This is a genomic window from Streptomyces lomondensis (assembly GCF_014651035.1).
Classification (GTDB): Bacteria; Actinomycetota; Actinomycetes; order Streptomycetales; family Streptomycetaceae; genus Streptomyces; species Streptomyces lomondensis.
In genome coordinates this window covers 627,634-741,921 of sequence record NZ_BMWC01000002.1, presented here as the reverse complement: position 1 = coordinate 741,921, position 114,288 = coordinate 627,634, and the positions used below count along the sequence as shown (strand labels likewise).

Sequence of the window (114,288 nt, the reverse complement as noted above, 5' to 3'; positions counted from 1 at the left end):
GACAAGCTCGCCACCGGGAACCCCATCTTCAAGGCCCGTATGCAGGACATCGGCTACCTCGACCTGGCCGGCTGCATGGCCCTCGGCGCGACGGGTCCGATCCTGCGCTCCACCGGCCTGCCGCACGACCTGCGCAAGGCCCAGCCGTACTGCGGCTACGAGACGTACGACTTCGACATCCCGACCGCCGACACCTGCGACGCCTACGGCCGCTTCCTGATCCGGTTGGAGGAGATGCGCCAGTCGCTGCGGATCGTCGAGCAGTGCCTGGACCGGCTGCAGCCCGGCCCGGTCATGGTCGCCGACAAGAAGATCGCCTGGCCCGCCCAGCTCGCCCTGGGACCCGACGGGCTCGGCAACTCCCTCGACCACATCAAGAAGATCATGGGCACCTCCATGGAGGCCCTGATCCACCACTTCAAGCTGGTCACCGAGGGCTTCCGCGTCCCGCCGGGACAGGCGTACACGGCGGTCGAGTCGCCCAAGGGCGAACTCGGGGTGCACGTCGTGTCCGACGGCGGCACCCGCCCCTACCGGGTCCACTTCCGCGACCCGTCCTTCACCAACCTTCAGGCCATGGCGGCGATGTGCGAGGGCGGCCAGGTCGCCGACGTCATCGTCGCCGTCGCGTCCATCGACCCCGTGATGGGAGGCGTCGACCGGTGACCACCTCATCTTCCGAGCGGGGCGTCAGCCTGGGCATGCCCGAACTGCCCGCACCCGCCTACCCGGACGACGTCCGGGCCCGGCTGGAGACCGACGCGCGCGAGATCATCGCCCGCTACCCGGACTCCCGGTCCGCCCTCCTGCCGCTGCTGCACCTCGTGCAGGCGGAGGAGGGGCACGTCACGCGCACCGGCATGCGGTTCTGCGCGGACATGCTCGGCCTCACCACGGCCGAGGTCACCGCCGTCGCCACCTTCTACACCATGTACCGGCGCCGGCCGAGCGGTGACTACCAGGTCGGGGTGTGCACCAACACCCTGTGCGCCGTGATGGGCGGGGACGCGATCTTCGAGGAGCTCCAGGAGCACCTGGGCGTCGGCAACGGCGAGACCACCGACGACGGCAAGGTCACCCTGGAGCACATCGAGTGCAACGCGGCCTGCGACTTCGCGCCGGTCGTGATGGTCAACTGGGAGTTCTTCGACAACCAGACCCCCAGCAGCGCCAAGCGCCTCGTCGACGACCTGCGCGCGGGACGGCCGGTCGCGCCCACGCGCGGGGCTCCCCTGTGCACCTTCAAGGAGACCGCCCGGGTCCTGGCCGGCTTCCCCGACGAGCGGGACGGGGCCGTCGAGGCCGGGGGAAGCGCGGGACCGGCTTCCCTGGTCGGCCTGAAGCTCGCCAAGGGGGAGGGCGCCCCCGCGCGCGTGGTGCATCCGCGCGGCGAGGCGGCCCGGACCGGGGCACCGCACGAGCCGTCACCGACGGAGCACTTGAGCTCGCACGACGCGCCGCAGGACACGTCGGCCTCCGACCCCGCCCACCCGGCCGGGCCTGTCGCCGAGGAGGGGGAGTGATGACCTTGGCAGCCGAGCTGAAAGACATGAGCCCCGAGAAGCTGCTCGCACCGGTGCTGTCGGCCTTCTGGGACGAGGACAGGTCCTGGACGCTGGACGTGTACCGAAGGCACGACGGGTACGAGGGGCTTCGCAAGGCGCTCGCCATGTCGCCGGACGACGTGATCGCGTACGTCAAGGACTCCGGTCTGCGCGGGCGCGGCGGCGCGGGATTCCCCACGGGCATGAAGTGGCAGTTCATTCCCCAGGGGGATGGAAAGCCGCACTATCTAGTTGTCAACGCCGACGAGTCGGAGCCGGGGACGTGCAAGGACATCCCGCTCCTCTTCGCGAACCCGCACAGCCTCATCGAGGGCATGATCATCGCGTGTTACGCCATCAGGTCGTCGCATGCCTTCATCTATCTGCGTGGTGAAGTCGTACCGGTGCTGCGGCGGTTGCACTCTGCCGTGCGCGAGACGTACGAGGCGGGCTTCCTCGGCGAGAACATCCTGGGCAGCGGACTCGACCTCGACATCACCGTGCACGCGGGCGCGGGCGCGTACATCTGCGGTGAGGAGACCGCACTGCTGGACTCGCTCGAAGGCCGCCGGGGTCAACCGCGGCTCCGTCCCCCCTTCCCTGCCGTCGCGGGCCTCTATGCGTGCCCGACTGTGGTGAACAACGTCGAGTCGATCGCTTCGGTTCCCGCGATCATGCATCGGGGCAAGGAATGGTTCCGGTCGATGGGGAGTGAGAAGTCGCCCGGCTTCACGCTCTACTCCCTGTCCGGCCATGTCGCGAGCCCCGGTCAGTACGAGGCGCCGCTCGGGATCACACTCCGCCAGCTCCTCGACATGAGCGGCGGCATGCGCCCCGGGCACCGCCTCAAGTTCTGGACGCCGGGCGGCTCCTCGACCCCGATGTTCACCGACGAGCACCTCGACGTCCCTCTTGATTACGAAGGAGTGGGCGCCGCGGGTTCCATGCTCGGCACCAAAGCCCTCCAGTGCTTCGACGAGACGACCTGCGTGGTCCGTGCCGTCACGCGCTGGACGGAGTTCTACGCCCACGAGTCCTGCGGCAAGTGCACGCCCTGCCGCGAGGGCACGTACTGGCTCGTGCAGCTGCTGCGCGACATCGAGGCCGGCAAGGGACGGATGTCCGACCTCGACAAGCTGAACGACATCGCCGACAACATCAACGGCAAGTCCTTCTGCGCCCTCGGCGACGGCGCCGCCTCGCCGATCTTCTCCTCGCTCAAGTACTTCCGCGAGGAGTACGAGCAGCACATCACGGGCCGGGGCTGCCCCTTCGACCCGGCCAAGTCGACGGCCTGGGCCGACCGCACGGAGGTGAACGCATGACCGTGACCACCAACGCTCCCGCGGGTGGGGGAGAGGCGGCGGTCCCGCCGGAGGACCTCGTGACGCTGACGATCGACGGCATCGAGATCAGCGTGCCCAAGGGCACCCTGGTCATCCGGGCCGCCGAACAGCTCGGCATCGAGATCCCCCGGTTCTGCGACCACCCCCTCCTCGATCCGGCCGGCGCCTGCCGCCAGTGCATCGTCGAGGTCGAGGGCCAGCGCAAGCCCATGGCGTCCTGCACCATCACCTGCACCGACGGGATGGTGGTGAAGACCCACCTCACCTCCCCGGTCGCCGAGAAGGCCCAGAAGGGTGTGATGGAGCTCCTGCTCATCAACCACCCGCTGGACTGCCCGGTCTGCGACAAGGGCGGCGAGTGCCCGCTGCAGAACCAGGCGATGTCGCACGGCGACGCCGAATCCCGTTTCGAGGGGCGGAAGCGGACGTTCGAGAAGCCCGTCCCGATCTCCACGCAGGTGCTGCTGGACCGGGAGCGGTGCGTGCTGTGCGCCCGCTGCACCCGGTTCTCCAACCAGGTCGCGGGCGACCCGATGATCGAGCTGCTCGAGCGCGGCGCGCTCCAGCAGGTGGGCACCGGCGAGGGCGACCCGTTCGAGTCGTACTTCTCCGGCAACACCATCCAGATCTGCCCGGTCGGCGCGCTGACCTCGGCGGCGTACCGATTCCGCTCCCGCCCCTTCGACCTCGTCTCCTCCCCGTCGGTGTGCGAGCACTGCTCCGGCGGCTGCGCCACGCGCACCGACCACCGGCGCGGCAAGGTCATGCGGCGGCTCGCCGCCCACGACCCCGAGGTCAACGAGGAGTGGATCTGCGACAAGGGGCGCTTCGCGTTCCGGTACGCCCAGCAGCGGGACCGGCTGGAGACGCCTTTGGTGCGCAACGCCGAAGGCGACCTCGAACCGGCCTCCTGGCCCGAGGCGCTCCAGATCGCGGCCCAGGGGCTGCTGGCCTCCCGGGGCCGCACCGGCGTCCTGACCGGCGGCCGCCTCACCATCGAGGACGCCTACGCGTACAGCAAGTTCGCGCGCGTGGCGCTCGACACCAACGACATCGACTTCCGCGCGCGCGTGCACAGCGGCGAGGAGGCCGACTTCCTCGCCGCCCAGGTCGCCGGACGCGGCCGGGACCTCGACGGCACGGGCGTCACGTACACCGCCCTGGAGAAGGCGCCGGCCGTCCTGCTGGTCGGGTTCGAGGCGGAGGAGGAGGCGCCCGGCGTCTTCCTGCGGCTCCGCAAGGCCTGGCGGGGGCACGGGCAGCGGACCTTCTCGCTCGCCACCCACGCCACCCGGGGCCTGGAGAAGGCCGGCGGCACGCTGCTGCCGGCGGCTCCCGGCACCGAGACCGAGTGGCTGGACGCGCTCGCGAGCAACGCCGGCCTGGAGGGCGACGGCGCCGCGGCCGCCGAGGCGCTGCGCGCCGAGGGCGCGGTGATCGTCGTCGGCGAGCGGCTGGCCGCGGTGGCCGGTGGTCTGACGGCCGCCGCCCGCACCGCCGCCGCGACCGGCGCCCGGCTGGTGTGGATCCCGCGCCGGGCCGGGGAACGCGGTGCGATCGAGGCGGGCGCGCTGCCCTCGCTGCTGCCGGGCGGGCGTCCGGCGACCGACCCGCGCGCGCGGGACGAGGTCGCCGCCGTCTGGGGCGTCGCCGGCCTGCCGCACCGCTACGGCCGCGACACCGGCCAGATCGTCGAGGCCGCCGCGACCGGCGAACTCCAGGCCCTGCTGGTGGCGGGCGTGGAGATCGCCGACCTGCCCGACCCGGCACGCGCGCGTGCCGCGCTCGACGAGGTCGGCTTCCTGGTCTCGCTCGAACTGCGGCCCGGCGAGATCACCCGCAAGGCCGACGTCGTCCTGCCCGTCGCGGCGGTCGCCGAGAAGGCCGGCACCTTCCTCAACTGGGAAGGCCGCGTCCGCTTCTTCGAGGCGGCGCTCAAGCCCGACCAGATGACCCGGCGTCTCGCGCCGTCCGACGCGCGCGTGCTGCAGATGCTCGCCGACGCCATGGACGTCCACCTCGGACTGCCGGATCTGCGCACCGTGCGCGCGGAGATCGACCGGCTCGGCGCCTGGGACGGCCCGCGGGCCGGCGAACCCGTGGAGACCGCGGGCGCGCTGCCCCGGCCGGCCGCGGGGGAGGCCGTACTCGCCGGGCACCGGCTGCTGCTCGACCAGGGCCTGCTCCAGCAGGGCGACGAGGCACTCGCCGGAACCCGGCACGCCGCACGCGCGCGTGTGTCGGCCGCGACGGCCGCCGAGGCGGGCGTCAAGGAGGGCGACCTCCTCGCGGTGACCGGCCCCCAGGGAGTCGTCGAACTGCCGCTCCAGATCAGTGACATGCCCGACCGGGTGGTGTGGCTCCCGCTCAACTCCACCGGCGGCGGCGTCGCCTCCGACACCGGGGCGCGGCCCGGCTCCCTCGTCCGCATCGGCCCGGCGACGCTCGCCGGCGAGGCCCCCAAGGAGGTGGAGGCATGAGCCCGTACCTCGCCGCTGAAGACCTCTCGATGTTCGGCACCGACCCCTGGTGGCTGGTCGCCATCAAGGCGGTGTTCTGCTTCGCCTTCCTGATGGTGACCGTGCTGGTCTCCATCGTCATGGAGCGCAAGGTCGTCGCCTGGATGCAGCTGCGCGTCGGCCCCAACCGGCACGGCCCCTGGGGCATGCTCCAGTCGCTCGCCGACGGCATCAAGCTGATGCTGAAGGAGGACGTGATCGTCAAGCGCGCGGACAAGGCGGTGTACGTCCTCGCGCCGATCATCGCGGCCATCCCGGCGTTCATGGCGATCGCGGTGATCCCCTTCGGCCCGGCCGGCAACGAGATCTCGATCTTCGGCCAGCGCACCACGATGCAGCTCACCGACCTGCCGATCGCGATGCTCTACATCCTCGCGGTCGCCTCGGTCGGCATCTACGGCATCGTGCTGGCGGGCTGGAGCTCCGGCTCGACGTACCCGCTGCTGGGCGGTCTGCGCTCGTGCGCGCAGATGATCTCCTACGAGATCGCGATGGGCGCCGCCTTCGCCTCCGTGTTCCTCTACTCCGGGTCGATGTCGACGTCCACGATCGTCGAGGGGCAGACCGACCGCTGGTACATCCTGCTGCTGCCAGTCTCCTTCATCCTCTACATCGTGACGATGGTCGGCGAGACCAACCGCGCCCCCTTCGACATGCCGGAGTCCGAGGGCGACCTGGTCGGCGGCTTCAACACCGAGTACTCGTCGATCAAGTTCGCGATGTTCATGCTCGCCGAGTACGTCAACATGGTGACCGTCTCGGCCGTCGCCACCACGCTCTTCCTCGGCGGCTGGCGGGCCCCCTGGCCCATCAGCACCTTCTGGGAGGGCGCCAACCACGGCTGGTGGCCGCTGCTGTGGTTCACGGTCAAGGTCCAGCTGCTGCTGTTCATGTTCATCTGGATCCGCGGCACCCTCCCGCGCGTCCGCTACGACCAGCTGATGAAGCTCGGCTGGAAGGTTCTCATCCCGGTCTCGCTGGTGTGGCTGATGCTCGTCGCGAGCGTCCGGGCCATGCGGAACGAGGGCTACGACTTCGCCGACATCGCCCTCTACGTCGGTGGCGGCGTGCTCGCCGTGCTGCTGCTCTCCTTCGTCGCCGACATGTTCCGCGAGAAGTCGAAGCGGGCCGAACCGCCCGCCGAGCCCCCGGCCGCGTTCGACCCGATGGCGGGCGGATTCCCCGTACCGCCCCTGCCGGGACAGGAACTTCCACCGGTCCCGCGCCGCCGCTCGCGCCGTGAGCGGGAGCTGATTGTCAGTGGTGGGCCCGATACTCAGAGTGACCAATCTCTGGGCGGAACTACGGATGGAAAGGAGGCGTCCGATGGCTGAGGAACTCGAGCGTTCGATGGGTGAGGAACCCAAGGACACCAAGCCCGGTTTCCAGAACCCGGTGGCCGGCTTCGGCGTGACCTTCAAGGCCATGTTCAAGAAGCGGCTGACCGAGCAGTACCCGGAGCAGCAGAAGACCACGGCTCCGCGCTTCCACGGACGGCACCAGCTCAACCGCCATCCGGACGGCCTGGAGAAGTGCGTCGGCTGCGAACTGTGCGCGTGGGCCTGCCCCGCCGACGCCATCTATGTGGAGGGCGCGGACAACACCGACGAGGAGCGCTACTCCCCGGGCGAGCGGTACGGCCGCGTCTACCAGATCAACTACGCCCGCTGCATCCTGTGCGGCCTGTGCATCGAGGCGTGCCCCACGCGCGCGCTCACGATGACGAACGAGTTCGAGCTCGCCGACTCCAGCCGGGCCAACCTCATCTACACCAAGGAGCAACTGCTCGCCGGTCTGGAGGAGGGCATGGTCGACACGCCCCACGCCATCTACCCGGGGACGGACGAACAGGACTACTACCGGGGCCTGGTCACCGAGGCCGCGCCCGGTACGGAGCAGCAGGTCGCCCACTCCAAGGGCGAGGTCGTCCAGGAGGCCGACTCGACCTTCGGCGGGACCGAACCGGCGTCGGGGAAGGTGATCGGCCGATGACCGCCCAGCTCGCCGCCTACTCCACCTCCACTGGAGAGGCCGTCCAGTTCTGGATCCTCGGCACCGTCGCGGTGATCGGCGCCCTGTGCACCATCCTCATGAAGAGGGCCGTGCACAGCGCGCTCTGCCTCGCCGGGACCATGATCATCCTGGCGGTGTTCTACCTCGCCAACGGCGCCTATTTCCTGGGCGTCGTGCAGATCGTCGTCTACACCGGCGCGATCATGATGCTGTTCCTGTTCGTGGTGATGCTCGTCGGCGTCACCGCGGCGGACTCCCTGAAGGAGACCATCAAGGGCCAGCGCTGGCTGGCCCTGCTGTGCGGGCTCGGCTTCGGCGTCCTGCTGATCGCCGGGATCGGCAACGCCTCCCTCAGAGAGTTCAACGGCATCGGCCAGGCGAACGCGGGCGGAAACGTGGAGGGCATCGCCGCCCTCATCTTCACCAAGTACGTCTTCGCGTTCGAGATCACCGGCGCCCTGCTCATCACGGCCGCCGTCGGCGCCATGGTGCTCACCCACCGCGAGCGCACCGAACGGGCCAAGACGCAGCGCGAACTCGCCGAGGAACGCGTCCGTTCGGGCAAGCAGCTGCCGCCCCTGCCGGCGCCCGGTGTCTACGCCCGGCACAACGCGGTCGACATCGCGGGCCTGCTGCCCGACGGCACCCCCTCCGACCTCACCGTCAGCAAGACGCTGCGCGAGCGGGGCCAGATCCGGGACGTGTCGCAGGAGGCGCTCAACGACCTGCGGGCCCTGGAGCAGCGTGCCGAGGAGCGCCTGGGGCGGAAGGCCATCGAGCCGGCCACGTTCAAGCGGCCCGAGGAGGCGTCGAAGTGAACCCCGTCAACTACCTCTACCTCGCGGCCCTGTTGTTCACGATCGGCGCCACCGGCGTGCTGATCAGGCGCAACGCGATCGTCGTGTTCATGTGCATCGAGCTCATGCTCAACGCCTGCAACCTCGCGTTCGTCGCCTTCTCCCGCATGCACGGCAACCTCGACGGCCAGATCATCGCCTTCTTCACGATGGTCGTCGCCGCCGCGGAGGTCGTGGTCGGGCTCGCGATCATCGTGTCCCTGTTCCGCGCCCGCCACTCGGCCTCGGTCGACGACGCCAGCCTGATGAAGCTGTAAGGGGTCGGAAGAATCGTGGAGAACCTGATTGCGCTGCTGGTGGCGGCGCCCCTGCTCGGAGCGGCGGTCCTGCTGTGCGGCGGACGCCGGCTGGACGCCGTCGGCCACTGGATCGGCACGCTGCTCGCGGCCGTCTCCTTCGTGCTCGGCCTGGTCCTGTTCACCGACATGCTCGGCCAGGACGCCGAACACCGCGTCATGGCCCAGCACCTGTTCAGCTGGATCCCGGTCGAGGGCTTCCAGGCGGACGTCGCCTTCCAGCTCGACCAGCTGTCCATGACGTTCGTGCTGCTGATCACGGGCGTCGGATCGCTGATCCACCTGTACTCCGTCGGGTACATGGAGCACGACGAGCGGCGCCGCCGCTTCTTCGGGTACCTGAACCTGTTCCTCGCGGCGATGCTGCTGCTGGTCCTCGCCGACAACTACCTGCTGCTGTACGTCGGCTGGGAGGGCGTCGGCCTCGCCTCCTACCTGCTGATCGGCTTCTGGCAGCACAAGCCCAGCGCCGCCACGGCCGCGAAGAAGGCCTTCCTGGTCAACCGCGTCGGCGACATGGGCCTGTCCATCGCGATCATGCTGATGTTCCTCTGGTTCGGCACCTTCGCCTTCGGGCCGGTGCTCGGCAGCCACGAGGAGGCCGGGCTCGCCGGCGCAGCCGGTGAGGACAAGCTCACCGCGATCGCCCTGATGCTGCTGCTCGCCGCCTGCGGAAAGTCCGCCCAGGTGCCGCTCCAGTCCTGGCTCGGGGACGCGATGGAGGGCCCGACCCCGGTCTCGGCCCTCATCCACGCCGCGACGATGGTGACGGCGGGCGTCTACCTGATCGTCCGCTCCGGGGCCGTGTTCAACGGCGCACCGGACGCGCAGCTGGTCGTCACCATCGTCGGTGCCGTCACGCTCCTCTTCGGTGCGATCGTCGGTTGCGCGAAGGACGACATCAAGAAGGCCCTGGCCGGCTCGACCATGTCCCAGATCGGCTACATGATCCTCGCCGCGGGCCTCGGCCCCATCGGCTACGTCTTCGCGATCATGCACCTGGTGACGCACGGCTTCTTCAAGGCCGGGCTGTTCCTCGGCGCCGGTTCGGTCATGCACGGCATGAACGACGAGGTGGACATGAGGAGGTACGGCGGCCTGCGGAAGTACATGCCGGTCACCTTCGTCACCTTCGGCCTCGGCTACCTCGCGATCATCGGATTCCCGGGCCTGTCGGGCTTCTTCTCCAAGGACAAGATCATCGAGGCGGCGTTCGCCAAGGGCGGTACCGAGGGCTGGATCCTCGGCGCCTGCGCCCTGCTCGGCGCGGCCATCACCGCGTACTACATGACGCGCGTGATGCTGATGACGTTCTTCGGCGAGGAGCGCTGGCGCAACGCCCCGACGCCGTCCCCGGCCCAGCCGGACGTGGAGCCCGCCGCCGAGACGCGCGGCGAGTACACCCCGCCGCACCCGCACGAGTCGCCCAAGGTCATGACGATCCCCATGATCGTGCTGGCCGTCGGGTCGGTGGCGGGCGGTGCATTCTTCAGCATCGGCGACCGCTTCCTGCACTGGCTGGAGCCGATCACCGGCCACGACCACGGCAACCCGCCGGTCAGCGCCCTCACGGTCACGCTGTCCACGGTCGCCGTGATGGTCATCGGCGTCGCCGCCGCCTGGGCGCAGTACGGCCGCCGCCCGGTCCCGGCCGTCGCCCCGCGCGGCTCGCTGCTCACCCGGGCCGCCCGGCGCGACCTGCTCCAGGACGACTTCAACCACGTCGTCCTGGTCCGCGGCGGCGAGCACCTCACGCGGTCCCTGGTCTACGTCGACCACACCCTGGTCGACGGCGTCGTCAACGGCACGGCGGCCTCGGTCGGCGGCCTCTCCGGGCGGATGCGCAGGCTGCAGAACGGCTTCGCCCGCTCCTACGCGGTCTCGATGTTCGGCGGCGCGGCGGTCATCGTCGCCGCGACCCTGCTGATGAGGGCGGTCTGATACCGATGTCCTTTCCTCTGCTGACAGTGACAGCGGCGCTCCCGGCCGTCGGGGCGATCGCCACGGCCGCCGTACCGGCCGCGCGGCGCACCGCCGCCAAGTGGCTGGCGCTGCTCGTCTCGCTCGCCACGCTGGTCCTGGCGATCGTCATCGCCGTGCGCTTCGACCCGGGCGGCGAGCGCTACCAGCTCACCGAGTCCCACGCCTGGATCGCGGACTTCGGCGTCCGCTACGAACTGGGCGTGGACGGCATCGCGGTGGCGCTGATCGCGCTGACCGCCCTGCTGATCCCGTTCATCATCCTCGCGGGCTGGCACGACGCCGACCCGCTGGAGACCGGCAGCAAGCGGTGGCGGCCCACGCAGGGCTTCTTCGCCCTGATCCTGGCCGTCGAGGCGATGGTGATCCTCTCCTTCGAGGCCACCGACGTCTTCCTCTTCTACATCTTCTTCGAAGCCATGCTGATCCCGATGTACTTCCTCATCGGCGGCTTCGGGGACCGTGCCCACGAGCACGGCGAGAAGGCGGCGGCGACGCAACGGTCGTACGCGGCGGTGAAGTTCCTCCTCTACAACCTGGTCGGCGGCCTGATCATGCTGGCCGCGGTGATCGGCCTGTACGTGGTCGCCGGGAACTTCTCGCTCACCGAGATCGCCGAGGCCCGGGCCAACGGCTCGCTGGAGATGGCGGCCAGCACCGAACGCTGGCTGTTCCTCGGCTTCTTCTTCGCCTTCGCGGTGAAGGCGCCGCTGTGGCCGCTGCACACCTGGCTGCCCAACGCGATGCAGGAGTCGACCGCCCCGGTCGCCGTGCTCATCACGGCGGTCGTCGACAAGGTCGGCACCTTCGCGATGCTCCGCTTCTGCCTCCAGCTCTTCCCGGAGGCCAGCAAGTGGGCCACGCCCGCGATCCTCGTCCTCGCCCTGATCAGCATCATCTACGGGGCGCTGCTCGCGGTCGGCCAGCGCGACATCAAGCGCCTGATCGCCTACGCGTCGATCTCCCACTTCGGCTTCATCATCATGGGCATCTTCGCGATGACCAGCCAGGGCCAGTCCGGGGCGACGCTCTACATGGTCAACCACGGCATCTCGACCGCCGCGCTGATGCTGATCGCGGGCTTCCTGATCTCCCGGCGCGGCTCGCGGCTCATCGCCGACTACGGCGGAGTGCAGAAGGTCGCACCGGTGCTCGCCGGCACGTTCCTGATCGGCAGCCTCGCGACCCTGTCCCTGCCCGGACTGGCGCCGTTCGTGAGCGAGTTCCTGGTCCTGGTCGGCACGTTCACGCGCTACCCGGTGATCGGCATCATCGCCACCTTCGGCATCGTCCTCGCCGCCCTCTACACCCTCGTCCTCTACCAGCGGACGATGACGGGCCCGGTGAAACCGGAGGTCAGCGCGATGCCTGATCTCAGGGTGCGGGAACTCGTGGTGGTCGCGCCGCTGGTCGTACTGCTGATCTTCCTGGGCGTCTACCCGAAGCCCGTCACGGACATCGTCGACCCGGCGGTCAAGCAGACCATGTCCGACGTACAGAAGAAGGACCCCCAGCCCGAGGTGGAGGCGGCCAAGTGAGCGCATCAGCCGTCCACAGCCTGTGGACAACCGCGGTCGAACCGATCACCAAGATCGACGCGCCGACGTTCGAGTACGGACAGATGGCGCCCACCCTGATCATCGTCGGAGCGGCGATCATCGGGATCCTGATCGAGGCGTTCGTCCCACGCAAGTCGCGTTACTACGTCCAGATGTTCGTGTCCGTCGTGGCACTCGTGGCCGCCTTCGCCGCGGTCGTCGCCCTCGCGGCCGACGGGTACGGCACGACCAAGGCGCGCATCGCGGCGATGGGCGCGATCGCCGTCGACGGACCGGCCCTCTTCCTCCAGGGCACCATCCTGCTGGCTGCCCTGGTCGGCCTGTTCACCTTCGCCGAGCGGCGGCTGGACCCGGTGGTGCACGGCAACCGGGTCGACTCCTTCGCCGCGCAGGCCGCGTCCGTGCCGGGCAGCGAGAGCGAGAAGGCCGCGGTCAAGGCCGGGTTCACCACCACCGAGGTCTTCCCGTTGCTGCTGTTCGCCGTCGCCGGCATGCTGATCTTCCCGGCGGCCAACGACCTGCTGACGCTGTTCGTGGCGCTGGAGGTCTTCTCCCTCCCGCTGTACCTGCTGTGCGCCCTGGCCCGCCGCAAGCGGCTCATGTCGCAGGAGGCGGCCGTCAAGTACTTCCTGCTCGGCGCCTTCGCCTCCGCGTTCACCCTGTTCGGCATCGCGATGCTCTACGGCTACGCGGGCTCGATGTCGTACGCGACGATCGCGCAGGTCGTCGAGGGCACGGTCCAGGACGTCAACCCGGCGCTCGCCGACACCATGGGCAACGACGCGCTGCTGCTCGTCGGCGCGGCGCTGCTGGTGATGGGCCTGCTGTTCAAGGTGGGCGCGGTGCCGTTCCACATGTGGACGCCGGACGTGTACCAGGGCGCGCCGACCCCGGTGACCGGGTTCATGGCGGCGGCGACGAAGGTGGCGGCGTTCGGCGCGCTGCTGCGGGTGCTGTACGTCGTCCTGCCGGGCCTGCGCTGGGACTGGCGGCCGGTCATGTGGGCCGTGGCCATCGTCACCATGCTGGGCGGTGCGATCGTCGCGATCACGCAGACCGACATCAAGCGGCTGCTGGCGTACTCGTCGATCGCGCACGCCGGGTTCATCCTCGCGGGTGTCATCGCGACCACGCCGGACGGTGTGTCGTCGGTGCTGTTCTACCTGGCCGCGTACTCGTTCGTGACGATCGGCGCCTTCGCGGTGGTCACGCTCGTGCGCGATGCGGGCGGTGAGGCGACGCACCTGTCCAAGTGGGCGGGGCTGGGGCGCCGGTCTCCGCTGGTGGCTGCCGTGTTCGCGGTGTTCCTGCTGGCCTTCGCGGGCATTCCGCTGACCTCCGGCTTCGCCGGGAAGTTCGCCGTGTTCAAGGCGGCGGCGGAGGGCGGTGCGGCCCCGCTCGTCGTGATCGGTGTGATCTCGTCGGCGATCGCGGCGTTCTTCTACATCCGCGTCATCGTGCTGATGTTCTTCAGCGAGCCGCGGCCCGAGGGCCCGACAGTGGCCGTGCCGTCGCCGCTGACGATCACGGCGATCGGGGTGGGCGTGGCGGTCACGCTGGTGCTCGGTGTGGCGCCGCAGTACTTCCTGGACCTGGCGGGGCAGGCGGGCGTGTTCGTCCGCTGACACCCCCTGGGCGGTACGCGCGAGCGGGACCCGGTCTCCTTCGGGAGCCGGGTCCCGCTCGCGCGTGAGCCCTCAGGGACGCGGGCGGGTCACGGGCACGTCACCCTGGGGTTCCAGGGGTAGAAGACGCCCCGGGGGTTGTCCTTGTAGATCCAGGCGTGCAGCGTGTAGACGACGCCCAGCCCGGGGATCTCCTCCGGCCCGTCGAACTTCTGGTCGCCGAACATGACCGGACGGTCCCAGTCCGTCTTCACGTTCTGGTCGGCGTCACGGACGATCCACTCCACGGCTCCGAGGCGCTTCTTGCCCTTCTTGTCCTTGTGGTAGGCGAGTCCGGCGGGCTGGGCCGGGTCGGTGGAGTTGATGAGCTGCTGCTTGACGTAGTGGTAGCCCATGCCGCCTTCCCCGAGGAGAGCGACGCAGGCGTTGTTCCGCAAGTAGTCGTCCTTGATCGCGCGCTTCAGGTTCCGGTACTTGGACGTCGCGGCGTAGGTCCGGTCGAGCTCGTTCTCCGGCCCGGGGTCCTTCCAGGTGGCGTGTGCGGGGACCGCGGCGAGTGAGAGCGCGGTCGTCAGGGCGAGAGCGCAGGCGGCCTTGAGGGGTGACATGTCGTGTCGCTCCTTGCGGGAGGGGCGCCAGGAAGGAGGCGCCCGTCGAGGGGGCGCCGAGGCGCCCGATCAGGGGTTGCGGGCCTCCCCCGTCCCGCGTGAGCAGCATCGCCCGGCCCGTGGGGGCGTGCCAGGCGAGCCGTCCATTGAGCTGAGTCGAACGCCCGTGTGGGCCTGTCGCATCCACCGGGTGGGACCTGTGGATAACTCCGGGGCTGTCGGTGCGGGCGCCTATGGTGGACGCAGTGGTCGAGGCGCGACGCACGGGGGGACGGAACGATGGGCGCTACGGGCGGGACGGGTGTGATGACGGAACTGGACGCGGTGACCGGAACGGGGGCCGGGACGGGTGCGGGCGGTGGCCCCGCCGGGCCGCTGGGCGCCGACGCGAGCGAGGCGCTGGCCGCGCTGCACCGGGTCTTCGGCTACGACGCCTTCCGCGGCGAGCAGGAAGCCGTCATCGACCATGTGGTCGCGGGCGGCGACGCCGTGGTGCTCATGCCGACCGGTGGCGGCAAGTCGCTGTGCTACCAGATCCCGTCCCTGGTCCGGCCCGGTACGGGCGTGGTCGTCTCGCCGCTCATCGCCCTCATGCAGGACCAGGTGGACGCGCTGCGGGCGCTGGGCGTGCGCGCCGGGTTCGTGAACTCCACGCAGGACTTCGACGAGCGGCGGGTGGTGGAGGCCGAGTTCCTCGCCGGCGAGCTGGACCTGCTGTACCTGGCGCCGGAGCGGCTGCGGCTGGAGAGCACGCTCGATCTGCTCTCGCGCGGCAAGATCTCCGTCTTCGCGATCGACGAGGCGCACTGCGTCTCCCAGTGGGGCCACGACTTCCGGCCCGACTACCTCGCGCTGTCCCTGCTCGGCGAGCGCTGGCCGGACGTGCCGCGGATCGCCCTCACGGCGACGGCCACGCGCGCGACACACCAGGAGATCACCGAGCGGCTGAACATGCCGACGGCCCGCCACTTCGTGGCGAGCTTCGACCGGCCCAACATCCAGTACCGGATCGTGCCGAAGGCCGACCCGAAGAAGCAGCTGCTGGCCTTCCTGCGCGAGGAGCACGCGGGCGACGCGGGCATCGTCTACTGCCTGTCGCGCAACTCCGTCGACAAGACCGCCGAGTTCCTCAGCCGCAACGGCATCGAGGCGGTGCCCTACCACGCGGGCCTGGACGCGGGCACCCGCGCGGCCCACCAGTCCCGCTTCCTGCGGGAGGACGGCCTGGTCGTGGTGGCGACCATCGCCTTCGGCATGGGCATCGACAAGCCGGACGTCCGCTTCGTCGCCCACCTCGACCTGCCCAAGTCGGTCGAGGGCTACTACCAGGAGACGGGCCGGGCCGGCCGGGACGGGCTGCCGTCGACGGCCTGGATGGCCTACGGGCTGAACGACGTCATACAGCAGCGCAAGCTGATCCAGTCCGGGGAGGGCGACGAGGCCTTCCGGCGCCGGGCCCAGGCCCACCTGGACGCGATGCTGGCGCTGTGCGAGACGGCGCAGTGCCGCCGGGGCCAGCTCCTCGCCTACTTCGGCCAGGACCCGGACCCGGCCGGCTGCGGCAACTGCGACACCTGCCTGACCCCGCCGGAGACCTGGGACGGCACGGTCGCGGCGCAGAAGGTGCTGTCGACGGTGGTACGGCTCCAGCGGGAGCGGGGGCAGAAGTTCGGCGCGGTGCAGATCGTCGACATCCTGCTGGGCAAGCGGACCGGCAAGGTCATCCAGTTCGACCACGACCAGCTGTCGGTGTTCGGCATCGGCGACGACCTGACCGAGGGCGAATGGCGGGGCGTCATCCGGCAGTTGCTGGCCCAGGGGCTGCTCGCCGTGGAGGGCGAGTACGGCACGCTCGTGCTGACGGAGGCCAGCGGGTCGGTGCTGCGGCGGGAGCGTGAGGTGCCGCTGCGCAAGGAGCCGAAGAAGCCGGTGACCTCCCGGTCGGGCTCCTCGTCGTCCTCCGGCTCCGGGCGGAGCGAGCGCAAGGCCAGGACGGCCGCGGCCGAGCTGCCCGAGGAACTGCTGCCGGCTTTCGAGGCCCTGCGCGCCTGGCGCGCCGAGCAGGCCCGCGAGCAGGGCGTCCCGGCGTACGTCATCTTCCACGACGCCACGCTGAGGGAGATCGCCACGGTGTGGCCGGCGTCGGTGACCGAACTCGGTGGGATCAGCGGGGTCGGCGAGAAGAAGCTCGCGACGTACGGGGAGGGCGTGCTGGAGGTGCTCGCGTCCCTGGGCGGGCCGCCCGGCTCGACTCCGGCGGCCGACTCGGCTCCGACCACCGGCTCAACTCCGGGCCAGGCACCCGGCCAGGACACGGGCGGACCGGACGACTGGCCGGAGCTGGACGCCGAGCCGGAGCCCGAGGACTGGATATAGGGCCGGGCTCGCCCTGGGGGGCGTCGGGCCCGTAGGGGGATCCGCCAACGGCTCCTGAGCTGGTCCGGCTTGACCAGCCGGTGTGGCTAGGGCCCAGCCGGTGTGGCCATGGCCCAGCTGGTCCGGCGATGGTCCAGCTGGTGTGGCTAGATCCAGCCGGTGTGGCCCATCGTCCAGCCGGTCCGGCGATGGTCCAGCCGGTGTGCCTGGATCCAGCCGGTCCGGCCCATGGCCCAGCCGGTCCGGCGATGGTCCAGCCGGTGTGCCTGGATCCAGCCGGTCCGGCCCATGGCCCAGCCGGTCTGGCAATGGCCCAGCCGGTGTGGCTAGACCCAGCCGACCCGGCCCGTGGTCCAGCCGGTCCGGCCCACGGCCCAGCCGGTCCGGCATGGCCCGAACGGTCCGGCTAAGACAGCGCCGTCAGTCCCGGTGCGAACGCGATCAGCAGGGGCAGCAGCGGCACCAGCGCGGCCGTCGTGGTCGTCAGAGCCCGGTGCCGGCGGCCCAGCCGGGGCGGCGGCTCCAGGAGGCGGTCGACCCGCTCGCCCAGCAGGCGGTGGCTGGAGGCGCAGGACAGGACGCCCCGGTGCTGGTTGAGCTCGATCAGGGCCAGGGCGGTGGTCAGGTGGCCGCAGCGGCGGGAGGCCGTGTCGTCGGCGGCGAGTTCGACCAGGCGGTGGGTCTGGTCGCAGAAGTGGGCGAACAGCGGGATGCGGGGGAATCCGGTGGCCAGGGCGGTGGACAGGTGCAGCAGCCAGTCGTGGCGGGCGCGGGCGTGGCCGCGCTCGTGGGTGAGGACGGCGTCCAGCTGGTGGCCGGTGAGGCGGTGCAGGGCACCGGTGGTGACGATCAGCTGCGGCGGGTTGCCGGGCATCCACCAGGCGTCGGGGTACTCGTCCTCCAGGACCAGGAGCGGTCCCCGGGCGGCGGGCAGGCCGGCCGGCAGGTCGGGGGCGCGTTCGCGCAGGTGGGCGCGGGCCTGGGCGCGGCGCCTGCGGGCCTCGACGAGTTCCCGCGCGAGCATCGCGGTCGTCCAGGCGGCGCCGCAGGCCAGCAGCAGGGTGAGGGCGGCGGCCCACGGCGGGGCGGTGGACAGGTCGTACGCCGCGGTCACGGCGGGCGGAGCGGGGGCGAAGAGCTGGGCGCGGACGGTGCCGAAGACGGCGGCGGCACCCAGGGAGAGCGCCGTCACGCAGCACAGCAGGACCGTGGCGACCAGGCACTGCCACACCCACAGCGCCACCACCGGTTCCCGCTCGGGCCAGGTGGCCCGGGTCAGCGCACGGGGCACGGGTACGGCGGCCGTCACGGCCACGACGCTCAGCAGGAGCAGGCAGACGGTCATTGCCACGGGCTCCGGTTCCTGGTCGGAAGAGGGGCGGCTACGAGTCGTGCGGGGGAGGGCGGTCGCAGCGCGCACCGGCGGCACGACTGCCGTGCTGACCGGTGACGCGGCTGCGGTGCGCACCGATGACGCGGCTGCTGTGCGCACCGGTGACCGCGGCGAGCGCGGCGAAGGTGCCGGGTACCGCGCGCGTGCGGGCACACCGCCCGACGCCCAGTATGACGGTCCGGGCGGTGTGAGTCAGGGGGCGAACGCCATCGGAAGGGCCGGGAGGGGCGACTGCCGGCCAGACCCCGGCCGGGGAGGAGCGTCGGGTCGTCCCCTCCACCCGGGTATCCCGTACGGAACCGGGGCGGGCATCCCGTCCGGAACCGGCCCGGGCATCCCGTCCGGAACCGGGGTGGGCTCACGCCGCTCCCGGCACCACCCGGCCCGTCACCTCGCCCAGCCCCACCGGCACGCCGTCCGGCCCGGGGGCCCAGGCCGAGAGGGTCACCACGTCGCCGTCCTCCAGGAACGTCCGCTTGCCGTCGGGGAGTTCGAGCGGGTCGCGGCCGTTCCAGGTCAGTTCCAGCAGGGAGCCGCGCTCCCGGTCGGCCGGGCCGCTCACCGTGCCGGAGCCGTACAGGTCGCCGGTGCGCAGGGAGGCGCCGTTCACGGTCATGTGGGCCAACTGCTGAGCGGCCGTCCAGTACATGGTGGAGAAGGGCGGCTCGGAGACGACGTGGCCGTTGACGGCGACGCTGATCCGCAGGTCGTAGCCGCCGGGTTCCTCGTCGCCGTCGTCGAGGTAGGGCAGCAGCTCGTGCGTCCGGGCCGGCGGGGCCACCCGGGACTCCTCCAGGGCGTCCAGCGGGGTGATCCACGCCGACACCGACGTGGCGAAGGACTTCCCGAGGAACGGGCCGAGGGGGACGTACTCCCAGGCCTGGATGTCACGGGCGGACCAGTCGTTCAGCAGGCACAGCCCGAAGACGTGCTCGGGGAAGTCGGCGAGGGCCACCGGCTCGCCCATCCGGGACGGCACGCCGACGACGAAGCCGACCTCCGCCTCGATGTCCAGGCGTACGGACGGGCCGAAGACGGGAGCGGCGTCGGTGGGCGCCTTGCGCTGGCCCGAGGGGCGCACGACGTCCGTGCCCGAGACGACGACCGTGCCGGAGCGGCCGTGATAACCGATCGGCAGGTGCTTCCAGTTGGGCGTGAGGGAGTCGTCGGCGTCGGGGCGGAAGATCCGGCCGACGTTCCGGGCGTGGTTCTCGGAGGCGTAGAAGTCGACGTAGTCCGCGACCTCGAACGGCAGGTGCAGGGTCACGGCGGACAGGGGGTGGAACAGCGGCTCGACGGTCTCGCGGTGGGACGGCACGGTCACCCAGGCGGTCAGCGCCCGGCGCACGTCCGACCAGGCCGTGCGGCCCGCGGCCAGCAGCGGGTTGAGGGTCGGCCGGGCGAGCAGGGAGGCGTACGGGGAGCCGAGGGCGTGGGCCGCCGCACCGGCGTCCAGGACGTGGTCGCCGAGCCGGACGCCCACCGTCCGGTGGGACGAGCCGGGGAGGGAGAACACGCCGTACGGCAGGTTGTGCGGACCGAAGGGATCGCCCTCGGGGACATCGAAGGGGGGCATCGGGTGCTGCCTCGCTTTCGGGTGTGCCATGTCGTCGCCACGTGTTCGTGGTCGTGCCACACGTTACGGGTGACGTGGCGGTTCCGGGCAGAGTCCGAGGAGGCGGAGACGGGCGGACGGGGCTGGTGGGCCCGGGTACGAGGGGGCGGGCCGGCTCGTCGCCGTCCGGCGCGGCGGACGGGGCGTCACATGCGTACGTGCCGGAAGTTATCCACAGGACGCGACGCAATCTTGACGGAGCGGTGCGAACGGGGCGACTCTGGGCGGGTGCCGGAAGGCCTCGGGGAGGGGGCGTTCCTACGGCACACCAGGGGGGCGGATGGCCATTGGGGAGGCCGGTCCGGGTTCGGCGCGGCGTGGTTCCCAGCCGAAGCGGCTGGAAGAGGCCATGCGCGTCCGGCTCGGCCGGGAATGTGTGTACGTACCGTCGTGCCGTCTCGGGCTGTACGTGGCGTTGCGCCACTGGTGCCCGCCGGGCGGCCGGGTGCTGATGTCGCCGGTCAACGACGACGTGATCTTCTTCGTCGTGCTCGCGGCCGGACTGCGGCCGGTGCAGGCGCCGTTGAATCCGCTCGATGCGTCCATCGACATCGATGCCGTGCCCGAGGAGGTGTGGGGCTCGGTGTCGGCCGTGCTCACGACGAACCTGTACGGGAACCCGGACCCGGCGCCGCGCCTGAGGCAGAAGTGCGACGCGCTGGGCATCCCGCTGTTCGAGGACGCGGCGCACGCCATCGGCAGCCGGGCGGGGGACCGGCCGGTCGGGGCGTGGGGCGATGCCTCCGTGTTCAGCCTGTCCAAGCACGTGGGCGCCAAGGCCGGCGGCATGCTGTCCCTCGCCGATCCGGGGCTGCGCGACGCGGTGGAGAAGACCTGCGCGGGGCTGCTCACTCCCCGCCGACTGAGCTCCGAACTCGCCTACGCGGTCCGGCCGTTCGCGGAGGCGGCGGTGCGCGGGCTGCGGCTGCGGCGTGCCGCCTGGGCGGCTGTCCGGCTGCTGGGGCTGGCGGACCGCGAGGAGATCAGGATGCCGCTGCGCCCCGACGACCTCGCGCGGGCCGCCCACCGGGCACCCGGGCTCGACGCCCACCACCCGTGGGTGCGTGTCGACATGCACGACTACCGCCTGGAGTCCGGCCCGCTGCGGCTGCGGCGCATCGGACACAAGCTCGACGGGCTGGACGACGTGCTGGATGCCTGCCGGGCGGGCACGGAGCTGCTGCTGTCCACGCCCTGGGCCAAGCCGCGCGACGCCTACGGGACGCAGCCGCTGTTCCGCGTCCCGCTGTTCGTGGCGGACCGGGACGTGGCGATGGCGGCCCTGGCGCGGCGGGGCGTGGTCGTCGGCTACCTCTACGACCCGCCGCTGGACGACTACGCGGGTGCGGAGTTCACCGACCCCTCACCGGCCCCGGAGGCGGCCCGCTGGTTCGCGCGGCACGCGCTGCCCGTGGACCCGCTGCGGGCGCGGACGGTCGTCGAGGTGCTGGAGCGGTCCGGGGCCCGACCGGTCGAAGCCCCGGGAGAGCCGTCCGGGAGCAGGCCGACACGGGGAGGGCCGGGTCAGTCCCGTGACTGAGATCCAGGTGCACGAGCCCGCCGCCGCGCGCGCCGAGGGCGGCGGACCGAAACCTGCCGGCGGCGGGCACGGCCACGACTCGCTGTTCAAGAACGCCTACTTCCTCATGCTCAGCACCGGCGTGTCCGCCGTGTTGGGCCTGGGTTTCTGGCTGGTGGCCGCCCGCTACTACTCGGAGGAGGCCGTCGGCCAGGGCTCCGCTGCCATCGCCGCGATGCGGCTGCTCGCCAGCATCACCGCGACGACGATGATCGGGGCCGTCGTCCGTTTCGTGCCGCGCGCGGGACGGGAGACCGGGCGTCTGGTGTGGGGCACGTACGTGGCGAGTTCGCTGGTCGTGGCGCTCGCCGCGGCCGTCTTCCTGCTCACGCTCGACGCGTGGGGGGCGTCGTACGCGCCGCTGGGCACGCCCATGGCGGGGGCGGTGTTCGTCGCGGCGTGCGTGGCCTGGGCGCTGCTCACCCTCCAGGACGGGGTGCTCACCGGGCTGCGCAAGGCGGAGTGGGTCCCGGCGGGGAACGCGGTGTTCTCGGTCGGGAAGCTGGCCCTGCTGGCCGTCTTCGCCGGCACGCTGCCCGTCCTCGGCATCTTCGTGTCCTGGGCGGTGGCGATCGCCTTCTCCACCCTGCCGCTGGGCTGGCTGATCTTCCGCCGGCTCATCCCGCGCCAGGCGGCGGGCGACCGCGACAAGGACCCCCCGAAAGTCCGGGAGATGGGCCGCTTCCTGGCCGGGGACTCCCTGGGCGCCCTGTTCAGCCTGGCGATGATCAACCTGCTGCCGGTGATGGTCGCGGTCCGCTTCAGCGCCGCGGAGAACGGCTACTTCTACGTGGCGTACACGGTCGGCGGCACGATGGAGTTCATGGCCATCAACATGGCCTCCTCGCTCACCGCGCACGCCTCGCACGACCCGCGCCAGCTCGCCGACGGCGTCCGGGGCGCGCTGCGCCGCATGACGCTGCTGCTGGTCCCGGTCGTGCTGGTGCTGGTCCTCTTCGCCCCGTACATCCTCACGCCGTTCAGCCCGGACTACGCCGAGCACGGCTCGACGGTGCTGCGGCTGCTCGCCCTCGGCGCGCTGCCGCGGGTGGTGGTGGAGCTGTACATCGGCGTACTGCGCGTCCAGGGGCGCACGGGTGTGCTGGCCGCGCTCCAAGGAGCCATGTGCGCCCTGGTGCTGGGCTGTGCGGCCGTGCTGTTCACCCCGGCCGGGATCGCGGGCGCCGGCTGGGCGGTGCTGCTGAGCATGACGCTGATCGCCGTCGTCTCCACGGCCGGGCTGCGCGCGGCACTGCGCCCCCACGACAGCGCGCCCGCCGTCCGCACCACCGCCACCCCCTCCTACGGCACCCGCTGGGCGCGGCTGAACGCCACGGCCGGCTACGGCACGGCCTGGGCCCGCCGGGCCGCGTACCAGCCCAAGGACGGCGACGAGGACACGGTCACGCTGTTCATAGGGCGCCCCGGATACGAGCGTGAGGCGCTCCAGGCGGACACGCTGGCGCTGATCGTCCGCCCGCACCAGCCGGAGGCGGGGGAGAAGGGGACGGATGCCGAGGACGCAGTCGCCGCCGAGGCCATGGCGGACGCGGCCGGGGACCGGGACGGTTCGCGGGTGCGAGAGGGCACGCTCCTGCGCGAGGAACCGGCCGGGACCGACGACCGGACGCGGGAGCGGCGCCTGAGAGGTGCCCTGTGGAGCTTGCTCGGTGTCGCCACCGTCTTCTTCTGGGCGCCGCTGCGCGACCTGCCCTGGCTGGACGGCGCCACCGACACGGCACTGACAGGGCGTCAGCTGCTGGAGGGCCTGCCGGTGCCGTCGCTCACGGCGGGCGGCCTGCTGCTCGTGGTGTTCGTCGCCGCCGTCACGCTGTGCACCCGGCGCGACCCGTGGCTGCCCGGCACGGCGCTGTCCGCGGCCCTGCTCGCCCTGTACGCGGCACCGGTCGCCCTCGGGCGGGAACCGCGGCCGGTGGACGGGGCGTTGTACGAGAAGACGGCCGGCTTCCTCGCGGACGCACTGGGGCTCGACGGGCCCGAGCCGCTGCTGCGCTGGGCACCGCCGGTCTGCCTGCTGCTGTGCCTCGTACCGCTGTGGCCGCTGCTCGCGAGCGCGGGCGGACGGCTGTCGTGGCCGGGGCGCTGGGGGGTTCTGTATCTCGTCGCGGTCGGCGGCTGGGTGGGGCGTGAGGCGCTCGCACCGGTCGCGCCGCCCCTGCTCGCCGTACTCGCCGTACTCGTCCTGCTCCTGCCGCTCTTGCGCCGTGCCGCGTCGGCCCGGGGGCTGCCGCACCGCAGAGAACCGACCGGCCGGTCCAGCGACTGACCGCCCGGAGCCGAAAGAGCGCAAAGAGCCGAAAAGAGCCGAACCGCCAGGGGGGAACCGCCGTGCGTCCGCCAGTCACTCCACGGGAGAGATCCACGCCAGAACCCACACCCGCACAGGACGGCGCGGCCATGCCCGGCAACGACCCCGAGACCTCCAGCCAGTCCTCCAGCCCCTCCTCCTCGGAGTCGTCGAGCCCCGCCCATGAGCCCGTGACGGATCTGTCCGACCTGCCCCCCGTCTGGTCCGGGCGCCGCGCTCTGGCCTGGCCCGGCGTGCCGCTGCTCGTCGCACTGGCGCTCTGGGCGTACGCCATGCGGCACACCGACGTCTCGCGGCTCGACGACTACGGGCTGGTCACCGCGCTGCACCCGGCCTTCTGGGCCGGCCTGGTGGTGCTCACCGCCGGCTTCTGGTGCACGGTCCGCGATCCGCGCCGGCCGGGTGCCTGGGCGACGGCGTACGTCCTCGGGCTGCTGGTGATGGAGCGGGCCACGCAGGCCGTGCTCTACCCGACCCCGCTGTACGCCTGGGCGTGGAAGCACGAGGCGGTCATCGACCACCTGCTGACGGCCGGCGGTCTCCAGACGGCCGACCAGGTCGGCGACATGGCGGTCTACGACCAGTGGCCGGGCTTCTTCGCGGCCCAGGCCGCCCTGGTGCGGCTGCTGGGCGTGGAGTCGGCGGCGATGTTCATGGCCTGGTGGCCGCTGGTCTCCAGCCTGATGCTGCTGCTCCCGCTGCTGCTGATCTACCGCACCTTCACCGAGGACCGGCGGCTGATCTGGACCGCGGTCTGGCTCTTCTACGTCGCCAACTGGGTCGGGCAGGACTACTTCTCGCCCCAGTCCGTGGCGTACGCGCTGCACGTGGGCGTCCTGGCGGTGGTCCTGCGCCGCTTCGGCCGGTCCGCCGGGCGGCGCGGGCGGCCGCGGCAGGCCGTGTGGACGGTGGTGATCACCGTCATGATCACGGCGATCGTCATCTCCCACCAGCTCACCCCGGGCATGCTGGTCGTCTGCCTGATCGCCCTGTGCCTGAGCCGCCGCTACCGCGACTGGGTCCCGGTGGCCACCACGGTCGTGATCTTCCTGGCCTGGTGCGTCACGGCCGCGCTGCCCTTCCTGTCCGCGGCGATGCCGGACATGATCCGCTCCGTGGGCGACGTCGGCGCCAACGTCGAGACCGGCTACGGCGCCACCCCGACCGGCACCGGAGCGATCGCCACCTCCTGGGCCGCTCGGCTGCTGTCCGGCTCCGTCCTGCTGCTCGCGGCCGTCGGCGTCCTGCGCCAACGGGTGCTGCGCCACCGGGCCCGGCCCCTGCTGCTGGTCGCGGCGGCCCCGCTGCCGATGTTCGCGGCGAGCAGCTACGGCAGCGAGATGATCTTCCGGGTGCTGCTGTTCATGCTGCCCGGCGCCGCCTTCTTCGCCGCCGCCGCGATCCTGCCCAAGGTCCGCACGCTGGCCGCCGACGCCGCCGCGCAGGAGGCCGGCGGCCGGCAGGCCGCGCCCGCGAAGGGCCGCTGGCGGCGGCTGGGCGCGTGGGTGCCGCCGGCCGCCCTGCTCCTCGGCACGCTGGCGTTCGTGCCGAGCTACTCGGGCAAGGACCGGATCAACTACTTCCCGCCGCAGGAGGTGGCCCTCGTACGGCAGCTCTTCGACCAGGCGCCCGAGGGCTCGCTCGTCGTGGCGGCCAACCGCAACTACCCGCACGCGTACGCCTCCTACTGGAGCATCGACCACTACTGGTTCCTGGACGACGCCCGCAGCCACGTCGACCGGATCGTGCGTGACCCGGCCGCCACCCTCGCCCGTGACATGGCCGGGGTGGAGCGGCCCGCCCGGGCCTACTTCCTGCTCACGCAGGGGCAGTTGGCCAACTCCGAGATGAACGGACAGCTCACCGGGGCGCAGCTGGACCGCATCCGGACGTCCGTCGACGCCTCGCCCCGGTTCCGGCTCGTGGCGGAGAACAGCGCCGGATGGCTCTACGAACTGAAGCAGCCGCGGGGGGCGGAGCGATGACACCACAGGAACTCGTGGTCCGGATGCTGCCGCCGTTCGGCGGCTGGCTGGCGCTCGCCGCGCTCGCCCTGCCCGGCGGATCGCCGCTGCGGGGCGCCGCGGTCGCGCTCTTCCTGGCGGCGGGCCCGGGCGCGGCCATGGTCAGAGTCTGCGCCCCCGCGCTGGGAGCACGGCCCGCCGAAGGGCCCGTCGAGCGCCGGGACCCGGACTTCGCCCGCCACTCCGACCTGCTGGAGCGGCTGATGCTGACGCTGTTCCTGAGCATCGGCGCCGTGATGCTCGTCGCCACCGTGCTGATCGCCACGCACACCTTCAGCGCACAGCGAGTACTGCTGACGCTGACGCTGCTGACCACGCTCGCCGCGTTCTGTCCGCCGCTGCGCGCCTCCCCGCCGCCCAGGACGACGCCGAGGACACCGAAGGGTTCTGCTCAGTGAGGTTCAACCGTCCCCACCGTCCCTTTCGCCGCGACCCCGTCACGACCGGACAGCACCGCAGGAAGCCACCCGGAGAACAGCAGCGGGCCGCCGGCCCCTTCGCATCGAGCCGGCGCCGCCTGCTGATCACGTCCGCCACGGTCGTCAGCGCGGTCCTGGTCGCCGTACTCGCCCTCCGGGACGCCTCAGGACCGGAACAGGGAGCCGCCGGGGCCGACGCGGACTGCCGCCCCACGGCGCTCCTGGAACCGCCCTGCGGCGCCTGGTTCGGCGCGTTCGTGCCGCACGAGCGGGACGACCTGCCCGAGAAGGTGCGCGCCTACGAGAAACGCGTGGGCCGCGCACTCGACATCGTGTACACGTACCACGACATGTCCCTGCCCGAGGGCACCCGCAGGGAGGGCCAGCTGCTCACCCCGGAGGAGCAGCGCGTCGGCCGGGACCACCTGCTGCTGCTGTCCTGGGAGAGCAAGTGGTGGGGCGGCACGAAGAAGCAGCAGCCGACCTGGAAGCAGATCGCGGCCGGCGAGCTGGACGAGAAGGTCATCGACGTCCAGGCCCGGCGCATCAAGGACTACGGCAAGAAGGTGTTCCTCTCCTTCGACCTGGAGATGGACACCCGCACCCCGGCCAACGGCACGCCCGCCGACTTCGTGAAGGCGTACCGGCACATCCACGACCGGTTCCGCGAGCTGGGCGTCGACAACGTGGTGTGGACGTGGATCACCACCGGGTACCTCGACCACGCCGACGTGATCAAGCGGATGTATCCCGGCGACGAGTACGTCGACTGGGTCGGCTACAACCAGTACAACTACTACCGCTGTCACGACGCGGGCTGGCTCACCTTCGCGCAGACCCAGAACGCCACGCACGACTGGATCCGCCAGAACATCTCCGACGACAAGCCGCTGATGCTCTCCGAGTTCGGCACGGCCGCGGACTCGGCCCGCCCGCAGCGGCAGGCCGAGTGGTACGCGCAGGTGCCCGGGGTGCTGAAGGGTCTGGAGGGCGTCAAGGCCGCCCTGCAGTGGAACTACCGCGACCCCGGACCGCACTGCAACCTCGCGCTGGCGAACGACGCGGCCTGGGACAGCCTGCGCAAGGCGGTCTCCGACCCGTACCTCAACCAGCCGCTGAAGTAAGCCCGGTCAGCCCGCGAACTCGGGCCCGCGCACCATCGCGCGGGCCCGCCGGTACCACCGCCAGGCGATCGTCTTCGGCCCGTCCCGGTACGGCGCGACCCGGGCGCCCGCGCCCGCCAGCCAGCCCTCGACATCGGCGACGGTGTGGGTGCGCCGGACGATGAGCCGGGCGATGCGGTAGCGCTCGTCGCGGTCGGAGCTGAGCGCGTGCCGTACGGCGGCCGCCGTCTCGTAGCCGGCCCGGGCCGACATGGCCCGCACCCGGGGGCTGTTGTAGCCGTGCGGATAGGCGAGATGGCGGACCTCGTGCCCGAGGGCGTCCTCCAGCACGGCCTTCGAGGCCCGCAGCTCGTACGCCAGGTCCTTCGCGGACAGCGTGTCGAGCTGCGCGTGGGTGACCGTGTGGCTGCCGATCTCCATGCCGTAACGTTCCAGCTCCGCCGCCCGGGCCAGGGGCATCATCGGGGCGGGCGGCAGCAGACTCCGGCCGCCCGGGGCGATGGCGCCGGTGGTGAGATACGCCGTGGCGGGCAGCGCGCGCTCGGCCAGCGCCTCGGCGGTGGGGCCGGGCAGATCGGCGAAGCCGTCGTCGAAGGTGAGCAGCACGGGCCGGGGCGGCAGGGGCGCCCGCCCGGCCAGATGGTCGGCGATCGCACTGATCGTGACGGGCGTACGGCCGCTGCGGACCACGGCGTCGAGATGCGCGGCGAACTGCTGCGGCGTGACCGTGAACTCGGCGATCCAGCCGGGCGGGTCGTCCATCACCGAGTGGTACAGGAAGACCGGGATGGCCGGGGCGCGGACGCCACCCGGGCTCGGCGCAGCCGCTGAACGCCCCGGGCGTATCGGGCCCTCACCGTCCTGCGCCCCCCGTTCCGCCCGGCCTCTGCCGTCCCCCTGCCCCGCACCGCGCCTGCTCGTCGTCGTCCTCATCTCGCCCCCTGAACCCTCGCGCGCAGCGCCCTCCGCGCCCGCACATATCCGACAGGCCCGTACACCATCCCCCTGCGCTGCAACCGTGACAGCCGCCGCGGCCAGGGATGCGTCCGCACATCGTGATCACCCGGCAGGCCACCGCCGTCCACCCGCTCCGTCTCGCGTACGGCGGTCAGCGCGCGGGCGTGGGCGAGGCCGCGCGGCAGCCTCGCGAGGAACGCCGGCAGCAGCGCGGGCCGGTTCACCAGCACGGCGGTGAGGTAGGCGGTGAGCCCGGCGCCGTAGCCGTACGCCTGCGTCTCCAGGTCCCGCCAGGTCTCCCGGTGGTGGTGCCACACCAGGGCGTACGGCGTGTAGCGCAGCCGGTGGCCGTCGGCCAGGACGCGGACGAAGCCGTAGAGGTCGTCGCCGCCCCGGGCGGCCGTGCCGGCACCGGTGGCCGGGTCGAAACCGCCGACGGACCGCAGCACCGCCGTCCGGAACGCCATGTTGGCGCCCGAGCCGAACCGCCCCGCCGTGAACGGGAACAGCGGCTCGTCGCCCGGCGGGCGCTCCGGGTCGTACGTCCTTGGAGTGAAGCCTTTCGCGAAGCCGCCGTGGCTCTCCAGGAGCACCTGGGCCGGTGTGGCGAGCCGCGCGGGCAGGATCAGCCCCGTGCTGCACCCGAGTCCGGCGTCGGCGCCGAAACGCGCGGTCAGCTCCGTCAGCCAGCGCGGATCGGCGACCACGTCGTCGTCGGTGAAGGCGACCACCTCGCCGCGCACGGCCGCGAGGCCGGTGTTGTGGGCGACCGCGAGACCGGGCACCGGCTCGCACACGTACCGCACCCGCTCGGCGTACTTCCGCTCGACCAGCTCCCGCGTCTCGCCCGTCACGGGCGCGTTGTCGACCACGACGATCTCGAACCGCGGATGGTCCTGAGCCAGCAGCGAGTCCAGCGCGCGGGCGAGCTGCCCGGCGCGCTCCCGGGTGGCGACGACGACACTCGTGTACGGCGGCTCCCCGGGGTCGTCCGCCACGGCCGGGGCACACTCCGCCCGCGCCCGCGCCGCCAGCACGGCCGTGGCGTCCGCCCCCTCCGGCACCCGCCCGAGCAGCGTGCCCACCGGCCGCCCGCCCATCCTGACCAGCACGAACACCTCGCCGTGCGTCACCGGCGGACTCCCCGGGCCTGGTCTGAGCACCGCCTGGTCGCCGTCGACGTCCAGCTCGGCGACCTGCACCGCCCCGATGTCCAGGAACCGCCGGATCTCCTCCCGCGCACGCGCCGAACGGGCCATGCGCCCTCCCCCCTCGTCGTCAGGTACGACCCGTGTCCGGTACGACCTGTGTCAGATATGACCTGTGTCAGTACGACTTGTGTCAGGCACGGCGCAGCCGGGCCGCGCCCTTCAGGGTCCGCGCGGCCAGCGACGCGAGCCGCGGCCGGCTGCGGACGTAACGGTGCGCGCGGCGCGCCGGCTCGCGGCTCAGCCAGTGCAGCGCCGCGCCCGCCCCCGGCCGCGTCGCCGCGCCCTCGTACACGGGCAGTTCGCCCGTCTTCAGCGCGTCCTTGTACTCGGCCGCGCCCCGCCCCAGGTCGAGCAGGCCGATGCCCGCGGCGGCGGCCGCCTCGGCCATGCGCAGATGCAGCACCAGACCCGGCGAGTACTTCGCGAACTCCGGGTCGTAGGCCGGGAACCAGCAGGCCAGCACGGATGCCGAGCGCAGCCCGAAATGCGCGGCGACGGGCCGCTCACCGGCGTACAGCACGGACAGCGTGCCGCTGCACTCCGGCGCCCGGGTCCGGGCCAGCTGCCCGACCAGCCGCGTGATCCACTCCTGGGCGAACCGGTCGCGGCGGCCCGTCCTGCGGTACTGCGCCGACTTCCACCCCATGAGCGTGCGCAGCGCGGCCGGCTCGCGCTCGTCGAACACGAACCGCACCTCGCCGACCTGCCGGCCCAGCCTGCGCTCCTTGGCCACGGTGGTCTTCAGGAACTTCGGTGACTGGGCGCGCAGCGCCGACTCGTACGTCTCGTAGCCCTTCTCCACGTCGATGACGTAACTGGTGTGCTCCTCCGCCGCGTACGGGACGAACAGCCGCTGCTCTGCCTCCAGGTTGTCGAAGGCGAAGCTCGACAGCGCGCAGGCACGCAGCAGTTCGCCGGTCTCCAGGCCCAGTCCGGGCCGCAGGATCGCGCCCTGGACGTCCGAGACGCCGAGCCCGATCGCCCGGCCCTGCCCCAACGGCCCGCGCTCGTACGGCAGGAAGCCGGCCGGCTCCCGCCCCTCGTACACCACCGCGACCCGGGCCCGCGGCCTCACCCGGCCGACGGCGTCGGTGAACTCCGGTTCCATGAAAGGGCTGCGCGGCGCCTCCGAGGCGGCGCGCAGCGCGCGCCAGCGCTCCCTTTCCCCCTCGCCGAGCTCCCCGGGCCCCACCACGCGAATGCGCCCACTGCTCAACTCGACCCCCCGATCAAGTCCCCCCTGGACACTTGGAAGGTACCGCCCGAGACGGCCTCGACGGTAGGTAGCGGACCATGTTGTTGCCAACTGGTGCAGAGGCCTTCAACCGGGCAATCGGCGTGCGCCGTGCGATGAAACGAAGGGGCGCGCTGTCCGTATTCTCTGATCATGGCCGCACCCATCGCATATTCACTCATCGCCACCGACCTGGACGGAACGCTGCTGCGCGGCGACGACACCCTCTCCGACCGGTCTCTCGCCGCGCTCGCGCGGGTGGCGGACGCCGGTGCCCAGCACCTCGTGGTGACGGGCCGGCCGGCACCGAGAGTGCGGCCGCTCCTCGACGACCTCCGCTGCACGGGGCTCGCGGTGTGCGGGCAGGGCGCGCAGGTGTACGACGCCGGCGCGGACCGGCTGCTGTGGTCCATCACCCTGGACCGGGAACTGGCCGAGACCGCCCTCGGCAAGATCGAGGCCGAGGTGGGGCAGGTGTACGCCGCGGTCGACCAGGACGGGGTCGACGGGCTGACGCTGATCGAGCCGGGCTATCTCATGCCGCACCCGACCCTGCCCGCCGTCCGGGTCGACCGGCGCGACGAACTGTGGGGCGAGCCCATCAGCAAGGTGCTGCTGCGCCATCCGTACCTGACGGACGACGAGTTGGCGGCGACGGCCCGCTCGGTGGTCGGCTCACTGGCGACGGTGACGATGTCGGGGCCCGGCACGGTCGAGCTCCAGCCGTGCGGGGTCACCAAGGCGACGGGCCTGGCCCTGGCCGCCGAGCACCTGGGGCTGCGGTCGGCGGACACCATCGCCTTCGGCGACATGCCCAACGACATCCCGATGTTCGACTGGGCCGGCCACGGCGTCGCGATGGCCAACGCCCATCCCGAACTCAAGGCCGTGGCCGACGAGGTCACCCTGTCGAACGAGGACGACGGCATCGCCGTCGTCCTCGAGCGACTGCTGGGCGGGACGGCTCAGTACGGGCCGTTGACGTTGTCGATCGAGCCGTAGCGGTCGGCCGCGTAGTTGCAGGCCGCCGTGATGTTGGCGACCGGGTCGTACGGGTCGTAGGGGGTGCCGGGCACGTGGTAGGCGGCGAAGGTCGGGTCGATGACCTGGAGCAGGCCCTTGGAGGGGGTGCCCTTGGCGGCGTTGGAGTCCCAGTTGTTGATCGCCTGGGGGTTGCCGGACGACTCGCGCATGATGTTGCGGTAGATGCCGTCGTACGACCCGGGGATCCCCCGCTGCGCCATGATGTCCAGCGCCTCGCGGATCCAGCCGTCCAGGTTGTTCGCGTAGGTCTTCGCGGAGGCCTGAGTGGCCTTGGCGACGCCACCGGCCGGCTTGGCCGGGGCGGAGGACTGCGTCGCCTTCTTCTCGGCGGCCGCCTTCGCCGTCTCCACCTTCAGCTTCAGGCCCGGGCGGATCAGCCCCGGGTCGTCGCCGACGGCGGCGCGGTTGTCCTTGTAGAGCTGCTTCCAGCCGCCCGAGACGTCGTACTTGTCCGCGATGCGGTAGAGCGTGTCGCCCTTGGTCACGGTGTACGTGAGGGACTTGGCGGGCTGGGCCGCCTGGGGCGCGGCCTGGGCGGCTGCGGGCGCGCTCTGGGCCGGCTGGGCGGCACTGGCGTGTGTCGCGCCGAGGAGCGGGAGGGTCAGTGCCGCTCCGCCGGTGCCGACGGCGACGACACCTCGGGTGAGCGGGCTGGTTCTGGGGCGACGGTGCTTACCTCGTCCGGGCATGGCGATGTTCCTCTCCGGCGCCTGCGAGGTGAGCTGTCGGGTTCGGGCCGGGAGGTGCCCGGCCGCGTACGGCGCTGTGCTGCCGTGCGCGGCTTCACCCCGAGCCGTTCCGCTGTGCGGACCGGCGACTTACCTGGGTCCCCCGCTCCTGCCCTGCGTGAGTGAGTCGGTTCGTGTGGGGAGTCCGGGCGGCGGCAGGATTCGGCGTCCGCCGGACAGGCCCGGAACGTATGCGAGAGCACATGTCGGGAACAAGCACCGGAGTCACATATCGAGCCCGTTGACCTTGGTCGGGGGATATGAGTCGCTTGATCCTTTGCGGATGCCAAGGCTCAACTTGCTTTCCGCGAACGGGGGTACGGGACGGTGCGGGGGTACGGCTGCCGAGAGGGAGAAGTGATTCAACTCACTGATCACGACCTGGGGCGCAATATCCCGCAAGGGGAATTTGCTTCCTCAATACGGCAAATCGCACATAAACAGCTACGTCCTGGAAAGTCGATATATGTCTGTTGGCGCCCGGCCTGTAACCATGGGCGCTGGAGGTGATCGAAACGTGACCGGATACGCTGACTCGAGTGATGGCAGCGACCTATCGACAATCCGTGTGATCACCGGCAGACACCAGCAGACAGGAGACCCCTCGTGACCGACGTCGGGCCGTTCGGGCTGAGCGTGCGGGACCAGGCTCTGGAAGCCGATGTCCAGGCCGGACTGGCGGCTGTCGAGGAAGGCTTGCTCGAGGCCACCAAGAGTGAGGTGCCCTTCATCACGGAGGCCGCCCAGCACCTGGTGCGGGCCGGTGGCAAACGGTTCCGGCCGCTGCTCGTGATGCTCTCCGCCCAGTTCGGCGACCGGTACGCGCCCGGGATCGTGCCGTCGGCCGTGGTCGTGGAGCTGACCCACCTCGCCACGCTGTACCACGACGACGTGATGGACGAGGCCACCGTGCGCCGCGGGGTGGCGAGCGCCAACGCCCGCTGGGGCAACTCCGTCGCGGTCCTCACCGGCGACTTCCTCTTCGCCCGCGCCTCGCACATCCTGGCCGACCTCGGCCCGGAGGCGGTGCGGGTGCAGGCCGAGGCGTTCGAGCGGCTGGTGACCGGGCAGATCCTGGAGACGGCCGGACCGCAGGACGGCCGGGACCCGGTCGAGCACTACCTGGACGTGCTGGGCGGCAAGACGGGCTCGCTGGTGGCGGTCTCGTGCCGGTTCGGCGCGATGATGTCCGGCGCCGACGAGACGGTCGTGGACGTGCTGACCCAGTACGGCGAGCGGCTCGGCGTCGCCTTCCAGCTCGCGGACGACGTCCTGGACATCGCCTCCGACTCCCACGAGTCCGGCAAGACCCCCGGCACCGACCTGCGCGAGGGCATCCCCACGCTGCCGGTGCTGCGGCTGCGGGAGCGGGCGGCCCGGCTCGGGCTCGCGGACGACATCGCCCTGTGCGAGCTGCTGGACTCCGACCTCACCGACGACGCCCGGCACGCCGAGGCCCTGCGCCTGCTGCGGGCCCACCCGGCGCTGGAGCAGGCCCGGCGGGACACCGTCCGTTACGCCGAGGACGCCCGCTCGGCACTGGCCCCGCTGCCGGAGTGCGCCGCGAAGACGGCGCTGGTGGAGCTGTGCGACGCGGTGGTGCACCGGGCCGGATAGCGGGCGTTTCGCACATGACCCCTACGGGTCGGGGGAGAAGCCGCCCTCTCGTGTCATACCGCAGCAGTACGTGGAGTTGAGCCCGGGGTCTGACGTATGTCCCTGGCCGATTTGGTCAGATGGAAGCCACGGAAAACACCACTCCTCACCTGTTCGGGTGAGAATGGCGGCTCAGGGACGAGTGCGTGGACGACACGGACAGCCGCCGCCGACCACGGAGGTAGGGCACACATGGCACCGTACGCATCCGACGACAACACGACCGCCGGGGAGGTCGACGAGCAGCGCTCCGGGCGCCGCAAAGCCGCTCGGTACGTCGTCCCGGTCACGGTGATGGGGGTGGCCGCCGCGACGATCGGCCTGGTCCCCGCACTCGCCGACTCCGGCGACCCCGACCTCCCGAAGATCACCGCACAGCAGCTCATCGAGAAGATCGCCAAGTCGGACGTCGAGCAGCTCTCCGGCACGGTGAAGATCAGCACGGACCTCGGCCTGCCGAACCTCGGCGGTCTGGAGTCCAGTTTGATGTCCGGCGCCGCGGGCCGGGGCGAGGGCGGCTCCTCCGCCGACCCGACGGCCAAGCTCACCGAACTGGCCTCCGGCACGCACACCCTGCGCGTCGCCGCCGACGGCCCGGAGAAGCAGAAGCTGTCGCTGCTGGAGAACGCCGCCGAGTACAGCGTCATCCACAACGGCAAGGACGTCTGGGGCTACGACAGCAAGTCCAACGAGGTCTACCACGGCACCGTCTCCGAGAGCCCCAAGGGCGACAAGGAGCGGCAGCCGCCGGCCCTGCCGAAGGACTTCGCCGAGGAGGCCCTCAAGGCCGTCGACGACACGACCTCCGTGACCGTGGACGGCACCGCCCAGGTCGCCGGCCGGGACGCCTACAAGCTGCTCATCAAGCCGAAGCAGTCCGGTTCGACGGTCGGCGCGGTCACCGTGGCCGTGGACGCCAAGACCGGTATGCCGCTGAAGTTCACGCTGACCCCGGCGAGCGGCGGCGCCGCCGTCGTCGACGCGGGCTTCACCCAGGTCAGCTTCGCCAAGCCGGCCGCGTCGAACTTCGACTTCACCCCGCCCAAGGGGGCGAAGGTCACCGAGGAGAAGGAGGCCGGCAAGGACTTCGACGAGAAGTCCGACAAGGGCGAGGCGCGCAGGCACGCCCCGAAGTCCGGGGACGACCTCGGCAAGGGCCTCGACGGCATGAAGACCATCGGCGAGGGCTGGAACTCCATAGCCGTCTTCGACACCGGCGGCGAGGGCATGCCCTCCGGCGAGGCCGGCGGCGGCGAGCTCGGCGGCTTCATGGACTCGCTCGGCGACAAGGTCACCGGCAAGTTCGGCTCGGGCACGGTCTTCTCGACCCGCCTGGTCAACGCCCTGATGACGGACGACGGCAAGGTCTACGTCGGCATGGTCACCAAGGACGCGCTCGTGAAGGCGGCCGACGCCGGGAAGTAAGTCCCGTACCCCTGCGGGACGTCGAGAGAACGAGGAAGCCGATGGGCGAACCGTCCGCCACGGAGCCGGAGCACAGCGACGGGGAACCGGTCATCGCCACCCGCGCGCTCACCAAGCGCTACCGCGGCGGACAACTCGCCGTCGACGGTCTCGACCTGACCGTCCCGGCGGGCAGCGTCTTCGGCTTCCTCGGCCCCAACGGCTCCGGCAAGACCACCACCATCCGCATGCTGATGGGCCTCATCGAGCCCACCTCCGGCACGGCGCGGGTCCTCGGGCAGCCCATGCCCCGGGCCACCCGCGCCGTGCTGCCGCACGTCGGCGCCCTCATCGAGGGCCCGGCCCTCTACGGCTTCCTCTCCGGCCGCGACAACCTGATCCGCTACGACTCGGCCGACCCGGCCGCCGATCCGCGCACCCGGCGTTCCCGGGTCGCCGCGGCCCTGGACCGGGTCGGCCTGACGGCCGCCGCGGGCAAGAAGGCCAAGGCGTACTCGCTGGGCATGAAGCAGCGCCTGGGCCTCGCGGCCGCGCTGCTCCAGCCGCGCCGGCTGCTCGTCCTGGACGAGCCGACCAACGGCCTCGACCCACAGGGCATGCGCGAGATCCGCACCCTCATAAGGGAGTTGGCCTCGGACGGCACGACCGTCTTCCTCTCCTCCCACCTGCTCGACGAGATCGAGCAGGTCTGCACGCACGCGGCCGTGATGGCGCAGGGCCGCCTGATCACGCAGGGCCCGGTCGCCGAGCTGGCCGCCGGGGCGCGCGGCCGGCTGGTGGTGACCACGCCGGATCCGGCGGAGGCGGCCCGGGTGCTGAAGGAGCAGGGCGTCGGGGACATCGCCGTCACCGACGACCGGGTGACCGGCGAGCCACCGGACCGCGACCTCGCCGAGGTGAACGCCGCGCTGGTGACCGCCGGGGTCCGGGTACGCGGCTTCACGGTCGAACGGGCCTCGCTGGAGGACGCGTTCGTGGCGCTGACCGGGGAGGGCTTCGATGTCGCGGGCTGAAGTCGCGGGCACCGTACGGCCGGTGAGCCCGCTGTGGACCCTCGGGCTGCTGCGCAACGAGCTCGCCACCACCTTCCGGCGCTGGCGCACCCTCGCGCTGCTGGCCGTGCTGGCGGGCGTGCCGGTCCTGGTCGGCATCGCCATCAAGATCGAGACGAGCGACGGTTCGTCGCCCGGCGGGGGCGGCGGGCCGGCCTTCATCTCGCAGATCACCAACAACGGCCTGTTCCTGGTCTTCACCGCCCTGGCCGCCACGCTCCCGTTCTTCCTGCCCATGGCGGTCGGTGTCGTCGCGGGCGACGCGATCGCCGGCGAGGCCAACGCCGGCACGCTGCGCTATCTCCTGGTCGCCCCGGCCGGCCGCACCCGCCTGCTGCTCACCAAGTACGCGACGGTCGTCCTCTTCTGCCTGGCCGCCACCCTCGTCGTCGCCCTCTCGGCGCTGACGGTCGGCGCGCTCCTCTTCCCCCTCGGCGATCTGACGACCATCTCCGGTACGCGGATCAGCTTCGCCGAGGGCCTGGGCAGAGCCCTGCTGATCGCCCTGGCCGTCGCCGCGTCACTGATCGGCGTCGCCGCGCTCGGCCTGTTCGTCTCGACGCTGACCAACAGCGGCATCGCGGCCATGGCGACGACGGTGGGCCTGCTGATCACGGTTCAGATCCTCGACCAGATCCCGCAACTGCACGCCCTCCAGCCGTACTTCTTCTCGCACTACTGGCTGTCCTTCGCCGACCTGATGCGCGAGCCGGTCTACTGGGACGAGCTGGCGAAAAACCTCGGCCTCCAGGCCCTGTACGCGGCGGTGTTCGGCTCGGCGGCGTGGGCGCGCTTCATGGCCAAGGACATCACCGCGTAGGACTCACTCTCGCCAGGAGTCACCCCGCGCCGGGGCTCACTCCTCGTACAGGAACCGGGCGAGCGGGGCCTCCTGGGCGAAGAACGTCTTCGCGCGGGTCAGCGCCTCGGTGTCGTTCAGCACGTCGCCGGGCTTGCTGCCGTTGCCGAGCAGCACTCCGCCGAAGCGCATCCCCATGTACGCGGCCGAGTTGTTGAGCGTTCCGACCAGCGGGTCGGCGACCACCTGCTCCCGGTGCGCGAGGGCGGTGACGCCCCACAGGGTGCGCCCGGCCAGGGTCTCCTTGAAGTCGAGGCCGGGCGTGCGCAGCCAGCCCGACCAGTAGTCCAGGTAGCGCTTGGTGTGCGCGGAGACCGAGTACCAGTACAGGGGCGAGGCGATCACGATGTCCGTCGCCGCGAGCGTGGCGTCGAGCAGCAGGGCCACGTTGCCCTCGGTCGGCCGGACGTGGTCGCTGTCGTGCCGCAGGTCCTCGAAGTCCGGCACCGGATGCTCGGTGAGGTCGAGCCACTGCTGTTCGACGTCCGGCGGCAGCTGCTCGGCGGCCCGGCGGGCCAGCAGCTCGGTGTTGCCGTCGGCGCGGGCGCTGCCCAGGACGAAGAGGAAGCGGCGGGTCATGGGTGTCCCCCTGAAAGATCGGCGTACGTCAATTACACGCGCTTGCATCATATGCGCGTGCAACCAAATCCGCCAGGGCTGCCCGTCAGCTCCCCATCCGCGCCTCCGCCTCCCGCGCCACGGCCAGCAGCAGCGCCTCCCGCCCGTGGCGGGCCACCAGCTGGAGACCGGCCGGGCAGCCGTCGGCGCCGTAGCCCGCCGGGAGGCTCAGTGCCGGATGCCCGCTGAGGTTGAACGCCCAGGTGAGCGAGGTCGAGTAGCGATTTCCGGGTCCGTCGTGGCCGTGCGGCGCGGTAGGGGCCGTCGGGGTCAGCAGCAGCTCGGCACCGCCGAACAGACGGGCCAGCCGCTGGTTGTTCTCGGCCCGGACAAGGTGGGCTCCGGCGAGGTCGAGGCGGGAGCCGGACGGCGAACCGGGCCCGGCCGGGTCGAGGCCGGACGGCGAACCCCGCCCGCGCAGCGCGAGCCACGCGGGCCCGGGGTCCCTGAGCCGCAGCGGCACCCGTGGCCGTACGAGCCGTACGACACCCGCCGCCACGAGCCGCTCCGCCGCCGACCGGGCGAGGGCGACGGGCTCCGGGTCGGGTTCGGCGAAACCGAGGTCGGGCGACCAGACGGCGGTGACGGGGAGGGGCGGGCAGGTGGCCGTCGGCTCGCCCGACACCACCTGCCACCAGGCGGCCGCGTCCGACGCCGTGCGGGCGAGCACGCCGGGGACGGCGAGACCCGTACGGTCGGCGGAGGGCAGCCGTCCGCCCGTGGTCTTCAGCCCGGTCACCCCGCACCACGCCGCCGGGATCCGCACCGACCCTGCTCCGTCGCCGCCCGTCGCCAGCGGCACCAGACCGACCGCCACCGCCACCGCCGCCCCGGCCGACGAGCCGCCCGGCGTCCGGTCGGCCCGCCACGGGTTGACGGTCCGGCCCCGGGCGCCGAGCCCCCAGGTCTGCCAGGGCGTCCCCGGCCCGGGCACGGAGGTCGCCCCCAAGGCGACGCACCCGGCGGCGAGCAGCGGGCCGGCGGCACGCAGCCCGTTCCGCCCCTTCACGGCGATCGGCACACCGGCCAGCGGCAGCGCCGGACCCGCGGTCCGCCGGTCCAGCAGCCCGTCCACCTCACCGGCCCGCGCCAGCGCCTCCTCCCGCCACACCTCAAGGAACGCGCACAGCTCCGGATCGGCCCGCTCGATCCGCTCCAGCGCCGCCGCGACCACGTCGACCGCGCGCAACTCCCGGGCCCGTACGCCCGCCGCGATCTCCCCGGCCGACAGGGCGAGGGCCGTCAGCGCGCCGCTCCCGTCAGCCGGGCCAGGGCCTCCGTCTCGCGCGGCGGACGGCCCAGCTCGCCGAGCCGCCAGGACGGCACCCACGGCACGCGGTACACGTCGATGGCCGACTCCAGCGACTTGACCCGCTGGGCGAGCGGGCGCGGCAGCCGGCCCGGGGCGTCGGCCACGAGGACGACGGCGTCGAGGTCGAGCCCCGGCGGGGCCTGGCCGCGCCGGAAGAGCTCCACCGCACCGGCGACCGTGTCGAGCCCCGCCGCGTGCGTCCGGGCGACCAGCAGCACCGAGGCGGGGTCGCCGGGCCCGGGCCAGGCGCGGCCGCTGTCATGGCCGCCGTAGACCGCGGCGAGGGTGGAGACGCCCGCGCCGCCGTGCGTGCCGACCCAGGAGAAACGCCGTGCTCCGGCAGGGGCGTGGGCGGGCTCCGGCCACCCCGGCTCGGGTGTCGTCACCGGGCCGCGGATCCAGATCTCCGGTCCCTGTCGCATGCCTGTGTGCATGCCCCTCTCCTCCCTCGTGCTGCCGGTCCTCATGCCATCCGGAACGACCGGAGCCGACGCCCGTGACCCTTGGGACGAGCCTGTGACACCGCGGTGACGTGAGAAACGGGGGCGAGCGGACACACTCGACAGTAGGTGTACGACGCCGAGTGAGGGGACGATGTCTCGACTCAGCCGCGAGAAGAAGCGGGAACAGAAGCAGGCCGCACGCGCGGCGACCCCGGCGGCGCCGATCGACGTCCATGTCCCCGGGGTCCGGACGGACGGCGGAGAGGGAACGGGCGGCGCGTCCGACGGCGCGTCGGTCGGCGGGGTCCCGGTCTTCGCGGCACCCGGAGAGGAGATCCAGCGGGCCGTCCTGAACCGCCTCCACCACATCGCCCTCGCCACCGGCCACCCCGTCCTCGCCACGGTCCGCGACGAGCGCATCGGCTACGTCGTGCCGCTCCAGGTCGACCCGGACGGCTCCAGCCGCTTCACCGCCGAGCCGGTCCGTACGGCCCCGGCGGAGCAGGAGCCCCCTGCGAGCGACAGCGCCACGCATGTCCTGCGTCCCATGCCGGAGTCCGGCCAGGGCGCGGCCCCGACGTTCCCGCTGCGGGCGGTGCCCGAGCCGCAGCCGGCGGACGAGCCCGTACCGACGTTCCAGCTGCGGGCGGCCGTACCGGAAGACGCACCACCGGCTCCGGCCACGCCCCCCGGCACGGTCGCACCCCCCACGGGCGAGTTCGGCCCGCCCCCGCCCATGGACGCGAGGCCGCTGCCTCCCATGGACGTGAGGCCGCTGCCTCCCATGGACGTGAGGCCGCTGCCTCCCACGGACGTGAGGCCGCTCCCCGTCCCCGAAGCCGCACCCGCTGCGGAACCCGAGCCGGTCCCCGACGCGGCGCTGCTCGCCGTCGATCCCGACTCCAAGCCCACGCCCGCGCGCGGCTTCGACGCCGTGGCGGAGGCCGTGCTCGGCGACGAACCCCTCACCGCCCCGGGCGACTCCGCCGCTCCGGCCCTCCTCGCGGAGCCGGTCGCGCGGATCAACGAGGCCGTGAAGGAGGGCCGGATCGACGTGGCGGGCGGGCTGGCGGACCAGACCGTCGCCCAGGCGTCCGGGACGCTGGGGCCGGAGCACCCCGAGGTGCTCCGGCTGCGTGAACTCACCGCGTACATCGCCTACTTGGCGGGCGACCCGCTGCGCGCCTTCCACCTGTCGATCGACCTGGCCCGGGCCTATCGCCGTGCCGGAGACGCGGAGGGCGCCTACGGCAACGTGCGGAGCGCGGCCACCGCCTGGCGCGCGGTGCGCGACCCGGCGCCGGGGCTGGAGCTGGGGCGTGACCTGATCGGCCTGTGGACCGAACTCGCCGCCGAGGACGGCCCGGCCGCCGAGGAGATCGAGGAGCTGGAGTCGGCCCGCGCCCGCATGGGCCGTCTCACCGAACGGGCTCGCCGGCAGTAGCCGCGGGCGTTACTCCGACAGCTCCCACACCGCGTGCGCGACGGCGTCGCTGTTGCGGTTCAGGGCGGTGTCGTCGATGTTGGCGGTGGTGTCGCAGGAGGAGTGGTAGCAGCGGTCGAAGGCCTGCCCGGCCGTGCCGCCCCACTTGGCCGCCTGCGCTGCCGTCTTGGCCCGGCTGGCGCCGGTGAAGAGGCCGCCCACCGGCACGCCCGCGCTCTTGAAGGGCGCGTGGTCGGAGCGGCCGTCGCCCTCGGTCTCGATCTCGGTCGGGACGCCGAGGCCGCCGAAGTAGTCCTTGAAGGTCTTCTCGATCGCCGGGTCGTCGTCGTAGACGAAGTAGCCGGGGTTCGGGGAGCCGACCATGTCGAAGTTCAGGTAGGCGCTGATCCTCGAACGGTCGCCGGTGGCCAGGCGGTTGACGTAGTGGCGGGAGCCGACCAGGCCGATCTCCTCCGCGCCCCACCAGGCGAACCGCAGGTGCTTGGCGGGCTTGTACTGCGCCCGGGACACGGCGAGGGCGGTCTCCAGGACGGCGGCCGAGCCGGAGCCGTTGTCGTTGATGCCGGGCCCGGAGGAGACGCTGTCGAGGTGCGAGCCGGCCATCACGACCTGGTTCGGGTCGCCGCCGGGCCAGTCGGCGATCAGGTTGTAGCCGGTGCGGCCGGAGGCGGTGAACTGCTGGACCGTGGTGGTGTATCCGGCCGCGTCGAGCTTCGCCTTCAAGTAGTCGAGCGAGGCCTTGTAGCCGGGGCGGCCGTGCGCGCGGTTGCCGCCGTTGGCGGTGGCTATGGACTGGAGCTGGGAGAGGTGGGCCTTGACGCCCGCCAGGGGTATGTCCGGCGCGGCGGCCGCTCTGGAGGGAGCGGAGGAGGCGGCGTCGGCCACGGCACCGCCGGCCAGCAGCAGGGCGGTTGCCATGCCGCCCGCGGCGACGGCGCGCGCGGAAACGGAGAGCTTCATGTGGGGGCTCCGAGTTCCTTCGGGAAGCCCGCGGGGTGTCCACAGGCAACCCACAGTGAATGGGGTGCCTGGATGGTGAAGCTGTTACTGACTCTCCGTCAAGATACTGAACCAGACAGGGTGTTGAGGGCACCGGCCCGCCTCACTGCACGCAGAACTCGTTCCCCTCCGGGTCCGCCATCACGACCCACTCGCCGCCCTGCTCCTTCACCCGCCGCAGCGCACTCGCCCCGAGCCCCTCCAGCCGGGCGACCTCCTCCTCGCGCCGCCCCTCGCCCGGGTGCAGATCGAGGTGGAGCCGGTTCTTGGCCGTCTTCGCCTCCGGCACCCGCTGGAACAACAGCCGCCGCCCGAGCCCGGTCCCGCTCTCCTCCTCGAACGGGTCCTCGGGGTGCCGTACGGCGACCAGGTCCCGGAAGGCGCGGCGGCCGTGGAACGCGACCGTGGCCTCCTCCGGCAGGGCGCCGAAGCCGAGCAGCTTCTCGATGAGGGCGCTGTTGTCCTCGACCTCGTACCTCAGGGCGGCGGCCCAGAAGTCGGCCTGCGCGTGCGGGTCGTTGGCGTCGATGACGACCTTCCAGTGCACGGGGGCGGGTGATGCGGGTGTCTGCGTCATGTAACCACTTATACTGGTTAGGTGAGTGGACGCGCAGGGGAAACGCCGGACCGGGCGCCCGGACTGACGCTGGTCTCGTCCGAGGGGAAGCCCTACCGCTTCGACCCCGGCGCCCTGTGCCTGGAGCTGACGACGACCGGCGGCCCCGGCGCCTTCGCGCGCTGGGAGGTGCTGCACGAGCCCGCCGACCTGGTCGCCTGGGCCGGACGCAGCCGTCTTCCGGCCGGGCTGGACCTCACCGTCTCCGCCGAGGAGCTGGAGCGCGCCCGCACCCTGCGCGACGCCGTGTTCCTGCTCGCCGCCGACCGCGCCCACGGCCGCCCGCCGCGGGCCGCCCACCTGGACGCCGTCAACACCGCCGCGGCCGAACCCGCGCTCGTCGCCCGCATAGCGCCGGACGGCAGCCGCGCCTGGGCCCCGGGCGCCACCGGCACCCAGCTGCTCTCCACGGTCGCCCGCGACGCGATCGACCTGTTCACCGGCCCCTACGGCCACCGCGTCCGCGAGTGCGGCGCCCACAACTGCTACCTGCTCTTCGTCGACACCTCCCGCCCGGGCCGCCGCCGCTGGTGCGCGATGGAGCACTGCGGCAACCGCGAGAAGGTCCGGGCGCACCGGGCCAGGACGACACCCCCTAGGACGCCGTAGCCTCCGCGGCCCGCGCCTCCCGGGCGTCGTACGCGGTCCGGGCCGCCGCGATCTCGTCCTGGTGCTTCTCCGTCCAGGTCACCAGGGACTGGATCGTGGTGTGCAGCGTCCGGCCGAGCGAGGTCAGCTCGTACTCGACGCGCGGCGGCACCACCGGGTGCACCGTCCGCTTCACCAGCCCGTCCCGCTCCAGCGAGCGCAGGGTCACCGTCAGCATCCGCTGGCTGATCCCGTCGATCTCCCGGCGCAGCTCGGTGAAGCGCAGCCGCCGGTTCTCCAGCAGCGCGATGACCAGCAGCGACCACTTGTCGGCGATCCGGTCGAGGATCTGCCGGACCTGGCAGTCCTCGCGGGTGTCCCACTGGAAGGGATCGGCGTCGCCGTAGTCGACGGTGCCCTGGCAGTAATTCGGTGACTTCGAAGTGCCTTCTTCCATAATCTGTCGATGCTGCCGCAGGGTGGTCGTGGTTACAAGAGGGAACCGACCCTCGCTTGCGTAACCGATCCCCACCAGAGGAGTGTTGATTCATGGGCACCCGTGCCTGGGCGCTGCTGCTCGTCCTGTGCGGAACGATCTTCCTCGAGGGCATCGACGTCGCGATGATGGCGGTGGCGATCCCGGCCGTCCGCTCCGACCTCGGCCTGACCACCGGCACCGCGGCCTGGGTGATGAGCGCCTATGTGCTCGGCTACGCCGGATTCACCCTGCTGGGCGGCAGAGCCGCCGACCTGCTCGGGCGACGGCGGATGTTCCTGCTCTGGCTGACCGTCTTCCTCGCCTTCTCGGGGCTCGGCGGCTTCGCGACCGAGGGCTGGATGCTGATCGTCGCCCGGTTCGTCACCGGCGTCGCCGCCGCGTTCATGACCCCGGCCGCGCTCTCGCTGATCACCACGTCGTACGAGGAAGGACCGCAGCGCAACAAGGCCCTGCTGGTCTTCGCCGGGACGGGTGCGGCCGGATTCTCCCTCGGCCTGGTGATCGGCGGCCTGCTCACCGAGATCGGCTGGCGCTGGGTGTTCTTCGCGCCCGTGCTGATGGCCGCCGCCCTGCTCGTCCCGGCCGTGCGCCTGATCCCCCGCAGCGACGCCCCGCCGGCCCGCCGGCGTACCTTCGACCTGCCCGGCGCGATCACCGCCGCCGGCGCCATGCTGCTGGCCGCCTACACCGTCGTCCGCCTCGAACACGGCCTGCACGCCTGGCCGCTCACCCTGGCCACCGGCCTCGCGGCGCTGCTCCTGGCCGCCGCCTTCGTCGCGGTCGAACGCCGCTGCCCGGACCCGCTCGTCCGCCTCGGCATCCTGCGCAAGAGCCAGGTCGTGCGCGCCGACCTGGGGGCGCTGCTGTTCCTCGGCGCCTTCTTCGGCTTCCAGTTCGTCGTCACGCTCTACCTTCAGGAACTGCGCGGCTGGTCGTCCCTGCAGACCGCCGTCGCCCTGCTCGTCATGGGCATCGACGCCGTCCTCGCGCCGACGCTCACCCCCAGGCTGGTCGCCCGCTTCGGCAACGCCCGGGTGATCGTCGGCGGTTTCGTCCTGGCCGTGGCCGCCTACGCGCTGTTCCTGCCGGTCGGCATGGACTGGTCCTACGCGATGATGTTCCCGACGCTGCTCCTGTCCGGTCTCGCCTTCGCCCTGGCCTACGGGCCGCTGACGATCGCGGCGACGGACGGGGTCACCGAGTCGGAGCAGGGCCTGGCCGGCGGGCTGCTGACCACCGCCACCCAGTTCGGCTCCGCGATCGGCATCTCGGCGGTGACCGCGGTCTACGGCCTGGCGTCCACCGGGTCCGGCCCGGAGGCCACGCTGTCGGCGTTCCGCGCGGCGCTGACCGTGCCGGTCGTCCTGGTGGCGCTGGGCACGCTGATCTCGGTGGTGAGCGCGCGGGAGGCCCGGCGGGCGGTGCGCAGGGCGTCCCAGGTGAGCAGCGTCAACGCCAGCCACACCAGCGCGAAGCCGGCCCAGCGCTCCGGCGGCATCTCCTCGTGGAAGTAGAGGACGCCGAGCAGGAACTGGAAGACCGGGGTCAGGTACTGGAGCAGGCCGATGGTGGACAGGGGCACGCGGATGGCGGCCGCGCCGAAGCAGACCAGGGGGAGCGCGGTGACGATGCCGGCCGAGGCGAGCAGGGCCGCGTGCCCCACGCCCTCGGTGCCGAAGGTGGCGTCGCCCCGCAGGGTCAGCCACACCAGGAAGCCGAGCGCGGGCAGGAACTGGATCGCGGTCTCGGCGGCGAGCGACTCGACGCCGCCGAGGTTGACCTTCTTCTTCACCAGCCCGTACGTGGCGAAGGAGAAGGCGAGGCAGAGCGAGATCCACGGCGGTTGGCCGTAGCCGACGGTCAGCACGACGACCGCGGCACAGCCGGTCCCGACCGCCGCCCACTGCACGGGCCGCAGCCGCTCCTTCAGCAGCAGCACGCCCATCGCGATGGTGACCAGCGGGTTGATGAAGTACCCGAGCGAGGCCTCGACGACGTGCCCGGAGTTCACGGCCCAGATGTACAGGCCCCAGTTGACGGTGATCACCGTCGCGGCGACCGTGATCAGCCCCAGCCTGCGGGGCTGCCGGAGCAGCTCACCGGCCCAGGCCCAGCGGCGCAGCACGAGCAGTGCGGCGCCCACGAAGACCAGCGACCACACCATCCGGTGGGCCAGGATCTCCAGAGCGCCGGCCGGCTTCAGCAGGGGCCAGAACAGGGGGACCAGCCCCCACATCCCGTAGGCCGCGAAGCCGTTCAGCAGTCCTATGTGCCGCTCACCCCTCGGCTTGCCGGTCACGGGCCCCTCCTTCGCGCGTGGCGTGTTCCGCCCGCACGACGGTAACGCCGAGTGCCCCCGGCTGTCATGCCCGTATCGGCATACGGTCATGACAGCCGGGGGTGGGGTGGCTCAAGGGCCCGCCGGGGGAGTTCAGCCCTTGAGCGCGGTGGCGATGGCCTCGGAGAACGGCGTGGTGGGACGGCCGATCAGTCGGGACAGGTCGCCGGTGGAGACGACCAGCTCGCCCTTCTCGATCGAGGCGTCGACACCGGCGAGGATCTGCGCGAACGGCTCGGGCAGGCCCGCGCCGGTCAGGATGGAGACCAGGGCGTCGGGGGAGACGGCGTTGTAGGCGATCTCCTTGCCGGTCTGCCGGCTCAGCTCGGCCGCGTACTCGGCGAAGCTCCACGGGGTGTCGCCGCCCAGCTCGTACGTCTTGTTCTCGTGCCCCTCGCCGGTCAGCACGGCGACGGCGGCAGCGGCGTAGTCGGCCCGGGAGGCGGAGGAGACCTTGCCCTCGCCCGCCGCGGCGACGACCGCGTTGTGCTCCAGCACCGGGGCGAGGTTCTCGGTGTAGTTCTCGTGGTACCAGCCGTTGCGCAGCAGCGTGGTGGGCACGCCGGAGCCCAGCAGGGCCTCCTCGGTGCCGCGGTGGTCGTCGGCGAGCGCGGCCGTCAGGCTGCCCGGGGCGCTGGTGTAGGCGAGCAGGGCGACACCGGCCGCCGCGGCGGCGTCGATGACGACCTTGTGCTGCCGCACCCGGCCCTTGTCGAACTCGTTGCCGGAGATCAGCAGCACCTTGTCACCGGCGGAGAACAGGCCGTCGAAGGAGGCGGGGGCGTTGTAGTCGGCCAGCGCGATCTGTACACCGCGGTCCGCGAAGTCGGCGGCCTTCTCCGCGTTGCGCACGACCGCGGTGATCTGCTCGGCGGGGACCTTCTCCAGCAGCTGCTCCACGACGTGGCGGCCGAGGTGCCCCGTGGCTCCGGTGACGACGATGCTCATGGTGAAAACTCTCCTTGTGGGGTGCGATGGCACTAACCGTAGGAGGCGCGCTAACTCATGGAAAGTACCCACTTTGAAGTAAGGTACTGGCATGGCAGTAAGTGATGGCGAGGCCCTGTGCCCCTACCGGCTCGTCCTGGAGCACGTCACCAGCCGCTGGGGCGTGCTCGTGCTGATCGAGCTTCTGGACCGCCCGCACCGCTTCAGCGAGCTGCGCCGGGCGATCAGCCACTACGGCGGCCGGGGCGTCAGCGAGAAGATGCTCACGCAGACCCTCCAGACCCTGGAACGCGACGGGCTGCTCCACCGAGACGCCAAGCCCGTCATCCCGCCCCGCGTCGACTACTCCCTCACCGGCCTGGGCCGCGAGGCCGCCGAGCAGGTGCGGGCCCTCGCGCAGTGGACCCACCAGCGCATGGACGACGTGGAGCAGGCGCGCCGGGCATACGACGAGGCCCGGGCCGCTTCCTAGCGGTCCCGGGCCCCTCGGGTGCTGCGGCCGGTCAGCCGACGACCGTCCAGGTGTCGCCGCCCGCCAGCAGCGCGCTCAGGTCGCCCTTGCCGTGCTGCTCGATGGCGGTGTCGAGCTGGTCGGCCATCTGCGTGTCGTAGACCGGCCGGTCGACGGCGCGGAAGACGCCGATCGGGGTGTGGTGCAGGGTGTCCGGGTCGGCGAGCCGCGACAGCGCGAACGCCGTGGTCGGGGACGGCGAGTGCGCGTCGTGGACGAGCACCTGGTCCTCGTTCTCCGGCGTCACCGCGACCACCTTCAGGTCACCGGTCAGCGCGTCCCGTACGACCCCCTTGGCCAGGTCGCCGCCGAAGCGGATCGGCTTGCCGTGCTCCAGCCGGATCACGGCCTCCTCGGCCTGCTGCTTGTCCTTCAGCGCGTCGAAGGCGCCGTCGTTGAAGATGTTGCAGTTCTGGTAGATCTCGATCAGGGCCGTGCCCTGGTGGGCGGAGGCCTGGCGCAGCACCTCCGTCAGGTGCTTGCGGTCGGAGTCCACCGTCCGCGCCACGAACGACGCCTCCGCGCCGATCGCCAGCGACACCGGGTTGAAGGGCGCGTCCAGCGAGCCCATCGGCGTCGACTTCGTGATCTTCCCGACCTCGGAGGTCGGCGAGTACTGGCCCTTGGTCAGACCGTAGATCCGGTTGTTGAACAGCAGGATCTTCAGGTTGACGTTGCGCCGCAGCGCGTGGATGAGGTGGTTGCCGCCGATGGACAGCGCGTCGCCGTCACCCGTGACGACCCACACCGACAGGTCCCGGCGGGAGCTGGCCAGACCCGTGGCGATGGCCGGGGCGCGGCCGTGGATGGAGTGCATCCCGTACGTGTTCATGTAGTACGGGAAGCGGGAGGAGCAGCCGATGCCCGAGACGAAGACGATGTTCTCCTTCGCCAGCCCCAGTTCGGGCATGAAGCCCTGCACCGCGGCGAGGATGGCGTAGTCGCCGCAGCCGGGGCACCAGCGCACTTCCTGATCGGACTTGAAGTCCTTCATCGACTGCTTGCCCTCGGCCTTGGGGACGAGGGAAAGCGCCTCGATGGTGCCCGTGCCTTGCCTGGACGTCTCAGCCATCGATGGCCTCCTTCAGAGCCGCGGCGAGCTGCTCCGCCTTGAACGGCATGCCGTTGACCTGGGTGTACGAGTGGGCGTCGACCAGGTACTTCGCCCGGATGAGCGTGGCGAGCTGCCCGAGGTTCATCTCGGGGATCACCACCTTGTTGTAACGCTCCAGCACCGCGCCCAGATTCCGCGGGAAGGGGTTGAGGTGACGCAGATGCGCCTGCGCGATGGACTCGCCTGCTCTGCGCAGCCGCCGCACCGCCGCCGTGATCGGCCCGTACGTCGAACCCCAGCCCAGGACGAGCGTCCTGGCCTCGTGCGGGTCGTCCACCTCGACGTCCGGGACGTCGATGCCGTCCACCTTCGCCTGCCGGGTGCGCACCATGAAGTCGTGGTTGGCCGGGGCGTAGGAGATGTTGCCCGTGCCGTCCTCCTTCTCGATGCCGCCGATCCGGTGCTCAAGACCCGGCGTGCCCGGGATCGCCCACGGACGGGCCAGCGTCTGCGGGTCCCGCTTGTACGGCCAGAACACCTCGGTGCCGTCGTCGAGCGTGTGGTTCGGGCCCTGCGCGAACTGCACCCCGAGGTCCGGCAACTCCTCCAGGTCCGGGATGCGCCAGGGCTCCGAGCCATTGGCCAGGTAACCGTCGGACAGCAGGAACACCGGCGTCCGGTACGTCAGCGCGATCCGCACCGCCTCCAGCGCGGCGTCGAAGCAGTCCGCCGGCGTACGCGGCGCGACCACCGGCACCGGCGCCTCGCCGTTGCGCCCGAACATCGCCTGGAGCAGGTCCGCCTGCTCGGTCTTGGTGGGCAGACCGGTCGACGGGCCGCCGCGCTGGATGTCCACGATCAGCAGCGGCAGCTCCAGGGAGACCGCCAGGCCGATCGTCTCGGACTTCAGCGCCACGCCCGGGCCGCTCGTCGTCGTCACGGCCAGCGAACCGCCGAAGGCCGCGCCCAGCGCCGCCCCGATGCCGGCGATCTCGTCCTCGGCCTGGAAGGTCCGCACGCCGAAGTTCTTGTGCTTGCTCAGCTCGTGCAGGATGTCCGACGCCGGGGTGATCGGGTACGACCCCAGGTACAGCGGCAGATCCGCCTGCCGGCTCGCCGCGATCAGCCCGTACGACAGGGCGAGGTTGCCGGAGATGTTGCGGTAGACACCCGGCGGGAACGCCGCGGCCGCCGGGGCGACCTCGTAGGAGACGGCGAAGTCCTCCGTCGTCTCGCCGAAGTTCCAGCCGGCCCGGAACGCGGCGATGTTGGCCGCCGCGATGTCGGGCTTCTTCGCGAACTTCGACCTGAGGAACTTCTCCGTGCCCTCGGTGGGCCGGTGGTACATCCAGCTCAGCAGGCCCAGCGCGAACATGTTCTTGCTGCGCTCGGCCTCCTTGCGGGTGAGGTCGAACTCCTTCAGCGCCTCCACGGTCAGCGTGGTCAGCGGCACGGGGTGGACGCTGTAGCCGTCCAGCGACCCGTCCTCCAGCGGACTGGTCTCGTAGCCGACCTTCTGCATCGCCCGCTTGGTGAACTCGTCCGTGTTGACGATCACCTCGGCACCGCGCGGCAGGTCGCCGATGTTCGCCTTCAGCGCGGCCGGGTTCATCGCCACCAGCACGTTCGGCGCGTCACCGGGCGTCAGGATGTCGTGGTCCGCGAAGTGCAGCTGGAAGGACGACACACCCGGCAGGGTCCCGGCGGGCGCCCGGATCTCGGCCGGGAAGTTCGGCAGCGTCGACAGGTCGTTGCCGAACGACGCGGTCTCCGAGGTGAAGCGGTCACCGGTGAGCTGCATACCGTCACCCGAGTCCCCCGCGAACCTGATGATCACCCGGTCGAGACGGCGGACGTCCTTCGCACCCGCCGCTTTGCGCTGCTCTCCTACGACTGCTCCGTCGGCCTGCTCCGCTGGGCTACTGACCTGGCTGGTCACTGAACTGGACCTCCCTCAGAGGCGGCTGTCCGGGACAGGCCTTCCCGCAGGCCTTCCCAGGATCAACCCTACGACCGCAAGGGTCGCCTTCTTCCGGTCATTCGCATGTTGGACACGACTTTGAGACGATTGAGCACCCTGACTCGCATGTCGGGAGTGTCATGAATTGAGGTAGGTCAGCACGGCCAGGACCCGGCGGTGGTCCCCCTCGCTCGGAGACAGCCCCAGCTTGAGGAAGATGTTGCTGACGTGCTTCTCGACCGCCCCGTCGCTGACCACCAGCTGCCGGGCGATCGCCGAGTTCGTCCGCCCCTCGGCCATCAGCCCCAGCACCTCCCGCTCCCGCGGGGTGAGCCCCGCGAGCACGTCCTGCTTACGGCTGCGGCCCAGCAGCTGCGCCACCACCTCCGGGTCCAGGGCCGTACCGCCCTCGGCCACCCGGACCACCGCGTCCACGAACTCCCGCACCTCGGCCACCCGGTCCTTCAGCAGATAGCCGACACCCCGGCTGGACCCCGCGAGCAGCTCCGTGGCGTAGCGCTCCTCCACGTACTGCGACAGCACCAGCACCCCGAGCCCCGGGTGCGCCTTGCGCAGCTGCACCGCCGCCCGCACCCCCTCGTCGGTGTGCGTCGGCGGCATCCGCACGTCGGCGACCACGACGTCCGGCAGCTCGCCCTGCGCGTCCAGCTCCGTGATGGTCTTGATCAGCGCCTCGCCGTCACCGACCCCGGCGACGACCTCGTGCCCGCGGTCGGTCAGCAGCCGGGTCAGGCCCTCCCTGAGCAGCACTGAATCCTCGGCGATGACCACCCGCACCCTGTCCTCCACGATGTTCGGCCCCCCACAGCCCGACGCCGCCCGTCCGCAGCCCACAACGGCTCCGCGCCCACCCGTGCGACGGGTCCAGCATTTCAGCATCCGGGGGTGGATGGGGGTGGGCGACGCGAATCGGATGCGGTGGGCCGGGCTCCGGTGGCCCGGGCTCCTAGGGGGCGGACTTTGCGGGGCTGGGCTTCGGGGGGCTGGACTCTGGGGGCTGGGCTTCGGGGCGTTGGACTCTGGGGGCTGGGCTCCGTGGGGCGGGCTCCGGGGCGCTGGACTCCGGGGGGCCGGACCCGGGGGCTCGTATCTGGCCGATTCGAGTGGCGGGTGGGCGAAAGCCGGGGGCCAGGGGGTTCGCCCCCCGGGCCCGGTCGGACCCCTGGCCCCTTGGCCCCTTGGCCGACCGGTCGGCCAGGTCACGGGGGCCGAGCCTCCGCCGAGGTCACCGCACGTGCTCCCCACGCCACGGCAGCTCCGCCGTCACCCGGGTCGGCCCGCCCGTCGGCGAGTCCACCACCAGGATCCCGTCCACCGCGTCGAGCCGCTCCGCCAGCCCCGCCAGCCCGGACCCCTGGGATATGTCGGCCCCGCCCACGCCGTTGTCCACGACCTGGAGCATCAGCCGGTTCTCCGTCCGCCAGACCTCCACGCCCGCCCAGGTCGCCCGCGCGTGCTTGCTGACGTTCTGGAGCAGCTCCGAGACCGTGAAGTACGCGATCCCCTCGATCGCCGGCGCGGGGCGCTCCGCCAGATCGACCTCGACCCGCACCGGCACCGTGCACCGCGACGCCACCGCCGACAGCGCCGCGTCCAGCCCCCGGTCCGTCAGCACCGCCGGGTGGATGCCCCGGGCCAGGTCCCGCAGCTCCTGGAGCGCCGTCTTCACCTCGCCGTGCGCCTCGTCCACCATCCGCACGGCCGTCTCCGGATCCTCCTGGAGCTTCTCCTTCGCCAGCCCCAGATCCATCGCCAGTGCCACCAGCCGGGCCTGCGCCCCGTCGTGCAGATCCCGCTCGATGCGCCGCAGGTCGGCGGCGGCCGTGTCGACCACGACCCCCCGGTCCGACTCCAGCTCCACCACCCGCGAGGCCAGCCGCGACGGCCCGAGCAGCCCGTGCACCATGAGCCGGTCCACCATCGTCAGCGCCCGCACGATCCACGGCGTGGCGATCGTGAACAGCAGCCCCACCAGCGCCGTCACCGTGATCTCGAAGGGGTTGTCGAGGTAGACCCGGTGTGTCTCGTCGCCGTACAGCTGGACCCCGTCCTGGCCGGCGTACATCGGGAACACCCAGAACCACAGCGGGTACGTCAGCAGCCCCCAGCCCAGCGCCCAGACGTTCACGGTGACGGCGAACGAGAACACCGCCCAGGGCAGATGCAGCACCGCGTACAGCAGGGCCCGCCACGAGGCGCCGCTCTTCAGGACGGCACCCATCCACGCCATGACGCCCGGTTTCCGCATCCGCAGCGGCTCGGGCTCGGCCACCTCCAGGTCCAGCAGCGCCCGCGCCCGCATCCGCTCCAGCGCGCCGAAACCTCGGCAGCCGGCGAGCGCCGCCGCCAGCACCGGTATGCCGAGGAACGTCACCAGCAGGCCCGCCCCCAGCGACACCATCGTGACCGCGTAGGTGAAGAGCAGGATGCTGATCGGCAGGCTGAGCAGCACGTGGCCGAGCTCGCGCCAGGTGCGGCCCTCGACCGGCGCCCGCAGCGCGGCGGGCAGCCGGTGCCGCCGTTCGGTGCTCCCGGGGAACGCGGGCCCGCCGTCGAGCCCGTATCCCTGTCCGTACTCCGTGGCCATCGGTGTCGTCCTTCTCCTCGTCCTACGGCTGTTCCCTCGTACCTCCACCCTGCTGCGCCGCAGGTCGGCGGACCATGGAGTCCGTCGGCGTCTTGAGCGGGGGGTTTTCCCTACCTCCGGACTTCCGGCCCGTTCGACAGCGTCAGGCGTCCGTGCGGTCGCGCCACGGCAGCTCCGCCGTGACCGTCGTCGGGCCGCCCTCGGGCGACTCCAGGACGAACAGGCCGTCGACGGCGTCCAGCCGGTCGGCCAGACCCTTCATCCCCGTACCGCCGTCGAGGCTCGCGCCCCCGCGGCCGTCGTCCCACACCTGTATGAGGAGCCGGTCGTCCGTCCGCCACACATCCACCGACGCGGACTTCGCCCGGCTGTGCTTGCTGACGTTCTGGAGCAGCTCCGAAACGGTGAAGTAGGCGATGCCCTCGATGGCCGCTGCCGGACGCGCGGGCAGGTCGACCGACACCTTCACCGGGACCGTGCAGCGCGAGGCGACCGAGGACAGGGCCGCGTCCAGGCCGCGGTCGGTCAGGACCGCCGGGTGGATCCCGCGGGCCAGGTCCCGCAGCTCCTGGAGCGCCAGCTTCACCTCGCCGTGCGCCTCCTCGACCATCGTCGCCGCCGCGTCCGGGTCCTCCAGCACCTTCTCCTTGGCCAGGCCCAGACCCATGGCCAGATTGACCAGCCGGGCCTGCGCCCCGTCGTGCAGATCCCGCTCGATGCGCCGCAGGTCGGCGGCGGCCGTGTCGACCACGACCCCCCGGTCCGACTCCAGCTCGGCGATGCGCCGCTCCAGCTCGTCGGAGGGCGACAGCAGCCCGCGCACCATGGCCCGGTCGGCGTTGGTCAGGCCCCGCGCGATGAACGGCAGCACCGGCCACAGCACGAACAGCGAGGTCAGCGTGACGGTGAAGGTGAGGACGCCCCACGGCAGCCGGATGAACTCGTACAGGACCGTGCGCCAGCCCACCGGGTCCTTCAGCTGCATCCACAACCGCTGGAAGAAGCCGCCCCCGCCGCGCAGCCGCAGCCGGCTCGGCTCGTCCACCCGCACCCCGAGCAGTGCCCGGGCCCGCGCCCGCTCCATCCTGCCCAACTGCCGCGCGCCCATGAGTCCGGCCGCGAGCAGCGGGAACCCGACCACTGTGACGGTCAGGCCGAAACCGGTGAACAGCACCGTCACGACGTAGGTGAAACCGAGCAGCGCGACCGGAAGGTTGGCCAGCAGGTGCGCGATCTCTTTCCAGGTGTGCCGGTCGTAGGCGAGACGGGCCGGCGGCGGACGGTCGTCCTGCCCGGCCGCCGCCGTGGCCTCTTTCGTGCCCGGGGACGGGAAGCGTTGGGTCATATGCGTTAGCGTGCCGGGCGGCGGGCAGCCGCGCCATGAGGTGGACCGCCAGGATCACCTGAGGAAAACCCCACCCCCGCATGCCAGGGCGTGACGGGCTGCTTACCCTGCCTTTATCAGGGCCTAGACTCCCGTGCGTACAGATCGTCGAACAGCGGCGTCCGGGTGAGCCGCGGGGTCGGCGCAGGATCCAGGTCCGATTTTTCAGGGAGCGAGGGACGGACGTGCCGGAACCGACCGTCGTCACCACGACCGTCGTCGCGGCGGACTACTTCCAGTCCTACTCGGTCGTCGGACTGCTCGCCGTCGTCGGCGTGCTGTTCGTCGCCGTCGCCTTCGGGGCCGGCCGCCTGCTGCGGCCCGTGGTCCCCACGCCCGAGAAGCTCCTGACCTACGAGTGCGGCGTCGACCCCGTCGGCGAGGGCTGGGCCCACACCCAGGTCCGCTACTACGTCTACGCCTTCCTCTACGTGATCTTCGCCGTCGACTCGATCTTCCTGTTCCCCTGGGCGACCGTCTTTGCCGCCCCCGGCTACGGCGCGACGACCCTGGTGGAGATGTTCATCTTCCTCGGCTTCCTGGCCGTGGGCCTGCTCTACGCATACAAGAAGGGCGTCCTGGCATGGACGTGACCCCCGAGCCTGTTCTGCTGCCCGAGCCGAAGCGGCTGGGTGCCCTCGCGCGCCTCGCGCCCGAGCCGATGAAGGTGATCCTGAACTGGGGCCGCCGCTACTCGCTCTGGGTCTTCAACTTCGGCCTCGCCTGCTGCGCGATCGAGTTCATCGCCGCGTCGATGGCCCGCCACGACTTCATCCGCCTCGGCGTCATCCCGTTCGCGCCGGGCCCCCGCCAGGCCGACCTGATGGTGGTGTCCGGCACGGTCACGGACAAGATGGCGCCGGCGGTGAAGCGCCTCTACGAGCAGATGCCGGAACCCAAGTACGTCATCTCCTTCGGCGCGTGCAGCAACTGCGGCGGCCCGTACTGGGACTCCTACTCCGTCACCAAGGGCGTCGACCAGATCATCCCCGTCGACGTCTACGTCCCCGGCTGCCCGCCCCGGCCCGAGGCGCTGCTCCAGGGCATCCTCAAGCTCCAGGAGAAGATCGCCCGCGAGTCGCTGGGGGAGCGGTACGGCACGAGCCGCCCGTCCGCGGCGGCGCTGGAGAGCGGGCTGGTGCGACCGCCGGCCCCGGCCCCGGCCACAGACGCGACGTCCGAGGAGGGACGATGACCGCGGTCGGCTGGCTGCCCGCCGACGTCGGGGAACTCTTCGGCCCGGACGCCACGGCCGAGGAGTCGTACGAGGTCCTGACGGTCGACGTACCCTCCGCTGCCTGGATCGCCTCTCTGGAGACCGCCCGCGACCGGCTCGGCTGCACCTACTTCGACTGGCTGAGCGCGGTCGACGAACCGGGCACGGGCTTCCGCGTCACGGCACACATCGCGGCCCTCTCTCCCGTACGACGACTCCTCCTGCGTACGACGGTGCCGCACGAGGCTCCCGCCCTGCCCTCGGCGGTCGGTGTCTACGCGGGCGCCGCCTGGCACGAACGCGAGACGCACGAGATGTTCGGCGTCACCTTCGACGGCCACCCGGCGCTGGACCACCTGCTCCTGCCGGAGAACTTCGAGGGTCACCCCCTGCGCAAGGACTTCGTCTTGGCCGCCCGCGTCGCCAAGGCCTGGCCCGGCGCGAAGGAACCCGGCGAGTCGGAACACGGCGGCCCCAAGCGCCGCCAGATGCTCCCGCCCGGCGTCCCCGACCCGAACGAATGGGGCCCCCTCAAGGGCCAGCTCCCTCCGGCCCCCGCCCGTCCGGCCCGGGGCGCGGCCCGCGGCGCGACGGGCGACCGGCCGGCCCGCGCGGCCCGCCCAGCGGCGGGCGAGCGTCCGGTGCGGCGGACGCGTTCCGCGGCGGAGGGCTCGGCGAGCCAGGCCGCTGCCGGTGACACGGGCACGGCTTCCCCGACCGCACCGCGTCGTGCTCGTACGGCGGCGGAAGGCTCCGCGAGCCAGGCCGCTGCCGGGACCACCGGGCCGGAGTCGCCGGCCACGGAAACGGGACCGTTGACCACTGCGTCCGGGCCATCGACCGCTGAGGCTGGGCCATCGACCCCTGCGTCCGGACCCTCGACCGCTGGGGCTGGGCCCTCGTCCGCTGGGGCTGGGCCCTCGTCCGCTGGGGCTGGGCCCTCGTCCACTGAGGCCGGAACGCCGAGCGCGTCGGCTGGGACGCGCCGCGCGCGGAGCGCGAGCGAAGGCTCGGCGTCGCAGCGGACCCCGGCAGACACCCCGGAAGACGCCCCCACAGACACCGCGGCGGACAACCCTGCCGGCCCCCGCCGGGCGCGCAGCGCATCGGAGGGCAGCGCGAGTCAGCGGGCGGCATCCGACCGCGGCGACAACGGCAACGGCAGCGCCAGCGCGAGCGAGAGGCGCAGCGACAGTCAGTCGGGCCGCGCTTCGCGCACCCCGCGCAGCACGGACGCCCCCTGGCACCACGCCCGCCCGGCCTTCGAGGAACCGGAACCCCAACCGTCGCCCGAGGCCGCGCCGTTGCCGACCCCCGAGCCGCCGGCCGCCCCGGAGAAGCCCGAGCCCGCGAAGGACTCCGAGCCCGCGGACAACCCCGAAGACCCAACAGACCCCACTGACCCCACAGACGCCACAGGAGGCCCGCGGTGAACGACGTGCTCGACGTCACCCTGCGACTCCTGATCGTCTTCGTCGTCTTCCTCACCTTCCCCCTGATCATCGGCCAGACCGAGCACAAGGTCATGGCTCACATGCAGGGCCGCCTCGGCCCCATGTACGCCGGCGGCTTCCACGGCTGGGCCCAGCTGATCGCCGACGGCGTGAAGTTCGCGCAGAAGGAGGACGTGGTCCCGGCCGGCGCGGACCGCCGTATCTTCCAACTGGCCCCAGCTGTCGCCCTCCTGCCCTACCTCCTCGTCCTGCTCGCCATCCCCATCGGCCCCGACGAGGGAGCCGTCGGCCAGGTCATCGACGCCGGCGTCTTCTTCGTCCTGGCCGTCATGGGCGTCGGCGTCCTCGGCTCGCTCATGGCCGGCTGGGCGTCCGCGAACAAGTTCTCCCTCCTCGGCGGCCTGCGCACCGCCGCCCAGCTCCTCGCCTATGAACTGCCGATGCTGCTGACCGCCGCCTCGGTGGCGATGGCGGCCGGCACCGTCTCGATCCCCGGCATCCTCGACGCCTTCGAGTGGTGGTGGCTGCCCTGGCAGATCGTCGGCGCGATCGTCTTCTTCGTGGCCGGCCTCGCCGAACTCCAGCGCCCGCCCTTCGACATGCCCGTCGCCGACTCGGAGATCATCTTCGGCGCGTACACCGAGTACACCGGCCTGCGCTTCGCCCTCTTCCTCCTCGCCGAGTACGCCGGAATCGTCGTCCTGTGCGGCCTGACCACCGTCCTCTTCCTGGGCGGCTGGCACGGCCCCTGGGGCGCCGACGGCCTCGGCTGGGTCTGGACCCTGCTGAAGACCGCCGTCCTCGCCTTCCTCGTCATCTGGCTGCGCGTCACCTACCCCCGCCTGCGCGAGGACCAGCTCCAGAAGCTCTCCTGGACCCTCCTCGTCCCCCTCTCCCTCGCCCAGATCGCCCTCACCGGCATCGTCAAGGTGGTGATCCAGTAACCATGGCCCCCATTCCTGGCAGTGGCCTCGCCAAGGGCCTGGCCGTCACCCTCCGCACGATGACGAAGAAGTCCGTCACCGCGCAGTACCCGGACGCCCAGCCCGACCTCCCGCCCCGCACCCGCGGCGTGATCGGCCTGTTCGAGGAGAACTGCACGGTCTGCATGCTGTGCGCCCGCGAGTGCCCGGACTGGTGCATCTACATCGACTCCCACAAGGAGACGATCCCGGCGGCGACCCCCGGCGGCCGCGAACGCAGCCGCAACGTCCTCGACCGCTTCGCCATCGACTTCTCCCTGTGCATGTACTGCGGTATCTGCATCGAGGTCTGTCCTTTCGACGCCCTGTTCTGGTCCCCGGAGTTCGAGTACGCCGAAACCGACATCCGCGACCTCACCCACGAGCGCGACAAGCTCCGCGAGTGGATGTGGACCGTCCCGGCCCCGCCGGCCCTCGACCCCGGCGCGGAGGAGCCGAAGGAACTCGCCGCCGCCCGCAAGGCCGCGGAGAAGCTGGCGGCCCAGCAGTCCCCGCCGCCCACCGAACCGCACGCCGACGAGCAGGCCCGGGCAGCCGAGCGCCCCACCCGCCCGCACGGCGACTCCAAGCAGCAGACGGACCAGCCGAAGCCGGGGCAGGAGGGCACGCCATGACCCTCGCGACAACAGCCGCCCACCTCACGGCTCACGCCCCGACCGCCGCCGCCGAGACCCACGGCTTCCTCTCCCCGACCGGCGTCGAGATCGCCTTCCTCCTCGTCGGCCTGGTCACCTTCGGCGCCGCGATCGTCACCGTCACCACCCGGCAGCTGGTGCACGCCGCCCTGTGGCTGGTGGTCACCCTCGGCGGCCTGGCCGTCGAGTACCTCCTGCTCACCGCCGAGTTCATCGCCTGGGTGCAGGTCCTCATCTACGTCGGTTCCGTCGTCGTCCTCCTCCTGTTCGGTCTGATGCTCACCAGGGCCCCCATCGGCCGCTCCCCGGACGCCGACTCCGGCAACCGCTGGGCCGCCCTGACCGTGGCCGTCGCCGCCGCTGCCGCCCTGGTCTGGGTCGTCGTCGACGCCTTCCGCACGACCTGGATCGACCTGGACGGCCCTGCCGCCGGGTCCACCGAGGCCACCGGCGCGAGCCTCTTCCAGAACTGGGTCCTCCCCTTCGAGGCCCTCTCCGTCCTCCTCCTCGCCGCCCTGGTCGGCGCGATCGTCCTGTCCCGCAAGGCGAAGGCCGGGGCGGCGACCGCGGCCGAGAGCACCCCGGCCGCCCGGAGCGAGAAGAGCCCCCGGAGTGAGAAGGGCCCCCGGAGCGAGAAGGAAGGCACCAGCTGATGCACCTCGCCTATCCCGCCGTGCTCTCCGCCCTTCTCTTCTGCACGGGCCTGTACGGCGTCCTCGCCCGCCGCAACGCGATCCTCGTCCTGATGTCGGTCGAGCTGATGCTCAACGCCGTCAACCTCAACCTGGTCGCCTTCGACGTCTGGCTCAGCAAGACCGCCGAGGAGACCCTGCACTCCGGCCAGGCCCTGACGCTGTTCACCATCGCCATCGCCGCCGCCGAGATCGGCATCGGCCTGGCGATCGTCCTGGCCGTGCACCGCAACCGCGGCACCGCGGACATCGACAAGCTCCGCGACACCTCCGAACTGCACGACCCCGACGGCCCCGACAGCGACGCCCTCGCGGCCGAGCAGTCCGGCGAGGCCCAGAAGGCTGAGGCCACCGCGTGACCACGACCACCCTCGCCGTCCTCGTCCCCCTCCTTCCGTTCCTCGGCGCCGTCGCCGGCCTGCTCCTGGGCCGCACCGCCCCGGGCTTCGCCCGCCCGCTCGCCGTCCTGCCGACCCTCACCTCCCTGGTGCTCGCCGCGCTGGTCGCCGTACGCCAGGGCGGTGACGCGGCCGTCGACGCGGCCACGGAACTGACCCCCACCGGGTCGGTCCCGATCGAACTCGCCCTGCACGTCGACGGCTTCGCCGCCCTCGTCGCCGTCCTGGTCGGCCTGGTCGCCTCCTGTGTGCAGATCTACTCGACGGGCTACCTGCGCGACGACCCGCGCTACCCCTCGTATGCCGCCCTGGTCTCCCTGTTCACCTCCGCGATGCTGCTGGTCGTCTACTCCGGCGACCTGATGGTGCTGCTGGTCGGCTGGGAAGTCATGGGCATCTGCTCGTACTTCCTGGTCGGCCATTACTGGGAGACCCCGGAGGCCCGCGCCGCCTCCCTCAAGGCCTTCCTGGTCACCAAGCTCGGCGACGTCCCCTTCCTGATCGGCCTGTTCGCCCTGGCCACCGACGCCGGTTCGTTCCGCATCACCCGGGTCCTCGGCGCCGTCGCGAGCGGCTCGCTCGACCACCCGACGCTGATCGCCCTGCTGCTCCTCGCGGGCGTGGCGGGCAAGTCGGCGCAGTTCCCGCTGCACACCTGGCTCCCCGACGCGATGGCGGGCCCGACCCCCGTCTCCGCGCTGATCCACGCCGCGACGATGGTCGCCGCCGGTGTCTACTTCATCGCCCGCCTCCTCCCGGTCTTCGAGGCCTCCCAGGCCGCGATGGTCGTCCTTGCCGTCATGGCCGCCGTCACGATGGCCGGCTCGGCGCTCGCCGCGCTCGCCCAGGACGACATCAAGCGGGTCCTCGCCTACTCGACGATCGGCCAGCTCGGCTACATGTCCGGCGCCCTGGCCGTCGGCGACCGCGGCGCCGCCGTCTTCCACCTCCTGTCCCACGGCGCCTTCAAGGCGCTGCTGTTCCTCGCGGCCGGCGTGATCATCCACGCCGCCGGCACCAACTCCCTCGCGGCCATGTCCCGCATGCGGAATCTGCGCGACCGCGTCCCGGACGCCTACTGGACGATGACCGTGGCGCTCCTCGCGCTCGCCGCGATCCCGCCGTTCAGCGGCTTCTTCTCCAAGGAGGCCGTCCTCGGAGTCGCCGAGCATGTCGTCACCGGACACACCGAGCACGCCCCCGCCGCCGCGGGCTGGATCGTCCTCGTCGCCGGTCTGCTCACGGCCGTGCTCACCGCCGCCTACGCGATGCGGCTGTGGTTGCTGGCCTTCCGTGGCCGGGGCGCCGAAGCCCCCGACCACGGCAGGCAGCCGCTGACGATGACCGTCGTGCTGTGGGTGCTCGCCGTGCCGTCCCTGGCCCTCGGCGGGTTCACGTTCCGCCTGCTGCCCGACTGGTTCGACGGCCGCGACCTCGGCCCGACCCTGACCACCTCCGTGCTCGGCACGGGCGTGGCCCTGGTCGGCGGCATCGTCACCTACGGTGCCTGGCGGCACACCACCGCGCTCGCGGCACGCGTCCCGCTGGGCGCGGTCGCGGCCCACCCGGAGGGCGACGCCGCCCGGGTCGAGGCGGAGGCCATCGCCACCCACGAACCGGCCTACGGCGACATCGCCTACGCGCCCGACCCCGCGGACCCGGGACGGCTGCTGCTCGGCCCCCTGCACCGGCACGCGGCCGCCGGCTTCCACATGGACGCCGTGTATACGGCCCTCTTCGTCCGCCCGGTCCAGGCCGGAGCGAGCCTCGTCCGGTTCCTCGACCGCGAGGTCGTCGAGACCTACGTACGCGGTGCGGGCGCGCTGCCCCGCTGGCTCGGCGCCGCCGTACGACGCGCCCAGACCGGCAACGTCCAGACCTATGTGAGCGCGCTGCTCGCCGGCACCGTCGTCCTCGCGGTCGCCGTCGTCCTCGTCGCCACGGGAGCGTGAGCAGGCGTGATCGATATCAACGAGTCCGTGATGCAGTTCCTTCTGGCATTCGTCGTCGTCGGCCCGCTCCTCGGCGCCGCCGCGGCTCTCCTGCCGGCCCCGCCCGGGCTGAAGGGGAAGTCACCCGAGCAGGCCGTGCTCCGGCACGGCGTCACCGTCACCGGCGCCGTCCTCATCGCGGCGATCGTCCTCGCGCTCGGCTTCGACCACGACCAGCCGTCGAAGATGCAGGCCAGCACCGACATCAGCTGGATCCCCGCCCTCGACGTACGCATCCACCTCGGCATCGACGGCATCTCCCTCCCCCTTCTGGTCCTGACCGCGCTGCTGACCTTCCTCTGCGCGCTCTACTCGTACTTCAAGATGCCCGCGGGTCCGACCCCGAAGGCCTTCGTCGCCCTGCTGCTCGTCCTCGAGTCCGGCATGCTGGCGACCTTCGCCGTCCTCGACCTGCTGTTGTTCTTCCTCGCCTTCGAGATGGTCCTCATCCCGATGTACTTCCTCATCGCCCGCTGGGGCGGCGAGGGCCGCAGCCAGGCCGCGTGGCGGTTCATCCTCTACACGCTGCTCGGCTCGGTGGTCATGCTGCTCGGCCTGCTCCTGATCGGGATCAAAGCGGGCACGTTCGACATGATGGCACTCGCCACTGACAACGGCCGGTCGCTGACCACATCCGTGCAGGTCATCGCCGTTCTGGCGATCGGGATCGGGCTCGCCGTGAAGACGCCGATGTGGCCGCTGCACAGCTGGCTGCCCGACGCCCACACCGCCGCGCCGACCGTCGGCTCGGTCCTGCTGGCCGGCGTCCTGCTGAAGATGGGTACGTACGGATTCGTCCGGATCCTGCTGCCGATCGCACCGGACGGCTTCCGCACCTTCGCGCCCTACCTCGCCGCCCTCGCCGTCGTCGGCATCATCTACGGGTCCCTCGCCTGCCTGGCCCTCGCCAAACAGGGCGCGAAGGGCGACCTGAAGCGCCTCATCGCCTACTCCTCCGTCGGCCACATGGGCTTCGTCCTGCTCGGCATCTCGACGATGACCCCGACCGGCGTGAACGGCGCCCTGTTCGCCAACATCGCCCACGGCCTCATCACCGGCCTGCTCTTCTTCCTGGTCGGCGCGCTGAAGGACCGCACCGGCACCACCGACCTCGACACCCTCGCCGAGGAGACCGGCGCCGCCCTGTACGGCAGGGCCCCGCGCCTCGGCGGCCTGCTCGCGTTCGGCGCCGTCGCCTCCCTCGGCCTGCCGGGCCTGGCCGGCTTCTGGGGCGAGATGCTGGCCCTGTTCGGCGCGTTCCGGCCCGCCGACGGCCTCAGCCGCCCCGCCTTCCTCACCTTCATGGCGATCGCCGCGTTCGGCACGCTGCTGACGGCCGCGTACCTGCTGGTCGTGGTCCGCCGTGTCTGCATGGGCGCCCTGCCGCAGGATGTCCCCAAACTCACCGACGTCCGTTCGTACGAGTTCGCGGCCTGGACGCCGCTCGTCGTCCTCACCGTCGTCGCGGGCCTGTGGCCCAAGGCCCTCCTCGGCCTGAGCGATCCGGCCGTCCAGCAGCTCCTCGCAGGAGGCACCCGATGAGCTCCCCGGCCCCGTCCCTGGCCGCGTCGCTGGTCCAGTCCGTCGACTGGCTCGCGATCGCGCCGCCCACCATCGCGGCGGTCGTCGGACTCGCCGTCCTGGTCGCCGACCTGTTCGTCGCCGAGCACCGGAAGGCGCTGCTCGGCTGGACGTCCGTGGCCGGCCTGGCCGCCGCCACGCTGCTACTGCTGCCCCTCCTGGACGGCGACCGCAGCACCTTCTGCCTGACCGGTGACGCCGCCGTGTGCAGCTACACGGCCGACCGCTTCACCCTGGTCATCCAGTTCCTGGTCCTCGGCGGCGCCCTCCTCGCCGCCCTCCTGTCGGTCACCGCCCTGAAGGACGCCCGCAGGGAGCTTCCCGAGGGCGAGTACTGGTTCCTGCTGCTGTCCTCCGCGGCCGGCGCCGCCCTCCTGCCCGCCTCCCGCGACCTCGCCACCCTGATCGTCGCCCTGGAGGTCGCCTCCCTGCCCGCCTTCGCGCTGGTCGGCCTGAAGCACGGCGACCGGAGGTCCTCCGAAGCGGCCCTGAAGTTCTTCCTGTCCTCGGTCACCGCCACCGCGGTCAGCCTCATGGGCATCAGCTTCCTGTACGCCTCCACGGGCACCCTCTACCTCACCCAGATCGCCGACCGCGTCCAGAGCGTCGACGGGCAGCTCCAGACGCTCGCCCACACCGGCGTCGTCCTCACCCTCGTCGGCTTCGCCTTCAAGACGGCCGCCGTGCCGTTCCACTTCTGGGTGCCCGACACCTACGTGGGCGCCCCCCTGCCGATCGCCGCCTATCTGTCGGTCATCGGCAAGGCGGTCGGCTTCACCGGCCTGATCCTCGTCACGGTCGTCGCCCTCCCGTCGTACGCCGACGTCTGGGGCCCGGCCCTGGCGGCCCTGGCCGCGCTCACCATGACCGTCGGCAACGCCGGAGCCCTCCGCCAGCAGGCCACGCGCGCGTACAGCGCGGTACGCCTGCTCGCCTGGTCCTCCGTCGGCCAAGCCGGCTACCTCCTGGTGCCGATCGCCGCAGCCGCGTACTCCGGGGACGCCGAGAAGTCGATCGGCTCCACCGTCGCCTACGCCCTGATGTACGGCGCCGTGAACCTCGGCGCCTTCGCGGTGGCCGCGCTGGTCGGCCGGACGAAGTCCCTCAACCGCGTCGCCGACTACCGCGGCCTGTACGCGTCGAGCCCGCTGCCCGCGCTGCTCCTGGCGTTCTTCCTGCTCTGCCTCGCCGGGCTGCCGCCGGGCATCATCGGCCTCTTCGCCAAGGTCACCGTCTTCTCGGCGGCCGTCGACGCCAGCCTCGGCTGGCTGGCCGTGGTGATGGCCGTCAACGTCGTGATCGCGCTGTTCTACTACCTCCAGTGGACGGCCCTGCTCTTCCGCGCCCCCGAGGGCGAACCCGAGAAGCACCGCGTCCCCGCCCCGCTCACCGCCGCGATCGCCCTGACCGGCGTCCTCGGCATCGCCTTGTCCGGAGCACCCCAGCTGGTCCTGCGCTTCACGGACACCGGGCTCTTCTGACGCCGGCCGCCGGGCTCTTCCGACCCCGGCCGCCACACCGGTCACGCTTTCGCCACGCGCGTGTGGGCACTCGGCCCCGCACGCGTGCGTGGCGCGCCTGCGGCCGTCACCCGTACGGTCCACGGCCCGCCCCGCACGCACAAGGGAACTAGTGCCTCCCGCCTGGCGTTGACCAGTACGGGAGGGTCCACTGGACGTGACATCACGGCACCAGTGGCACCGCAGAACAGCAAGCAAGGGTCCCCCTGCCGCACCACTTGGAGGGCGTACCGTGCACCGCCGGCACAACGGGCTCAGGACAGCAGTCCTCCTCGGGGGACTGTCCGCACTCATCATCGTCATCGGCAGCTTCTTCGGCCGCATGGGGCTCGTCATCGCCGTCCTGGTAGCGCTCGGCACCAACGCGTACGCGTACTGGAACAGCGACAAGCTGGCCCTCCGCGCGATGCGCGCCCGCCCGGTGAGCGAGTTCGAGGCCCCGGGGCTCTACCGCATGGTCCGCGAGCTCTCCACACAGGCCCGCCAGCCCATGCCGCGCCTGTACATCTCCCCGACGGAGGCGCCCAACGCCTTCGCCACGGGTCGCAACCCACGCAACGCCGCCGTGTGCTGCACGGACGGCATCCTGCGCCTCCTGGACGAGCGCGAGCTGCGCGGCGTCATCGGCCACGAGTTGAGCCACGTCTACAACCGCGACATCCTCATTTCGTCGGTCGCCGGCGCCCTCGCCTCCGTGATCATGTTCCTGGTCAACTTCGCCTGGCTGATCCCGATCGGGCGCTCCGACGACGATGACGGCCCCGGCCTGCTCGGCATGCTGCTGATCATGATCCTGGGCCCGCTCGCCGCCTCGCTCATCCAACTGGCCATCAGCCGCTCCCGCGAGTACCAGGCGGACGCCTCCGGCGCCCAGCTCACCGGCGACCCGCTCGCCCTGGCCAGCGCCCTGCGCAAGCTCGAACTCGGCACGAAGCAGCTGCCGCTGCCGCCCGAGCCCCGCATCGAGACCGCCAGCCACATGATGATCGCGAACCCGTTCCGGCCCGGCCAGGGCCTTTCGAAGATGTTCTCCACGCACCCGCCGATGGCGGACCGCATCGCCCGGCTCGAAAAAATGGCAGGTGGGAACCAGTGAAGACCATCTTGAACGTCATATGGCTCGTCCTGAGCGGCTTCTGGCTGTTCCTCGCCTACATGCTGGCGGGCCTGCTCCTCTGTATCACCATCATCGGCATCCCGTTCGGCATCGCGGCCTTCCGCATCGGCGTCTACGCCCTGTGGCCGTTCGGGTACACGACGGTCGAGCGCCGTGACGCGGGCGCGCCGTCCTGCGTCGGCAACGTGCTGTGGCTGGTGCTCGCGGGCTGGTGGCTGGCGCTCGGCCACATCGTCACCGGTATCGCCCTGTGCGTCACGATCATCGGCATCCCGCTCGGCATCGCCAACTTCAAGCTGATCCCGGTCTCGCTGCTCCCGCTGGGCCGCGACATCGTACGGACGGACCAGCCGTTCGCGGTGCGCTGACGGCCCGCCGAGGCCGCCCGGTTGTCCACAGGCCAGGGGTTGTCCACAGGCCCGCCCGGCTGTCAGCGTCGGCCCGCATCATGAACCCATGACCGCGACCGAGCAGTTGCCGACCCGAGTGCCGACCAGGACGCACAACACCCGCCCAAGAGGCCGGACTTCCCATCCCGCACCGGCAGACCCGGTGAGAGGCCCCTGACCGGCGCAACCGCCGAGCGCCGTCAACGCGTCCTCCCCACCAGGACGGCGAACGCGCGCGGCAAGGACGACGCACGCGGGACGCCCGACGTACGACGCACGGCCACGGCCTGCCGGGAGCAACATCACATGGCCGGGACAGTGCGGGCACAGCGTGAAAGGGCAGGTTCACGGCATGACGATCATCAGCTGGATCATCCTGGGACTGTTGGCCGGAGCCATCGCGAAGTTCCTGCTGCCGGGGCGCGATCCGGGGGGCCTCATCGGCACGACCCTGATCGGCATCGCGGGCGCGTTCATCGGCGGCTGGATATCGGCCCGCTGGATGGACCACCCGATCACCAAAGACTTCTACGACGGCACGACCTGGGCCGCGGCGATCGGCGGATCGCTCGTCCTCCTGATCGCCTACCGCCTCCTGTTCGGCCACTCCCGCGACTGACCGCGCGCCGACCGCAGCCGGCAGACGAGAAGGGTGAGCACCGGCAGGCGCCCACCCTTCCCCGTACCCGCGCAGACCGTGGAGCCCGGGGCCCCCGACCGGCCTACCGGTAGTTCACGAACTGCATCGCGAAGTCGAAGTCCTTGCCCTTCAGCAGGGTGATGACGGCCTGGAGATCGTCACGGCTCTTGGAGCTGACCCGCAGCTCCTCGCCCTGCACCTGCGCCTTCACACCCTTGGGGCCCTCGTCGCGGATGATCTTCGCGACCTTCTTCGCGTTGTCCTGGGAGATGCCCTCCTTGATGGACGCGAAGATCTTGTAGTCCTTGCCGGAGACCTGGGGCTCACCCGCGTCCAGGGCCTTCAGCGAGATGCCGCGCTTGATCAGCTTGGACTGGAAGACGTCGAGGACAGCCTTCACCCGGTCCTCGGAGTTCGCCTCCATGAGGATCTTCTCGCCGGACCACGCGATCGAGGCGCCCACGCCCTTGAAGTCGTAGCGCTGCGAGATCTCCTTGGCGGCCTGGTTGAGGGCGTTGTCGACCTCCTGCCGCTCGACCTTCGAGACGATGTCGAAACTGGAGTCGGCCATGTCCTGTGGCTCCTTGTATCGGGGTGCGTGTCGTGCGTACCGGCGTACGTGGCAGCCGGCGGACCTGTTCAGGCCCCTGGCCGCATCCGGACAAGCCTAGCCACCCCCCGCCCCCCGGGCGCCGATCAATCGGGTGGCGAAGCACCCCTCCACATCGGGTATTGTTTACGTCGTTGCCACGGAGCGCCGCCGAAAAAGCGGCTCGCCGGGCAGCTACCCCGGCGGTGTGGCTCAGCCTTCCTAGGTTCGAATCCTAGCGCCGCCACACTGGGGAAGACCCCCTCTCATCTGCGGAGACGCAGGTGGGAGGGGGTCTTTTGCGTGCTGGCCCCGCTGGGTTCTGGGTGATGCGTCTCACCTGCGGCGTGACGCCTGCCGATGCGCGCCGAACAACGGTGCTGCCGGTGCGGTGACACCGACAGCACCGGCAGCACAGACCACACCAGCCACGGCCCCCCGGGGCTACGGCGCCGGCGTATACGTCACCGTGGCATCCGGGCAAGCCTCGGCCAGGCGGGCGAGGGACTCGCGCTCCTCGGTGTCCGCGGTGAGGCTCCAGCGCAGTTTCACCGCCGTCCACTCGACGATGTAGCGGCACGTCGCCTTGCTGTTGGGCGGCAGCCACTCGGCGGGATCCTGGTCGGCCTTGCTGCGGTGCGCGGCGGCGGAGACGGCCACCAGCGTGCGCGGGTCCGCGAGGTCGTTGGCGTATGCCTCGCGGCGGGATGCCTTCCACTGGGAGGCGCCGGAGTCCCAGGCCTCGGGCAGCGGCACCATGTGGTCGACGTCCATGGCCGCCGCCGAGGTGATCTGGCGGGCGTCGTAGTAGGACGACCAGGTGCCGCCCTTCAGCTTGCAGTCGGGGCCGGTGGCCGGTGGTTCGACCGCCTCGGCGATCAGCACCTCGTCGCGGGTGTCGCACCCGTCGTCGGGGTTGGCGCCGGCGTTCCAGTACGTGAAGCTGGCCCGCTCGTAGCCGTCCCGGGACTCCGCGGCCTGGGGCAGGGCGGCGACGGCTTGGTCCAGGGGCAGGGATTTCGCGGCATGCGCGGGGCAGGACAGGGCGAAGGTGCAGGCGGTGCCGAGCAGGGCGGCAGCACAGGCTCGTGCCAGGGAAACGATCACGCGCAGCAGCATGGGCGACCTGCCCGGCCAGGCCCGCCGGACGCGCACGGAGATCACTCGGCGGTCGTATGCAGAAACGGTGCCGCAGCCTCCGGGCGTCAGCCGGAGGTTGACGCTGACGGCGGCGTCGGCGGGCTCTCGCCCGCTCCCGCAGCGCGCTGACCACCACTGTTCCGGCCCGGCCCGCAACTCGCCGGTGTCATGGCCCGATTGTCGGCTAGATGCACCGTAGCAGGGCTGGTCCGGGTAAGTGATCTTTGGACGGGCGGTGCGCTGCGGCTTCTCCGGGGCGTGTGGCCACCGATTGACTGAGGCGGGTGCGTGACCGGCAGTCGAGCCGAACGCGGTCCCCGTTCATGTCTTGAGGAGCAGTACATGGCGCAGATCACCGACCCGGCGCCGGTCGGCACATTTCCACGTCTGGGCTGGGTCGACGGCCTGCTGAACCCCGCCCTCCGGTCGGCCCTGGCCGCACTGCCGGCGGCCGAGAGCCGGGTGGCGGGGTACCACTGCGGCTGGTGCGAGGCCGACGGCACACCGATGGCGACGGCGTCCCGCACCGGCAAGTCCGTCCGCCCGGCCCTGGCCCTGCTGTCCGCCGCGGCGGTCGGCGGCAGCCCGGAGGCCGCCGTACCGGGCGCGGTCGCCGTGGAGTTGGTGCACGACTTCACCCTGCTGCACGACGACGTCATCGACGGCGACGCCCTGCGCCGCCACCGGCCGGCCGCCTGGTCGGTGTTCGGCACCCCGGCGGCGGTGCTGACCGGCGACGCCCTGCTCGTGTCGGCGATGCGGGTGCTCGCCGACGTGGACCGGCGGCGGGCGGCGGAAGCGGTGAAGGAGCTGGTCTCGGCCCTGATGGAGCTGGTCGAGGGGCAGAGCCGCGATGTGGTGTTCGAGAAGGCGCCGGAGGTGTCGGTGGCCCAGTACCTCGCCATGGCGGAGGGCAAGACGGGGTCGCTGATCGGGTGTTCGTGCGCCCTCGGCGGCATCCTGGCCGGAGCGGACGGCGAACGGGTACGGGGACTGAGGGAGTTCGGGCGGCGCCTGGGCGTGGCCTTCCAGTGCGCCGACGACATCCTGGGCATCTGGGGCCGCACCTCGCGCAGCGGCAAGCCGGTGGGGGCCGACCTCGCGGCGCGGAAGAAGTCGCTGCCCGTGGTGGCGGCCCTGAGCGGCGAGGGCGCGGCGGCCGACCGGCTCCGTGCGCTGTATGCCTCTTCGCGCCCCCTCGACGAACAGGACGTCGCCCTGGCGCGCGAGCTGGTGGCGGAGGCCGGTGGCCGCGAGGCTGCGGAGCAGGAGGCCCGCCGCCAGGTGGCGGCCGCGCTGCGGGCGCTGTCGTGGGCGCGGCTGACCCCCGACACCTACCGGCAACTCCAGGACATCGCCTGGGCGATGACCCGCCGCGAGTCCTGAGCCCGGCCGCCGGATACGGCCATCCCGGCGGACGGGGACAAGAGCCGTGACTTCGGTCCGGGTGGGCCGTTGTCTGTGCGGCGGTCCATGGCCGTGCGGCACGTCCTGGCCGATGGCCGCAACCCACCGCCGCAGCCCCGGCCGTACCGCGGCCGCTCCGAGCGGAACCGATCGTGACGAAACACAGTGGAGTCGTGCACCAGACCGAGACGAGCGCAGCGCTGCCGGGGGACCTCCCCGCCGTGGCCGCCTACGGGCTGCGGGTGGTCCGCGGCCGCCACACGGTCCTGCAGGACGTCAGCTTCACCGTCCCCCGCGGCTGCATCGTCGGCCTGCTCGGGCCGAGCGGCTGCGGGAAGACGACGCTGCTGCGCTCCGTGGTCGGCGTGCAGCAGACCACGGCGGGCCACGTCCAGGTCCTCGGATACGCGGCCGGCGCCCCGCAGCTGCGGACCCGCGTCGGCTACGTCACCCAGGCACCGTCGGTCTACGCGGACCTGACGGTGCTGGAGAACCTGCGCTACTTCGCCGCCGCCCTCGGCATGCGGGGCTGGCGCCGGGAGGACGCGGTGGTCCGGGTGGTGAAGGAGGTCGACCTGGCCTCGTACGCGGACAAGCTGGTCGCCCGGCTGTCGGGCGGCCAGTACTCGCGGGTGTCGCTGGCCGTGGCGCTGCTGAACAAGCCCGACCTGCTCGTGATGGACGAGCCGACCGTCGGCCTGGACCCCATGGTGCGCCGGGAGTTGTGGCTGGTCTTCCAGCGGCTGGCCGAGGAGGGCACCACGCTGCTGATCTCCAGCCATGTCATGGACGAGGCCGACCGCTGTGACCGGCTCCTGCTGATGCGGTCCGGGCGGCTGCTGGCCGGCGCCGACCGGGAGACGCTGCTGGAGCACACCGGCTGCGACGATGTGGAAGAGGCGTTCATGCACCTGGTGCAGGCTGCGTCCGACGCCGAGGAACGCGCCCGGCGGCGGGCCGCGGAACAGAGCCTGCTGCCCGCGCTGCCGGGCTTCCTCGACCAGGGCGGCGCCCCGGAAGCGGAACGGACCTACTTCGCCGCGGACACGGCGCGGTGAGCGGCGTCCGACTGGCCGAGCGGCTGCCGTTCTCGCCCACGATCACCGGCGCGACCGCGGTCCGGGTGCTCCAGCAGATCTCCCGCGACAAGGGCAGCACCGCGTTGCTGCTGGCCATCCCGTGCATGCTCATGGTGCTGCTGAAGCTGATGTTCCACGACTCGGAGGCCACCTTCGAGCGGGTCGGGCCCCAGGTCTTCGGGATCTTCCCGGTCATCGTGATGTACCTGGTGGCGTCCGTGTCCACGCTGCGGGAACGCACCACCGGCACCGCCGAGCGGCTGCTGACGATGCCCGTGCGGCGGCTCGACATCGTGCTCGGCTACAGCCTCGCCTTCGCCTTCCTGGCCCTGCTCCAGGCCGTCCTCTCCACGCTGCTGTCCATCGGTCCGCTCGGCCTGGACATCAAGGGCCCCGCCTATCTGCTGATGGTCATCGCCATGCTCGGCGCGCTGCTCGGGCTGGCACTGGGCCTGCTCGTGAGCGCCTTCGCGCGCAACGAGTTCCAGGCGGTGCAGTTCCTGCCCGCCGGGGTGCTGCCCCAGTTCCTGGTGTGCGGCCTGTTCGTGCCGCGCGACGAGATGTACGGCGCCCTGTCGGCCGTCGCCAAGGCCATGCCGATGACGTACGCCGTCCAGGCCGCCGGCGAGGCCGCCACGCACACGGGCGTCACCGGACTGTTCGTCCGCGACGCGCTGCTCATCCTGGGGTGCGTGGTCCTGGTGCTCGTCGCCAGCGCGACCACGCTGAAGCGCTGACCCGGCCGGCTGCCCGCGCACATGGCTTGTCGGCTGCCCGCGTACATGGCTTGTCGGCTGCCCGCAGGACGGCCCTCGACGTGATCGGTTCCCGCTAGTCCCGCACACCCCAGGAGAAGCCGCCGGAGACGGAGCCGTAGCGGGGGAACTCGAAGGGCCCGAAGTGCAGCGGCCCGTCGTGGTGGCCGCCGTGGCCGCCGTGGCCACCGCCGTGGCCGCCGCCGAAACCGTCGGGGCCGGGGTTGCCGATGGTGGTGTCCGCCGGCCGTGCCGAGGCGCCGGCGGCCACCACCGTCCCGCCCGCGGTGAGAGCCAGCGCGGCGAGCGAAATGACCGCGATGCGGCGAACCCGCAGCGACATGAGAAACCTCCGAGAGAGAAAGGGAACGGAAGAGCAGGGAAAGAATGGATGAGCGGATACCAGCCTAGCCATTCGTGCCCTCCGCACCGGTCCGGGAAATGCCCTTTTCTCCCGAACGAACGGCTGGGCACAACAGCGGAAATAAATATCGGTACGGTGTCCACTGCACCGCGCAGGACATAGAGAAAAGAAGAGAGAAAAGATGACCGGGATGCGCAGGGCGGCACTCGCCCTGGCAGGCACCCTTCTCGCCTGGGCCGGGCCGCCCGTGCCGATTCCGCCGCCGCACTACGAGGCGCCTCTGTGGCCCGTGCCCGGACCATTTCAGGAACGCGGAACATTTCAGGAACGCGGGCCATTCCAGGAAGCCGGACGGCTGCAGGAACCCCGGGAGCGCACCGCCTCCTCCCGCGGCGACGCGGCCGCCGAGGTCGTTGCCGCCGTCAACCGGCACCGGGCCGAGGTCGGCTGCGGGCCCGTACGGCTGCGGACCTCCCTCAACCGCGCCGCCCAGGCGCACAGCGCCGACATGGCCCGCAGCCGGCGCCTCGCCCACACCGGAACCGACGGCAGCAGCCCGGCCGCCCGGATGCGGGCCGCCGGCTACCACCTCCGCCAGACCGGCGAGACCATCGCCGCCGGCGTCGGCACGCCCCAGGCCGCCGTCCGGACCTGGATGGACAGCGCCCCGCACCGGGCGATCATCCTCACCTGCCGTTACACCCACGCGGGGGTCGGCGTCGCGGACGGCGACGGTGGGCCCTGGTGGACCCTGGACCTGGCCACGGGCCACTGAGGCCGGGCTCAGCCCAGGTCCTCGTCCCACCACCAGGCGACGCCGGGGGCGCCCTCCAGCGGGCCCGGCCGAGTGTCCGACGGATCCTCGGCCCAGGTCAGCGCGGTGTCCTCCATCGCGTCGGGCCAGTGGCCGAGGCTGAGATAGCGGGGCACGCGCAGCCCCCACTCGTTGTTGCCGCGGATGCCGTACCGCAGCCCCTGGAGGTAGCTGGCGAGTTCCGGGCCGGCCGTCGGGCGGACGCGGTCGTGCAGCTGGAGGAACCGCAGCAGGACGCGGTCGCGCAGCCCGTTCGCGGCCTCCACCGCCTGCTGGAGCGTCAGATCCCGCTCGTGCATCAGCACGGTGTAGATGTTCTGGTCGGCCTGGTCCCGGGCCTGTTCCTTGGGCAGCGAGTGCCGGTCGTTGTCGAGCGCGGGCACCAGGATGGCCATCTCCTTCAGCGCCAGTACCGCGGGCCGGTACAGGTCCCGGTCCGGCACCTCGGCGCCCGCCGCGATCTCCAGCATCGCGAAGGTCGGCTCCCCGCCCGCCGCCAGCAGCCGCATCGTCAGGAAGTCGTCGAGGCCGGGCATCCGGCCCAGCGCCTGGTTGCCGACCTGCCAGGCCACTCCCGACAGCCAGGCGCGGTGCGCGTGCGCGAACGGGGTGACCTGCGCGGGCGTCCCGAGCGCGCGAAAGAGGCGCACGATGTCCCGCAGGGCGCCGATGTACCGGTCCGCGCCGGTCGCTGTGTCGGCCTCGCACGCCCGCTGCACCTGGCAGGCCAGCGCGTTGAACTGCGCCGGGCGCGTGCTGAGCGGCCCGCTGTCGCAGCGCGCGTCGTCGAAGCCGAAACCCCAGTACACCCACAGGGCCGTCGCCAGCAGCCGGTCGTCGTCGGCGCCCGGGGCGAACCGGGCGTAGAAATCGGCGCTGTGCGTGGCGACGACCCAGGCCATTTCCTCTTCGGATGCGCACATTCCGCTGTTGCCGATCCACTCCACGGCGCGTTTCTCGACCTGCCGGACACGCGGGTGAATGGCGGATTCCAGGGGGCAGAAAAGAGGCGGCAGTTCCACCTCGGACACACGAGACCCCATGCGGACGATCATCTGGGACCGTGCGTATGCGAAGCGACGGGAACACCCACCCCCGCGAAAAGAAACACAGGCGGCCCAGATGACAAAAGGAAAGGCAAGGAGTCATCCACTCCTTGCCACTCTCAACATATAGCGCACTGGGGGCCTTGCGGCAAGCCCCCCGTTGTGCCGCAGAATCTTCGGCCTGAGGCCAGAAACGGGCGAAAAATGGGGTTTGCCTTGATTGATGTGATCATTGCCGGCGGAGGCCCGACCGGGATGCTGCTGGCCGGGGAGCTGCGGCTGCGCGGACTGCACGTGGTGGTGCTGGAGAAACTGGCGGAGCCGACCGGGCAGACCCGTGCGCTCGGTCTGCATGTGCGCAGTATCGAGGTGCTGGACCAGCGCGGACTGCTGGACCGCTTCCTTCCGCTCGGCACGAAGTACGAGACCGGCGGGTTCTTCGCCGCCATCATGAAGCCCTGGCCGGACCGGATGGACACCGCTCACTCGTACGTCCTCGGCATCCCGCAGACCCTCACCGAGCGCCTGCTGACCGAGCACGCCGCCGAGGCCGGCGCCGAGATCCGGCGCGGGTGCGAACTGGTCGGGCTGAGCCAGGATCAGGACGGCGTGACCGCCGAGCTGGCGGACGGCACGCGGCTGCGCTCGCGCTACCTCGTCGGCTGTGACGGCGGCCGCAGCACGGTGCGCAAGCTGCTCGGCGTGGGCTTCCCCGGTGAGCCCAGCAGGACCGAGACGCTGCTGGGCGAGATGGAGGTGGCCGCGTCGCCGGAGGAACTGGCGGCCGTGGTGGCCGAGGTCCGCAAGACCCACTTCCGGTTCGGCACCATGCCGCTGGAGAACGGGGCGTACCGCGTCATCGTGCCCGCCGAGGGAGTGGCCGAGGACCGCGCGGTCCCGCCGACCTTCGAGGAGTTCAAACGGCAGCTGCGGGCCTACGCCGGCACCGACTTCGGCGTGCACTCGCCGCGCTGGCTCTCCCGTTTCGGCGATGCCACCCGGCTGGCCGAGCGCTACCGCACCGGCCGGGTCCTGCTGGCCGGCGACGCCGCGCACATCCACCCGCCGACCGGCGGGCAGGGGCTCAACCTCGGGCTCCAGGACGCGTTCAACCTCGGCTGGAAACTGGCCGCCGAAGTGCGGGGCTGGGCGCCCGAGGGGCTGCTGGACAGCTACCACGCCGAACGCCACCCCGTGGCCGCCGCCGTGCTGGACAACACCCGCGCGCAGATGCAGCTGCTGGCGCCCGAGCCGGGGCCCCAGGCGGTGCGCCGACTGGTGGCGGAACTGATGGACTTCGAGGAGGTGAACCGGTACCTCATCGAGAAGATCACCGCGATCTCGGTCCGCTACGACTTCGGCGAGGGCCACGAGCTGCTCGGCCGGCGACTGCGCGACGTGCGGCTGAAGCAGGGCCGCCTCTACGAGCTGATGCGCCGCGGCCGCGGGCTGCTGCTCGACCAGACCGGCGGCCGGCTGTCGGTGGACGGCTGGGCGGACCGGGTCGACCATGTCGTCGACGTCGGCGAGGAACTGGACGTGCCCGCGCTGCTGCTGCGCCCGGACGGCCATGTGGCGTGGGTCGGCGAGGACCAGGAGGAGCTGCTCGGCCGGCTGCCGAGGTGGTTCGGCACGGCGACCGGCTGAGCACGCCCTGCCTGACGGGGCGTCTGTCCTGGCAGACCGCGGCCTACTCGCTCGCGTGGGCCAGTTCGATGTCGTGGTCGTCCACGCCGGCGCCCGTGACCGTCACCGGCGCCGCCTGGGGCGGGTAGCCGGTCGCGTGACCGTGTACGCGCCGGTGTCCAGGTCGGAGAAGGCGTACGCCCCGTCGACGCCGGTCAATGTCGTGGCGACCACGTTGCCCGCCGCGTCCACCAGCGTCACCCGCGCGTCGCCCAGCGGGGCGCCCCCGCCGCGCACCGTGCCCCGCACCTGCGCGCCGGGCCGCAGCTCCAGCTCGACCCGGGCGGTCCCGGCCCCGCCGACCTCGACGACCTGGGCCAGCGGCCGGTGCTTGGGGGAGCTGACCGCGAGGGTCACCGGGCCCGGCACCAGGTCGGTGACGGTGAACTCGCCCAGCACGTCGGTCCGTCCGGTGGCCAGCACGTCCCCGCGTACGTCCGTCACGATGACCACGGCCTCGGCGACCGGCGTCCCGCCGTCCGCGGACCGCACCACACCGGCGAGGCCGCCGGCGCCGCTCAGCAGCACGTCGTACGCCACCGGCTCGCCGGCCACGACGATCGTGGCGGCCTGCGGCCGGCAGCCCTCCGACGAGGCGATCAGGACGTACGAGCCGGCGGCGGGAGCGGCCACGCCGTACGCCCCGTCGGCCCGCGAGACCGACCGCCCGAGCTGCTTCCCGCCCAGCGAGATCAACGTCACCGCGGCCCCGCCGACCGGCACCCGCTCCGCCCCGAGCCCACGGCCCCGCACGGGGACCCCGGCCCCGCCACCCTCGACGGCGACGACGGGCGCGCTCACGACAACCGACTCGGCGACACCCGGCCCGTCGGCACCCGGCTCCTCCACACCCGCCGGCTCCTCCACCCCCGCCTCCGCCGTCCGCTGCCGCGGAATGAACGAGGCGACAATGGAGGCGAGCAGCGCGGCCCCCGCCCCGATGGCCGGGACGGCCTTGAACCCGTTCTGGGACGGCAGGGCGGTCTGCCAGGTCGAAGCGCCCGCCGGTGCGTACACGGGACTCGGGCACGATGACCGGCACCAGCGCGAGGGCGACGGCGCCCAGTCCGGCCGAGGCCCAGAACAGGGCGTGCCAGTCGAAGTTGTCCGCGATCAGCGCGGCGGCGGGCAGGCCCAGGGCGCCGCCGACCCCGAGGGAGGCGCTCATGAGCGCGGTCGCCGAGCCGAGCCGCTCGGCGGGCAGTTCGTCGCGGATGATGCTGATGCCGAGCGGGATCACGCCCGAGGCGAGGCCCTGGAGCGCCCGTCCGACGATCATCGGGGCGAGCGAGTCGCTGAGCGCGGCGGTCACCGAGCCGGCCACCAGCATGACGAGGCTGATCAGGAGCATCCGTCGCTTGCCGTACATGTCGCCGAGCCGGCCCGTCACCGGCGTGGCGACGGCGGCGGCGAGCAGCGTGGCGGTGACGGACGGGCGGCAGGGGAGAGGCATGCGCGGGCCGCACGCGCGGCACACTGGCCCCATGTCCTCCCGCCGCAGAACCTGCCCCGAGTGCCGCCGAGAGATCGCCGTCGTCGCCGGGCGGTACGCGCGCCACGACCCGCCCGGTGCCCGCGAGCACGGCGAACTCACCTCATGCCCGGGCTCCCGCCGCCAGGCCCGCCTCGGCCCGGAGCAACCGTCCCTGGACGGCTACGCGGTCCCGGAGTTCCCGGGCCAACTGCCCCTGTTCTAGGCGTTCGACGGCCGCGGGAGCCGAGCCCCGGCCGCGAACCTCAGTTCCCCGCCACCGACTTCACCGCCACCGACACCGGCGCCGGCCCGCTGATCAGCTCCAGGGTGAGCCCGGCCGTCGCGGGGGTGTCCACCAACTCGGCCAGGACGGCGGCCACGTCGTCGCGGGGGATCGGGCCGCGGCCCGTGTGCGCCTCCAGGCGGACCAGGCCGGTGCCGGCGTCGTCGGTGAGCCGACCGGGGCGCAGAATCGTCCAGTCCAGATCCTCCAGGCCGCGCACATACGCGTCCGCCTCGCCCTTGGCGCGCAGGTACACGTCGAAGACCTCGTCGCCCTGGTGCTCCGGGTCGGCGCCCATGGACGACACGATCAGGAAGCGCCGTACGCCCGCCCTCACGGCCGCGTCCGCGAAGAGGACCGCCGCGGCCTTGTCCACCGTGTCCTTGCGGGCCGCCCCGCTGCCCGGGCCCGCGCCCGCCGCGAAGACCGCCGCGTCGGCACCCCGCAGCCGCTCCGCGACCGCGTCGACGGACGCCGACTCCAGGTCGAGCACGACCGGTTCCGCCCCGGCCTGCCGCAGATCGTCGGCCTGCTCGGCCTTGCGGATGATCCCCGCAACCTCGTCCCCGCGCGCGGCGAGCAGCCGCTCCAGCCGCAACGCGATCTGACCATGACCACCAGCGATGACAATGCGCATGCCTTCGACCGTACGCCCGGACGGTCCCGTCCGCCGCACGACTTGGGCCACACCCGCCGAGGGCCCTACGACACCTCGCCCCGCCCCTGCCGCGGCAGCCCCAGTTCCACCGAGGCCGCCGAACTGCAGTACTCCCGCACCGCGCTGGTCCGCGCCACCACGCGCCCCCGGTGCACGACCACCCGGCTGTACGCCAGCGACAGCGCCCCCGCCAGCCGGTCCCCGCGCACCGCGAGCAGCTCGGCCGGGAACCCCGCCTCCACCCGGACCTCCGGCAGCCCGAGCACCGCCCGCGCCGAGGAGCTCACCGCGTCGTACGCCTCCTCGGGCGCCAGCCCGTAGCGCGAGGCCAGCAGATAGGCCGCCTCCAGCGGGTCGCCGCGCCCCACGGGATTGGACACGTCCCGCAGCGCCCCGCTCCCGGCGGCCACCCGCACCCCGGCCGCGCGCAGCAGCCGCACCGGAGCCGCGCCCCGCCGGTCGACGCCGCAGCAGCCGCCCTGCGGCAGGCACACCACCGCCACCCCGGCCGCCGCGAGCTGGTCGGCCGTCCGCGAGGCCACCTCGGAAGGGAGCCGGCCTAGGTCGCCGCACGGGCTGAGCGTCACCCCGGGACGCAGCCCGCCCGCCATGGCCGCGAGCCGGGCCAGCCGCGCCGGATCCCCGGCGTCCGTGTGCAGGTCGACCGGACAGCCGTGCTCGGAGGCGACCTCCAGCACCGCCTCGACGTACCCCGTCGGATCCGGGTCGAGATCCGGCCGGCCGCCCACCACCGAGGCGCCCATCTTCACCGCGTCCCGCAGCACCGCGAGCCCGTCCGCCCCGGCCACCCCGGTCAGCACCCGGGGCATCGCCACCGTCGTCAGCTCGGCCAGCCCCCGCAGCGCCCGCCGCGCCCGCAACACGGCCGCCAGCGCGCCCAGCCCCTGGACGTCCCCCACGCGCACGTGCGCCCGCACCGCCGTCGCCCCGTGCCCGAGCTGGAGCAGCGCGGCCTCGGTCGCCCGGCGCTGGACGTCCTGGGGCTCGTACGAGACCGGACCCTCGGCGTCGGCCGACAGGGCCGTGTCGGCGTGGGCGTGCGCCTCGGCCGGGGCCGGCAGCAGCAGATAGCCGCTGAGGTCCACCCGCGCCCCGCACGCGCGCGTGGCGCCCGCCGCCAGGCTGCCCGCCGTGCCGACCGCCTCGATGCGCCCGCCGCCCAGCCGTACGTCCACGGTCCGGCCGTCGGTGAGCCGCGCCCCGCACAGCAGCAGCGAGGACGGGTCGGCGGGACCCGGCGAGGACGACGGGGGCGGTGGTTGCGGCTGGCTGTCGGGCATCGCGCTCCAGGGGCTCGGCTGCGCACGCGAGGACGCATGATCACTCAGAGTGAGTCGAGCCTAGGGCGGCCTCCCGCCCGTCGCGGGGAGGAGCGCAATAGTCGTACCGGTGTGGTCCGCCGTGCGGAACGGGAGGCACGCGGGAGACGGCTGGGAGGACGGTCCGGGCGCCCGGGGCGGATGCCTCGAAACGGATTTGGGCGAACGGCGGGCGAGCGTGTAATGTCTTCATCGCTCGCCCCAATAGCTCAGTCGGCAGAGCGTCTCCATGGTAAGGAGAAGGTCAACGGTTCGATTCCGTTTTGGGGCTCTGGTGTGAACGGCTCCCGTCGCGAGGCGGGACCGGCCGCATCAAAGCGGTGTAGCTCAGTCGGTAGAGCAAGCGGCTCATAATCGCTGTGTCACCGGTTCAAGTCCGGTCACCGCTACTCTCAGTAGCCGATTGCGGGGTCGGTCCTTCGATCGGCTACTCTTCTTGCGTTAATCAGAATCAATCCGTTCGTCAAGGAGCACTCACGTGGCTGCCACCGACGTCCGCCCGAAGATCACGCTGGCCTGCGTGGAGTGCAAGGAGCGGAACTACATCACCAAGAAGAACCGGCGTAACAACCCGGACCGTCTTGAGATGAAGAAGCACTGCCCGCGTTGCAACGCGCACACCGCGCACCGCGAAACGCGATAAAACAGGCTCGTACGCGAGGCCGTTCCCGAGTGATCGGGGGCGGCCTCGCGTCGTTGAATGACCCATACCGGTCAGTAGAGCAACCAGGAGGTTCCGGGCCATGGCGCTCGACCAGTCCTTCGTGGGGCGGACGTACCCGCCCACCGAGCCCTACGAGGTGGGCCGGGAGAAGATCCGTGAGTTCGCCGAGGCGGTAGGGGACGCCAACCCGGCGTACACGGACGCGGAGGCCGCCAAGGCGCTCGGCCACCCCGACGTCATCGCCCCGCCGACCTTCGTGTTCTCGATCACCTTCAAGGCGGCCGGCCAGGTCGTCCGGGACCCCCGGCTCGGCCTGGACTACAGCCGGGTGGTGCACGGCGACCAGAAGTTCGCCTACCGCCGCCCGGTCCGCGCCGGCGACCGGCTCACGGTCACCTCGACCATCGAGGCGATCAAGTCCCTCGCGGGCAACGACATCCTGGACATCCGCGGCGAGGTCCACGACGAGGCCGGCGAGCACGTCGTGACCGCCTGGACCAAGCTCGTGGCCCGCGCGGCCGAGGAGGCATGAGCGATCCCATGACGGCGAAGATCTCCTACTCCGACGTCGAGGTCGGCACCGAACTGCCCGCGCAGACCTTCCCGGTGACCCGCGCGACCCTCGTCCAGTACGCGGGCGCCTCCGGCGACTTCAACCCGATCCACTGGAACGAGAGGTTCGCCAAGGAGGTCGGCCTGCCGGACGTCATCGCGCACGGCATGTTCACCATGGCCGAGGCGATCCGCGTGGTCACCGACTGGGCCGGCGACCCGGGCGCGGTCGTCGAGTACGGCGTCCGCTTCACCAAGCCGGTCGTCGTGCCGAACGACGACAAGGGCGCCGAGATCGAGGTCAGCGGCAAGGTCGCGGCCAAGCTCGACGACAATACGGTCCGCGTGGACCTGACGGCGACCAGCGCCGGGCAGAAGGTGCTGGGCATGTCGCGGGCGGTCGTACGACTGGCCTGAGCCGGCGACGCGAAGTCACGAGGTAAGGGGCGCTCTCCCAGGTGGGCGCCCCTTACTCGTCGGGCGTGTGGAGAAGCGCTTGACTTAGTTAGTGATTGAGTACTAACTTCGCTGCATGGTCAGGATGAGTGCGGAAGAGCGGCGCGAGAGCGTCATCCGCGCGGCGATGACGGAGTTCGCGCGCGGCGGCTACCACGGCACGTCGACCGAGGCGATCGCCCGGCGCGTCGGTGTCTCGCAGCCGTACCTCTTCCGGCTCTTCCCCGGCAAGAAGGCGATGTTCCTGGCGGCGGCCGAGCGCTGCGTGGAGGACACCATCCGCACCTTCGCGGAGGCCTCCGAGGGTCTGCACGGCGAAGAAGCCCTGCATGCCATGGCGAACGCGTACACCCGGGTCATCGCCGAGCGGCCGGAACGGCTGATGATGCAGATGCAGATGTACGTCGCCGTCGCCGCCGCCGAGCAGGAGGGCGACCACGAGTTCGGCGAGTCGGTGCGCGCCGGCTGGATGCGGCTGTGGGACACCGTCCATCTGCCGCTGGGTGCCGACGTCAACGAGACGACGACGTTCCTGGCGTACGGGATGCTCGTCAACTGCCTGGTCGGCATGGGTTTCCCGCCCGAGCACCGCGTCTGGGAGGGGCTGTACCCCTCGGCGCGCGCCAAGGGCCGGCTGGAGCACTGACAAGGAAGGGCGAGGACGTCGCGCCTTTTCATGACCGCAGAAGTAAGTGATCAATAACTAAGCAATCGACGGAATCAATCTCCTGGGGGAGCAATGTCACAGCAGACCGCACGCCGCGGGCAAGCCGCCTGGGCCCTCGTGATCACCAGCGTCGCCGGGTTCATGGCGGCACTCGACAACCTCGTCGTCACCACCGCCCTGCCCTCCATCCGCGAGGACCTCGGCGGAGCCCTGCACGACCTGGAATGGACCGTGAGCGCCTACACGCTCACCTTCGCCGTCCTGCTGATGTTCGGCGCGGCCCTCGGCGACCGCTTCGGCCGCCGCCGGCTCTTCATCGCCGGGCTCACCGTCTTCACCGGGGCATCCGCCGCGGCGGCCCTGGCGCCCGGCATCGACTCCCTCATCGCCGCCCGCGCGGTCCAGGGCGCCGGAGCCGCGGTGATGATGCCGCTGACGCTCACCCTGCTCACCGCGGCCGTGCCCGCCGCCAAACGCGGCATGGCGTACGGCATCTGGGGCGCCGTCAACGGCCTGGCCGTCGCCTCCGGACCCCTGGTCGGCGGCACCCTGACCGAGCACATCTCCTGGCAGTGGATCTTCTGGCTGAACGTCCCGCTGGGCCTGGCCCTGCTGCCGCTCGCCCGGCTGCGCCTCGCCGAGTCCCACGGCACCGGTGCTCCGCTCGACATCCCCGGCACGCTGCTCGCCAGCGGCGGCCTCTTCGGCATCGTCTACGGCCTGGTCCGCGGCCCCGTCGACGGCTGGACCGGCGGACTGGTCCTCATGGGCCTCTTCACGGGAGCCGCGCTGCTCGCCGGCTTCGTCCTCTACAGCACGCGCGCGAAGAACCCCATGCTCCCGATGCGGCTGTTCCGCTCCCGGGCCTTTGCCGGCATCAACGCGGCGAGCCTGCTGATGTTCCTCGGCATGTTCGGCTCGATCTTCCTGCTCAGCCAGTACATGCAGGGCGTCCTCGGCTACTCGCCCACCGAGGCGGGCCTGCGCATGCTCCCCTGGACCGGCATGCCCATGCTCGTCGCGCCGATCGCCGGCATCCTCGCCGACCGCATCGGCGGCCGCCCGGTCGTCGCCACGGGCCTCTTCCTCCAGGCCCTGGGCCTCGGCTACATGGCGGTCGTGGCCACGGCCGACGCCTCCTACGCCGCCCAGCTGCCCGCCCTGATCGTCAGCGGCATCGGCATGGCCCTGTTCTTCGCCCCGGCCTCCCACCTGGTCATGGCCAGCGTCCGTTCGCAGGAGCAGGGCATCGCCTCCGGTGCCAACAACGCCCTGCGCGAGGTGGGCGGGGCGCTCGGCATCGCCGTCATGGCGTCGATCTTCGCGGCCCAGGGCGGTTACGAGACCGGCCAGGCCTTCGTCGACGGCATGCGGCCCGCCCTGGTGACGGGCTCCGCGGTGGTCGGCCTCGCGGGCGTCGCGGCCCTGGTGATACCCACCCGGCGACAGACCGAGAAGCATACGGCCCAGGCCACTCCGGCGCCCGTCCTGGAGACCGCCTCCCACTGACCCGGGCGTTCCACCGCCTGCCCTGAAAAGCACCACGCGTGCGTGCGGCCCCGCTCCCCTAGAGCGGGGCCGCACGCACGCGTGCCCGGCGCCGTCAGTGCCGTCTCGTACTCTTGAGCCCGTGCAGGAACTCCACGACGCCCCCCTCGCCCCGCTGACCACCTTCCGGCTGGGCGGCCCCGCGACCCGGCTGGTCACCGCGACGACGGACGAGGAGGTGATCGCCGTCGTCCGCGAAGCCGACGAGACGGGCACGCCCCTGCTGCTCATCGGCGGCGGCTCGAACCTGGTCATCGGCGACAAGGGCTTCGAGGGCACCGCCCTCGTCATCGCCACCAAGGGCTTCGCCCTCGACGGCACCAGGCTGGAGCTGGCGGCCGGCGAGGTGTGGACCGACGCCGTCGCCCGCACGGTCGAGGCGGGCCTGGCCGGCATCGAGTGCCTGGCCGGCATCCCCGGCTCGGCGGGCGCGACCCCCATCCAGAACGTCGGGGCGTACGGCCAGGAGGTCTCCTCGACGATCACCGAGGTCGTCGCCTACGACCGCCAGACCCGCGAGACGGTCACCCTGGCCAACGAGGACTGCGCCTTCTCCTACCGCCACAGCCGCTTCAAGTCCGACCCCGAGCGCTACGTGGTCCTGCGCGTCCGCTTCGCCCTGGAGGACGCCGACGGCCTCTCCGCCCCGCTGAGGTACGCCGAGACGGCCCGTGCGCTCGGTGTCGGGGCCGGGGACCGCGTGCCGCTCGCCTCCGCCCGCGACACGGTGCTCAAGCTGCGCGCCGGCAAGGGCATGGTCCTCGACCCCGAGGACCACGACACCTGGTCCGCCGGGTCCTTCTTCACCAACCCGATCCTCTCCGACGCGGACTTCGCGGCGTTCCGCGTGCGCGTGCGGGAGCGGCTGGGCGAGGGGGTGGAGCCTCCCGCGTATCCGGCCGGTGAGGGGCACACCAAGACCTCCGCGGCCTGGCTGATCGACAAGGCGGGCTTCACGAAGGGGTACGGCGACGGTCCGGCCCGTATCTCCACGAAGCACACGCTGGCCCTCACGAACCGAGGGAGCGCGACGACGGAGGACCTTCTCGCCCTGGCCCGCGAGGTCGTGGCCGGCGTACGAGAGGTCTTCGGCATCACGCTGGTCAACGAGCCGGTGACAGTGGGTGTGAGCTTGTAGGCACTCGCCGCCGGTGCTGAGGCCGGGTGGGCCCGCAGCCCGGCGTAGCGGGGTGCCGCTGCGCCCACCCGTGCCGCCCCAGCGGCACGACTGCCCGCAGCTCTAGGGCAGCGACCACGCGCCCGCAGCCGCCGGACGGCGCAAGGGGACGTGTCGGGGGGTGTCCGCCCGCAGCGGTTGGCGCGTCAACGCCAGTGAGTCGGTGTCCGACCCCATCGCGCCGTTCCGAGGACGGACACCCCCCGGCGCGGCCCCGACCCATCCCCGACGCGAAGGCGCTACGACACCAACCACCGATCCACCCCCGCCAACAGCTCCGCCTTCACCCCCTCGGGCGCCGCCGACCCCCGTACCGACTGCCGGGCCAGCTCCGCCAGCTCCGCGTCCGTGAACCCGTGATGCACCCGCGCGATCTCGTACTGCGCCGCCAGCCGCGACCCGAACAGCAGTGGATCGTCCGCGCCCAGCGCCAACGGCACCCCCGCCTCGAACAGCGTCCGCAGCGGCACGTCCTCCGGCTTCTCGTACACCCCCAGCGCCACGTTCGACGCCGGACACACCTCACACGTCACCTGCCGGTCCGCCAGCCGCTTCATCAACCGCGGATCCTCCGCGGCCCGCACCCCGTGCCCCACCCGGTTCGCCCCCAGGTCGTCCAGACAGTCCCGCACCGACGACGGCCCCGCCAGCTCACCCCCGTGCGGCGCCGACAGCAGCCCGGCCTCCCTGGCGATCCCGAACGCCCGGTCGAAGTCCCGCGCCATGCCCCGCCGCTCGTCGTTCGACAGCCCGAACCCGACGACCCCCCGGTCCGCGTACCGCACCGCCAGCCGCGCCAGCGTCCGCGCGTCCAGCGGATGCTTCATCCGGTTCGCCGCGACCAGGACCCGCATCCCGAGCCCGGTCTCACGCGAGGTCGTCTCCACCGCGTCCAGGATGACCTCCAGCGCCGGAATCAGCCCGCCCAGCCGCGGCGCGTACGACGTCGGGTCGACCTGGATCTCCAGCCACCCCGACCCGTCCCGCACATCCTCCTCCGCGGCCTCCCGCACCAGCCGCTGGATGTCCTCCGGCTCCCGCAGACACGAGCGCGCCGCGTCGTACAGCCGCTGAAAGCGGAACCAGCCCCGCTCGTCCGTCGCCCGCAGGCTCGGCGGCTCCCCGCTGGTCAGCGCCTCACTCAGCGCATCGGGCAGCCGGACGCCGTACTTGTCGGCCAGTTCCAGCACGGTCGAGGGCCGCATCGACCCGGTGAAGTGCAGGTGCAGATGGGCTTTCGGCAGCTCAGAGACATCACGTACACGCTCCATCCCAGGATCCTGCCGTACGCCTCAGCCGTCCCGGTAGCTGTTTCCCCTTTAGTGGTCTTGCTCGCACAAACAAATGGGGCACATACCGAATTCGGTATGTGCCCCAGGGGCCCGAGGGCCGGCGAAGCGGAGGTCAGTCCCGCGCCTCCGCCAGCAGCTTCTGGATCCGGCTCACGCCCTCGACGAGGTCCTCGTCACCCAGCGCGTACGACAGCCGCAGATACCCCGGCGTACCGAACGCCTCACCCGGAACGACCGCGACCTCGGCCTCCTCCAGGATCAGCGCGGCCAGCTCCACCGTGTCCTTGGGCCGCTTGCCCCGGATCTCCTTGCCGATCAGGGCCTTCACCGACGGGTACGCGTAGAACGCGCCCTCCGGCTCCGGGCACACCACGCCGTCGATCTCGTTCAGCATCCGCACGATGGTCTTGCGGCGCCGGTCGAACGCCTCACGCATCTTCGCCACGGCGACCAGATCACCGGAGACGGCGGCCAGCGCGGCGGCCTGGGCGACGTTGGACACGTTCGACGTGGCGTGCGACTGAAGGTTCGTCGCGGCCTTGACGACGTCCTTCGGGCCGATGATCCACCCGACCCGCCAGCCGGTCATCGCGTACGTCTTCGCGACACCGTTGACCACGACGCACTTGTCGCGCAGCTCGGGCAGCACCGCCGGCAGCGACACCGCGGAGGCGTCGCCGTAGACCAGGTGCTCGTAGATCTCGTCGGTCAGCACCCACAGGCCGTGCTCCACGGCCCAGTGACCGATGGCCTCGGTCTCCTGCTCGCTGTAGACGGCGCCGGTCGGGTTCGACGGCGAGACGAACAGGACGACCTTCGTCTTCTCCGTACGGGCCGCCTCCAGCTGCTCGACGGTCACCCGGTAGCCGGTCGTCTCGTCGGCGACGACCTCCACCGGGACACCCCCGGCCAGCCGGATCGACTCCGGGTACGTCGTCCAGTACGGCGCGGGCACGATGACCTCGTCGCCCGGGTCGAGGATCGCGGCGAAGGCCTCGTAGATGGCCTGCTTGCCGCCGTTGGTGACGAGGATCTGCGACGCGTCGACCTCGTAGCCGGAGTCGCGCAGCGTCTTCGCGGCGATCGCGGCCTTCAGCTCGGGCAGGCCGCCGGCCGGCGTGTAGCGGTGGAACTTCGGGTTCTTGCAGGCCTCGATCGCGGCCTCGACGATGTAGTCCGGGGTCGGGAAGTCGGGCTCACCGGCGCCGAAGCCGATCACCGGCCGCCCGGCGGCCTTGAGGGCCTTGGCCTTGGCGTCCACGGCGAGGGTGGCGGACTCGGAGATCGCGCCGACTCGGGCGGAGACCCGGCGCTCGGTGGGAGGGGTTGCAGCGCTCATGGGCCCCATCGTTTCAGACAGGAAACGCGCGCGGCACGGGGGTTTCACAGACTGAACAACGCCGGGCAAACCCCTGAACAACAGTCCGGATCGCCCGCCCGACCAGGTCGATCTTCAGTCGATATCCCCGCGGGACGTCGCCGCTCCACCGGCGATCTTCCGCCGAGGAGGCCTTTCGCGGGCCCTTTCTGTTCGACGACCGGCCGCAGACCACGTACACTCTCACCTCGTTGGCCTCTCGCAGGCCGCGCCCGTTCGGTGCACACCAAGCATCCGGACGGATGCGGTACGTTGGGTGGCACACAAAGGGTCGTAGCTCAATTGGTAGAGCACTGGTCTCCAAAACCAGCGGTTGGGGGTTCAAGTCCCTCCGGCCCTGCTACACACACCTTCGCCAGGATGTGTGCGCATGTACGTACAGCAATGCACCGCCGTGCGGCTCAGACCGGGCGCGGCACGGCCACGACCCGGAATCAGGTGAGGACGAGTGACGGACGCCGTGGGCTCCATCGACATGCCTGATGCCCAGGACGAGGCGCCGGAGTCCAAGAAGACCCGCAAGGGCGGCAAGCGCGGCAAGAAGGGCCCGCTGAAGCGCCTTGCCCTCTTCTACCGCGAGATCGTCGCGGAGCTGCGCAAGGTCGTCTGGCCGAGCCGCAACCAGCTCACGACGTACACGACCGTGGTGATCATCTTCGTCGTCATCATGATCGGCCTGGTCACCGTGATTGACTATGGGCTCAGCAACGCCGCCAAGTACGTGTTCGGCTGAGTCGCCAGCGAAGAGCGCCGAGGTACCCGGCGCTCCTTTCGCATGTTCCACCCCTATGTATCCAGGAAGAAGCAGCCACCGTGTCTGACCCGAACGTGAACGACGCCATCGAGCCGGTCGAGTCCGTCGAGGACGAGCTCGACACCGTCGAGGGCGCGGACAGCGAGGACACCGAGGCCTCCGCCGAGGTCGAGGCTGCCGACGCCGTCGCGGACGACGACGCCGCCGAGGCGGAGACCGACGAAGAGGTCGCGGACGAGGCCGAGGAAGAGCCCGAGGACGACCGCGACCCGATCGAGAAGCTCCGCGAGGAACTGCGGGTCCTCCCCGGCGAGTGGTACGTCATCCACACCTACGCCGGCTACGAGAACCGCGTGAAGACCAACCTGGAGCAGCGCGCCGTCTCGCTGAACGTCGAGGACTACATCTTCCAGGCCGAGGTGCCGCAGGAAGAGGTCGTCCAGATCAAGAACGGCGACCGCAAGACGATCAAGCAGAACAAGCTCCCGGGCTACGTCCTCGTCCGTATGGACCTGACGAACGAGTCCTGGGGCGTCGTCCGCAACACCCCCGGCGTCACCGGCTTCGTGGGCAACGCCTACGACCCGTACCCGCTGACCCTGGACGAGATCGTCAAGATGCTCGCCCCGGAGGCCGAGGAGAAGGCCGCCCGCGAGGCCGCCGAGGCCGAGGGCAAGCCGGCTCCGCAGCGCAAGGTCGAGGTCCAGGTGCTGGACTTCGAGGTCGGCGACTCGGTCACCGTCACCGACGGCCCGTTCGCCACGCTCCAGGCGACCATCAACGAGATCAACCCGGACTCGAAGAAGGTCAAGGGCCTGGTGGAGATCTTCGGCCGCGAGACGCCGGTCGAGCTCTCCTTCGACCAGATCCAGAAGAACTGACGCTTCTGGACGTACGGCTTCCGAACAGGTCAGGCGGGCTTCCGAGCCTGTCTGACCTGCTCGGTTTTTGGCCGCACATGGATACCCGTTATCGTTGTGCGGTATGCCTCCATCCGGATGATCCGGATTGGAGGCTGGAAAACTCTCACTAGGACCCGGAGAGAGCACATGCCTCCCAAGAAGAAGAAGGTCACGGGGCTCATCAAGCTCCAGATCCAGGCCGGTGCCGCCAACCCGGCCCCGCCTGTCGGCCCCGCGCTGGGTCAGCACGGCGTCAACATCATGGAGTTCTGCAAGGCCTACAACGCTGAGACCGAGTCGCAGCGTGGCTGGGTCATCCCGGTGGAGATCACGGTCTACGAGGACCGTTCCTTCACCTTCATCACCAAGACCCCGCCGGCCGCCAAGATGATCCTGAAGGCCGCGGGCATCGACAAGGGCAGCGGCGAGCCGCACAAGACCAAGGTCGCGAAGATCACGCGCGACCAGGTCCGCGAGATCGCCACCACCAAGATGCCCGACCTCAACGCCAACGACCTGGACGCCGCCGAGAAGATCATCGCCGGCACCGCCCGTTCCATGGGCGTCACGGTCGAGGGCTGAGCCCCACACCCCATCAGCAGAAGTGGCAGGGCCTGCTCGGCCCGGACCACGACTCCTAAGAATCCACAGGAGCAGTAGTGAGCAAGCGCAGCAAGTCCCTTCGCGCTGCGGACGCCAAGATCGACCGGGAGAAGCTCTACGCCCCGCTCGAGGCCGTCCGTCTCGCCAAGGAGACCTCCACGACCAAGTTCGACGGCACCGTCGAGGTCGCCTTCCGTCTGGGTGTCGACCCGCGCAAGGCCGACCAGATGGTCCGTGGCACCGTGAACCTCCCGCACGGCACCGGTAAGACCGCCCGGGTCCTGGTCTTCGCGACCGGCGACCGTGCCGAGGCCGCGCGTGCCGCGGGCGCCGACATCGTCGGCGCCGACGAGCTGATCGACGAGGTGTCGAAGGGCCGTCTGGACTTCGACGCCGTCGTCGCCACCCCGGACCTCATGGGCAAGGTCGGCCGCCTCGGCCGCGTGCTCGGTCCGCGTGGTCTGATGCCGAACCCGAAGACCGGCACCGTCACCCCCGACGTCGCCAAGGCCGTCACCGAGATCAAGGGCGGCAAGATCGAGTTCCGTGTCGACAAGCACGCGAACCTGCACTTCATCATCGGCAAGTCGTCCTTCGACGACACCAAGCTGGTGGAGAACTACGGCGCCGCGCTGGAGGAGATCCTCCGTCTGAAGCCGTCCGCCGCCAAGGGCCGCTACATCAAGAAGGCCGCCATCACCACCACGATGGGCCCCGGCATTCCGGTCGACCCGAACCGCACCCGCAACCTCCTCGTCGAGGAGGACCCGGCCGCGGTCTGAGCCTGAGGCTCACCCAACCGGTCACGGGCCCCGCACCTCTTCCAGGTGCGGGGCCCGTTCCCTTTTCCGGTACGTACGCCGGTCGCCTGGGTTAACGTGCGGGAACCGGAGACGAACGGGGGACGTATGCAGGTCACGACCGTGCGCCGCGCGGGCCTGGTGCTCGCGGTGGCGACCGCGCTGACGGGGCCGGCCGCCTGCACCTCCCCGGACGCCTCCGACCGCCCCGGCAGGGACGACCACGCCGTGCGCGGCAGCTCCCTCGCGGCTCTGCGCTCCGCCGAGCGCGCCACCGAGCGGGCCGGGTCCGCCCGGGTCGAGTCCACGACGACCATGGGCTCGCTGATGTCCATGACGGCCGACGGCACGCTCGGCTGGAGCGACGGCGTCACCGGGACCCTGAGCATCACGTATACCGGCGGCACCATCGCCGACACCATGCGTCGGCTCGGCAGCACCTCGATGGAGGCCCGCTACCTGCCCGACGCCTACTACGCGCGCATGGGCGAGAAGTTCGCCGAGCAGGCCGGCGGCAAGAGATGGATCCGGTACGCCTACGACGACCTGGAGGCCCTCACCGGCGGCTCCGGCGCCCACCTCGGCGACCAGATGCGCACCGGCACGCCCAACCAGTCCGTGAAGCTCCTGCTCGCCTCCGAGGACGTCAGGAAGGTCGGCGAGGAGACCGTGCGCGGCCGGCCCGCCACGCACTGGTCCGGCACCGTGGCGGCGGCGGACGTCACCGACGCCGGCCTGAAGAAGCAGCTCACCGCGGCCGGCGTCACCACCGAGACCGTCGACATCTGGATCGACAAGCGGAACCTGCTGGTCAAGAAGGTGGAGAAGGCACGGATGACGACGGGCCTGATGACCCAGACCGCGCACTACGGCGACTACGGCGTGCGGGTCCGGGCGCAGCGGCCCCCGGTGTCCGACACGGGCGACTTCGAGGACCTGATGCGGAAGCGGGCCGGTACGTCCCGAGGTCACCGGGAATACGGATAGATCACTTGTGCCCCTCTGGGATACGCTCACGGCCTTGCTGTGGGGCAAGCATGTATTCCTTGGGGGGAATCAATGAGAACTTCCATACCTGCCGCCGGCCTGGGCGCGCTGATCCTCGCCGCCGGCGCCGTCGGCTGCGGATCCGAGCAGTCGCCGGAGATGACGCCCGCGGCCGCCGTCGCCAAGGCGGCGAAGAACACGGAGGACATCACGTCGCTCCGTTACCGCATGAGCGGTACGGCTCCGGGTTCGGGCCAGCTCAAGGGCGAGGCGTCGATGCGCCTGAAGCCCTCGATCGCCATGAGCATGAAGGTCTCGGCCTCCGGTGAGCCGGCCACCGCCGGCGAAGCGGAGATCCGCCTCGTCGACAAGGCCATGTACATCGGTGGGGGAGCCGAGATGGCCAAGGAGATGGACGGCAAGACCTGGATCAAGTTCGACCTGTCCGGCTCCGACGCCGGCAAGGAGCTGGACCAGATGGGGTCCGCGAGCCAGGCCGAGCAGAACCCGGCGGCCGAGTCCACCTTCCTCACGGGCGCCAAGGACGTGAAGAAGGTCGGCTCCGAGAAGGTCGACGGCGTCGAGACCACCCACTACACGGGCACGGTCACCCTCGCCGACCTCCGCACCTCCCTCAAGAAGGAGGACGCGGACACCCGCGAGCGGCGCGAGAAGAGCATCAAGCAGTACGAGAAGATGGGCATCGACAAGCTCACGATGGACATGTGGGTCGACGGCGACGACCACACCAAGCAGTTCCGGATGAAGGGCGACGCCGCCAAGGGCCCGCTCGACATGACCATCACCTTCCTCGACTACAACAAGCCGGTGACCATCACGGCCCCGCCCGCCAAGGACGTCGCGGACCTGGCCGAGATGTTCAAGGACCTCGAGACGAGCTGATCCGTCGTACGGGCGGATTTGCTTGACAGCGGTCCGCTCCCGTACCCTCCTGGAGAAGCCAAAGACCGCTGGTCGTTACCGCGCGCTCGGACGAGGGCGCGGTGGCCGAAGGATCCGCTGAACGGCGGACGGCCCGCGCAGGTGACACAGGAGAAGCTCCCGGAGTCCGCTGCCCCGTGCATGCGTGAAACCGGTCGAGCCACGCCCCGTGCGCTTGCGCAGGGGCGTTTCGTTTTCCCCAGTCCTCCTTCGGGTCCGCGCGGTCCGAATCACCCGGAAGGAGGCCGAGGCTCATGGCGAGGCCTGACAAGGTCGATGCCGTCGAGGAGATGCGGGACAAGTTCCGCAACTCCAACGGCGCCGTCATCACCGCGTACACCGGTCTCACCGTGGCGCAGCTCCAGCAGCTGCGTCGTTCACTCGGTGAGAACGCTCAGTACCGTGTGGCGAAGAACACGCTGACCAAGATTGCGGCCAACGAGGCCGGGATCACCACGATCGACGACCTCTTCACCGGTTCGTCGGCCGTCGCCTTCGTGACCGGTGACCCGGTCGAGGCGGCGAAGGGTCTCCGTGACTTCGCCAAGGACAACCCCAACCTGGTCATCAAGGGCGGCGTCCTTGACGGCAAGGCGTTGTCCGCAGATGAGTTCAAGAAGCTTGCGGACCTCGAGTCCCGCGAGGTTCTGCTCTCCAAGCTGGCCGGTGCCATGAAGGGCAAGCAGTCCCAGGCTGCCTCTGTCTTCCAGGCGCTGCCGTCGAAGCTCGTCCGCACCGTGGACGCGCTGCGTGCCAAGCAGGACGAGCAGGGCGGTGCCGAGTAACTCGGCTCGCATCCCGGCCGCCGCTGCCTGAACGCGGCGACCGTAGCGGGCCAGTAGTACGCCCGCCTCACATGTACATCCGGCACCTGCCGATTTAGTGGAAGGACCGCCAATCATGGCGAAGCTCAGCCAGGAAGACCTGCTCGCGCAGTTCGAGGAGATGACCCTCATCGAGCTCTCCGAGTTCGTGAAGGCGTTCGAGGAGAAGTTCGACGTCACCGCCGCCGCGGCCGCCCCGGTCATGATGGCCGGTCCGGGCCAGGCCGGCCCGGGCGCCCCGGTCGAGGAGGAGAAGGACGAGTTCGACGTCATCCTCACCGGTGCCGGCGACAAGAAGATCCAGGTCATCAAGGTCGTGCGCGAGCTGACCTCCCTGGGCCTGAAGGAGGCCAAGGACCTGGTCGACGGTGCGCCGAAGCCGGTTCTGGAGAAGGTCAACAAGGAGGCCGCCGACAAGGCCAAGGAGTCCCTCGAGGGCGCCGGTGCCTCCGTCGAGGTCAAGTAAGACCTCTCGGATCCGCCAGGATCCACGACGCGTCCCCAGGACGTGTAACGCGTAAGCGCGGAAGAGCGATCATCCATCCGGGTGGTCGCTCTTCGGCGTTTCCGGGGTCCGGCCACGGTTGCCTTGCACCCTCTGTGGCGGGGGGTATGGTGATCTTCGTCGTGTCTCTGGGCCGGCCCCGGATCGGGCAGGGGGGCCTTGACGAACCGCACGCAGCGCGCAATTCTCAGGACGCGTCGTCACAAGGATCCGAATCCGAGGTATGGATCGGCGACGAAGAGGGCAGTATCAACGTGCGTTGAGGGCAGCGCCTTGTCGCAGGAGTGGAACAACGAGGGTGAACACGGGTTCCAGAACCCGGACTGGACATCAGTGTGCCAAGTGGCTACACTGACCCTTTGCGCTGCCTGTTAGCTGTCCCCTGCCCGTCACCAGGGGTCTGCCCTCGCCCGAGCATCGAGACAAGACCACGTTTGACCAGGCCTTTCGGCCCCGTCGGCACAGCTTGTCTCCGTGTACGGGAGAGGGGCCGGTACGCGCGTAGTGAGTCCGAGCCCTCGGAAGGACCCCCTCTTGGCCGCCTCGCGCAACGCCTCGACCGCGAATACGAACAACGGCGCCAGCACCGCCCCGCTGCGCATCTCTTTTGCAAAGATCAAGGAGCCTCTCGAGGTTCCCAACCTGCTCGCGCTGCAGACCGAGAGCTTCGACTGGCTGCTCGGCAACACGGCCTGGCAGAGTCGGGTCGAGGAGGCTCTGGAGAACGGTCAGGACGTCCCCACCAAGTCCGGGCTCGAGGAGATCTTCGAGGAGATCTCCCCGATCGAGGACTTCAGCGGGTCGATGTCGCTGACGTTCCGGGACCACCGCTTCGAGCCGCCGAAGAACTCGATCGACGAGTGCAAGGAGCGCGACTTCACGTACGCGGCCCCGCTCTTCGTCACCGCCGAGTTCACCAACAACGAGACCGGTGAGATCAAATCCCAGACGGTCTTCATGGGCGACTTCCCGCTCATGACGAACAAGGGCACCTTCGTCATCAACGGCACCGAGCGTGTCGTGGTGTCGCAGCTGGTCCGTTCGCCCGGTGTCTACTTCGACTCCTCCATCGACAAGACCTCCGACAAGGACATCTTCTCCGCCAAGATCATCCCGTCCCGGGGTGCCTGGCTGGAGATGGAGATCGACAAGCGCGACATGGTCGGTGTCCGCATCGACCGCAAGCGCAAGCAGTCCGTCACCGTCCTGCTCAAGGCGCTCGGCTGGACCACCGAGCAGATCCTCGAGGAGTTCGGCGAGTACGAGTCCATGCGCGCCACCCTGGAGAAGGACCACACCCAGGGCCAGGACGACGCGCTGCTCGACATCTACCGCAAGCTGCGCCCGGGCGAGCCCCCCACGCGTGAGGCCGCGCAGACGCTGCTGGAGAACCTGTACTTCAACCCCAAGCGCTACGACCTGGCCAAGGTCGGCCGCTACAAGGTCAACAAGAAGCTGGGCACGAACACCCCGCTGGACGCCGGGATCCTGACCGTCGAGGACATCATCGCGACGATCAAGTACCTGGTGAAGCTGCACGCCGGCGAGACCGAGACGGTCGGGGACAACGGCACGTCCGTGGTCGTCGAGACCGACGACATCGACCACTTCGGCAACCGCCGCCTGCGCAGCGTCGGCGAGCTCATCCAGAACCAGGTCCGTACGGGTCTGGCGCGTATGGAGCGTGTCGTCCGCGAGCGGATGACGACCCAGGACGTCGAGGCGATCACGCCGCAGACCCTGATCAACATCCGGCCGGTCGTCGCCTCCATCAAGGAGTTCTTCGGCACCAGCCAGCTGTCCCAGTTCATGGACCAGAACAACCCGCTGTCGGGTCTGACGCACAAGCGGCGTCTGTCCGCGCTCGGCCCGGGTGGTCTGTCCCGTGAGCGGGCCGGCTTCGAGGTCCGTGACGTGCACCCCTCGCACTACGGCCGCATGTGCCCGATCGAGACCCCTGAAGGCCCGAACATCGGTCTGATCGGCTCGCTCGCCACCTACGGCCGCGTGAACGCGTTCGGTTTCGTCGAGACCCCGTACCGCAAGGTGTTCGAGGGCCAGGTCACCGATCAGGTCGACTACCTCACGGCCGACGAGGAGGACCGCTTCGTCATCGCGCAGGCCAACGCGCCGCTGACGGACGACCTCCGCTTCGCCGAGGCCCGCGTGCTGGTCCGCCGCAAGGGCGGCGAGGTCGACTACGTCGGCCCCGAGGACGTGGACTACATGGACGTCTCGCCGCGCCAGATGGTGTCGGTCGCGACCGCCATGATCCCCTTCCTGGAGCACGACGACGCCAACCGTGCCCTCATGGGCGCGAACATGATGCGGCAGGCCGTGCCGCTGATCAAGTCCGAGTCCCCGCTCGTCGGCACCGGCATGGAGTACCGCTCCGCGGTCGACGCCGGCGACGTGGTCAAGGCCGAGAAGCCCGGTGTGGTCCAGGAGGTCTCCGCGGACTACATCACCACCGCCAACGACGACGGCACGTACATCACGTACCGCCTGGCCAAGTTCGCCCGCTCCAACCAGGGCACCTCGGTCAACCAGAAGGTCATCGTCAACGAGGGCGACCGGATCATCGAGGGCCAGGTCCTGGCCGACGGTCCGGCCACCCAGAACGGCGAGATGGCGCTGGGCAAGAACCTGCTCGTGGCGTTCATGCCGTGGGAGGGTCACAACTACGAGGACGCGATCATCCTGTCGCAGCGCCTCGTGCAGGACGACGTCCTCTCCTCGATCCACATCGAGGAGCACGAGGTCGACGCCCGTGACACCAAGCTCGGCCCCGAGGAGATCACCCGGGACATCCCGAACGTCTCCGAGGAGGTCCTCGCCGACCTCGACGAGCGCGGCATCATCCGTATCGGTGCCGAGGTCATCGCCGGTGACATCCTCGTCGGCAAGGTGACCCCCAAGGGTGAGACCGAGCTGACCCCCGAGGAGCGCCTGCTGCGCGCGATCTTCGGTGAGAAGGCCCGTGAGGTCCGTGACACCTCGCTGAAGGTGCCGCACGGCGAGACCGGCAAGGTCATCGGCGTGCGCGTCTTCGACCGCGAGGAGGGCGACGAGCTTCCCCCCGGTGTGAACCAGCTGGTGCGCGTCTACGTCGCGCAGAAGCGCAAGATCACCGACGGTGACAAGCTCGCCGGCCGCCACGGCAACAAGGGTGTCATCTCGAAGATCCTGCCGATCGAGGACATGCCGTTCCTGGAGGACGGCACCCCGGTCGACATCATCCTCAACCCGCTGGGTGTCCCGTCCCGAATGAACCCGGGGCAGGTCCTGGAGATCCACCTCGGCTGGCTCGCCAGCCAGGGCTGGGACGTCTCCGGTCTGGCGGACGAGTGGGCGCAGCGCCTGCAGGCCATCGACGCCGACCAGGTGCCGCCGCGGACCAACGTCGCGACGCCGGTCTTCGACGGTGCCCGCGAGGACGAGCTGGCCGGTCTGCTGGAGCACACCATCCCGAACCGCGACGGCGAGCGCATGGTGCTCCCGTCCGGCAAGGCGCGGCTGTTCGACGGCCGCTCCGGTGAGCCGTTCCCGGAGCCGATCTCGGTCGGCTACATGTACATCCTCAAGCTGCACCACCTGGTCGACGACAAGCTGCACGCCCGCTCGACCGGTCCGTACTCGATGATCACCCAGCAGCCGCTGGGTGGTAAGGCCCAGTTCGGTGGCCAGCGCTTCGGTGAGATGGAGGTGTGGGCGCTGGAGGCTTACGGCGCCGCGTACGCCCTCCAGGAGCTGCTGACCATCAAGTCCGACGACGTCACCGGCCGCGTGAAGGTCTACGAGGCCATCGTCAAGGGCGAGAACATCCCCGAGCCCGGCATCCCCGAGTCCTTCAAGGTGCTCATCAAGGAGATGCAGTCCCTGTGCCTCAACGTGGAGGTGCTGTCCTCGGACGGCATGTCCATCGAGATGCGCGACACCGACGAGGACGTCTTCCGCGCTGCGGAGGAGCTTGGCATCGACCTGTCCCGGCGCGAGCCGAGCAGCGTCGAAGAGGTCTGACGGGAGTTCGGCCGGGCTCGTCATGAGCCCGGCCGGCCCCAGGACCCCCGTATCAGACCCCATGACTTACAACCCTGAGAGGGATTGACGCATAGTGCTCGACGTCAACTTCTTCGACGAGCTCCGGATCGGTCTGGCCACCGCTGACGACATCCGTCAGTGGAGCCACGGCGAGGTCAAGAAGCCCGAGACGATCAACTACCGCACGCTCAAGCCCGAAAAGGACGGACTCTTCTGCGAGAAGATCTTCGGTCCGACCCGGGACTGGGAGTGCTACTGCGGCAAGTACAAGCGTGTCCGCTTCAAGGGCATCATCTGTGAGCGCTGCGGCGTCGAGGTGACCCGCGCCAAGGTGCGCCGTGAGCGGATGGGCCACATCGAACTGGCCGCGCCCGTCACGCACATCTGGTACTTCAAGGGTGTCCCGAGCCGCCTGGGCTACCTGCTCGACCTGGCTCCCAAGGACCTCGAGAAGGTCATCTACTTCGCGGCGTACATGATCACGTACGTCGACGAGGAGCGCCGCACCCGCGACCTGCCCTCGCTGGAGGCCCACGTCTCCGTCGAGCGCCAGCAGATCGAGCAGCGCCGCGACGCCGACCTGGAGGCCCGCGCCAAGAAGCTCGAGACCGACCTGGCCGAGCTGGAGGCCGAGGGCGCCAAGGCCGATGTGCGCCGCAAGGTGCGCGAGGGTGCCGAGCGCGAGATGAAGCAGCTGCGTGACCGTGCGCAGCGCGAGATCGACCGTCTCGACGAGGTGTGGAACCGGTTCAAGAACCTCAAGGTCCAGGACCTGGAGGGCGACGAGCTGCTCTACCGCGAGCTGCGCGACCGCTTCGGCACGTACTTCGACGGCTCGATGGGTGCCGCGGCGCTGCAGAAGCGCCTGGAGTCCTTCGACCTGGAGGAGGAGGCCGAGCGCCTCCGCGAGATCATCCGTACCGGCAAGGGCCAGAAGAAGACCCGTGCGCTCAAGCGCCTGAAGGTCGTCTCCGCGTTCCTGCAGACCAGCAACAGCCCCAAGGGCATGGTCCTGGACTGCGTGCCGGTCATCCCGCCGGACCTGCGTCCGATGGTGCAGCTGGACGGTGGCCGCTTCGCGACCTCCGACCTGAACGACCTGTACCGCCGCGTGATCAACCGGAACAACCGCCTGAAGCGCCTTCTCGACCTCGGTGCGCCCGAGATCATCGTGAACAACGAGAAGCGCATGCTCCAGGAGGCCGTCGACGCGCTGTTCGACAACGGCCGACGCGGCCGTCCGGTCACCGGTCCCGGTAACCGCCCGCTGAAGTCCCTCAGCGACATGCTGAAGGGTAAGCAGGGCCGCTTCCGTCAGAACCTGCTCGGTAAGCGTGTGGACTACTCCGCGCGTTCCGTGATCGTCGTCGGTCCGCAGCTGAAGCTGCACCAGTGCGGTCTGCCGAAGGCGATGGCGCTGGAGCTCTTCAAGCCGTTCGTGATGAAGCGCCTGGTCGACCTGAACCACGCGCAGAACATCAAGAGCGCGAAGCGGATGGTCGAGCGCGGCCGTACCGTCGTGTACGACGTGCTGGAAGAGGTCATCGCGGAGCACCCGGTTCTGCTGAACCGTGCGCCCACGCTGCACCGCCTCGGCATCCAGGCCTTCGAGCCGCAGCTGGTCGAGGGCAAGGCCATCCAGATCCACCCGCTCGTCTGCACCGCGTTCAACGCGGACTTCGACGGTGACCAGATGGCCGTGCACCTGCCGCTGTCCGCGGAGGCGCAGGCCGAGGCCCGCATCCTGATGCTGTCCTCGAACAACATCCTCAAGCCCGCCGACGGCCGTCCGGTGACGATGCCGACCCAGGACATGGTCCTCGGTCTGTTCTTCCTCACCACCGACGGCGAGATGCGCGAGCTGAAGGGCGAGGGCCGTTCGTTCGCCTCGGTCGCGGAGGCGATCATGGCCTTCGACGCGGGCGAGCTGTCGCTCCAGTCGAGGATCGACGTCCGCTTCCCGGTCGGCACCATCCCGCCGCGTGGCTGGACCCCGCCGGCGCGCGAGGAGGGCGAGCCCGAGTGGCAGCAGGGTGACAGCTTCCGGCTGAACACCACCCTGGGCCGTGCGCTCTTCAACGAGCTGCTGCCCGAGGACTACCCGTTCGTCGACTACGAGGTCGGCAAGAAGCAGCTCTCCGAGATCGTCAACGACCTCGCCGAGCGCTACCCGAAGGTCATCGTGGCGGCGACGCTCGACAACCTGAAGGCGGCCGGCTTCTACTGGGCCACCCGTTCCGGCGTCACGGTCGCCATCTCCGACGTCGTCGTCCCCGAGGCGAAGAAGGAGATCGTCCGCGGCTACGAGGCGCAGGACGAGAAGGTCCAGAAGCAGTACGAGCGCGGTCTGATCACCAAGGACGAGCGCACGCAGGAGCTCATCGCGATCTGGACCAAGGCGACCAACGAGGTCGCCGAGGCGATGAACGACAACTTCCCGAAGACCAACCCGATCTTCATGATGGTGAACTCGGGTGCACGAGGCAACATGATGCAGATGCGTCAGATCGCCGGTATGCGTGGTCTGGTGTCGAACGCGAAGAACGAGACGATCCCGCGTCCGATCAAGGCGTCGTTCCGTGAGGGTCTGTCCGTGCTGGAGTACTTCATCTCCACGCACGGTGCCCGTAAGGGTCTGGCGGACACCGCTCTGCGTACCGCCGACTCGGGTTACCTCACGCGTCGTCTGGTCGACGTCTCCCAGGACGTCATCATCCGCGAGGAGGACTGCGGCACCGAGCGCGGTCTGCGTCTGAAGATCGCCGACCGGAACGCCGAGGGCACGCTGCTCAAGGCGGAGGACGTCGAGACGTCCGTGTACGCGCGCTGCCTCGCCGAGGACATCGTCGTGGACGGGCAGGTGCTGGCCCCGGCCGGTACCGACCTGGGCGACGTCCTCATCGAGGAGCTCGTCTCCCGCGGCGTCGAGGAGGTCAAGACCCGCTCGGTCCTGACCTGCGAGTCCGCCGTCGGCACCTGCGCGATGTGCTACGGCCGTTCGCTGGCCACCGGCAAGCTGGTCGACATCGGTGAGGCGGTCGGCATCATCGCCGCCCAGTCCATCGGTGAGCCCGGCACCCAGCTGACGATGCGTACCTTCCACACCGGTGGTGTGGCCGGTGACGACATCACCCAGGGTCTGCCGCGTGTCGTCGAGCTCTTCGAGGCCCGTACGCCGAAGGGTGTCGCCCCGATCTCCGAGGCCTCCGGCCGCGTGCGGATCGAGGAGACCGAGAAGACCAAGAAGATCGTCGTCACCCCGGACGACGGCAGCGACGAGATGGCCTACCCCATCTCGAAGCGTGCGCGTTTGATGGTCAGCGAGGGCGAGCACGTCGAGGTGGGCCAGAAGCTCACCGTGGGTGCCACCAACCCGCACGACGTGCTGCGCATCCTGGGCCAGCGTGCCGTCCAGGTCCACCTGGTCGGCGAGGTCCAGAAGGTCTACAACTCGCAGGGTGTGTCGATCCACGACAAGCACATCGAGATCATCATCCGGCAGATGCTCCGCCGTGTGACGATCATCGAGTCCGGCGACGCCGAGCTGCTGCCCGGCGAGCTGGTCGAGCGCTCGAAGTTCGAGACCGAGAACCGTCGTGTGGTCCAGGAGGGCGGTCACCCGGCCTCCGGTCGTCCGCAGCTCATGGGTATCACCAAGGCCTCGCTGGCGACCGAGTCGTGGCTGTCGGCGGCGTCCTTCCAGGAGACGACCAGGGTCCTCACGGACGCGGCGATCAACGCCAAGTCCGACTCCCTGATCGGCCTCAAGGAGAACGTCATCATCGGTAAGCTCATCCCGGCCGGTACGGGTCTGTCCCGCTACCGCAACATCCGGGTCGAGCCGACCGAGGAGGCCAAGGCCGCGATGTACTCGGCCGTGGGCTACGACGACATCGACTACTCGCCGTTCGGCACGGGCTCCGGCCAGGCCGTCCCGCTGGAGGACTACGACTACGGTCCGTACAACCAGTAAGCGAGTCGCTTGAGCCGAGGGCGGTCATCCTTTGGGGTGGCCGCCCTTCGGCGTGCCGGCGCGCCCGGCGGTGGACGCACCGGTGCCGGAAACGCCGCTTCGGCGCATCATGGAAGGACTCCGGCTCCAGGGGAGGTGCTCCGTGTCGCAGCCGCCCTATCCGTCCTGGCAACCCTGGCAGGGCCCCAGCGCCCCGTCGATGCTCGCCTCGCACGCCGACCGGGAACGCGCCGTGGACGTGCTCAGAGCCGGGTACGGCGAGGGCCGGATGGAGCACGCCGAGTTCGAGAAGCGGGTGGCGCGGGCCTACGCGGCGCGGACCGTGGGGGAGCTGGCGCTGCTCGTCGCCGACCTGCCGCAGGGGCCCGTACCGCAGTCCGCCGGTGCCGCGCCGGTGCCGCGGACCTTCCTGCCCGTGCCGCGGCCGCAGACGAATGGCAAGGCGGTCGCGGCCGGCGTGTGCGGGCTGCTGTGCGTGCCGACCATGGGGCTGACCGGGATTCCGGCCGTCGTGCTGGGGCACATCGCGCGGGCCGAGATCCGCAGCCGCGGGGAGCTGGGGGACGGGCTCGCGCTGACCGGTCTGGTGCTCGGGTGGTTGTCCACCGCCGGCTGGGCACTCGTAGTGGTGTTGCTTACGGTGGTGTCCATCGCGGCCGGCTGACCCAGGCGCAAGGAATATGTGCAAATCGGACAGCCGCCACCGAATTGAAGATCGATAACGGCTGAGGGTCTTGACATGTTCCGCCTGGCGATGCGGGCGGCGCCCATTTGTTTTGACCGCAGCGAATGCGATAGGTACGCTCAGACCTTGTGCCTGGGGTGTGCCCTGGCTCTCGTGCGTGCCATCAACCGCACGTCGAGCCGTAACCGGCCACCGTGATCCGCGCTTAATTCTGCCTGGCGGCGGGAGTCCGCGGGATTCGACACACCCGACCGCGTGGGTCGGCGACGTTCCAGGTTAGCTTCACCTATCGGCACACAGAAACCGGAGAAGTAGTGCCTACGATCCAGCAGCTGGTCCGCAAGGGCCGGCAGGACAAGGTCGAGAAGAACAAGACGCCCGCACTCGAGGGTTCCCCTCAGCGTCGTGGCGTCTGCACGCGTGTGTTCACGACCACTCCGAAGAAGCCGAACTCGGCCCTCCGTAAGGTCGCGCGTGTGCGTCTGACCAGCGGCATCGAGGTCACGGCTTACATTCCGGGTGAGGGACACAACCTGCAGGAGCACTCCATCGTGCTCGTGCGCGGCGGCCGTGTGAAGGACCTGCCGGGTGTTCGCTACAAGATCATCCGCGGCTCCCTCGACACCCAGGGTGTCAAGAACCGCAAGCAGGCCCGCAGCCGTTACGGCGCCAAGAAGGAGAAGTAAGAATGCCTCGTAAGGGCCCCGCCCCGAAGCGTCCGGTCATCATCGACCCGGTCTACGGCTCTCCTCTGGTGACCTCCCTGATCAACAAGGTGCTGCTGAACGGCAAGCGCTCCACCGCCGAGCGCATCGTCTACGGCGCCATGGAGGGCCTGCGCGAGAAGACCGGCAACGACCCGGTCATCACGCTGAAGCGCGCTCTCGAGAACATCAAGCCGACCCTCGAGGTCAAGTCCCGCCGTGTCGGTGGTGCCACCTACCAGGTCCCGGTCGAGGTCAAGCCCGGCCGTGCCAACACCCTGGCGCTGCGCTGGCTCGTCGGTTACTCCCGCGCCCGTCGCGAGAAGACCATGACCGAGCGTCTGCTCAACGAGCTCCTCGACGCCAGCAACGGCCTGGGTGCCGCTGTGAAGAAGCGCGAGGACACGCACAAGATGGCCGAGTCCAACAAGGCCTTCGCGCACTACCGCTGGTAGTCGCAGACCCCATCGAGACCGAGAGAAGACTGAAGCCTTATGGCTACCACTTCGCTTGACCTGGCCAGGGTCCGCAACATCGGGATCATGGCCCACATCGACGCGGGCAAGACGACCACCACCGAGCGGATCCTGTTCTACACCGGCGTTTCGTACAAGATCGGTGAGGTCCACGACGGCGCTGCCACCATGGACTGGATGGAGCAGGAGCAGGAGCGTGGCATCACGATCACCTCTGCTGCCACCACCTGCCACTGGCCGCTGGAAGACGTCGACCACACCATCAACATCATCGACACGCCGGGCCACGTCGACTTCACCGTCGAGGTGGAGCGTTCCCTGCGCGTGCTCGACGGTGCCGTGACGGTGTTCGACGGCGTCGCCGGCGTGGAGCCCCAGTCCGAGACGGTGTGGCGTCAGGCGGACCGCTACGGCGTTCCGCGTATCTGCTTCGTGAACAAGCTCGACCGCACCGGTGCCGAGTTCCACCGCTGCGTCGACATGATCTCCGACCGCCTGGGCGCGCAGCCGCTGGTCATGCAGCTGCCGATCGGCGCGGAGGCGGACTTCAAGGGCGTCATCGACCTCGTGACGATGAAGGCCCTGGTCTGGTCGGCCGAGGCGACCAAGGGCGAGATGTACGACACCGTCGACATCCCGGACACCCACGCCGAGGCTGCCGAGGAGTACCGCGGCAAGCTGCTCGAGGCCGTCGCCGAGAACGACGAAGAGCTGATGGAGCTGTACCTGGAGGGCACCGAGCCCACCGTGGAGCAGCTCTACGCCGCGATCCGTCGCATCACCATCGCGTCCGGCAAGGGCGAGGGCACCACCGTCACCCCCGTCTTCTGCGGCACCGCGTTCAAGAACAAGGGCGTTCAGCCCCTGCTCGACGCGGTCGTGCGCTACCTGCCCTCCCCGCTCGACGTCGAGGCCATCGAGGGCCACGACGCCAAGGACCCGGAGCAGGTCATCGCCCGCAAGCCGTCGGACGACGAGCCGCTCGCCGCGCTGGCGTTCAAGATCATGAGCGACCCGCACCTCGGCAAGCTCACCTTCGTCCGGGTCTACTCGGGCCGCCTGGAGTCGGGCACGCAGGTGCTCAACTCCGTCAAGGGCAAGAAGGAGCGCATCGGCAAGATCTACCGCATGCACGCCAACAAGCGTGAGGAGATCGAGTCGGTGGGCGCCGGCGACATCGTCGCCGTCATGGGCCTGAAGCAGACCACCACCGGTGAGACGCTGTCCGACGACAAGAACCCGGTCATCCTGGAGTCCATGGACTTCCCGGCGCCGGTCATCCAGGTCGCCATCGAGCCCAAGTCGAAGGGCGACCAGGAGAAGCTCGGCGTCGCGATCCAGCGTCTGGCCGAGGAGGACCCGTCCTTCCAGGTCCACACGAACGAGGAGACCGGCCAGACCATCATCGGCGGCATGGGCGAGCTGCACCTCGAGGTGCTGGTCGACCGCATGAAGCGCGAGTTCAAGGTCGAGGCCAACGTCGGCAAGCCGCAGGTCGCCTACCGTGAGACGATCCGCAAGGCCGTCGAGAAGGTCGAGTTCACCCACAAGAAGCAGACGGGTGGTACCGGCCAGTTCGCCCGCGTCATCATCGCGATCGAGCCGATCGAGGGCGGCGACGCCTCGTACGAGTTCATCAACAAGGTGACCGGTGGCCGTGTGCCGAAGGAGTACATTCCCTCGGTGGACGCCGGTGCGCAGGAGGCCATGCAGTTCGGCATCCTCGCCGGTTACGAGATGACCGGTGTCCGCGTGACGCTGCTCGACGGTGCCTACCACGAGGTCGACTCCTCCGAGCTCGCGTTCAAGATCGCCGGTTCGCAGGCCTTCAAGGAGGCCGCGCGCAAGGCCAGCCCCGTGCTGCTCGAGCCGATGATGGCCGTCGAGGTCACCACGCCCGAGGACTACATGGGTGAGGTCATCGGCGACATCAACTCCCGCCGTGGTCAGATCGAGGCCATGGAGGAGCGGGCCGGTGCCCGCGTCGTGAGGGGTCTCGTGCCTCTTTCGGAGATGTTCGGCTACGTCGGAGACCTCCGCAGCAAGACGTCGGGTCGCGCAAGCTACTCGATGCAGTTCGACTCCTACGCCGAGGTTCCGCGGAACGTCGCCGAGGAGATCATCGCGAAGGCCAAGGGCGAGTAACGGACCCCGTCCAGACGCCGTAGGCTTGACTCCGGAGCCTCGTGGGGCATTCCCCCGCATTCTCGGGTGAATGCCCCGGGCCCCGGGTTTTGACAGCAAAGATCACCTGGCGCCGATGAAGTAAGGCGTACAGAACCACTCCACAGGAGGACCCCAGTGGCGAAGGCGAAGTTCGAGCGGACTAAGCCGCACGTCAACATCGGCACCATCGGTCACATCGACCACGGTAAGACCACCCTGACGGCGGCTATTACCAAGGTGCTGCACGAGGCGTACCCGGACCTGAACGAGGCCACCCCGTTCGACAACATCGACAAGGCGCCCGAGGAGCGCCAGCGCGGTATCACCATCTCCATCGCGCACGTCGAGTACCAGACCGAGGCGCGTCACTACGCCCACGTCGACTGCCCGGGTCACGCGGACTACATCAAGAACATGATCACCGGTGCCGCGCAGATGGACGGCGCGATCCTGGTGGTCGCCGCCACCGACGGCCCGATGCCGCAGACCAAGGAGCACGTGCTCCTGGCCCGCCAGGTCGGCGTGCCGTACATCGTCGTCGCCCTGAACAAGGCCGACATGGTGGACGACGAGGAGATCCTGGAGCTCGTCGAGCTCGAGGTCCGTGAGCTCCTCTCCGAGTACGAGTTCCCGGGCGATGACTGCCCGGTCGTCAAGGTCTCCGCGCTGAAGGCGCTGGAGGGCGACAAGGAGTGGACGCAGTCCGTCCTGGAGCTCATGAACGCCGTCGACACCGCGATTCCGGAGCCGGAGCGCGACGTCGACAAGCCGTTCCTCATGCCGATCGAGGACGTCTTCACCATCACCGGTCGCGGTACGGTCGTCACCGGCCGTATCGAGCGCGGTGTGCTCAAGGTGAACGAGGAAGTCGAGATCATCGGCATCAAGGAAGAGAAGACCAAGACCACGGTTACGGGCATCGAGATGTTCCGTAAGCTGCTGGACGAGGGTCAGGCCGGTGAGAACGTCGGTCTGCTGCTCCGTGGTATCAAGCGCGAGGATGTCGAGCGCGGCCAGGTCATCATCAAGCCGGGCACCGTCACCCCGCACACGGAGTTCGAGGCCCAGGCCTACATCCTGTCCAAGGACGAGGGTGGCCGCCACACGCCGTTCTTCAACAACTACCGCCCGCAGTTCTACTTCCGCACGACGGACGTGACCGGCGTGGTGACCCTCCCCGAGGGCACCGAGATGGTCATGCCGGGTGACAACACCGAGATGAAGGTGGAGCTCATCCAGCCCGTCGCCATGGAGGAGGGCCTGAAGTTCGCCATCCGTGAGGGTGGCCGGACCGTGGGCGCCGGCCAGGTCACCAAGATCACCAAGTGAGTCTTCGGACTGGCTTGAGGGTCTGCTGACCTGAGTGGCTCGGAGGGGCCCGTACGACTTCGGTCGTGCGGGCCCCTTTGCTGTGTCCGGAAGGTCTCCGGGGAGGTCACTGCATGTTCTGCAGATGCGGGTGGTCGTACGACGTCTCGCAGACGTAGAGCTGCAGGCAGTAGCCGCGCCCGATGTTGAGGTGGGTGGCGCAGGCCGGGCCGTCCGTGTGATGGCCCGTGTAGCCGGCGTCCTCCAGCGGGCGCCAGCTGTCGCTGCCGCCGTCCCATTCGGCGCCGTCGATGGTGAGCAGGGGGCGGACGCCCGAGCCGCACTCCGGGCAGGACATGGGGAAGGGGTCGGAGAAGCTCCAGGGGGCGTGGCCGCCGACCTTGGTGCCGGGGGCGACGGAGAGGTCGTACTGGTAGCAGACGGCGGCTTCCTCGTCTTCGGCCTCCTCCTCGATCTCGTCCTCCCAGGCGCTGATCCGCTCGGCGAGTTCTTCGGGCAGCTCGTGCGGGGCCGGGTATTCGGTGACCGGCTCGGGGTGCAGCACACAGGGCTCGGGCAGGTAGTCGGCGCTGCCGATGACGGACGGCTGCGGGACGTCGGTGCGGGGTGCGACCACATCGCCGGCGGTGCGCCAGCGCAGCTCCGCGCGGGGCAGGTAGTCCGGGTCGTGGTCGAAGGGGCACCACAGCACCTGGAGCAGATCGGCGCCGTCCGGGCAGGGCAGGCCCGGGACGTCGGAGGCGTAGAGCTGGGCCACGGGCACCATCGGGACCGGGCCCTTCTGCGGTATGCGGGTCTTCCTGGTCGCCCGGTCGACGATCACCCGCTCCTCGGCGGTCAGCAGGTCCTCCCCGTCGGCGCGGGGACGCGCCCATGCCTCCGTGAGGATCCGCCGCCGGAGCCGGACGTCGGCCGGGGCGAGACCGAGGTGCCAGGGGCCGCTGTGCTCCGAGCAGCTCGGCCAGGGTTCGTCGGCCGGCCACAGCAGGGGCCCGCCGAGGGAACTGTCGGTGGCTGACGGAGTTTCCGCCCGGGGGGGGGAGTCGGACGGTGGTGCGGGCGAGCGGGGCGAGCTCGGGGTAGAGGGCCGTGACGTCCAGGGGGCGGGGTGGGGTGGTGCGGGTCATGGGGGCAGAGTATGGGGCCGCACTGACAGCGGCGCTTCGCCCAGGGCGGCTCGGTCAGAGGTCGACTTCTGCCCAGACGGTCTTGCGCGGGGGCAGGCCCGGGGTGACGCCCCAGCGGTCGGCGAACGCGTCGACGAGGAGCAGTCCGCGGCCGGACTCGGCCTCCGCGTCGGGGAGTTGCGGCGTCGGAAGCCGGTCGTCGCGGGTGTCGGTCACCTCGATGCGGAGGGTGTCGGCGACGACGTAGAGGAGCAGGCGGAAGTCGCGGCCCGGGATGCGGCCGTGAGTCGCGGCGTTGGTCGACAGCTCCGCGACGAGCTGCGCCGCCGGGTCCAAGGGCAGTCCCCAGGAACGCAGTTGTTCCGTCGCCAGGAGACGGGCGAGACGGGCTCCGCGTGGGGTGGGGGACAGCTGGAGGCTGAAGTTGCGGACCTGGGTGGCGAGTTCGAGTTCGCGTTCGAGTTCGGGGGAGTTCTGCTTCACGTCACCCAGCGTGGCCGTCGGCGCCTACCGTGAACAGTGACTCAGCGGGTGCGTACGGTGACTGTCCGGAGCTTGTCCGGTGGTGTCCGGGCTGTCGGCGTCGGGCGTGCGGGTAGGGCGCTGAGGCAGGGTCGTGCGACGGAAGGGTGCGGGATGACGGCCGAGGCGGCGGAGACGGGACGGCTCAAGAGCGAGGCGGACGAGCCGGGGTGGGAGGTCGACCCCGACGACGACTGGGGCGTCGCGGTCATCGCCACGGTGGGGCGGCAGCTGAAGCTGCGGCGGGAGGCGGTGGGGATGCGGGCCGCCGAGTTCGGAGCGGCGGTGGGGTACGGGGAGGACCTGGTCTACAAGATCGAGGGCGGGAAGCGGATTCCCCGGCAGGGGTACCTCGTTACGGCGGACCGGGTGCTGGGGGCGGGTGGGCTGATTGCGGCGACGTGGGAGGACGTGAAGAGGGTCCGGTATCCCAAGAAGGTGCGGGAGCTGGGGAAGCTGGAGGGCAAGGCGGTAGAGATCGGTGTGTACGAGTGCAACAGCATCCACGGGCTGTTGCAGACACCGGAGCACGCGCGGTGCTTGTTCGAGGCTTGGCAGCCGCCCTACTCGTCGGACGACGTCGAACGCATGGTGGCTGCTCGTATGGCGCGGCAGACGGTTTTCGAACGAGATCCGGCCCCATCGGTTCACTTCGTCCTGGAAGAGGCACCGCTGCGCCGACAAGTCGGGGGCACAATGGTGTGGAGGCAGCAGCTCGAACGTCTGCTGGCGGTGGGGCGCTTGAACAACGTCGCCCTTCAGGTGATGCCGACGAACACCGAGGCCCATCCGGGGCTGGATGGCAGGATCGAGTTGCTGAAGTTTCCGGACGGTACGGCGGTGGGACGCGCCGACGGCATGTACAACGGCAGACCCGTCTCCGACCCCAGGCATCTCCGCATCCTGGAGCTGCAGTACGGAAGCCTCCGTGCGCAGGCCCTCCCACCACGGGAGTCGCTGGCCTTTATCGAGGAACTGCTGGGAGAGACATGATTCGCAAGGCCTCGGCCGAACTGGCGTGGTTCAAGAGCAGTTACAGCAGCGGCACCAATGGTGAGTCCTGCGTCGAGATCGCGATAGCCCCGGACACCGCCACCATCCACGTCCGGGACTCCAAGCACACCCACGGCGCCCGGCTGGCCCTCTCGCCCGCCACCTGGTCGGGATTCGTGTCGGGCGTCCCGGAACTGGAGCGTGCGGGCCACTAGCCTTCGGTCCCGCCGCGGCTGGCGGTAACACTGGGGCATGACTTCCGACCGCCCGGATCAGCGGGGTCGGCTGCCGGTCGGGGACCCGGTCGCGGACGCGGACATCGACTTCGGCACGCTCTCCGTACGCCCGGCCCCGCCGCAGGGCTCGCCCTTCTGGACGGTGGACGAACTCAGTGAGTCAGCCGAGGGCCCAGGAGCGGCGGAAGCCGGTCCCTGAGGACGCGGCGTGCGGGCTCGGTGGACATCCACAGCAGTTTGTGACGGGTCCCGTCGGCCATCGTCAGCGTCATTCCGGACGTGGTCAGGCCGCCGTGGAGCCGGGCGTGTGCGATCTCGGCGAGGGGGAGCACCTTGTTGGTGCGGTGGGCGGAGCGGATGGCGTCGGGGTCGTAGGCAAGGGCCCGGTGGGTGTCGGGGGCGGCCAGGTCGGGCCCGCTGAACCCGGTCACCATCGTGGCGAGCAGGCCGCCGCGGATGCGGACCAGGTGGCCGGGGAGCAGCCACAGCTCCCCGTGGATCCAGTCCAGCCAGCCGGTCGTGCAGGTGGTGGCGAGGAGCTGTGCGGGTTGCAGACTGATCCGCGCGGCCCGGGCGACGGCATCGTCGAGCAGCGCGACGAACGCCTCGACGGAGCCGACGCGCCGACTCTCCTGCACGACCTTGCCCTGCGAGACGAAATGGAGCTGAGCCCAGCCGCTGCGGTGCACCTCTGCGGTCAGCTGGACGGCCCAGCCGGCCGAGCCGAACCGTACCGCCAGACCGGCGCGGTCGTCGGTCCACAGCACGGAGGACACCTGGACCTCGCTCCCGACCCCGCCCGCGGACCACTGCCCCCTCCGCTGCTCGATCTCCGCACCTGCCAGGGCCAGGTTCAGGGCTGCTCGCTGTCTCATCCGTCTCACGCCGCTGATCTTGTCGCATCCCGCCCCCGGGCGATGGGACGATGACCGCACGAGTGATCGAGCGAACGGGGAGGCCGGCGTCATGGCCCGCTACATGGAGGCACTGACCGTCGAGCGGGGCGGTTTCCGGATCAAGGTGCCGGAGTCCTGGTGGGAGTTCGACGTACGGCCGGAGTCGCGGGACGACTCGATCCGCCGGATGGTGACCGAACGCGTGCGCCAGCGCCCGGAGCTGGAGCAGTACCGGGACGCGTACGTCGACTTCCTCCGGAAGGCCGCCGCGGACGCGTGGAAGTCGGGCGCCCTGTACTGCGGCTGCATGGCGGAGAGCTTCGGCGGAGACACGCCGATCACGGGCTCGGTGACCGTCTCCCTGGTCGGCGGCCGCAACGAGCGCGGCGAGCCGCTGTCGAACGACCCGGCGGTCATCGCGAGCCAGCTCGCGGTCAAGGAGGCGAAGCGCGAGGGCGACTCCTGGCGCAAGGTGACGACGGTCGACATCCCCGGAGTCGGCCCGGCGGCACGCACGTACGGCATCGAGGACATCGCCGTACCGGGCGACGCGCTCAACCGCACGATCAGGGCTGTGCTGATGCAGACGTACATCCCCGTCCCGGGCCAGGAGGGCAAGGTGGCATTGGTCGCCGGCAGCAGCCAGGTCCTGGACCTCGCGGACTCGTTCTTCGACATCTTCGACGCGATCACTTCGACGTTCCGGTTCACGGGCTGATGTCCCCCGGGTGGGACTGGGCGAGCGGGCAGGGCTTGTTGGGCCTCGATGACCTGGAGGAATGGGACGCCGCGTTCGAGCGGGGCGAGGCCCATCTCGGGACGGCGGTGATCGGCCTGGCATTTCACTGCCCGCTGGCTGAGGCGTCGCCGCGGATCGTCAGGGCGATGCACTTGCCGGACGCCGGTCAGCAGGGGTTCGCCTTCACGGCGGCCGGTCATGCCGCCCGGCTCCATGGGGAGTTGACCCCCGAGCTGTACGCGGCCCTGCGCGCTGAAGGCCCCGGCGGAGTCGCCGAGCACCCCATCAGGGACGTCCTGACCTTCGTACCGCTCCGGAAGCTGCCTTCGTGGTTCAAGAGGCGGTGGGTGTACGCGGCGGTGCGGGACCGGCTGGAAGCCTGGCGGCTGCGGTCCGTGTACGCCAGCAGTTGCACGACTTCGCCGACGTCCCGAAGAACCTCAAGAAGCTGAAGAAGTCAGGTATGGCCGGGTTCGACATCACAGGGACTTCGGAGCCCTGGGCCATCTTCGCGCCGCAGGGAGCGGCCGAGGTCCATCGGCAGCTGTCTGAGCTGGAGGTGAAGGGAGGGCGCGTCCACCACTTCGACTCCCGCGACCTGATGACCGAGGCAGCGGTCTGCCGTTCGTTCGCGCAGGTCCTGCGCTTTCCTGGTCATTTCGGCAGCAACTGGGACGCCTTGGTGGACTGCCTGGACGACCTGTGAGGTGCGGTGACGGGTGGAGTCGGGATCGCGGGCGTCATTCACGACGCGGATCGACTCCTGGAGGCGGAACACTTCCCCCTGTTCGTCTCAGTCCTCTGCCAGGGCGCGGATCGCGCGAATGCGGCGGTGGATCGCGATGGACTCCCCCTGGACCGGCCGGCCATCGCCGAACACTTCGTCTTCGAGTTCCGTGCGTGCGATCGCGAGAGAGTCGCACTGTGGGTGGGGCAGCCTAACCTGACCGTCGCAACCGGGGACGTGTTCGTTGCCGCGGCTCTCAACCCCGAGCAATGGCACTGACGTGGTGAGTCCCTGTGCAGGGCGGAACTTTCCGTCGAACGGTTGGGCCTTGTAAGTTCACGTGTGCATACGGCTGTTGATGTGGTGTGGGCGTGACGGGGGTTGCGATATGGCGGGGCACAGGCCGACGGACTGGCATGTCCTGGATCTGGACAAGGACCCGACCCCTGGTGACCCGCAGCGGGTGCGCACACTCGCGAAGCAGTTGCACGACTTCGCCGACGATGTCTCCGACGCATTGCGTCTGGTCAAGGGCATGGCGGGGGAGGGGACGCTTCTTGAGTGGGCGGGCAAGTCGGCTGATGTCTTCAAGGAGGACTTCGCCGACGTCCCGAAGAACCTCAAGAAGCTGAAGAAGTCGTACGAGATGTGCGGAGACGCGCTGGCGGACTTCTGGCCGAAGCTGGAGCGGGCGCAATCGCTGGCCGACAAGGCACTCATCAAAGGCCGTGAGGCCCGCGACAACCTCTCCTCGGCCCAGTCGCGCCTCACCTCGGCCGACTCGTGGATGACCCGTGCGACCAAGGAAGCGGACAAGTACAAGGACGACCCGACCGGCAGCAAGTCAGATGGGGACAAGCCGGACGAGGCCAAGGTCCGCGCCGCCACCCGGGAGGCGCAGCACGCCAAGTCGGCCCAGTCGAAAGCCCAGTCGGACGTCTCCGATGCGCAGGACGCTCTCACCGCGGCGAAGAAGATGGCCGAGGACGCGCGCAAGATGCGTGAGGAGGCCGCGCGGGAGGCGAAGTCGAAGATCGACGAGGCCTCCGACGCCGGTATTCAGAACCGGTCGTGGTGGGAGGAGGTCGGGGACTGGTTCACCGACAACTGGGACAACATCGTCGCGGTGTGCAAGGTCGTCGTCGCGGTGGTCGGGATCGTCGCGATGATCATCGGCGGTCCGATCCTGGGCGCGATCGTGCTGATCGCGGCGGCAGTCGTGCTCGCCGACACCCTCTACAAGTATTCCAAGGGCCAAGCGTCCCTATGGGATGTGGGGCTGGCCGCGCTGGACTGCATACCAGGCATGAAAGGGCTGACCACCCTCGGCGGCCTGGCCAAGGGGATGAAGGCCCTGGGCAAGGGCGGACTCACGGCCATGGCGAAGGGACTCGGCAAGAAGGGGCTCCGTAGGGAGGCCGATGACGCCGTGGCACGCGCCAAGCCCGGTAAGGGACGGTGCCTGAACGGCGACCCGATCGACATGGTCTCCGGCGAGATGTACATGGCCGAGACCGATGTCGAGCTGCCCGGCCTGCTGCCCTTGATCCTGCGGCGTACCCACTTGTCGTCCTACCGGGCCGGGCGTTCCTTCGGCCCGTCCTGGGCCTCGACCTTGGACGAACGTCTGGAGCTGGACGATCAGGGCGCCGTCTACGCCACTGAGGACGGAATGATC

At 70.8% G+C, this 114,288-nt stretch carries 104 protein-coding genes, 3 tRNA genes, 2 pseudogenes and 1 riboswitch (2 of these 110 cut by a window edge); of the genes and pseudogenes, 76 read left to right on the top strand and 33 right to left on the bottom strand.

Features of this window, described 5'->3' with window-relative positions; all coding sequences use genetic code 11:
• The 11 genes in view from IE255_RS10805 to nuoN are tightly spaced (at most 16 nt apart) and all read left to right on the top strand, a layout consistent with a single transcriptional unit that may run on beyond the window.
• A protein-coding gene (locus tag IE255_RS10805; protein WP_190049942.1) for an NADH-quinone oxidoreductase subunit D crosses the window boundary here: on the top strand, positions 1-666 show its end. Its footprint begins 672 nt before the window's first position; 666 of the gene's 1,338 nt are visible here — the last part of the coding sequence; its start codon lies off the left edge, out of view; it ends in the stop codon at positions 664-666.
• On the top strand, positions 663-1,523 hold the full coding sequence (gene nuoE, locus IE255_RS10800) for an NADH-quinone oxidoreductase subunit NuoE (RefSeq protein WP_190049941.1): 861 nt from the start codon (positions 663-665) through the stop codon (positions 1,521-1,523). Before IE255_RS10805 ends, nuoE begins: the two co-directional genes overlap by 4 nt.
• Positions 1,520-2,869: an NADH-quinone oxidoreductase subunit NuoF gene (gene nuoF / locus IE255_RS10795; RefSeq protein ID WP_190049940.1), complete on the top strand. Its 1,350-nt coding sequence runs from the start codon at positions 1,520-1,522 to the stop codon at positions 2,867-2,869. Before nuoE ends, nuoF begins: the two co-directional genes overlap by 4 nt.
• Positions 2,866-5,370: an NADH-quinone oxidoreductase subunit G gene (locus IE255_RS10790; protein WP_190049939.1), complete on the top strand. Its 2,505-nt coding sequence runs from the start codon at positions 2,866-2,868 to the stop codon at positions 5,368-5,370. Before nuoF ends, IE255_RS10790 begins: the two co-directional genes overlap by 4 nt.
• Positions 5,367-6,743 (top strand): NADH-quinone oxidoreductase subunit NuoH, encoded by a 1,377-nt coding sequence (gene nuoH, locus IE255_RS10785; protein WP_190049938.1) that lies wholly within the window; start codon positions 5,367-5,369, stop codon positions 6,741-6,743. The genes IE255_RS10790 and nuoH overlap by 4 nt, the downstream gene beginning before the upstream one ends.
• Before the next feature lie 16 nt (positions 6,744-6,759).
• Positions 6,760-7,401, top strand: coding sequence for an NADH-quinone oxidoreductase subunit NuoI (nuoI, locus tag IE255_RS10780; protein WP_190050115.1), 642 nt, complete (start codon positions 6,760-6,762; stop codon positions 7,399-7,401).
• The gene (locus IE255_RS10775) at positions 7,398-8,240 is read left to right on the top strand and encodes an NADH-quinone oxidoreductase subunit J (protein WP_190049937.1); all 843 of its coding nucleotides are present in this window, start codon (positions 7,398-7,400) and stop codon (positions 8,238-8,240) included. Before nuoI ends, IE255_RS10775 begins: the two co-directional genes overlap by 4 nt.
• A complete protein-coding gene (gene nuoK, locus IE255_RS10770; RefSeq protein WP_003992252.1) occupies positions 8,237-8,536 on the top strand; it encodes an NADH-quinone oxidoreductase subunit NuoK in 300 nt (99 codons plus the stop codon). Before IE255_RS10775 ends, nuoK (IE255_RS10770) begins: the two co-directional genes overlap by 4 nt.
• Before the next feature lie 15 nt (positions 8,537-8,551).
• Entirely contained in the window at positions 8,552-10,516 is a 1,965-nt protein-coding gene (gene nuoL / locus IE255_RS10765; protein ID WP_190049936.1) for an NADH-quinone oxidoreductase subunit L, read from the top strand.
• Positions 10,517-10,521: 5 nt separating this feature from the next.
• Positions 10,522-12,093 (top strand): NADH-quinone oxidoreductase subunit M, encoded by a 1,572-nt coding sequence (locus tag IE255_RS10760; RefSeq protein ID WP_190049935.1) that lies wholly within the window; start codon positions 10,522-10,524, stop codon positions 12,091-12,093.
• Complete coding sequence (gene nuoN, locus IE255_RS10755; RefSeq protein ID WP_190049934.1) at positions 12,090-13,739, top strand: NADH-quinone oxidoreductase subunit NuoN; 1,650 nt, start codon at positions 12,090-12,092, stop codon at positions 13,737-13,739. Before IE255_RS10760 ends, nuoN begins: the two co-directional genes overlap by 4 nt.
• A gap of 89 nt (positions 13,740-13,828) precedes the next feature.
• On the opposite strand, the gene IE255_RS10750 is transcribed toward nuoN, so the two are convergent.
• Entirely contained in the window at positions 13,829-14,347 is a 519-nt protein-coding gene (locus IE255_RS10750; RefSeq protein ID WP_190049933.1) for a hypothetical protein, read from the bottom strand.
• Between the two features lie 306 nt (positions 14,348-14,653).
• Between IE255_RS10750 and recQ the strand changes: the two genes are divergently transcribed.
• The gene (gene recQ, locus IE255_RS10745) at positions 14,654-16,723 is read left to right on the top strand and encodes a DNA helicase RecQ (RefSeq protein WP_372487608.1); all 2,070 of its coding nucleotides are present in this window, start codon (positions 14,654-14,656) and stop codon (positions 16,721-16,723) included.
• A gap of 146 nt (positions 16,724-16,869) precedes the next feature.
• On the opposite strand, the gene IE255_RS10740 is transcribed toward recQ, so the two are convergent.
• The 3 genes from IE255_RS10740 to fahA form a co-directional block, all read right to left on the bottom strand.
• Positions 16,870-17,013 (bottom strand): hypothetical protein, encoded by a 144-nt coding sequence (locus tag IE255_RS10740; RefSeq protein ID WP_190049931.1) that lies wholly within the window; start codon positions 17,011-17,013, stop codon positions 16,870-16,872.
• 116 nt (positions 17,014-17,129) lie between these two features.
• A complete protein-coding gene (locus IE255_RS10735; RefSeq protein ID WP_190050114.1) occupies positions 17,130-18,068 on the bottom strand; it encodes a M56 family metallopeptidase in 939 nt (312 codons plus the stop codon).
• A gap of 406 nt (positions 18,069-18,474) precedes the next feature.
• Entirely contained in the window at positions 18,475-19,692 is a 1,218-nt protein-coding gene (gene fahA, locus IE255_RS10730) for a fumarylacetoacetase (protein ID WP_190049930.1), read from the bottom strand.
• A gap of 319 nt (positions 19,693-20,011) precedes the next feature.
• Here fahA and IE255_RS10725 point away from each other — a divergent pair, with 319 nt between their 5' ends.
• The 5 genes from IE255_RS10725 (at position 20,012) to IE255_RS10705 (ending at position 27,206) form a co-directional block, all read left to right on the top strand.
• Complete coding sequence (locus IE255_RS10725) at positions 20,012-21,271, top strand: DegT/DnrJ/EryC1/StrS family aminotransferase (protein ID WP_190049929.1); 1,260 nt, start codon at positions 20,012-20,014, stop codon at positions 21,269-21,271.
• Entirely contained in the window at positions 21,264-23,597 is a 2,334-nt protein-coding gene (locus IE255_RS10720; RefSeq protein ID WP_190049928.1) for a lipopolysaccharide biosynthesis protein, read from the top strand. The genes IE255_RS10725 and IE255_RS10720 overlap by 8 nt, the downstream gene beginning before the upstream one ends.
• A gap of 131 nt (positions 23,598-23,728) precedes the next feature.
• On the top strand, positions 23,729-25,624 hold the full coding sequence (locus tag IE255_RS10715; protein ID WP_229906352.1) for a glycosyltransferase: 1,896 nt from the start codon (positions 23,729-23,731) through the stop codon (positions 25,622-25,624).
• Positions 25,621-26,061 carry a hypothetical protein gene (locus IE255_RS10710; RefSeq protein ID WP_190049927.1) on the top strand — a complete coding sequence of 147 codons (441 nt, stop codon included), beginning with the start codon at positions 25,621-25,623 and terminating at the stop codon, positions 26,059-26,061. The genes IE255_RS10715 and IE255_RS10710 overlap by 4 nt, the downstream gene beginning before the upstream one ends.
• Complete coding sequence (locus tag IE255_RS10705; RefSeq protein ID WP_229906351.1) at positions 26,058-27,206, top strand: glycosyl hydrolase; 1,149 nt, start codon at positions 26,058-26,060, stop codon at positions 27,204-27,206. The genes IE255_RS10710 and IE255_RS10705 overlap by 4 nt, the downstream gene beginning before the upstream one ends.
• A gap of 6 nt (positions 27,207-27,212) precedes the next feature.
• Here IE255_RS10705 and IE255_RS10700 read toward each other — a convergent pair whose 3' ends face one another.
• The 3 genes from IE255_RS10700 to IE255_RS10690 form a co-directional block, all read right to left on the bottom strand.
• Complete coding sequence (locus tag IE255_RS10700) at positions 27,213-27,968, bottom strand: polysaccharide deacetylase family protein (RefSeq protein WP_190049926.1); 756 nt, start codon at positions 27,966-27,968, stop codon at positions 27,213-27,215.
• 167 nt (positions 27,969-28,135) lie between these two features.
• Positions 28,136-29,422, bottom strand: coding sequence for a glycosyltransferase family 2 protein (locus tag IE255_RS10695; RefSeq protein WP_190049925.1), 1,287 nt, complete (start codon positions 29,420-29,422; stop codon positions 28,136-28,138).
• An 82-nt stretch (positions 29,423-29,504) separates the two neighbouring features.
• Complete coding sequence (locus IE255_RS10690; protein WP_190049924.1) at positions 29,505-30,590, bottom strand: GNAT family N-acetyltransferase; 1,086 nt, start codon at positions 30,588-30,590, stop codon at positions 29,505-29,507.
• A 171-nt stretch (positions 30,591-30,761) separates the two neighbouring features.
• Between IE255_RS10690 and IE255_RS10685 the strand changes: the two genes are divergently transcribed.
• On the top strand, positions 30,762-31,610 hold the full coding sequence (locus IE255_RS10685) for an HAD family hydrolase (protein WP_190049923.1): 849 nt from the start codon (positions 30,762-30,764) through the stop codon (positions 31,608-31,610).
• Here the strand turns inward: IE255_RS10685 and IE255_RS10680 are convergent.
• The gene (locus IE255_RS10680) at positions 31,574-32,341 is read right to left on the bottom strand and encodes a LysM peptidoglycan-binding domain-containing protein (RefSeq protein WP_190049922.1); all 768 of its coding nucleotides are present in this window, start codon (positions 32,339-32,341) and stop codon (positions 31,574-31,576) included. The two genes, IE255_RS10685 and IE255_RS10680, sit on opposite strands and share 37 nt — an antisense overlap.
• 3 nt (positions 32,342-32,344) lie before the next feature.
• Positions 32,345-32,523: riboswitch (cyclic di-AMP (ydaO/yuaA leader) on the bottom strand.
• Between the two features lie 463 nt (positions 32,524-32,986).
• Between IE255_RS10680 and IE255_RS10675 the strand changes: the two genes are divergently transcribed.
• The 4 genes from IE255_RS10675 (at position 32,987) to IE255_RS10660 (ending at position 37,333) form a co-directional block, all read left to right on the top strand.
• Positions 32,987-33,997: a polyprenyl synthetase family protein gene (locus IE255_RS10675; protein WP_190049921.1), complete on the top strand. Its 1,011-nt coding sequence runs from the start codon at positions 32,987-32,989 to the stop codon at positions 33,995-33,997.
• A gap of 231 nt (positions 33,998-34,228) precedes the next feature.
• Complete coding sequence (locus IE255_RS10670) at positions 34,229-35,461, top strand: LolA family protein (protein WP_190049920.1); 1,233 nt, start codon at positions 34,229-34,231, stop codon at positions 35,459-35,461.
• Positions 35,462-35,502: 41 nt separating this feature from the next.
• Positions 35,503-36,474 carry an ABC transporter ATP-binding protein gene (locus IE255_RS10665; RefSeq protein ID WP_190049919.1) on the top strand — a complete coding sequence of 324 codons (972 nt, stop codon included), beginning with the start codon at positions 35,503-35,505 and terminating at the stop codon, positions 36,472-36,474.
• Positions 36,461-37,333 (top strand): ABC transporter permease, encoded by an 873-nt coding sequence (locus IE255_RS10660; protein WP_190049918.1) that lies wholly within the window; start codon positions 36,461-36,463, stop codon positions 37,331-37,333. Before IE255_RS10665 ends, IE255_RS10660 begins: the two co-directional genes overlap by 14 nt.
• Before the next feature lie 36 nt (positions 37,334-37,369).
• Here IE255_RS10660 and IE255_RS10655 read toward each other — a convergent pair whose 3' ends face one another.
• From IE255_RS10655 to IE255_RS10645, 3 genes are all read right to left on the bottom strand, one after another.
• Positions 37,370-37,951 carry a flavodoxin family protein gene (locus IE255_RS10655; protein WP_190049917.1) on the bottom strand — a complete coding sequence of 194 codons (582 nt, stop codon included), beginning with the start codon at positions 37,949-37,951 and terminating at the stop codon, positions 37,370-37,372.
• Between the two features lie 85 nt (positions 37,952-38,036).
• The gene (locus IE255_RS10650) at positions 38,037-39,179 is read right to left on the bottom strand and encodes an amidase (protein ID WP_229906350.1); all 1,143 of its coding nucleotides are present in this window, start codon (positions 39,177-39,179) and stop codon (positions 38,037-38,039) included.
• A gap of 53 nt (positions 39,180-39,232) precedes the next feature.
• Positions 39,233-39,736, bottom strand: coding sequence for a DUF6668 family protein (locus tag IE255_RS10645; protein WP_190049916.1), 504 nt, complete (start codon positions 39,734-39,736; stop codon positions 39,233-39,235).
• A 160-nt stretch (positions 39,737-39,896) separates the two neighbouring features.
• Here IE255_RS10645 and IE255_RS10640 point away from each other — a divergent pair, with 160 nt between their 5' ends.
• Positions 39,897-41,189, top strand: a complete 1,293-nt coding sequence (locus IE255_RS10640) for a tetratricopeptide repeat protein (protein WP_190049915.1) — start codon at positions 39,897-39,899, stop codon at positions 41,187-41,189.
• 9 nt (positions 41,190-41,198) lie between these two features.
• Here the strand turns inward: IE255_RS10640 and IE255_RS10635 are convergent, their stop codons facing one another.
• Positions 41,199-42,149, bottom strand: a complete 951-nt coding sequence (locus IE255_RS10635) for a M28 family metallopeptidase (protein WP_190049914.1) — start codon at positions 42,147-42,149, stop codon at positions 41,199-41,201.
• A gap of 142 nt (positions 42,150-42,291) precedes the next feature.
• Positions 42,292-42,765, bottom strand: coding sequence for a VOC family protein (locus IE255_RS10630; RefSeq protein ID WP_190049913.1), 474 nt, complete (start codon positions 42,763-42,765; stop codon positions 42,292-42,294).
• Positions 42,766-42,786: 21 nt separating this feature from the next.
• Between IE255_RS10630 and IE255_RS10625 the strand changes: the two genes are divergently transcribed.
• Positions 42,787-43,413: a CGNR zinc finger domain-containing protein gene (locus IE255_RS10625; RefSeq protein WP_190049912.1), complete on the top strand. Its 627-nt coding sequence runs from the start codon at positions 42,787-42,789 to the stop codon at positions 43,411-43,413.
• On the opposite strand, the gene IE255_RS10620 is transcribed toward IE255_RS10625, so the two are convergent.
• Positions 43,400-43,849, bottom strand: a complete 450-nt coding sequence (locus IE255_RS10620; protein ID WP_190049911.1) for a winged helix-turn-helix transcriptional regulator — start codon at positions 43,847-43,849, stop codon at positions 43,400-43,402. The two genes, IE255_RS10625 and IE255_RS10620, sit on opposite strands and share 14 nt — an antisense overlap.
• Positions 43,850-43,941: 92 nt before the next feature.
• On the opposite strand from IE255_RS10620, the pseudogene IE255_RS10615 reads away from it, so the two are divergent.
• Positions 43,942-45,096 (top strand): annotated as a pseudogene (locus tag IE255_RS10615) (MFS transporter); the annotation flags it as partial.
• 80 nt (positions 45,097-45,176) lie between these two features.
• Here IE255_RS10615 and rarD read toward each other — a convergent pair.
• On the bottom strand, positions 45,177-46,190 hold the full coding sequence (gene rarD / locus IE255_RS10610) for an EamA family transporter RarD (protein WP_308280909.1): 1,014 nt from the start codon (positions 46,188-46,190) through the stop codon (positions 45,177-45,179).
• A 132-nt stretch (positions 46,191-46,322) separates the two neighbouring features.
• Positions 46,323-47,177, bottom strand: a complete 855-nt coding sequence (locus IE255_RS10605) for an SDR family oxidoreductase (protein WP_190049910.1) — start codon at positions 47,175-47,177, stop codon at positions 46,323-46,325.
• A 91-nt stretch (positions 47,178-47,268) separates the two neighbouring features.
• On the opposite strand from IE255_RS10605, the gene IE255_RS10600 reads away from it, so the two are divergent.
• Entirely contained in the window at positions 47,269-47,649 is a 381-nt protein-coding gene (locus IE255_RS10600; RefSeq protein ID WP_190049909.1) for a winged helix-turn-helix transcriptional regulator, read from the top strand.
• A gap of 31 nt (positions 47,650-47,680) precedes the next feature.
• Here the strand turns inward: IE255_RS10600 and IE255_RS10595 are convergent, their stop codons facing one another.
• The 5 genes from IE255_RS10595 to IE255_RS10575 all read right to left on the bottom strand — a co-directional run bounded on the left by IE255_RS10595 (position 47,681) and on the right by IE255_RS10575 (position 54,655).
• Positions 47,681-48,760, bottom strand: coding sequence for a 2-oxoacid:ferredoxin oxidoreductase subunit beta (locus tag IE255_RS10595; protein ID WP_190049908.1), 1,080 nt, complete (start codon positions 48,758-48,760; stop codon positions 47,681-47,683).
• The gene (locus IE255_RS10590; protein WP_190049907.1) at positions 48,753-50,681 is read right to left on the bottom strand and encodes a 2-oxoacid:acceptor oxidoreductase subunit alpha; all 1,929 of its coding nucleotides are present in this window, start codon (positions 50,679-50,681) and stop codon (positions 48,753-48,755) included. Before IE255_RS10590 ends, IE255_RS10595 begins: the two co-directional genes overlap by 8 nt.
• A gap of 159 nt (positions 50,682-50,840) precedes the next feature.
• Positions 50,841-51,500, bottom strand: a complete 660-nt coding sequence (locus tag IE255_RS10585) for a response regulator transcription factor (protein ID WP_502961627.1) — start codon at positions 51,498-51,500, stop codon at positions 50,841-50,843.
• Positions 51,501-51,948: 448 nt separating this feature from the next.
• Positions 51,949-53,310 carry a sensor histidine kinase gene (locus tag IE255_RS10580; protein ID WP_190049906.1) on the bottom strand — a complete coding sequence of 454 codons (1,362 nt, stop codon included), beginning with the start codon at positions 53,308-53,310 and terminating at the stop codon, positions 51,949-51,951.
• A gap of 142 nt (positions 53,311-53,452) precedes the next feature.
• Positions 53,453-54,655, bottom strand: coding sequence for a sensor histidine kinase (locus tag IE255_RS10575; RefSeq protein WP_190049905.1), 1,203 nt, complete (start codon positions 54,653-54,655; stop codon positions 53,453-53,455).
• Between the two features lie 224 nt (positions 54,656-54,879).
• Here IE255_RS10575 and IE255_RS10570 point away from each other — a divergent pair, with 224 nt between their 5' ends.
• The 13 genes from IE255_RS10570 to IE255_RS10510 all read left to right on the top strand — a co-directional run bounded on the left by IE255_RS10570 (position 54,880) and on the right by IE255_RS10510 (position 67,289).
• Complete coding sequence (locus IE255_RS10570) at positions 54,880-55,287, top strand: NADH-quinone oxidoreductase subunit A (protein ID WP_010041427.1); 408 nt, start codon at positions 54,880-54,882, stop codon at positions 55,285-55,287.
• Positions 55,278-55,889: an NADH-quinone oxidoreductase subunit B gene (locus tag IE255_RS10565; RefSeq protein ID WP_190049904.1), complete on the top strand. Its 612-nt coding sequence runs from the start codon at positions 55,278-55,280 to the stop codon at positions 55,887-55,889. The genes IE255_RS10570 and IE255_RS10565 overlap by 10 nt, the downstream gene beginning before the upstream one ends.
• The gene (locus IE255_RS10560) at positions 55,886-57,343 is read left to right on the top strand and encodes an NADH-quinone oxidoreductase subunit C (protein WP_190049903.1); all 1,458 of its coding nucleotides are present in this window, start codon (positions 55,886-55,888) and stop codon (positions 57,341-57,343) included. Before IE255_RS10565 ends, IE255_RS10560 begins: the two co-directional genes overlap by 4 nt.
• Complete coding sequence (locus IE255_RS10555; protein ID WP_010049241.1) at positions 57,340-58,308, top strand: complex I subunit 1/NuoH family protein; 969 nt, start codon at positions 57,340-57,342, stop codon at positions 58,306-58,308. The genes IE255_RS10560 and IE255_RS10555 overlap by 4 nt, the downstream gene beginning before the upstream one ends.
• A gap of 2 nt (positions 58,309-58,310) precedes the next feature.
• Positions 58,311-58,961, top strand: coding sequence for a NuoI/complex I 23 kDa subunit family protein (locus IE255_RS10550; protein ID WP_190049902.1), 651 nt, complete (start codon positions 58,311-58,313; stop codon positions 58,959-58,961).
• On the top strand, positions 58,958-59,635 hold the full coding sequence (locus IE255_RS10545; RefSeq protein WP_190049901.1) for an NADH-quinone oxidoreductase subunit J family protein: 678 nt from the start codon (positions 58,958-58,960) through the stop codon (positions 59,633-59,635). The genes IE255_RS10550 and IE255_RS10545 overlap by 4 nt, the downstream gene beginning before the upstream one ends.
• Complete coding sequence (nuoK, locus tag IE255_RS10540) at positions 59,635-60,033, top strand: NADH-quinone oxidoreductase subunit NuoK (RefSeq protein ID WP_190049900.1); 399 nt, start codon at positions 59,635-59,637, stop codon at positions 60,031-60,033. Before IE255_RS10545 ends, nuoK (IE255_RS10540) begins: the two co-directional genes overlap by 1 nt.
• Complete coding sequence (locus IE255_RS10535; RefSeq protein WP_190049899.1) at positions 60,030-62,024, top strand: NADH-quinone oxidoreductase subunit 5 family protein; 1,995 nt, start codon at positions 60,030-60,032, stop codon at positions 62,022-62,024. The genes nuoK (IE255_RS10540) and IE255_RS10535 overlap by 4 nt, the downstream gene beginning before the upstream one ends.
• Positions 62,025-62,030: 6 nt before the next feature.
• Positions 62,031-63,605 (top strand): complex I subunit 4 family protein, encoded by a 1,575-nt coding sequence (locus tag IE255_RS10530; RefSeq protein WP_190049898.1) that lies wholly within the window; start codon positions 62,031-62,033, stop codon positions 63,603-63,605.
• Positions 63,602-65,125, top strand: a complete 1,524-nt coding sequence (locus IE255_RS10525; protein WP_190049897.1) for an NADH-quinone oxidoreductase subunit N — start codon at positions 63,602-63,604, stop codon at positions 65,123-65,125. The genes IE255_RS10530 and IE255_RS10525 overlap by 4 nt, the downstream gene beginning before the upstream one ends.
• Positions 65,126-65,396: 271 nt before the next feature.
• Positions 65,397-66,260 carry a zinc metalloprotease HtpX gene (gene htpX, locus IE255_RS10520; RefSeq protein ID WP_190049896.1) on the top strand — a complete coding sequence of 288 codons (864 nt, stop codon included), beginning with the start codon at positions 65,397-65,399 and terminating at the stop codon, positions 66,258-66,260.
• Complete coding sequence (locus IE255_RS10515) at positions 66,257-66,649, top strand: YccF domain-containing protein (RefSeq protein ID WP_190049895.1); 393 nt, start codon at positions 66,257-66,259, stop codon at positions 66,647-66,649. Before htpX ends, IE255_RS10515 begins: the two co-directional genes overlap by 4 nt.
• 373 nt (positions 66,650-67,022) lie before the next feature.
• Positions 67,023-67,289 (top strand): GlsB/YeaQ/YmgE family stress response membrane protein, encoded by a 267-nt coding sequence (locus IE255_RS10510; RefSeq protein ID WP_030234067.1) that lies wholly within the window; start codon positions 67,023-67,025, stop codon positions 67,287-67,289.
• 103 nt (positions 67,290-67,392) lie between these two features.
• On the opposite strand, the gene IE255_RS10505 is transcribed toward IE255_RS10510, so the two are convergent.
• Both IE255_RS10505 and IE255_RS10500 read right to left on the bottom strand, forming a co-directional pair.
• Entirely contained in the window at positions 67,393-67,881 is a 489-nt protein-coding gene (locus tag IE255_RS10505; RefSeq protein WP_190049894.1) for a YajQ family cyclic di-GMP-binding protein, read from the bottom strand.
• A 462-nt stretch (positions 67,882-68,343) separates the two neighbouring features.
• Complete coding sequence (locus tag IE255_RS10500) at positions 68,344-69,063, bottom strand: HNH endonuclease family protein (protein WP_372487609.1); 720 nt, start codon at positions 69,061-69,063, stop codon at positions 68,344-68,346.
• A 318-nt stretch (positions 69,064-69,381) separates the two neighbouring features.
• Between IE255_RS10500 and IE255_RS10495 the strand changes: the two genes are divergently transcribed.
• The 3 genes from IE255_RS10495 (at position 69,382) to IE255_RS10485 (ending at position 72,262) form a co-directional block, all read left to right on the top strand.
• Positions 69,382-70,425, top strand: a complete 1,044-nt coding sequence (locus IE255_RS10495) for a polyprenyl synthetase family protein (RefSeq protein ID WP_190049893.1) — start codon at positions 69,382-69,384, stop codon at positions 70,423-70,425.
• A 194-nt stretch (positions 70,426-70,619) separates the two neighbouring features.
• Positions 70,620-71,504, top strand: coding sequence for an ABC transporter ATP-binding protein (locus IE255_RS10490; protein ID WP_229906348.1), 885 nt, complete (start codon positions 70,620-70,622; stop codon positions 71,502-71,504).
• Positions 71,501-72,262 (top strand): ABC transporter permease, encoded by a 762-nt coding sequence (locus tag IE255_RS10485; RefSeq protein WP_229906347.1) that lies wholly within the window; start codon positions 71,501-71,503, stop codon positions 72,260-72,262. Before IE255_RS10490 ends, IE255_RS10485 begins: the two co-directional genes overlap by 4 nt.
• A gap of 94 nt (positions 72,263-72,356) precedes the next feature.
• Here IE255_RS10485 and IE255_RS10480 read toward each other — a convergent pair whose 3' ends face one another.
• A complete protein-coding gene (locus tag IE255_RS10480; RefSeq protein ID WP_190049892.1) occupies positions 72,357-72,623 on the bottom strand; it encodes a hypothetical protein in 267 nt (88 codons plus the stop codon).
• Between the two features lie 202 nt (positions 72,624-72,825).
• On the opposite strand from IE255_RS10480, the gene IE255_RS10475 reads away from it, so the two are divergent.
• Positions 72,826-73,419, top strand: coding sequence for a CAP domain-containing protein (locus IE255_RS10475; RefSeq protein WP_190049891.1), 594 nt, complete (start codon positions 72,826-72,828; stop codon positions 73,417-73,419).
• 8 nt (positions 73,420-73,427) lie between these two features.
• On the opposite strand, the gene IE255_RS10470 is transcribed toward IE255_RS10475, so the two are convergent.
• Positions 73,428-74,501, bottom strand: coding sequence for a terpene synthase family protein (locus IE255_RS10470; RefSeq protein ID WP_229906346.1), 1,074 nt, complete (start codon positions 74,499-74,501; stop codon positions 73,428-73,430).
• Positions 74,502-74,720: 219 nt separating this feature from the next.
• Here IE255_RS10470 and rox point away from each other — a divergent pair, with 219 nt between their 5' ends.
• Positions 74,721-76,151, top strand: a complete 1,431-nt coding sequence (gene rox / locus IE255_RS10465; RefSeq protein ID WP_190049890.1) for a rifampin monooxygenase — start codon at positions 74,721-74,723, stop codon at positions 76,149-76,151.
• Between the two features lie 43 nt (positions 76,152-76,194).
• On the opposite strand, the pseudogene IE255_RS40550 reads toward rox, so the two are convergent.
• Positions 76,195-77,622: pseudogene (locus IE255_RS40550) on the bottom strand (MSCRAMM family protein); the annotation flags it as partial.
• A 52-nt stretch (positions 77,623-77,674) separates the two neighbouring features.
• Here IE255_RS40550 and IE255_RS10455 point away from each other — a divergent pair.
• Positions 77,675-77,887, top strand: a complete 213-nt coding sequence (locus tag IE255_RS10455) for a hypothetical protein (RefSeq protein ID WP_190049889.1) — start codon at positions 77,675-77,677, stop codon at positions 77,885-77,887.
• Between the two features lie 40 nt (positions 77,888-77,927).
• Here IE255_RS10455 and IE255_RS10450 read toward each other — a convergent pair whose 3' ends face one another.
• Positions 77,928-78,584, bottom strand: a complete 657-nt coding sequence (locus tag IE255_RS10450) for an NAD(P)H-binding protein (protein WP_190049888.1) — start codon at positions 78,582-78,584, stop codon at positions 77,928-77,930.
• Positions 78,585-78,649: 65 nt separating this feature from the next.
• A complete protein-coding gene (locus IE255_RS10445; RefSeq protein WP_190049887.1) occupies positions 78,650-79,906 on the bottom strand; it encodes an amidohydrolase family protein in 1,257 nt (418 codons plus the stop codon).
• A gap of 237 nt (positions 79,907-80,143) precedes the next feature.
• Here IE255_RS10445 and IE255_RS10440 point away from each other — a divergent pair.
• The 8 genes from IE255_RS10440 (at position 80,144) to IE255_RS10405 (ending at position 84,970) form a co-directional block, all read left to right on the top strand.
• A tRNA-Thr gene (locus IE255_RS10440) sits at positions 80,144-80,216 on the top strand.
• 45 nt (positions 80,217-80,261) lie between these two features.
• Positions 80,262-80,334, top strand: a tRNA-Met gene (locus IE255_RS10435).
• A gap of 89 nt (positions 80,335-80,423) precedes the next feature.
• Positions 80,424-80,588: a 50S ribosomal protein L33 gene (gene rpmG / locus IE255_RS10430; RefSeq protein WP_003948671.1), complete on the top strand. Its 165-nt coding sequence runs from the start codon at positions 80,424-80,426 to the stop codon at positions 80,586-80,588.
• Between the two features lie 100 nt (positions 80,589-80,688).
• A complete protein-coding gene (locus tag IE255_RS10425) occupies positions 80,689-81,141 on the top strand; it encodes a MaoC family dehydratase N-terminal domain-containing protein (RefSeq protein WP_190049886.1) in 453 nt (150 codons plus the stop codon).
• Positions 81,142-81,149: 8 nt separating this feature from the next.
• Positions 81,150-81,578 carry a MaoC family dehydratase gene (locus tag IE255_RS10420; protein WP_190050105.1) on the top strand — a complete coding sequence of 143 codons (429 nt, stop codon included), beginning with the start codon at positions 81,150-81,152 and terminating at the stop codon, positions 81,576-81,578.
• Positions 81,579-81,693: 115 nt separating this feature from the next.
• On the top strand, positions 81,694-82,263 hold the full coding sequence (locus tag IE255_RS10415) for a TetR/AcrR family transcriptional regulator (protein ID WP_190049885.1): 570 nt from the start codon (positions 81,694-81,696) through the stop codon (positions 82,261-82,263).
• 93 nt (positions 82,264-82,356) lie between these two features.
• Positions 82,357-83,793 carry an MFS transporter gene (locus IE255_RS10410; RefSeq protein ID WP_190049884.1) on the top strand — a complete coding sequence of 479 codons (1,437 nt, stop codon included), beginning with the start codon at positions 82,357-82,359 and terminating at the stop codon, positions 83,791-83,793.
• Positions 83,794-83,914: 121 nt separating this feature from the next.
• The gene (locus tag IE255_RS10405) at positions 83,915-84,970 is read left to right on the top strand and encodes a UDP-N-acetylmuramate dehydrogenase (RefSeq protein ID WP_190049883.1); all 1,056 of its coding nucleotides are present in this window, start codon (positions 83,915-83,917) and stop codon (positions 84,968-84,970) included.
• 278 nt (positions 84,971-85,248) lie between these two features.
• Here the strand turns inward: IE255_RS10405 and IE255_RS10400 are convergent, their stop codons facing one another.
• Together IE255_RS10400 and IE255_RS10395 are read right to left on the bottom strand one after the other, a co-directional pair.
• Positions 85,249-86,280: an adenosine deaminase gene (locus IE255_RS10400; RefSeq protein ID WP_190049882.1), complete on the bottom strand. Its 1,032-nt coding sequence runs from the start codon at positions 86,278-86,280 to the stop codon at positions 85,249-85,251.
• A 133-nt stretch (positions 86,281-86,413) separates the two neighbouring features.
• Positions 86,414-87,640, bottom strand: coding sequence for a pyridoxal phosphate-dependent aminotransferase (locus tag IE255_RS10395; RefSeq protein ID WP_190049881.1), 1,227 nt, complete (start codon positions 87,638-87,640; stop codon positions 86,414-86,416).
• Between the two features lie 306 nt (positions 87,641-87,946).
• Between IE255_RS10395 and IE255_RS10390 the strand changes: the two genes are divergently transcribed.
• The 16 genes from IE255_RS10390 (at position 87,947) to tuf (ending at position 107,370) form a co-directional block, all read left to right on the top strand.
• Positions 87,947-88,019 (top strand) — tRNA-Trp (locus IE255_RS10390).
• Positions 88,020-88,127: 108 nt separating this feature from the next.
• Positions 88,128-88,412 carry a preprotein translocase subunit SecE gene (gene secE / locus IE255_RS10385; protein WP_190049880.1) on the top strand — a complete coding sequence of 95 codons (285 nt, stop codon included), beginning with the start codon at positions 88,128-88,130 and terminating at the stop codon, positions 88,410-88,412.
• Between the two features lie 80 nt (positions 88,413-88,492).
• On the top strand, positions 88,493-89,314 hold the full coding sequence (nusG, locus tag IE255_RS10380; RefSeq protein WP_190049879.1) for a transcription termination/antitermination protein NusG: 822 nt from the start codon (positions 88,493-88,495) through the stop codon (positions 89,312-89,314).
• Positions 89,315-89,482: 168 nt separating this feature from the next.
• Positions 89,483-89,917 (top strand): 50S ribosomal protein L11, encoded by a 435-nt coding sequence (gene rplK / locus IE255_RS10375; protein WP_190049878.1) that lies wholly within the window; start codon positions 89,483-89,485, stop codon positions 89,915-89,917.
• 77 nt (positions 89,918-89,994) lie between these two features.
• Complete coding sequence (gene rplA / locus IE255_RS10370; RefSeq protein ID WP_010036794.1) at positions 89,995-90,720, top strand: 50S ribosomal protein L1; 726 nt, start codon at positions 89,995-89,997, stop codon at positions 90,718-90,720.
• A gap of 126 nt (positions 90,721-90,846) precedes the next feature.
• Positions 90,847-91,725 carry an SCO4651 family lipoprotein gene (locus tag IE255_RS10365; RefSeq protein ID WP_190049877.1) on the top strand — a complete coding sequence of 293 codons (879 nt, stop codon included), beginning with the start codon at positions 90,847-90,849 and terminating at the stop codon, positions 91,723-91,725.
• Between the two features lie 72 nt (positions 91,726-91,797).
• Positions 91,798-92,628: an SCO4651 family lipoprotein gene (locus IE255_RS10360; protein ID WP_190049876.1), complete on the top strand. Its 831-nt coding sequence runs from the start codon at positions 91,798-91,800 to the stop codon at positions 92,626-92,628.
• Positions 92,629-92,921: 293 nt separating this feature from the next.
• Positions 92,922-93,452, top strand: coding sequence for a 50S ribosomal protein L10 (rplJ, locus tag IE255_RS10355; protein ID WP_190049875.1), 531 nt, complete (start codon positions 92,922-92,924; stop codon positions 93,450-93,452).
• Between the two features lie 115 nt (positions 93,453-93,567).
• Positions 93,568-93,957 (top strand): 50S ribosomal protein L7/L12, encoded by a 390-nt coding sequence (gene rplL / locus IE255_RS10350; protein WP_190049874.1) that lies wholly within the window; start codon positions 93,568-93,570, stop codon positions 93,955-93,957.
• A gap of 573 nt (positions 93,958-94,530) precedes the next feature.
• Entirely contained in the window at positions 94,531-98,016 is a 3,486-nt protein-coding gene (rpoB, locus tag IE255_RS10345; RefSeq protein WP_190049873.1) for a DNA-directed RNA polymerase subunit beta, read from the top strand.
• Positions 98,017-98,110: 94 nt separating this feature from the next.
• On the top strand, positions 98,111-102,010 hold the full coding sequence (locus tag IE255_RS10340) for a DNA-directed RNA polymerase subunit beta' (protein ID WP_190049872.1): 3,900 nt from the start codon (positions 98,111-98,113) through the stop codon (positions 102,008-102,010).
• Between the two features lie 142 nt (positions 102,011-102,152).
• Positions 102,153-102,674 carry a DUF1707 and DUF4190 domain-containing protein gene (locus IE255_RS10335; RefSeq protein ID WP_229906345.1) on the top strand — a complete coding sequence of 174 codons (522 nt, stop codon included), beginning with the start codon at positions 102,153-102,155 and terminating at the stop codon, positions 102,672-102,674.
• 335 nt (positions 102,675-103,009) lie between these two features.
• Positions 103,010-103,381, top strand: coding sequence for a 30S ribosomal protein S12 (gene rpsL, locus IE255_RS10330; protein ID WP_003948652.1), 372 nt, complete (start codon positions 103,010-103,012; stop codon positions 103,379-103,381).
• A gap of 2 nt (positions 103,382-103,383) precedes the next feature.
• Positions 103,384-103,854 carry a 30S ribosomal protein S7 gene (gene rpsG / locus IE255_RS10325; protein WP_003998848.1) on the top strand — a complete coding sequence of 157 codons (471 nt, stop codon included), beginning with the start codon at positions 103,384-103,386 and terminating at the stop codon, positions 103,852-103,854.
• A 39-nt stretch (positions 103,855-103,893) separates the two neighbouring features.
• Positions 103,894-106,020, top strand: coding sequence for an elongation factor G (gene fusA, locus IE255_RS10320; protein ID WP_190049870.1), 2,127 nt, complete (start codon positions 103,894-103,896; stop codon positions 106,018-106,020).
• A 156-nt stretch (positions 106,021-106,176) separates the two neighbouring features.
• Entirely contained in the window at positions 106,177-107,370 is a 1,194-nt protein-coding gene (gene tuf / locus IE255_RS10315; protein WP_190049869.1) for an elongation factor Tu, read from the top strand.
• A gap of 106 nt (positions 107,371-107,476) precedes the next feature.
• On the opposite strand, the gene IE255_RS10310 is transcribed toward tuf, so the two are convergent.
• Positions 107,477-108,193, bottom strand: a complete 717-nt coding sequence (locus tag IE255_RS10310; RefSeq protein WP_229906344.1) for a hypothetical protein — start codon at positions 108,191-108,193, stop codon at positions 107,477-107,479.
• Between the two features lie 358 nt (positions 108,194-108,551).
• Positions 108,552-108,980, bottom strand: a complete 429-nt coding sequence (locus tag IE255_RS10305; RefSeq protein WP_190049868.1) for an ATP-binding protein — start codon at positions 108,978-108,980, stop codon at positions 108,552-108,554.
• A 153-nt stretch (positions 108,981-109,133) separates the two neighbouring features.
• Between IE255_RS10305 and IE255_RS10300 the strand changes: the two genes are divergently transcribed.
• Together IE255_RS10300 and IE255_RS10295 are read left to right on the top strand one after the other, a co-directional pair.
• Positions 109,134-110,012 carry a helix-turn-helix domain-containing protein gene (locus IE255_RS10300; RefSeq protein WP_190049867.1) on the top strand — a complete coding sequence of 293 codons (879 nt, stop codon included), beginning with the start codon at positions 109,134-109,136 and terminating at the stop codon, positions 110,010-110,012.
• Complete coding sequence (locus tag IE255_RS10295; RefSeq protein ID WP_190049866.1) at positions 110,009-110,227, top strand: DUF397 domain-containing protein; 219 nt, start codon at positions 110,009-110,011, stop codon at positions 110,225-110,227. Before IE255_RS10300 ends, IE255_RS10295 begins: the two co-directional genes overlap by 4 nt.
• A 173-nt stretch (positions 110,228-110,400) precedes the next feature.
• Here the strand turns inward: IE255_RS10295 and IE255_RS10290 are convergent, their stop codons facing one another.
• Positions 110,401-111,123, bottom strand: coding sequence for a hypothetical protein (locus IE255_RS10290; RefSeq protein WP_190049865.1), 723 nt, complete (start codon positions 111,121-111,123; stop codon positions 110,401-110,403).
• A gap of 91 nt (positions 111,124-111,214) precedes the next feature.
• Here IE255_RS10290 and IE255_RS10285 point away from each other — a divergent pair, with 91 nt between their 5' ends.
• From IE255_RS10285 to IE255_RS10270, 5 genes are all read left to right on the top strand, one after another.
• Entirely contained in the window at positions 111,215-111,862 is a 648-nt protein-coding gene (locus IE255_RS10285; protein ID WP_190049864.1) for a hypothetical protein, read from the top strand.
• Positions 111,862-112,335 (top strand): hypothetical protein, encoded by a 474-nt coding sequence (locus IE255_RS10280; protein ID WP_190049863.1) that lies wholly within the window; start codon positions 111,862-111,864, stop codon positions 112,333-112,335. The genes IE255_RS10285 and IE255_RS10280 overlap by 1 nt, the downstream gene beginning before the upstream one ends.
• An 11-nt stretch (positions 112,336-112,346) precedes the next feature.
• Positions 112,347-112,589, top strand: coding sequence for a barstar family protein (locus IE255_RS39100; protein ID WP_229906343.1), 243 nt, complete (start codon positions 112,347-112,349; stop codon positions 112,587-112,589).
• Positions 112,590-112,595: 6 nt separating this feature from the next.
• Positions 112,596-112,889 carry a hypothetical protein gene (locus IE255_RS39095; protein ID WP_229906342.1) on the top strand — a complete coding sequence of 98 codons (294 nt, stop codon included), beginning with the start codon at positions 112,596-112,598 and terminating at the stop codon, positions 112,887-112,889.
• Between the two features lie 109 nt (positions 112,890-112,998).
• Positions 112,999-114,288: the 5' end (the start) of a DUF6531 domain-containing protein gene (locus IE255_RS10270; protein ID WP_190049862.1), read on the top strand. The gene runs 3,336 nt beyond the window's last position; 1,290 of the gene's 4,626 nt are visible here — the first part of the coding sequence; the start codon lies at positions 112,999-113,001; its stop codon lies off the right edge, out of view.

Coding starts and splice junctions, on each gene's coding strand:
- IE255_RS10790 (WP_190049939.1), top strand. CDS start 2,866: ATGACCGTGACCACCAACGCTCCCGCGGGTGGGGGAGAGGCGGCGGTC.
- nuoH (WP_190049938.1), top strand. CDS start 5,367: ATGAGCCCGTACCTCGCCGCTGAAGACCTCTCGATGTTCGGCACCGAC.
- nuoI (WP_190050115.1), top strand. CDS start 6,760: ATGGGTGAGGAACCCAAGGACACCAAGCCCGGTTTCCAGAACCCGGTG.
- IE255_RS10775 (WP_190049937.1), top strand. CDS start 7,398: ATGACCGCCCAGCTCGCCGCCTACTCCACCTCCACTGGAGAGGCCGTC.
- IE255_RS10760 (WP_190049935.1), top strand. CDS start 10,522: ATGTCCTTTCCTCTGCTGACAGTGACAGCGGCGCTCCCGGCCGTCGGG.
- IE255_RS10750 (WP_190049933.1), bottom strand. CDS start 14,347: ATGTCACCCCTCAAGGCCGCCTGCGCTCTCGCCCTGACGACCGCGCTC.
- recQ (WP_372487608.1), top strand. CDS start 14,654: ATGACGGAACTGGACGCGGTGACCGGAACGGGGGCCGGGACGGGTGCG.
- IE255_RS10740 (WP_190049931.1), bottom strand. CDS start 17,013: ATGGGCCGGACCGGCTGGATCCAGGCACACCGGCTGGACCATCGCCGG.
- IE255_RS10735 (WP_190050114.1), bottom strand. CDS start 18,068: ATGACCGTCTGCCTGCTCCTGCTGAGCGTCGTGGCCGTGACGGCCGCC.
- fahA (WP_190049930.1), bottom strand. CDS start 19,692: ATGCCCCCCTTCGATGTCCCCGAGGGCGATCCCTTCGGTCCGCACAAC.
- IE255_RS10725 (WP_190049929.1), top strand. CDS start 20,012: ATGGCCATTGGGGAGGCCGGTCCGGGTTCGGCGCGGCGTGGTTCCCAG.
- IE255_RS10715 (WP_229906352.1), top strand. CDS start 23,729: ATGCCCGGCAACGACCCCGAGACCTCCAGCCAGTCCTCCAGCCCCTCC.
- IE255_RS10710 (WP_190049927.1), top strand. CDS start 25,621: ATGACACCACAGGAACTCGTGGTCCGGATGCTGCCGCCGTTCGGCGGC.
- IE255_RS10700 (WP_190049926.1), bottom strand. CDS start 27,968: ATGGACGACCCGCCCGGCTGGATCGCCGAGTTCACGGTCACGCCGCAG.
- IE255_RS10695 (WP_190049925.1), bottom strand. CDS start 29,422: ATGGCCCGTTCGGCGCGTGCGCGGGAGGAGATCCGGCGGTTCCTGGAC.
- IE255_RS10685 (WP_190049923.1), top strand. CDS start 30,762: ATGGCCGCACCCATCGCATATTCACTCATCGCCACCGACCTGGACGGA.
- IE255_RS10680 (WP_190049922.1), bottom strand. CDS start 32,341: ATGCCCGGACGAGGTAAGCACCGTCGCCCCAGAACCAGCCCGCTCACC.
- IE255_RS10670 (WP_190049920.1), top strand. CDS start 34,229: ATGGCACCGTACGCATCCGACGACAACACGACCGCCGGGGAGGTCGAC.
- IE255_RS10665 (WP_190049919.1), top strand. CDS start 35,503: ATGGGCGAACCGTCCGCCACGGAGCCGGAGCACAGCGACGGGGAACCG.
- IE255_RS10660 (WP_190049918.1), top strand. CDS start 36,461: ATGTCGCGGGCTGAAGTCGCGGGCACCGTACGGCCGGTGAGCCCGCTG.
- IE255_RS10655 (WP_190049917.1), bottom strand. CDS start 37,951: ATGACCCGCCGCTTCCTCTTCGTCCTGGGCAGCGCCCGCGCCGACGGC.
- IE255_RS10645 (WP_190049916.1), bottom strand. CDS start 39,736: ATGCACACAGGCATGCGACAGGGACCGGAGATCTGGATCCGCGGCCCG.
- IE255_RS10640 (WP_190049915.1), top strand. CDS start 39,897: ATGTCTCGACTCAGCCGCGAGAAGAAGCGGGAACAGAAGCAGGCCGCA.
- IE255_RS10635 (WP_190049914.1), bottom strand. CDS start 42,149: ATGAAGCTCTCCGTTTCCGCGCGCGCCGTCGCCGCGGGCGGCATGGCA.
- IE255_RS10630 (WP_190049913.1), bottom strand. CDS start 42,765: ATGACGCAGACACCCGCATCACCCGCCCCCGTGCACTGGAAGGTCGTC.
- IE255_RS10620 (WP_190049911.1), bottom strand. CDS start 43,849: ATGGAAGAAGGCACTTCGAAGTCACCGAATTACTGCCAGGGCACCGTC.
- IE255_RS10605 (WP_190049910.1), bottom strand. CDS start 47,177: ATGAGCATCGTCGTCACCGGAGCCACGGGGCACCTCGGCCGCCACGTC.
- IE255_RS10600 (WP_190049909.1), top strand. CDS start 47,269: ATGGCAGTAAGTGATGGCGAGGCCCTGTGCCCCTACCGGCTCGTCCTG.
- IE255_RS10595 (WP_190049908.1), bottom strand. CDS start 48,760: ATGGCTGAGACGTCCAGGCAAGGCACGGGCACCATCGAGGCGCTTTCC.
- IE255_RS10580 (WP_190049906.1), bottom strand. CDS start 53,310: ATGGCCACGGAGTACGGACAGGGATACGGGCTCGACGGCGGGCCCGCG.
- IE255_RS10575 (WP_190049905.1), bottom strand. CDS start 54,655: ATGACCCAACGCTTCCCGTCCCCGGGCACGAAAGAGGCCACGGCGGCG.
- IE255_RS10565 (WP_190049904.1), top strand. CDS start 55,278: ATGGACGTGACCCCCGAGCCTGTTCTGCTGCCCGAGCCGAAGCGGCTG.
- IE255_RS10560 (WP_190049903.1), top strand. CDS start 55,886: ATGACCGCGGTCGGCTGGCTGCCCGCCGACGTCGGGGAACTCTTCGGC.
- IE255_RS10550 (WP_190049902.1), top strand. CDS start 58,311: ATGGCCCCCATTCCTGGCAGTGGCCTCGCCAAGGGCCTGGCCGTCACC.
- IE255_RS10545 (WP_190049901.1), top strand. CDS start 58,958: ATGACCCTCGCGACAACAGCCGCCCACCTCACGGCTCACGCCCCGACC.
- nuoK (WP_190049900.1), top strand. CDS start 59,635: ATGCACCTCGCCTATCCCGCCGTGCTCTCCGCCCTTCTCTTCTGCACG.
- IE255_RS10525 (WP_190049897.1), top strand. CDS start 63,602: ATGAGCTCCCCGGCCCCGTCCCTGGCCGCGTCGCTGGTCCAGTCCGTC.
- IE255_RS10510 (WP_030234067.1), top strand. CDS start 67,023: ATGACGATCATCAGCTGGATCATCCTGGGACTGTTGGCCGGAGCCATC.
- IE255_RS10505 (WP_190049894.1), bottom strand. CDS start 67,881: ATGGCCGACTCCAGTTTCGACATCGTCTCGAAGGTCGAGCGGCAGGAG.
- IE255_RS10495 (WP_190049893.1), top strand. CDS start 69,382: ATGGCGCAGATCACCGACCCGGCGCCGGTCGGCACATTTCCACGTCTG.
- IE255_RS10480 (WP_190049892.1), bottom strand. CDS start 72,623: ATGTCGCTGCGGGTTCGCCGCATCGCGGTCATTTCGCTCGCCGCGCTG.
- IE255_RS10475 (WP_190049891.1), top strand. CDS start 72,826: ATGACCGGGATGCGCAGGGCGGCACTCGCCCTGGCAGGCACCCTTCTC.
- IE255_RS10470 (WP_229906346.1), bottom strand. CDS start 74,501: ATGGGGTCTCGTGTGTCCGAGGTGGAACTGCCGCCTCTTTTCTGCCCC.
- IE255_RS10455 (WP_190049889.1), top strand. CDS start 77,675: ATGTCCTCCCGCCGCAGAACCTGCCCCGAGTGCCGCCGAGAGATCGCC.
- IE255_RS10450 (WP_190049888.1), bottom strand. CDS start 78,584: ATGCGCATTGTCATCGCTGGTGGTCATGGTCAGATCGCGTTGCGGCTG.
- IE255_RS10445 (WP_190049887.1), bottom strand. CDS start 79,906: ATGCCCGACAGCCAGCCGCAACCACCGCCCCCGTCGTCCTCGCCGGGT.
- IE255_RS10425 (WP_190049886.1), top strand. CDS start 80,689: ATGGCGCTCGACCAGTCCTTCGTGGGGCGGACGTACCCGCCCACCGAG.
- IE255_RS10420 (WP_190050105.1), top strand. CDS start 81,150: ATGACGGCGAAGATCTCCTACTCCGACGTCGAGGTCGGCACCGAACTG.
- IE255_RS10415 (WP_190049885.1), top strand. CDS start 81,694: ATGGTCAGGATGAGTGCGGAAGAGCGGCGCGAGAGCGTCATCCGCGCG.
- IE255_RS10410 (WP_190049884.1), top strand. CDS start 82,357: ATGTCACAGCAGACCGCACGCCGCGGGCAAGCCGCCTGGGCCCTCGTG.
- IE255_RS10400 (WP_190049882.1), bottom strand. CDS start 86,280: ATGGAGCGTGTACGTGATGTCTCTGAGCTGCCGAAAGCCCATCTGCAC.
- IE255_RS10395 (WP_190049881.1), bottom strand. CDS start 87,640: ATGAGCGCTGCAACCCCTCCCACCGAGCGCCGGGTCTCCGCCCGAGTC.
- rplK (WP_190049878.1), top strand. CDS start 89,483: ATGCCTCCCAAGAAGAAGAAGGTCACGGGGCTCATCAAGCTCCAGATC.
- IE255_RS10365 (WP_190049877.1), top strand. CDS start 90,847: ATGCAGGTCACGACCGTGCGCCGCGCGGGCCTGGTGCTCGCGGTGGCG.
- IE255_RS10360 (WP_190049876.1), top strand. CDS start 91,798: ATGAGAACTTCCATACCTGCCGCCGGCCTGGGCGCGCTGATCCTCGCC.
- rplJ (WP_190049875.1), top strand. CDS start 92,922: ATGGCGAGGCCTGACAAGGTCGATGCCGTCGAGGAGATGCGGGACAAG.
- rplL (WP_190049874.1), top strand. CDS start 93,568: ATGGCGAAGCTCAGCCAGGAAGACCTGCTCGCGCAGTTCGAGGAGATG.
- rpsG (WP_003998848.1), top strand. CDS start 103,384: ATGCCTCGTAAGGGCCCCGCCCCGAAGCGTCCGGTCATCATCGACCCG.
- fusA (WP_190049870.1), top strand. CDS start 103,894: ATGGCTACCACTTCGCTTGACCTGGCCAGGGTCCGCAACATCGGGATC.
- IE255_RS10300 (WP_190049867.1), top strand. CDS start 109,134: ATGACGGCCGAGGCGGCGGAGACGGGACGGCTCAAGAGCGAGGCGGAC.
- IE255_RS10295 (WP_190049866.1), top strand. CDS start 110,009: ATGATTCGCAAGGCCTCGGCCGAACTGGCGTGGTTCAAGAGCAGTTAC.
- IE255_RS10290 (WP_190049865.1), bottom strand. CDS start 111,123: ATGAGACAGCGAGCAGCCCTGAACCTGGCCCTGGCAGGTGCGGAGATC.
- IE255_RS10285 (WP_190049864.1), top strand. CDS start 111,215: ATGGCCCGCTACATGGAGGCACTGACCGTCGAGCGGGGCGGTTTCCGG.
- IE255_RS10280 (WP_190049863.1), top strand. CDS start 111,862: ATGTCCCCCGGGTGGGACTGGGCGAGCGGGCAGGGCTTGTTGGGCCTC.
- IE255_RS39100 (WP_229906343.1), top strand. CDS start 112,347: ATGGCCGGGTTCGACATCACAGGGACTTCGGAGCCCTGGGCCATCTTC.